Below are 114570 nucleotides of genomic sequence, written 5' to 3' on the forward strand. Positions count from 1 at the left end.
TGATGCTCACAATCTGTAAGTAACAAATGATCACCTGGTTGCCAATTTATACCCCACATCGCAATATTACAACCCACAGTCACATTTTCGGTAAGGGTGATTGTTTCAGATGTAACATGTAAATGCGATGCAATGCTATTGCGTGCCGTCGCTATTTGTTGATTCATCCATGAATACACCGCATTACTAAATGGGCCTAGCTGCTGCGTTTGAACTTGTGCTGTAACAACTGCGTCAATAGCAGCTTGTGGCATTGGCCCCTGTCCACCATAGTTAAAGTAAGTCTTATTTGCCAATGCTGGAAACAAAGCGCGATGTTGATGTAGTTTATCTGTCATATTACGTATGTTCTACTCCTATTCGTACCAAATTATTGTTAGCCTAGAAGAATGTTAATTAACGCTGAACTTCTGCTGCAATTCCAACGCTGTAGGCGCCGACCGTTTTTAGACATCTACGGCGACTATACATTGCGTTCTGAACCGACCGATTTACTGGTTAAACTTCAACAAGATAAAATTAACCACCAAAAAAGTATTTTACGACGCACTGAGTACATTCGTCCCAACTATCGACCGCGTGATTGGCGTGCGGGTGCGGTGGAAACTTTGGAATTGATGCAGCAAGGTGTTGATTGTATCTACCAAGGGGTTTTATTGGCAGATTATGCTGATATTGAATGGCGTACCCAAGTCTCAAATAGTTTACAACAAAATATTTTGAGTACTGAGTTAGCTGCTGTCGGCGCCGTTGCTGAAGACAACGAAAGTGATGATAATGTTTCTACACTTTCTTTCTCGCTTGAAAATTCTTTTATTAATTACACGGCGCCGCCATTATTTTCACCTTATATTCCAAGTCGTGAGTATACACTAGTAAGCTGTCCTGATTTATTAATTAAACAACCAGGAAAATCACGGTTTGGCGATTTTCAGTACATCCCAACCACTATTGAACTTGGTAAACGTCCTAAACAAGAGTATCAAGTTATTGCTGCTTACCATGCCGAAATACTTAGAATAACGCAACTCGTCGAACCTACAACTGCTGGGTTGATACTGCGCTCCAAAGAAACGAGTTATCACGTTGATTTAAAAAGATGGTCTGTGCAAATGCAGCGAATTTTGTCGCAATGCATAGAGTCACTTGAAGCAGAAATCGCACCCGATATATTTATCTCAAGGCAAAAATGCACTCTTTGTCATTGGCATACTGATTGTTATAATGTTGCGCGTACTTCACGTCATCTTTCGCTAATGCCTGGAGTTACGCCAGTTCGTTATGCTCAACTTAGAGCTATTAATATTAATACTCCCGAAGCTCTGGCTAATACAAATCCCCTGATGCTCGAAAATTTACCTGGATTTGATAGTTATATTGCCCCAAAGCTGGTAGTACAAGCTAAATCAATAACCGAAAATCGCGCTTTGCTACTTCAACCGTCAACACGCAAAGTGGAAGAAAATATCGGTTTAACCGAAGCATATACATATACAAGTATTTCTTCGTTACGTCAAAGTCAAATAGCCGTTAAAGATATTCGTCTAGAGTATCCTGTAGAACTTTACTTTGATATAGAAGCACAACCAGATTTGAATCTTAATTACTTACTGGGAGTGTTGGTTGTTGATAAGATAGCACAGACTGAACGGTTTTATTCGTTTTTGGCAGAGAAACCTGAAGACGAAGAGTTAGTATGGCAGCAGTTTGTGGACTTAGTTAACCAGTACCCAGAGGCGCCTATTTACCATTTTTGCGTGTATGAGTTTGATACCGTCAAACGACTCGCAAAACAATATCACACTCCTAACGATGTTGTGTTGCCAATACTCAGTCGTTTTGTTGATGTGTATGAAGAACTTATTAAAAATGTGGCTCTACCCATAGAAAGCTACGCACTCAAAGTTATTGCTAAGTGGTTAAAATTTGAATGGCGTGATAGTGATGCTAGTGGTGCTAAGTGTATTTACTGGTATGACCAATGGTTAAAAACAGGAAATCATGCGATGCTTTCAATCATTCAGCGTTATAACGAAGATGATTGCCATGCTACACGGTGTGTCAAAGACTGGTTATTTAAATTCTTTGCCGAAGTTTAAATTTATCGAAAATTTGGGTATAAAACAAGGGTGAGGTTCGTCAACAACTCGAATTAATTATGATATTGTGTTGGTGATTTTGACGAGATGGCTATAGTTATGCAGCTAATCAGAAAAAACAAAGCCTTACAATTCACTGTTTTCTTTTGTATACCTATTCTAATTATTAGTTTATTTTTTTTAAATCAACCTTCATCTGCGGTTGAGATTACTGGTATCGAGTTTATTGGGCAAGCTGTTATCCCAACAGGTACGATTTTCCAAAATACACCTGTTGGAGGACTGTCTGGCATTACTTACGATGATACCAACCAACTTTATTATGCAATTTCAGATGACCGCAGCGAAAAAGCCCCTGCACGGTTTTATACTTTTAGAATCGATTTGAGTCAGGGAGTACTCAAAGATGCAAAAGTGGCGCCTGTTGGAGTTACTCTATTAGTAGACAAAAATAATCAGAATTTTGCTAAAAGCACTATCGACTCTGAGGGAATTGCTTTAACGAATCGAGGTACTGTATTTATATCTTCCGAAGGTGATGCGGCAAAGTTCATTAACCCGTTTATCAAAGAGTTTTCGCTTGCTTCGGGTAAAGAAGTTAGTAGTTTACCTATCCCAGATAAGTTTTTACCTTCACGTGATGGTAAAAAAGGTATTCGTAATAACTTAGCATTTGAAAGCCTAACAATTACACCCGATAATAAGTATTTATTCTCTGCTACAGAAAATGCACTCATTCAAGATGGTTCCGAAGCTAAACCAGGTGTTAGCACATCTAGCCGCATTTTGCAATATAATCTTTCTACTAACCAGTTAGAAAAGGAGTATTTATACAGAACCGAAGCGGTAAAGCCATTGATTAACATCACTGGTAAATACGCTCAAGGTTTACCAGACTTACACGCGATTGATAATCAAGGACATTTTATCAGTATTGAGCGCGCTTTCACTGGTTTAGGGTTTGCAATTTCGCTATTTCAAGTTTCCCTTGAAGGCGCCACTGATATTCAAAACGTTGACAGTCTTTCACAGGTAGATACAAAAGCTATCATACCTGTTCAGAAAAAACTACTGTTAGATTTACGTAAACTTGACGTTTCCCTCGACAATATAGAAGGTTTAACGCTCGGTCGTGTTCTACCTAATGGACAACCTACCTTAATTGTTGTGAGTGATAACAATTTTCAGAAAATCCAGCGTACACAATTTCTTGCTTTCAAGCTCAAAACCGAATCTTCATCACGATTACAACGACTACTACGTCGCTTATTCCCTTCAAGACAGTAAAAACTACATAAGTATATGTACTGAACTAATCATAACCGCTTATTGAGCGGTTTTTATGTTTCAGTGAATTTTCTCATATGGATAGCTTGAAGTATGTGTTAAACCTTAATGTAGATAGTTTTACACAGGCTATTTATTGGCTTTATATATATTTTATTTTTACTTGAACTAATTTTTATGGACTCTATTCAATTATTTCATAATAGTGATTTTTATCATCGCTATACTTAATAAGTAAGTAACTGTAAGGGCAAATAATATTATGGGATGAAAGCTTAATATTTATGAAAACTTCTATGTTGTCGGATATTCAAGATGAAGTAATGCATAAAGCAGAGTTAGACGGATACATAGGAAAATTTTTAAATAATCGTTATTTAATTAGAGATTTAATTGGCAAAGGTGGAATGGGCAGGGTTTACCTGGCTGAAGATGCTGCTAAAGGTGGAATGCCTGTAGCTGTCAAAATTCTATCTTTAAGTATTGATAACCAGCAAATCTCACAACGCTTTGGTAGAGAAATTTTTATCGGCGCCCAATTAGGACGTAAGAGTAAACAAATTGCTCGCGTTTTGAGCTACGGCATCACCGATGAAAAAATTCCGTTTTATGTGATGGAATACCTACAAGGTAGAAATCTCAAAGCTATTATTAAATCCAATTCATTAAATCTAACTAAATCATTAGAAATTTTATATCAAATTTGTTTGGGTTTACAATGCGCGCATCAAGGAATTAGCCTCAAAGGAGAAATATATCCTGTTTTACACCGCGACATTAAACCTGAAAATATCTTTATTGCCGAAGACCCAAAACAAGGGGATGTAGTAAAAATACTCGATTTTGGCATTGCTAAGTTTTTAACCGAGCGTGCTGGAATGACGCTTACAGAATCTTTTATTGGTAGTTTGCCTTACTGCTCTCCAGAACATATGGAAGGACGCAAATTGATAGATGTGCGTTCTGATATTTATAGTTTGGGAGTACTAATGTACGAAATGCTTACAGGACAACACCCTTTTGCGCTCAAGACCAATTCGTTTGGAGATTGGTATCAAGCACATAAGTTTCAAGTACCACCAACATTTAAAGAAATTAATCCTGACTTGAAAATTCCCAGAGAGCTACAAGAGCTAGTAATGACTTGTTTAGCAAAAGAAGTCAAAAATCGTCCTCAAGATATGGGAAAAATTTTAAGTAGTTTGGAGCGTATCCAACAGTTGGAGAATGGCGAAGTTCTTAACTCAACAAACCAATCTTACAATCCCGCGAATGTACAATTAGTACCCGTTACCTCAATATCCGAAAAAATTTGTTTGCAGAAAACATGGCCTGTGAACAAACCAAAGGCACTTATTTGCTTTCCACATCTACTACAATCAACCCAAGGTAGTATCCCTACCCTATGGGCAATGTTACCTAAAAAAGAAATAGATGTACTAGTTAAGCAAATCAATAATACTGAATTTATCTTTCAGAAAAATTTGTACCCCTTATTGCTTTGGGTAACAACCTTATGTGATAAAAAGTTTGATTTAACACGCTGGTTGTCGTATTTTCTCGACATGAAAGATAGCAAGAGCCAAAAAATTGCACAAGCTCTTGTGAATACAGGTTATTACCATTTACTGTTTTTCTCGCTTGAGAATCCGGGTAAGTGTGAAAAGGTAATAACTCTCACCTTGTGTGCACGTCAACGTCAACAAATTATTGATTGTTTAGAGTCGATTGAAAATACAAAGTCAATTATCGAATTGAATGAGAGCAAAAATATGTTGCGGTTACATCTGGAGAAAAAGAAGCCAGAAATTATCAGTCAATTAGCCGAAAACCAGCGAAATCAAAAATTCAGCGTTCGAGAATGGCTTAACTATGCTGTCTCCAAAGTCTCGCGCGTCGTCTCACGCCCAGTATTTCGAGGTAAAAGTGTATAAATAAATACAAAATAATCGAAATTGGCGCCAGTTGAGAAAATTTAGTTGATAAAATTTAGAGAGGCACTTGACAAAATTATTTTATCTGAGCATAATGAATAAGTTGCCGAAAAGAGCAGACGCTCTTTAAAAGAAACTACTACTTGGGGTCGTAGTTCAATCGGTTAGAGCACCGCCCTGTCACGGCGGAAGTTGCGAGTTCGAGCCTCGTCGACCCCGTCTCAAAACATTAATAATCTACTGAAGGCTGACGTTAACTGAGTAATGTGACTCATTAATAGTAGCGACTTCGAGTATAAAATCTCCGCGTGTGGATACTAAACCTTGCCATTGAGTTGTTTGGTTCATAGCTGTAGTTATGGCGGTGGCAATAGTAATACCATCTGGGTCGATAACTTTTATATTTATGTCACCTTCTAATAAATCTAGTGTTAGCTGTTGTCCTTGTTCGCAAGTGATTGTATAGCGAGCAATTTGATTTGCTCTTGATTCTCCTTCGAGTACGGTATTCCCAGAACCTTGTAAAATGCTAATTGGTGGAACCGTTATTAGCTGTGAGTCTCCAACTTGTTTCTGTATCCTAGATATAGAAGTGCGAGGAGTACGGATTTTCAATTGATGTTTATTCAAATAAACCCGCAAACCTGCCACCATCCATCCTGTTATTATTAAAGCCAGAGCTGGAGCAATAAGAGGTACCCAGCCGGACTGCGTAAAAATATAGAATGTAGTTACTAACAGTACGAGCAATATAGCAACTTTGCTAGGGAATAAAACCCAAAAGCGACGTAGTGGCCACGAGAGAATACCTCCAGCGAGTGCCCAAAAACTAATCCATGCTATTTGCTCATATTCTGACCAAATTTTTAATAAAGGACGATTATCAGTTACAGCGTTCAAAATTTGACTAACTGCTTGTGCTTGAAGCTCTACACCGCTAATTCGGCGCCGTTGACTATAGGGAGTGTAAAAACCTGGGTTAGATTTTGATATACTCGTCCCAACTATAATAATACGGTCTTTCACCGATTCAGGGTTGATTCGATTTGCCAGCACCTCATCTACAGTAACTTCTTGTGCGACTTTACTGACTGAATGATAATCAAGCATAATTTCATAACCTCGCGCATCAGGTGTTCTACGATACCCACCAGAATTAGAATTGAGGGGTTGTATTGAGACTTGTCCTATTTTCCACTCCCCTTTTGGAGTAAAGTTAGCTTGTAAACCCTTCTGTTGGAGAAATTGAGTTGCAAGTAAAGCTGCAAAGGAATAGTTGGTTGTACATTTTTTGCTTATGTCAGGATTGGCAAATAGTAAACTGCGTCGCACAATATTATCGTCGTCTATCAACACATCGTTAAAACCGATGTTTTCGATTGGAAGTGAAGGTGGTAAAATTGCAGGTTGTGATGAGCTACCAAGACTACAAACACCAATAATATTATTATTTTGATTATTCTTTTCCCTATTAAAAGCAACTAATTTTTGTTGAGGTTTATACAAATTTAAGCCAATTACACTTGGTTTGTAAGATTGAAGCTTAATTAATAACTTATTTATAGTATCATTAGATATGTTTTCATCACCAACATTAACTACTAATAAGTTTCGGTCGGTATTTTGGTTCGCTTGTTCTTCGTAACTTAAACTTTGGTAAAACTCAGTTGTAAACCGCAACCGCATCATTCGGTCGTAAGCTGCAAGTTCCAATGGTTGAAATAATTTTAATTCACGAACTCCCAAAACCAATGCTATAGTTATTAACCAACTGGCGCCAATAATACTTAAACCACTACGATAAAATTGTTTCCAAGTGTATCGTTTATTTGCTAAATCCGGATTTGTTATTTCTTGTAAAGCTTGTAATACTTCAGTTGCAGATTGATAGCGAGTACGATAATCGTAGCGCACCATCTTATCGATAATATCCGCTAACTTGTTACTAACTCTTGCTTGATGGCGCCAAACTATTTCACCAGTATTAGGGTCTTCGGGTAACTTTGAGGGACGTAAGCCAGTTATCGCTTGAATTGCTACTATACCTAATGCGTAAATATCACTATTTAGTCTCGGTTTACCACCAGATTGCTCATTTGGCATATATCCTTGAGTGCCAATTGCAACACTCATTTCCGATTGCCCCGAATTATTTGGTAGTTGACGAATTTGTTTAACCGCACCAAAATCAATCAAAACCAACTTGCCATCGCTTGCACGCCGAATTAAATTACTTGGTTTAATATCCCGATGAATACAGTTATGCGCGTGGACAAATACTAAAATACTAAGAATATCTTGCAAAAGCACAATTACCTGGGCTTCATCAAACTTAGCATTATTAACTAACTCATCAGAGAGTGAAATCCCATCAATAAATTCCTGAACTAGGTAAAATTCCTCGTTTTCTTCAAAATATGCGAGTAATTGGGGTATTTGCTCGTGGCGACCAAGCTGCTCAAGAATTTCTGCCTCTGTATTAAATAGACGCCGCGCAAGTTCCAAAAAATTTAATTCCCTACTAGCAGGCTGGAGATGCTTGACAACACATCTAGGATTACCAGGGCGCCGAGTATCTTCAGCAACATAAATGCGCCCAAATCCCCCACCTCCAATAGCTGCGATAATTCGATAACGTCCGTCTTGTAGGCTGTTTAGCATCGTAATAGGATATAGAAACCCGGTTTCTTTTTTATATCTTCTAATAAAAATAAAGATATTGCATAGAAACCGGGTTTCTTAAACCTTAGTATAAGATTTACATTACTTGTAGGTTGGGTTCCGTTCCTCCAACGCCACTTCACTCAACCTTGAAAACCAAGGCACGTGAGTGGCTCTCCAACCTACGATTAAACATTTGTAACATAATCTACATAAAACTTCATAATTAATACTTAATAAAATATATTTACAAATAGTTTTTAGATAAATGATAAGAGTTAACTCGACATTTCAAGTTATCTGTGTTAGCTAGATTATAAATAACGAAAAAAGAATAAAACCTTTAGAAAACAATAAATAGGCGATAATAGCAACTAAAAATAGTTGACTTTCATGACTGATTCCATTAATTATCTTAAAGACACTGGACATTAGCTAGTGAGGGAAAGATGCATATAGTCGTTATAGTTTTACTTGAAATTCTAGTAGTAATAGGGTTATCAAGGCTTGTAGGGGTAGCATTTAGATGGATTAATCAACCATTAGTAATTGGTGAAATTGTTGCTGGTATTATGCTGGGTCCTTCGCTGCTTGGTCTGGTTGCTCCCGGGTTCGCAGCTACTTTATTTCCTTCTGAAGCAGTTCCTTTTTTAAATGTGCTGTCACAGGTAGGGTTAATATTTTTCATGTTCTTGATTGGGTTGGAATTAAACCCAAAATACCTGACAGGCAATTTGGAAACAGCAATATTGACATCACATATCAGTATATTAGTGCCTTTTTGTCTAGGTACTTTCTTAGCGGTAATACTGTATCCTTTAGTTTCTATTAACAGTGTACCGTTTACTGCATTTGCTTTGTTTCTAGGCGCCGCAATGTCTATTACAGCGTTTCCAGTATTAGCGCGCATTATAACCGAAAATAACTTGCAGCGTACTAGATTGGGAACATTAGCATTGACTTGTGCAGCAGTTGATGATGTAACAGCTTGGTGTGTACTAGCCGTTGCAATTGCTGTTGCGCGTAATGGTAGTATCGACCAAAAAGCAGTATTAACGATTATTGAGAGTTTACTCTACATCGGTTTCATGTTTACTGTAGGACGTTGGTTTCTCAAACGTCTTTCTCGTTATTATGAACGTGCTGGACGCTTAAGTCAGTTAACAATGGCTCTGATTTATAGCGGTGTAGTTGCATCAGCATTAATTACAGAATACATCGGAATACACCTAATTTTTGGCGCCTTTTTGCTTGGGGCTGTTATGCCGAAAAATGAGGGTTTAGTACGCGAACTTGCCGTTAAAACTGAAGATTTTGTCTTGATATTTTTGTTACCCGTTTTTTTTGCGTATAGTGGATTGAAAACACAAATCGGTTTACTTAATAGTCCACAATTATGGGGATTATGTTTACTTGTATTATTAGTTGCAATTGCAGGTAAATATATCGGGACTTACATTGCCGCGCGGGTTTGTGGAATCAATAAGCGTGAAGCATCTGCTCTTGGTTGGTTAATGAATACTCGTGGTTTAACAGAGTTGATAGTTCTTAACATTGGTTTGGAACTGAAAGTCATTTCGCCGCTTTTATTTACAATGCTGGTGATTATGGCATTGGTGACAACGTTTATGACTTCCCCATTGCTGGAGCTAACATATCCTAAACGTTTGATACGTAAAGATATTATTGAGCCAGAAATGGATACTGAAGAAATTAATGGCGCCGCAACGGTTAGTGTCTCTTCAAGTGAATGTCCTTACCGAATTTTGGTACCAGTTGCTAACCCAAGCACCCAAAGAGGATTACTACATTTAGCAACTGCAATTAGTTTTAATCGTCAGCAAAACACCATAGTAAATCCCTTGAGCTTAATTGAGCTTCCTGAAGACTATGCTTTTGAAAGTACTCCAGCCGAAGCTGAGAAAATGATTCGCCAACGTCAGCAAGAGTTAGAAGAACTCATTTATCGTTTCGACCCAGCAAATTCTTATCAAATTCAGCCAATTGTTAGAATTACCAATAACGTCGCACGCGAAACCATCGAAATTGCCCGGATTGAGCAAGCTAATTTAATATTACTTGGTTGGCACCGTCCAGCTTTTAGTAAAAACCGTTTAGGTGGCAGAGTCGGTCAAATTCTTTCTACTGCCGATGTTGATGTCGCGGTATATATAGATAGAGGTCAACAAAAAATAGAAAGTATCTTAGTACCCTTTTCTGCCAATATTCATGATGATTTAGCTATCATTTTGGCACTAAGACTACTACTAAATAAAGATACTTGTACAGTCAAAATACTTCAAGTCGTTACAGATAAACACATCAAAAAAGAATTGAGTTACGAAGTGCAAACACTCATGGATCAGCTACCATCTAGTGTACGCGAACGTATCCATGTAGAAACCGTTGAAGCAGTCGAACCAATTCAAGCAGTAGTTGCAGCATCTGAAGGAATTGATTTAACCATTGCCGGAACTAGTCGTGCTTGGGGTATTGAACGGCAAACCCTCGGTAGATATACTGACCAACTGGCAATTTACTGTCGTTCCTCGCTTCTAATTACTCGTCGCTACAGTCCAGTTACCGCACACCTAACATCTGTACTTGCAGATATGCACTCACAAGTTGCCAGTTAAAGATTGAATAAAGAAAGGGGATTCTTATGCATCAATTTAACGTCAAATCTCTAACCTTCTATACTATTGCCATAACTTCAGTTATGCTGGTGTTTAAAGTTGTCACAGCATACGGAGAAAGCCAACTCAAAGCTCCAAAATCTGTCTTCGGCAAATACTATATTACACTTGCCGAAAATTTATCTAACTGCAAAAAAAATACTTTGGTGTTAGATATTCAACAATCAGGAATTTTTCTGAATGCGTCTTTATCATCGACTCCAAGTAACCAAGAAATATCTACTCACAGAGAAAAAAATTATTCGCTAAATGGCAAATTTAATAATAATTCTTTCAGCTTATCTGGGAGAGTTGATAACGCTAGATTGTGTAATGCCATACCTGAGATATTACAAGCTAACTTAGTACCAGAGGGAGGACTTTCTGGACAAATCACTTTCAAAGATGTCCCAAAATCGATTAAATTTAATGCTATTCTCCAGAAACCTCAAGAGCAATCAACACAGTCATTCAAATAAATCTTGAGTGTTTTATATAGCAAAGGATGATAATATGCTGAAACAAAGTAGAAGTACGAGTAAACGATTTTTTGGTTTACTGTTGTGGCGCCGTCTTAACGCTAATAGTTGGTGTAAGCGATTATTATCAACTAGCATAGTGAGTTTGTGTGGAGTGTTAACAGTTTCTAGCATAACTATCGCCGTCGCACCAAATGCTCAACTTCAAGATTGGCGGTTTTCTCCGGAATTTGGACAACTTGAATTTACTCTATCTGCTGTTTCTCAACCAAAAGTTTTCTTTCTTTCTCAACCAGAGCGCTTAGTTATAGACTTACCAGGAACCAAATTAGGCTTTGTACCAACTCAACAAAATTATTCTGGCGCCATTCAACGTATTCGTTTATCTCAACTCAACGAGAGCGTTACACGTATTGTCTTAGATTTGGCGCCAGGAACACCAATAAATCCAAGCCAAGTACTCGTACAACCAACCTCTCCTACCAGTTGGGTATTACGACCATTCGCTAACTTTGCAAACAACATCCCGCAAGGAATTTACGCACCTCAACCACCGAACAATAATATCCCGCAAGGAATCTACGCACCACAACCACCGAACAATAATATCCCGCAAGGAATCTACGCACCACAACCACCGAACAATAATATCCCACAACCCCTAAACGCACCTTTACCACCAAACAATACGGCGCCCATTTATACACCACAACAACCAGGAATAATTACACCACCTGGCGCCAGTCTACCCTCAACAAACACCAATATTCAGCAGCAGCAACAACCATTTGTGAGCGTGCCTCCACTCACTACTAATAACACTTCACCAATACCAGGCTCAATACTTCCACCAGCAACCTTTCCAAACCCATCTGGAGGAATTATTAACACTCCACCATTAATTACGCCTAACAATAACTTTCCTACTACTATAGTTCCCACAACTATAGTCCCAACATCCCCAAATATTCCAATAACCAATACTAATCCTAATGACATCGTTCCTTGGGGGCAAAACTTACCAACTCAAAGATAATAGGTTAACGCATGTAGAGACGTTACATGTAACGTCTCTACAGGGGTTTCTAAAATCTATCTGTTTCTTGGGGTGTGCCAACTGCCCCAGGTTGACTAAGGAACAAGTTTTGGGCTGCTTCGTTTTGATAAATACAGCGAATATCAGGTTTTTCACTACCTAAATCACCCGTAAAACCAAAAGTGTTCAAACGGTTTTTACACTCATTAACCTGTTGAGCAGTTACAAGCTTTCTTGATTCTAAAAGTGCCCAGTTGTTTTGCCGAATAACACATCCAGGACGCATACTCGGTTGAGCAACGTAAACGTTAAACGGGTTAAGCGTCACGAACAAGCGCGCGTCCATAACCATTGCGCTAGCTCCATACTGAACACAAATTTCGGGGTTTGGCGCCTTGGTATCAATAAATTCACGTGACGCCACATTCGAGGGAGTTAATGTAGTAGTCGAACTAAAAGCTATACCAATCCCAATACCCAATACAAACACCCCTCCCAAAATCGCTATAGTCGTGAAGTTGAAAAGTGGGGATTGTAAAGCAGATGGTTTAGAAGTAGTAGCTTGTCTACCGGGAGGTCTGCGTCTCATTTTTAAATTATGAGTTAGTTTAATTGAAGTATCAGGAGCAAGTAGTCTAAATCTAAACTGCTTTCCCCTCTATATAAGTATGACTAATATTTTGAATAATTGTGTCACTTGTGGCACAGGCATCCTGCCTGTGTCATAGTCAAGCATTCTGCCTGTGCCGCATAATTATGTTATTAGCTAGCAACAGCCAAAGTTTTCTCTAAAGGTGTCCAACGGAAACTGCGGTCACCTCCCCGTTCGATAATTACCTTAACTTTAGGTTCCATACTAGGTAACGCGGCTAAATATTCTATCTCTTGATCAGAAAGAATATGTCCCTCAATAATCCACAATACAAGTCCCTTTGACTTTGGTGGTAACTGTTCGATTTGATACGATAAAATTGGTGGTACATAATATACAGCACCAACAGCCGCACCACTACCAGTACTTTTTTTACCAAGGTGTGGAGGTCTTACACCGTGAATGCGAGTTAAATAAGCAGCCACGTCACCCAAACCGCGCGCAGTAATATTGAGAGTTGCGTATCCGTTTGCACGTATACGGCGCCGATACCGACCCTCAAAACCGCCTTCGAGTGGTACGTAAACGCCAAGGGCGCCGTATTTCTCCAAATCGCGGATTAATCCTTTACCAGTGGTTATTAGTGCCATAGATTTTTAGTCATATTCCACTTCAATATATCTATTATCAACTCCGAACTGTTAAATCAAGTTAGGCAATAAACTTATAGTCAGCATAGAACCCTAGAAACCCGGTTTCTTACGATAACCTACATGCTTAACTATAATCTTTGATCAGAAACCGGGTTTCTTTAAATTACCTCTAGACAAATCTTTATAAACGGTTTATATTTTTAGATTGTGACCAAAGTAAAATTTGGTTGCCTCGTCGCATTGTCTGAAAGTCACAGCTTTTCGGTGCCGCAATTTGAATTTAGATATATTATAATGTCTAGGTTATGAATCGCGCGACGAACCGCTAGTTGAAACTGGCGCCAGTGGCTGATAGACTTAGAGAGCTTGGGAAAAGTTTGTAGATTCGTTTGTAAATGCATTCTCAGACCCAATTGACTAGTATATTAGTTTTATTGACTAGTCCCGACAAGTAAGTTGAACCTTGAATATTATATTTAAGGTTGATGTTAAGGCGAAGAACAAAAGGATACTGGAAGCGAATAGCTCTCTAAGTCCATTTAAAGGCGCCACAGTGTCAGAGCAGAAGCAAAGTAAATTAATGCATTGCTTTCGGCATTGATAAAGGTTTTGCTTTGATAAAAAGTAAACCCCTCAATTTATATTGGGCGCGAATAAACAAATAAAGTACTAAAGTACTTATTACACAAAAAGGAGAACCAGTAACTGTGTCTGTAGGTATTCTCGGCACCAAACTGGGCATGACTCAAATTTTTGACGAAGCAGGAGCAGCAATTCCTGTTACGGTCATTCAAGCGGGGCCATGCACTGTTACACAAGTAAAGACAAAACAGACCGACGGTTACTCTGCCATTCAGGTTGGCTATCGTGAAGTGAGACCCAAATCTTTGAATAAGCCAAAGTTGGGACATTTAGCAAAGTCGGAAGCGACTTCTTTGCGTCACTTACGGGAATATCGCATTGAAAATTCTAGCGAGTATTCTTTAGGTCAACAGATTCAGGCAGATATTTTTAGCGCAGGTCAAATAGTTGACGTATGCGGTACTAGTATTGGTCGAGGTTTTGCGGGTAACCAAAAACGCAATAACTTCGGTCGAGGTCCCATGTCACACGGTTCTAAAAACCACCGTGAACCAGGTTCGATTGGTGCGGGTACAACCCCAGGTCGTGTTTTTCCTGGTATGCGGATGGCTGGTCGTCTCGGTGGTAAACAGATAACTGTCAAAAAGTTAACTGTCATTAGAGTTGATACTGAACGTAATTTGTTGCTAATCAAGGGAGCTATTCCTGGCAAACCTGGAGCTTTAGTAAACGTCGTCCCTGCCAATTTAGTCGGTAGACAAAAGTAGCTTTCTTACGAAGGAAACAGAAATGTTTGAGTATACAGTCAGAAACTGGCAAGGTGAGCAAGTCGGCGTTCATACGTTCGAGATGAAGGTTGCCAAGGAATCAACAGCTACGAGCATCGTGCATCGGGCTTTAATTCGCCAATTGCACAATTCGCGCAGCGGAACGGCAAATACTAAAACCCGTTCTGAAGTACGAGGTGGTGGTCGCAAACCTTGGCGCCAAAAAGGAACTGGTCGCGCACGTGCTGGTTCGATACGTTCACCGTTGTGGCGTGGTGGTGGTGTCACTTTCGGACCCAAACCGCGTGATTTTAACTTAGATATGAACCGCAAAGAGCGGAAGTTAGCACTGCGTACAGCATTTGCTAGTCGAATTGACGATTTAATCGTTGTAGAAGAATTCGGCGCCCAAATGTCTCGTCCCAAAACCAAAGAATTGGTGCAGGCAGTAACTCGCTGGGGTTCAGAACCTGAGAACAAAACTTTATTAATAACTTCAGAACGTGACGATAACGTTTATTACTCAGCTCGCAACGTTGAAAATTTAAAGTTGTTACCAGCAAATCAACTCAACGTTTACGACTTGTTAAACGCTGACAAAATTATTGTTACCGCCAATGCTTTAGAAAAAATTCAGGAGGTCTACAGTGCCTAGAATTGAGACCCGTGACTTACCTGATTTAGTACGTCGCCCGATTGTGACTGAAAAAGCGACTATTAATATGGAGCAAAATAAATATACTTTTGAAGTTGCTCCAAAAGCCGACAAGTTGCAAATTAGAGAAGCAATTGAAAGCTTATTTGACGTTAAAGTTGTAAAAGTCAACACTGCAAACCCACCGCGTAAAAAACGTCGTGTTGGTAAGTTTGTTGGCTACAAGCCCCATTACAAGCGTGCGATAGTCACCGTCGCTCCTGGGGATGAAGAGAAAATCAGAAAAGTCCTATTCCCAGAAGTGTAAGAAAGCAAAATGGGTACCCGTTCTTTCCGTCCCTATACTCCCAGTACGCGACAAGTCACAATTTCGGACTTCGCAGAAATTACTAAAAAAGACCCCGAAAAGTCTCTGACCGTTTACAAACACCGCGCAAAAGGTCGTAACAACCAAGGACGCATTACATGTCGTCATCGCGGTGGTGGACACAAAAGACTTTATCGGATTATCGATTTTAAACGCGACAAACGGAATATTCCGGCAAACGTCATCGCTATTGAGTACGACCCAAATCGTAATGCTCGCATTGCGCTTGTGCAATACGAAGACGGCGAAAAGCGTTATATCATTCAACCTGCTGGTTTAGCAGTTGGAACAATTATAATCGCGGGTCCAACTTCTCCAATTGAAATTGGTAACGCATTACCTTTAGCTAATATTCCTTTGGGTACTACAGTTCACAACGTAGAACTCAAAGCTGGTAAAGGTGGTCAAATCGTGCGTTCGGCAGGCGCCGCTGCTCAAGTAGTAGCTAAAGAAGGCGATTATGTAACTTTGAAATTACCTTCAACTGAAGTCCGGATGGTGCGTCGCGAATGCTACGCCACAATTGGACAAGTAGGTAACGTAGAAGCGCGTAACCTCAGTGCAGGTAAGGCAGGACGTAATCGTTGGAAAGGGCGCCGTCCTACCGTTCGTGGTAGCGTAATGAACCCAGTAGATCACCCACATGGTGGTGGTGAAGGTCGGGCGCCTATCGGTCGCTCCGGGCCTGTTACACCTTGGGGTAAACCAGCGTTGGGTATGAAAACCCGTAAGCGTAAGAACCCAAGTTCTAAATATATAGTACGTCGTCGTCGTAAGACATCGAAACGTGGACGCGGCGGACGCGAATCATAAATTTGTATGTAGAGACGCGATTAATCGCGTCTCTACATACCCCAACCCTATCCAACTAAAAATTTTTGTTATGGGTCGTTCTCTAAAAAAAGGTCCCTTTGTTGCAGACCATTTGCTGAAAAAAGTAGATAGGCTTAACGCTTCTAATAGAAAAGAAGTTATTAAAACTTGGTCGCGCGCTTCGACAATTCTGCCACAAATGGTTGGACATACAATTGCTGTACACAACGGTAGACAGCATGTGCCTGTGTTTGTAAGTGACCAAATGGTTGGTCATAAATTAGGCGAATTTGCTCCTACACGTACCTATCGTGGTCATGCTAAGAGCGATAAGAAAGGTGGGAGATAGAAGAAACTATGCCAAAAACTGAAGTTACTAGCCCAGAAGTCAAAGCTATCGCGCGCTTTGTACGCATGTCTCCTTTAAAAGTGCGACGTGTTCTCGACCAAATACGCGGACGCTCTTACCGCGAAGCTTTGGTAATTCTAGAGTTTATGCCTTATCGCTCGTGCGACCCTGTTTTAAAGTTATTGCGAAGTGCAGCAGCTAACGCTGAACATAACAATGGACTTAACCGTGCGGAACTAGTAATTACACAAGCTTTTGCTGACCAAGGTCCAGTTTTAAAGCGTTTTCAACCTAGAGCGCAAGGTCGAGCATATCAAATTCGCAAACCAACGTGTCATATAACTCTTGCTGTAGCTGCTGGTGCAGTTGCGGAATAAGAAATGAAATTCTACAGTAAGAAATTTTAGAGGAAGTATTTGTGGGACAGAAGATTCATCCAGTAGGTTTTCGCCTAGGGATTACACAAGAACATCAATCTCGTTGGTTTGCTGACCCCAGTCGTTACCCAGAGCTTCTGCAAGAAGATTATAAGCTTCGTAAATATATAGAAGAAAAACTGGGTAGATACGCACAAAACAACGCCGGAATTTCAGAAGTACGAATTGAGCGTAAAGCCGATCAAATTGACCTTGAAGTTCGTACAGCTAGACCTGGTGTTGTTGTTGGTCGTGGTGGTCAAGGTATTGATTCACTCAGAACCGGGTTACAACAACTTTTAGGCAGCAATCGTCAAATTCGTATCAACGTTGTTGAAGTACAGCGAGTTGACGCTAATGCTTTCTTAATTGCTGAGTATGTAGCACAACAACTCGAACGTCGGGTTTCGTTCCGTCGTGTAGTTCGCCAAGCGATTCAGCGCGCGCAACGTGCGGGTGTACAAGGTATCAAAATTCAAGTAAGCGGACGTCTCAACGGTGCTGAAATTGCACGTACAGAGGCTTCCCGTGAAGGTAGTGTGCCTTTACATACTTTACGTGCTGATATCGATTATTCTTATTGCACTGCGAAAACTATTTACGGAATCCTTGGTATCAAAGTTTGGGTATTTAAGGGAGAAATTATTCCTGGTCAAGAAGACCGCGAATTGCCCCCAGTAGCACGTGACCGTGGAGACCGCGACCAGCGTGGAGACCGCGACCAGCGTCGTCGTGGTGGTCAACGGCGCCGTCAACAGTTTGAAGACCGTTCAAATGAAGGATAAATAGATTTTGGATTGGGGATTTTGGATTTTGGATTGGGGATTTGTCTTGGACAATGAATAGATTTTGAATTAATTTAATCAAAATCTTTAACCCATAATATGAAGCCCAAAAACGATAACAAAGTCTTAGTTTTACTTATCTAATCTAAAATTCAAAATCTAAAATCTAAAATCTAAAATGTTTGGTACCCAATTATGTTAAGTCCAAGAAGAACTAAATTCCGCAAACAGCAACGCGGACGAATGAAAGGGTTGGCGTCACGTGGTAGCTCTTTGTCGTTTGGAGATTTTGCACTTCAAGCACAAGAGCCATGCTGGATTACTTCCCGACAAATCGAAGCTTCACGTCGTGCGATGACTCGTTATATTCGCCGGGGTGGTAAAATCTGGATTCGTATTTTCCCTGACAAACCTGTAACAATGCGTCCTGCTGAAACCCGGATGGGTTCTGGTAAGGGAAACCCAGAATTTTGGGTAGCTGTTGTGAAACCCGGTCGAATTTTGTTTGAAATTGCTGGTGTTAGTGAAGAAATTGCACGCGAAGCAATGCGTTTGGCATCATATAAACTGCCAATCAAAACAAAGTTTATTTCGCGTACTGAAATCGAACCATCTGTTGATATAGATGATAGCGAAGCAGTTACCTCAGAAGCAGTTGCAAATGAAGCAGTTGCCAGCGAGCCAGTTTTGAGTGAACAGGAGTAGGTAATGGCACTTTCCAAAGTTTCAGAAGCAAGAGAATTGAGCGACGAACAACTGTCAGAACAAATAACCGCAGTTAAAAAGCAGTTATTTCAGTTGCGTTTACAAAAAGCCACACGTCAGTTGGAAAAGCCTCACCAGTTTCGTCATGCTCGTCACCGTCTCTCGCAGTTGTTAACTGTAGAAAACGAGCGTAAACGTGAAGCAGCGAAACAAAGTTAGGAGACATTATGGCACTTAAAGAACGAGTTGGTTTAGTGGTTAGCGACAAAATGCAAAAGACGGTAGTTGTTGCCGTTGAAAACCGCGCTCCACATCCTAAGTACAAAAAGATTGTTGTGAAGACCAAGCGTTACAAAGCTCACGACGAAGAGAATCAGTGTAAAATTGGCGACCGTGTTCGCATTTCTGAAACTCGTCCTTTGAGCAAAACCAAACGCTGGAAAGTCACAGAAATCCTGAAATAAGACTATAAATGTAAATCGTGGTTTCACGGTTTCACAAGCTAAGGAGAACAAATCGTGATTCAGCAGCAAAGCTATTTAAATGTCGCAGATAACAGCGGCGCCCGTAAATTAATGTGTATCCGTGTATTGGGTGCAGGTAACAGTCGTTACGGTTTCATTGGCGACCGCATTATCGCCGTCGTTAAAGATGCTTCACCCAACATGGCAGTTAAAAAGTCTGATGTTGTTGAAGCAGTCATCGTTCGTACTCGTCATACTATCCGTAGAGATAGCGGCATGAGTATTCGTTTTGACGACAACGCCGCAGTCATCATTAACAAAGATGGAAATCCTAGAGGTACTCGCGTTTTTGGACCAGTAGCTCGCGAACTGCGTGATAAAAGCTTTACCAAAATTGTATCGCTGGCGCCGGAGGTTCTGTAATGGGTAAAACAAAAGAAAAACCCAAATTTCACAAGATGCACGTCAAAACAGGTGATACCGTTCAGGTAATCACAGGCAAAGACAAAGGTAAAGTTGGGGAAATAATGAAAGCATTTCCTCAAGACAGCGAAGTCATTGTTAAAGGCGTAAACATCAAAACAAAACACGTCAAACCCCAAGCAGAAGGGGAATCTGGACGTATTGTTACTCAAGAGTACCCCATTCACAGTTCCAACGTCATGCTTTACTCCACGAAGCAAAACGTCGCTAGTCGCGTTTGCTACACAGTAACAGCCGAAGGGAAAAAAGTGCGGATGCTCAAGAAAACCGGGGAAATTGTTGACAAATAGTTAGGAGGCGCGGAGTTAATTTATATATATTACTCAGCACGAGCGCACTCATTACTTTTTTCCTGACCAAGACCAGGGACTAATACGACCCTTCTAAGATTTATGGCAAATACACTCAAAACTACATATCAGGAAACAATTGTTCCTAAACTGATTAAACAGTTTGAATATACGAACGTTCACCAAGTTCCCAAGGTGATTAAAGTTACTGTTAACCGAGGAATGGGAGAGGCAGCGCAAAACGCAAAATCTCTCGAAGCTTCATTGGCTGAAATTGCTTTGATTACAGGACAAAAGCCAGTTGTCACGCGCGCTAAAAAAGCGATTGCGGGCTTCAAAATTCGTCAGGGAATGCCCGTTGGTATCATGGTTACATTACGTGGTGACCGGATGTACTCGTTCTTAGAACGATTCATCAATTTGACATTGCCACGTATCCGTGACTTTCGTGGTGTTAGTCCAAAAAGTTTTGACGGACGCGGTAATTATACACTCGGTGTTCGCGAACAATTGATATTCCCTGAAGTCGAATACGACAAAGTTGACCAAATTCGCGGGATGGATATTTCCATCATTACAACTGCGAAGAGCGACGAAGAAGGTCGCGCGTTGTTAAAAGAAATGGGTATGCCCTTTCGCGACCAGTAATTTAACCATTAGAGGGTAAAGATGGCGGCAAACGATACAGTTGCAGATATGCTCACGCGCATCCGCAATGCTAACATGGCGCGGCATCAAACTACAGAAGTGCCCGCAACCAGAATGACTCGCAGTATTGCAAAAGTTCTTCGTGAAGAAGGCTTTATTGGTGAGTATGAAGAGAAAGGTGAAGGTATCAAAACGAACTTAATAATTGCCTTGAAATACAAAGGCAAAAGTCGTCAACCTTTAATCACCGCTTTAAAAAGAGTTAGCAGACCCGGACTTCGCGTTTATTCAAACCGAAAAGACCTGCCACGAGTTTTAGGTGGTATCGGTATCGCAATTATTTCCACATCCAGTGGCATTATGACCGACCGTGAAGCACGTCGTCAAAATGTTGGTGGTGAAGTACTTTGCTACGTTTGGTAAAGAAAGGTAAACATTATGTCTCGAATTGGTAAACGTCCAATTACGGTTCCTGCCAAAGTTCAAATAACTTTGGATGGCGCCAAAATAGCTGTTAAAGGTCCTAAAGGCGAACTGTCTCGCGAATTGCCAGTTAACATTCAGGTTGTCCAAGATGGAGAAACACTTAATGTTAACCGTATAGATGATTCGCGCGTATCTCGCCAACTACACGGTTTGTGCCGAACACTTGTCGCCAACATGGTTGAAGGTGTCTCAACTGGTTTTCAACGGAAGTTGGAAATTCAAGGGGTTGGTTATCGTGCTGCTCTTTCCGGACGTAACTTGGTATTAAGCATGGGCTACAGTCACCAAGTACAAATACCACCACCAGAGGGTATCCAATTTGCAGTAGAAAATCCCACAAACGTTATAGTTAGCGGTTACGACAAAGAGATTGTTGGTAACACTGCTGCACGTATTCGCGCGGTTCGACCACCAGAACCTTACAAAGGTAAAGGTATTCGTTACGCCGGTGAGGTGGTTCTTCGTAAGGCTGGTAAGACTGGTAAGGGTAAGAAGTAAAATATGAAACTGACTCGCAAAGAATCGAAACAACGGCGCCATCGTCGTGTTCGTGGCAAAGTAAATGGTTCACCCGAACGTCCAAGATTATCAGTCTTCCGCTCGAACGACCATATATATGCCCAAGTTATTGATGATGCTGCTCAACATACTTTAGTCGCAGCTTCAACAGTGGAACCTGAAATTAAATCAAAAATCACTTCAGGTGGAAATTGCTCTGCTTCAACCGAAGTCGGTAGGCTAATTGCCCTGCGTGCTAAAGAAAAAGGTATTACCCAAGTTGTGTTTGACAGAGGTGGAAACCTTTATCACGGTCGCATTAAAGCTCTCGCCGACGCTGCGCGCGAAGCTGGTTTAAGTTTTTAAGGCAGTCGCAAACAACAAAACGAGAGAGTAATAAATATGGCTACAGGTGGTCGTCGTAAAACTAACAAAACGAAAAAAGAAGAAACCAATTGGCAAGAGCGGGTTATTCAAATTCGTCGCGTTAGCAAAGTTGTAAAAGGTGGTAAAAAACTCAGCTTCCGTGCCATTGTTGTTGTCGGCAACGAACGCGGTCAAGTTGGTGTTGGTGTTGGTAAAGCATCTGATGTAATTGGCGCCGTCAAAAAAGGTGTTGCTGATGGCAAAAAGCACCTAGTTGAAGTTCCAATGAACAAGGCTAACTCTATACCTCACCCAATTAATGGAGTTGGTGGTAGTGCAAAAGTTCTCATGCGTCCAGCATCACCTGGTACAGGTGTAATTGCAGGTGGCGCCGTGCGTACTGTTTTGGAACTAGCCGGAATCCGCAATATATTGGCAAAACAACTTGGCTCGAACAATCCTTTAAATAATGCACGCGCCGCAGTTAATGCACTCTCGACTCTACGTACTTTCTCGGAAGTAGCAGAAGATAGAGGTGTTCCAATCGAAAATCTCTATGCTCAGTAGTAGATAGGTTTTAGTGTAATTAAGGACTAAGTATAAAGTCATGAGACTTAATGATTTAAAGCCGCAAGTCGGCTCGAAACAGCGTCCGCGCCGTCTAGGTCGCGGTATTTCTGCCGGACAAGGCGCCAGTTCAGGTAAGGGGATGCGCGGTCAAAATGCGCGTTCTGGTGGTGGTACCCGTCCAGGTTTTGAAGGTGGTCAACAACCTTTATACCGTCGTTTACCGAAATTGAAGGGTTTTCCCCTCGCTCCGCGCAAAGAATACACTACGATTAATGTAGAAAAGCTAGCATCGCTCCCCGCAAATACAGAGGTAACTTTGGAATCGCTAAAAGAAGTTGGGATTCTCACAAGTGGTAAAGCACCTTTGAAAATTTTGGGTAACGGAGAGTTAGGTGTTGCGCTTCAAGTTAAAGCCGCAGCCTTTACAGGTTCGGCACGCAGCAAAATTGAGGCTGCTGGTGGGAGCTGCGAAGTTATAGGGTGAGAAGAAGCGCCCACTTGATGCTCTCGCAAACTCTCAAATGTAGGCGCCTCCGTTCGTTCTCTAGGTAACACCCGCTATGATTAGTCGAGATAAACCCCCAACCGCTCAAGAAACTTTTATGCAAATGGCGCAAGCAGCCGGACTAAGAGGTCGGCTGCTTGTCACGGTCGGTATTCTCATGTTGATTCGCCTTGGTATTCATTTACCAATTCCAGGAATTAATCGTGCAGAATTTGCCCGTGCCGTTGCCAGTAATAATGAGATATTAAGCTTTTTGGATATCTTTTCGGGTGGCGGACTTTCGGCGTTGGGAATCTTTGCTTTAGGGATTCTGCCCTATATTAATGCTTCGATTATTATCCAACTTTTGACTGCCGCCATTCCATCTTTAGAAAATTTACAGAAAAACGAAGGTGAAGCAGGTAGACGCAAACTGTCTCAATATACACGTTACGTGTCATTGGGATGGGGGATTGTACAAAGTGTTTTCCTCGCGTCATTCTGGTTGAGACCGTATGCTTACAACTTTGGCCCTTTATTTGTCGCCCAAACTGCAATTGCATTAGTGGCTGGTTCAATGTTCGTAATGTGGGCTTCTGAGGTAATTACAGAACGTGGAGTTGGAAATGGCGCCTCTTTGTTGATTTTTGTCAACATTGTGTCAACGCTGCCAAAATCATTAGGCGACACAATTCAATTTGTTGAATCTGGTGGTCGTGAAATTGTCGGTCGCGTCATTGTATTATTACTGCTGTTCTTAGTAACAATCGTCGGTATCGTCTTCGTACAAGAAGGTGTTCGACGTATTCCCATTATTTCAGCACGGCGCCAAGTTGGTCGTAGGGTTTTAGCAGAACAACGCAGCTACTTACCTTTACGCCTTAACCAAGGTGGTGTTATGCCCATCATTTTCGCTGCGGCAATTCTCAGTTTGCCTTTATTAATAGCTAACTTTACTAAAAATGCTGAGTTATCAAATATCGTCAATACATATTTGAGTCCTGGTGGCAGTGGTTCTTGGGTTTATGCGCTCGTTTACCTTGTATCGATTGTTTTCTTTAGTTATTTCTATTCCTCATTAATTGTTAACCCAGTTGATGTGTCACAGAACTTAAAGAAAATGGGTTCAAGTATTCCTGGTATTCGTCCAGGTAAAGCTACAAGCGAGTACATTGAGCGTGTATTAAATCGACTAACCTTTTTGGGTGCTATCTTTTTAGGCTTGATTGCGATTATTCCGACTGCAATTGAGCGCGCGCTAGGAGTTCCAACCTTTAAGGGATTGGGTGCTACTTCGTTATTAATTCTGGTTGGCGTAGCAATTGATACTGCTAAACAAGTACAAACCTACGTCATCTCTCAGCGCTATGAAGGAATGGTGAAACAATAGTGACGCGACTTATCTTCTTGGGACCGCCCGGAGCTGGTAAAGGGACGCAAGCGAAAGCGTTAGCTGACCACTGGCAAATTCCCCACATTTCGACGGGTGACATTTTACGTCAAGCATTAAAAGACCAAACTCCTTTAGGAATCAAAGCTAAAGGTTATATGGACAGGGGTGAGTTAGTGCCCGACCAGTTAGTACAAGACATGGTGGAGGAACGCTTAACTCAAGCTGATACCAAACATGGCTGGATTCTTGATGGTTTTCCTCGAACTGTTCAACAAGCTGGTTTTTTAGAAGCTTTGCTTGATAGGTTAGACCATCATGGAGAAAAGGTTGTTAATCTTGACGTTCCTGACGAAATTGTTATTGGGCGCCTGCTTGAGCGAGGACGTAAAGATGATACCGAATCTGTAATACGGCGCCGTCTTGAAGTTTATCGAGAAGAAACAGCTCCTTTAATTGACTACTACACAGGCAAACAGCAACTAGTAATAGTCAATGGCAACCAGTCCCTAGAAGAAGTCACTGTTGAAATTGGTCAAGCTATTAGCTGTTAGCTGTTAGCTGTTAGCTGTTAGCCAACGGCTAACCGCTAACCGCTAACCCCAACCGAAGCTGCCAGTTCTTGATTAAATAAGATATATTAATAAACTGTTAGTGTATTTGACAAAATCTATGTGCTTGTAGTATAGACGATACAGCAAGCCATTTTAAAAAATCCAACTTACGCTCGAAAAAGCGCAAAAATTAATTGATTGGAAAGAGGAAAGCAACTTGTCTAAACAAGACCTAATAGAAATGGAAGGGACGGTAACAGAGTCATTGCCCAACGCGATGTTTCGTGTTGACCTGGACAATGGTTTTAACGTCCTTGCTCACATTTCCGGCAAAATTCGCCGTAATTACATCAAAATTCTACCTGGTGACCGAGTCAAAGTGGAGCTTACTCCCTATGACTTAACGAAGGGTCGAATCACCTATCGATTGAGGAAAAAGTAGATTATGTAGAGGATTTTACCACAACAAAAAATTTTTGGGGTAATATCTACTCTAAAAACAGAATTTTTTTCTTAAAAATGGTATAATTTAACATTTGGAGTTAAAGAGCGAAACATGAAAGTTAGAGCTTCAGTCAAGCGGATTTGCGAAAAGTGCAACGTCATAAAGCGTCGCGGTCGCGTCATGGTAATTTGTGTAAACCCCAAGCACAAGCAACGTCAAGGTTAAGACCTCAAGTGCAACCGCGCATTTTCTTTTCACTAAGTACATAGTATCAGCTGTCTAAAAGTACAGCGCAAAAAACAACGCAATCAATGGGAGATATTCATAGTGGCACGTATTGCCGGAGTAGACCTTCCGCGTGACAAGCGGATTGAAATTGGTCTGACTTATATTTTTGGAATTGGTCTATCGCGGGCACAAGCGATATTGTCCGCAACTGGTGTTAATCCTGACACACGAGTTAAAGACTTAAGTGATGCTGATGTCACAGCATTACGGGGTGAAGTTGAAAGCAATTACCAAGTAGAAGGTGATTTGCGGCGCCTCGAAGCAATGAACATCAAGCGCTTAGTCGATATTGGCACCTACAGAGGGCGCCGTCACCGGATGGGACTACCAGTAAGGGGACAAAGAACTCGGACGAACGCTCGGACTCGACGCGGTAGACGTCAGACAGTAGCTGGTAAGAAGAAAGCACCAGGTAAATAAATTTCATCGCTTGCTCCATAGCAAGTTATACGCTTACTCAAACGAATTAATATGGCGCGTCAAACACCTAAAAAAGCCGGGAGCAAGAAAGCAAAACGTAACGTTCCCAACGGAGTTGCTTACATTCAATCGACTTTCAACAATAGTATTGTGACTATTGCCGACCAAAACGGCGATGTCATATCGTGGGCAAGTGCAGGATCTAGCGGGTTTAAAGGAGCGAAAAAAGGTACTCCCTTTGCAGCTCAAACCGCAGCAGAAAGTGCAGCACGCCGAGCAATTGACTCTGGTATGCGTCAAGTAGAAGTAATGGTTTCGGGTCCTGGAGCTGGTCGTGAAACAGCGATTCGAGCATTACAAGGAGCAGGACTAGAAATAACATTGATTCGCGATATCACTCCTATACCCCACAATGGTTGTCGTCCTCCTAAGCGGCGCCGTGTATAGAGATAGTAGTAAATTGGGTTAAAACCCTAAGAAGAGCGTTTTTGAAGTTCTCCTCACTCGCTGTCTTTGGCCGCAAATTAATTCGTATCGTCCACGCTCACCCGTAATACGAACTTCAGGTTCGTAATTCAGCGAATTGAGCCAGAACTGGGCAACGTTTGTCAAAGAAAGAACTAGCAATTTTTACGCAGTTGCGAATTCAGGACTGTTATACAAGGGAGGCTGCTCCGTGGCGCAATTTCAAATTGAATGTGTAGAGTCCAATACAGAAGAAACTCGGAGCCATTACAGTAAGTTTGTCTTAGAACCTTTAGAAAGAGGTCAAGGAACAACTGTTGGTAACGCCCTTAGACGAGTATTACTCTCTAACTTAGAGGGTACGGCGGTTACTGCGGTACGAATTGCGGGCGTTACACATGAGTTTGCCACCGTTCCAGGTGTGCGGGAAGACGTTCTTGAAATCCTAATGCGGATGAAAGAAGTTATCCTCAAAAGCTATTCCTCTCAACCTCAAATCGGTCGCTTGCTTGTTACTGGCCCAGCAAACGTCACTTCAGCGCATTTTGATTTACCTAGTGAAGTTGAAGTGATTGACCAAACTCAGTATGTCGCTACTCTTGCAGAAGGCGCCAAACTGGAAATGGAGTTTCGGATTGAAAAGGGCAAGGGTTATCGTACAGTCGAACGTGGTCGTGAAGAAGCGACATCGTTAGATTTTTTACAGATAGACTCTGTATTTATGCCAGTACGGAAAGTTAACTATAGTGTTGAAGAAACACGCGGTGAAAGCAACATACCCAAAGACAGACTTTTATTAGAAGTTTGGACAAACGGTAGTCTTAGCCCACAAGAAGCTTTATCTTCAGCAGCAAGTATATTAGTGGATTTATTTAATCCATTAAAAGACTTCACTTACACTGAGCAAGATACAGGTATCGCTGAAGACTTAGACCCAACCGCACAAATTCCTATCGAAGAGTTACAACTTTCTGTACGCGCTTACAACTGTTTGAAGCGTGCCCAAGTCAACTCTGTAGCTGACTTATTGGATTATACTCAAGAAGACCTCTTAGAAATAAAGAATTTCGGTCAAAAGTCTGCTGAAGAAGTCGTAGAAGCTTTGCAGCGACGTTTGGGTATTACTCTACCTCAAGAGCGGGGTTCAAAGCATAGCTAGTAACTAAGGTAAATCTGAAGAATTAATAGTTAATAGTTATTTGCATATGATTGGTAGTTATTAGGTGCAAAGGGTAATAGTAGAAGCGTAAAAAATAGCGATTTACTATTACCCCTTACCTGGTACCCACTCAAATCAGCCGCTGATTCTTGTATCAATTCCATTCTATTTTTCATGCGTCAATTATTATGCGTCACCGTTGTCGAGTTAAACAACTAAGCAAACCAGCAGACCAGCGTCGTGCCCTTTTGCGCGCGCTCACAACCGAAGTAATTCGTCACGGTCGAATTACTACTACTTTAGTTCGTGCCAAAGTTGTACGAGCCGAAGTTGACAAAATGATTACCTTAGCAAAAGACGGTTCATTATCTAGTAGGCGCCAAGCACTTGGTTATATATATGATAAAGACCTCGTGCAAGCTTTATTCGAGCAGGCGCCAAAACGGTATGAAAATCGTAACGGTGGTTACACCCGTGTTTTGCGTACCGTACCACGTCGTGGCGACAATTCCCAAATGGCAATTATTGAATTAGTATAATAGTTCTGATTCAATGTTAACATCCCAACCCATAGATTTGCAGAGAATTGCCATAGTAATTCAATACCTTGGCACTAATTTTCATGGGTGGCAAAGGCAAGCACAACACCGTACCGTACAAGAAGAAATTGAGAAAGCGATTGCGAGTATTGTGGGTTCACATATTAACTTGCATGGTGCCGGACGTACTGACAGTGGTGTTCATGCAGCAGCACAAGTAGCACATTTTGATGTTGCAAGTCCGCTGCCACCACATAAATGGGCGCCTGTTCTCAACACTTACTTACCGAAAGATATATTGATAAGAGCCTCAATCGAAGTTGATAGCACATGGCATTCACGTTTTAGCGCATCGTACCGACGTTATCGTTATACGCTTTATACTGAAGCACGCCCAAATTTGTTTATCCAACCCTTTTGCTGGCATTATTATCAGGCGCCACTTGATGAATCATTAATCGAGACAGCACTAGAACCTTTGGTAGGAAAACATGACTTAAGTGCTTTTCGACGTGCCAATTCAAAGCGAGCTAACTCAATAGTGGAAGTGCAAGCCGCACAATGTAATCGCGACGGTGCGTTTCTAAATATAGAAATACAAGCAGACGGCTTTTTGTACGGAATGGTGCGGTTAATTGTAGGGATGTTGGTACAGGTAGGAACAAAAGAAAGAACAGTTTCAAACTTCACAAATCTTTGGAAGAACCAACTCCGAGAACAAGTGAAACATTCGGCGCCTGCACAAGGCTTATGCTTATTGCGAGTAGGCTATCCAGACTTTGCAGTTCCAAAAGAAATTTGGTACGACACGCAGCCGAAATTTGTATTTGGGGAATAGGAGATAATAAACCAATTCTCAACAAACAAAGGAAATAAAAAGATGACAGCCCAAAAAACATATCTTCCGCCAGTTAATACCCTTGAGGGTGACTGGTATGTAGTAGATGCTAAAGACCAACGTCTTGGTCGTTTAGCTAGCGAAATTGCAATGATTCTTAGAGGCAAAAATAAGCCTACTTTTACTCCTCATTTAGATACAGGTGACTTTGTAATTGTAGTTAACGCCGAAAAAGTTGCAGTAACAGGTAAAAAGCGCTCACAAAAGCTTTACCGTCGCCACTCTGGGCGCCCAGGTGGGATGAAAACAGAAACCTTTGCTAAACTTGTTGAACGTATACCCGAACGGATTATCGAACAAGCGGTTAAGGGTATGCTCCCCAAAAATAGCCTTGGAAAAAGTCTATTTACAAAGCTTAAAGTTTACGCAGGTCCAACCCACCCTCATACCGCTCAAAAACCTAAAGAATTAATAATCAATACAATTCCAGGAGCAGAAGGTTAATGCAAGCCACCGAAACCAGCGGTCGCGCGATGTACTTTGGTACAGGGCGCCGTAAATCAGCAGTAGCGAGAGTACGTCTCGTTCCAGGAACAGGAAAACTAGTTGTTAACGGCAAAGAGGGAGATTTATACTTCCAATTCAACGCCAACTACCTAGGTATCATTAAAGCCCCCCTAGAAACACTAGGTATGGAAAATGACTACGACATCTTAGTGAAAGCCGAAGGTGGTGGTCTTACAGGTCAATCAGACGCAGTACGTTTAGGCGTAGCGCGCGCATTGTGCCAACTAGACCCAGGCAACCGTCCTCCACTTAAAACCGAAGGTTACTTAACCCGTGACCCACGTGCCAAAGAGCGTAAAAAATACGGTTTACACAAAGCTCGCAAAGCTCCTCAATACTCGAAACGATAAAATTTTGGATTTTGGATTTTGGATTTTAGATTACTAATCCAAAATCGCAAATCTAAAATCTAAAATTAAAACTGTTATAATTTATATAGATTAACCACAACAGGAAAATGGCAAAAGACGGAATTCACCCTGAGTGGTATCCAGAAGCGAAAGTGTATTGCAACGGAAAAGTTGTAATGACAGTAGGCTCCACCAAACCCGAATTACATGTAGACGTTTGGTCTGGAAACCACCCCTTTTACACAGGAACTCAGAAGATTATTGACACCGAAGGTCGCGTAGAGCGCTTCCTCCGTAAGTACGGTATGTTCGACCAATCAGCCGCAGCTAAAGAAGAAGACCAGAAGTAGCTGGTTAGCTTTGCTTTGAACGACCCCGCACAGAGAAGTGCCGGGTCGATTTTGTGTTCTTTGCAATTGAGCTAACCAACTTATTTTTGAAGGAGCGTGAGGCACGCAATTATGGCTGAACAATATTTGCTGGAGAAATTAAAATCTGTCGAACAAACTTTTAACGAGTTGACTCGGCGCCTAGGAGACCCAGATACTGCAAGAGACCAAGACGAGTATCAACAGATAGCCAAGGCACGGTCAGGTTTAGAAGAAGTAGTAAACACCTACGAAACTTGGAAACAAGCTACCGACGACTTAGTTGGAGCGCGTCAAATATATAAAGAGTCAGCGAGTGACCCAGAAATGCAAGAAATGGCAGGACTGGAAGTAAAAGAACTCGAAGAAAAAATTGAGTATCTAGAGAACCGCTTAAAATTACTACTACTACCACGCGACCCTAACGATGATAAAAACATCATGTTAGAAATTCGTGCAGGTACTGGAGGTGACGAAGCCAGTATTTGGGCTGGAGACTTAATGCGGATGTATACTCGTTATGCTCAAACCCAAGGTTGGAAAGTTTCGTTAATGAGTGAATCATTAGGAGACATGGGTGGATGGAAAGAAGTAATTCTAGAAATCAAAGGCGACGACGTATATAGCCAATTAAAATTTGAGGCAGGAGTACATCGAGTCCAGCGTGTCCCCCTCACCGAAGCAGGTGGAAGAGTACATACATCAACAGCGACAGTAGCAATAATGCCAGAAGTCGATGATGTAGAAGTACATATCGACCCCAAAGACATCGAAATGAAAACCGCGCGTTCGGGTGGTGCAGGTGGACAAAACGTCAACAAAGTAGAAACTGCTGCTGACTTATTACACAAACCAACAGGTATAAGAATCTTCTGTACAGAAGAACGAAGCCAGTTACAAAACAAAGAACGAGCAATGCAAATCTTGCGCGCAAAATTGTATGAAATGAAACTGCAAGAACAACAAGCAGCCATCACTTCAGCAAGGCGCCTGCAAGTAGGAACAGGCGCCCGTTCCGAAAAAATCCGCACATACAACTACAAAGACAACCGCGTCACCGACCATCGTCTCAACCAAAACTTCTCCTTAACCCCAGTTCTCGAAGGCGACCTAGAAACAGTAGTACAGTCTTGTATCTCCCAAGACCAACAAGACCAACTAGCCGAACTAGCCGCCAACGCCGGCAACAACTAATAATTGTGGAACAGGCATCCCTTGCCTGTTCTATTATTATTTTGTAGGTTGGCTCCGCTTACGCGCAACCCAACATTCCCAATATTTCATACAACACATAACCCGCATCAGGTTGCAAACCCAATGCTAATAGCCAAAGTCCTCTAAAAGAGGACTGAATAAAAAAGTAAATCTTGAATTCTGTCATGCTGAGGTACGTTAACGCAGTTTTCCCGAAGGGTAGCATCTCTAGAATTTTCGTTTAGTTAATTTTAGCTTGGTTTTTAACTGCGAAATTTTAGAAAACTTACACACTAACTAGCCTTAACCTCTTCACCCAAAGTAATCGCCGCATCTGCAAATCTTTCAGCAGTAGCTTTGGCAATAACAGCCACCTCCGATAAAGGCATCACCTTTATTTGTTTAATAATTTGGTTGACATCTGAAGTCTCGGATTGCGGTTTAACACCAAGATAATTCAAAAGTTCTTCAATCGTATAACCTGCTCTATCAGCAATATTGGCTAAATTCTCAATATCTGGTACAGATTCTCCTTTTTCCCACGCCTGCACCGTGGTGTAAGAAACACCCAAAAGGGTAGCAAAAGACCTTTGACTCATCGAAGCGCGAGCCTTCTTTGCTATTTCACCTAGTTTCTTTCTAGCTTCTGAATTCACTGCTTTAGTTTTATTGCAAGCTCACTAATTTAGTTCTAGCGTCTGTTTTACAAATTGTAAATTTTTTCTTGACAAACGTAGTTACACTTATGATAGTGTATACCTGTCAATGACTGCTTATAAGCTGCCAATTTTGCGAAAGTTAAGTAGACAGCTTTATTCTAGCCTGGAAAGCATCTTTTCTTGAAGCCTTGCGGTCAAATTAAATTGGATGGTGCATTATGGCTCGCAATCTACGTCACCGAAACAGCCGTTCACGTCGAAGCTTAATTTCAGCAAACAAAATTACGCCACATGTCTGGCGCCTAAATTTATTCTTAAATATACATTTAAAATCGGTTATAGTTTGACTTTTAAGATAGTGTCATTTTATTGAGTAGCTGGGCATAAACATCATCTTCAGTATTATCCCACACTGCATCAAGTGAGGCTTGGCTTGTTTGAAGCCAAAAATCAGTTTCATCATCAGGTAAAAGTATAACTAGCACTTTTGCCCCTTCAAGAAGCTCTGTTGATTCTAACAATTCGATTTTTCCTTGTCGAACAGTAGCCCAGACTGTTTTTAGCATTTTCACTTTGTATTAACAGCAATACTTTATATTTTATCTTTGCTGATTTACTATTTCTCTATTTATCCAATACAAGCAACTTCGCGGCGAACAGTTTGTTTGTAACTTTCTAGCGCGGTTAGCTCACATGTACAGTTTTCTACTGTGTTGTTGATTGCTTCTTGTATTTCCCAAGGGTAAGGGTAATGAGTATATTCGTACTCAATTAGTTCGCTCAAGCGTTGTAACTCTCTAGTGTTTCCACAGTTGTAAACTAATCTTTCAACGGCTTGTTGCCAGCGTGCAAATATTCGATAGCTGAAAAAGCCACTGCACACCCCACCATTTTTATCCCAGTATGAAATACTTATTTGGTGCTTGAGGTAAGAGATTTTCTTGATTTTTTTTGCGTTGTAGCCTTGAGCGTTAAGCGCTTCGATTATATTGGCTTCGCTCAGGCGCCAAACATGTGGTGTAATTTTATTAGCTGCGATTAAGCTTTGAACCTTTTTGTTTTGAGCTTTATAGTAACTTTGCCTTACTCGCTTACGCATGATGCACCCCATCTATATAGTTATAGTCTCAGCAGCGAATTACATCAATAATTTTTTAATGACAAGCTTAATTGTAATTTACACGTTGCAAGCAAGATTGTCAATATACAACGAAACTTTTTGTGATTGCTTACTAAACTAAATCTGTAAATGCTCTCTTAGTAACCACAGCAGTGAATATCGAAAGCAGGGAAAAATTGATTGAAATTATCAGGCAAGCTCGTGGTTCTATGAGTCAAAGAGCCTTTGGTAAGCTTTTGGGTGTTTCTGCGACTGCTGTACAGTTGTGGGAAAAGGGCGTGAACGTGCCTGATACAGAGTATTTAGCGAAAATTGCACCCAGAGCTGGCTATACTCTCGAAGAGTTGCTTAACTGTTTGGAAGGCAAACCTGTACAAGAAGCTTCTGATTTAAGTTTGATTTTGAGGCAAATTAATCATATGCCTTTATCTCAAGTTGCTCAGATTGTTCAGGCGGGCGCCAGTCGCTTGGCTGCTGCTGTAGAATCTTTAGAGGAACCAAAAGCTAGTTAGCAGTATAAATAATTGCAAGAATATTACAGCAGTGGATTTAGAAGCGCGGAAGAAATTGGGTGAAGTGGTAAAAACGGCTCGTGATTCCATGAGCCAACGAGCATTTGCAAAATTACTGGGCGTATCTTATACAACTGTACAGTTGTGGGAAAAAGGTGAGTCAATTCCAGATGTTCTCAATCTGGCGAACATTGCCGACAGGGCAGGTTATACGATTGAGGAGCTTTTAAATTATTTAGGTATTAAGCCGCAATCTAATTCTTCTGATTTAAACCAGATTGTTAAGCAAATCAAGGTAATGCCATTATCTGATGTGGCGGTTATTGGTCGTGTAGTTATGGATAGACTTGCTTCTTCGATTGAGGTAGCGGGTTCGGAGGTTAAAGCCAGTGGTTGATGTCAAAAGTTTTGGTGGGTAGAAATATTAGCAACGGATGATGAACGGATGTAGCGGATAAATAATTTTAGATAATCAGACTTTGCTTGTATTGAATAAATCATCCGTTACATCCGTTGTATCCGTTGCCAGTGTTGGCGCCTGATAGATAATGTTTTATTGTTGTGTGTTGGGTTACGCAGAGCCTACCCTGCGGGAAAACTCCGTTTACACCCAACCTACAGTGTCCTAAGTAACATGAGTATTGTTTTTAACTGAAAAGCGGCTATATTACTTGAATTTGCACTGGTCTATTGTAAAAGCAAGTAATATATTACACTGTGTTTTTATCGAACTTTAGCTTTAAAGTACAGTAGAACAAGTATTCTTTTTTCGTGTTTTTAAAGTACGATAGTACTAAACTAGATTCATCATAAATTAATGGCTTATATAGTACGTACCAACTATGATGTGAAAGTAGGAACTCATTTGGCTTTGCAAAAAGGTGTGGCGAAGCGAGGTGTATTTGAGGCGCCTTCTAATTACAATGTTTATACAGCAAACCAGGCTCCAGCAAAACCGTTTTTGAAATGGGCAGGAGGGAAGGGTCAGCTTCTGGAACAAATAAGCACCTATTTGCCACAAGACTTGTTAAATGGTTCAATCAAAAGGTATGTTGAGCCGTTTGTGGGAGGAGGGGCAATGTTTTTCTATCTTGCTTCTTCGGGTTATCAGTCGAGCATCGATGAGTTTTTTATTTATGATGTTAATCCTGAATTGATAATTGCCTATAAAACTATTAAGTTTGATGTGTATGCGTTGATTGATGCGTTATCAAAGATTCAATCTAAGTATTGGTCTATGTCTGATATTGAAAAAAACCAGTATTTTTATCATGTGCGGCAATTATTTAATTCAAAGCGGAGAAGTATTGATTTTAATGTATTTAGTAGTAATTGGGTAGAGCGTGCGGCTCAGATTATTTTTTTGAACCGTACTTGTTTTAATGGCTTGTTTAGAGTTAATTCTAGAGGTGAGTTTAATGTTCCTTGCGGTAAGTATAAAAAGCCTTTGATTTGCAATGTGGATAATTTGAAGGCTATTTCTTTAGTGCTGCAAAAAACTCGTATTGAGTTAGGAGATTTTACGAAGTGTAAAGATTTTGTTGATGATAAGACTTTTGTATATTTTGACCCACCTTACCGACCCATAAGTAGTACCGCTAATTTTACTGGTTATTCTCAAAATATATGGCATGATAGTGAGCAGTTAAGGTTGAGGAACTTTTTTGCTGAGTTGGATGGTAAAGGCGCCGAGCTGTTATTAAGTAATTCAGACCCTAAAAATGAGGATGTTAATGATAATTTTTTTGAAGATGCTTATAATGCCTATAGAATTGAGCGAGTAAGAGCTGCGCGGAGGATTAATTGTAATGCTTCTAAGCGTGGTCAGATTAATGAGTTACTAATTATGAATTATTAAGCTTGTAGTAAGCACTGAAGTGCTTATTACGAGGTCGTTCGCAGGTAGGTATGAAAAATAGTCAGGTATTTCATGATTTTTTGGGAAGTGCTGCTACCAAAGATGTGTTTAAGCATTTGAAAAATACTTTGACTGACTCTATCACAATATGGGACTATTTTGTCAATTGGCAAAAAGTCCTATCAAATTTTAAAAGCGTTGAAATTCATTTGAATACTCTTAATTATTTAATCGGGAAAAATAATATAGAGCAAGAATTTAGAGAACTATTACAAACTTATCCAGGCATTTACAGCGCAATTCCAATTTTAATAGCTTGTCGAACGAAAAATTTTAGAATTCTAACTAGCTTTGCAGAAGGAGATTTTCAATATAAAGGGTTTAATTTTAGTAATCAGAGTCTTTTATTTCCAGAAAATATTAATGCCGCAGTAGAATTTGTCAGAGAAACTGGTGTGCTGGAACTATTTGAAAACCGTACTATTAAAAGTATTCCAGATTATGTATTAGGAATTGAGGTAGGACTCGATAGTAACGGTAGGAAAAATCGTGCTGGGGATACGATGGAAATTATCGTTGAAGAGTTAGTAAAGTCTATTTGTAACGCGAGTAATTTTACATACATTAAACAAGCTACTGCTGAGAAGATTTTGGCTGAATGGGATATTGTAGTGGAAGTAGATAAATCAAGCAGGAGATTTGATTTTGTAATTAATAATAGTAAACAAATTTATTTAATTGAAGTCAATTTCTATGGTGGTGGTGGTTCTAAGTTGAAAGCCACCGCAGGTGAATATAAGGGTTTGTATGATTTTTTAACGGCACAAAATCACAAATTTATTTGGATTACTGATGGTTTGGGTTGGAAGAGTACTTTAAAACCTTTGGAAGAAACTTTTAATTATATTGATTATACATTAAATTTGAATATGGCTTCTAGTGGGTTACTTGCTGAAATTATTAGACAACAACTTTAGTTCTTCAACTGCCTTTATCTGTGTAGGTTGATGTTTTATCTGAAGCGCGGTTTTCATTGCCTCGTTAAAGACTAAAAAAGCTTCCTCTTTATACACAGTCCCCGCAGTGGCTAATGCTTTTGCTAATTCTCGTAGTTCCTTCGTCTTGAAAACTGGAGAATCTTTAACTTGCTTCAAAACTTCTTTGGCTTCATGATAGTGTCCTGCACGTGCGAAAAATGACGCTAAATATTTCAATGCTTCGATGCGCGCTTCCGAATCTTCGTCAATTAAATATGCAACTTTCTTTGCCTCATCTAAAATAGCTGTATTTTGCCATAAGTTATGTTGAAGTGATTTGTGTATATTCAGTAAAGCTACAAATTTGGTAATTTCTAAACTGGTCGCAAAGGAAGTAGAAGCAAGTGGAGTATTTAGCCTAACGTTATTAATCATGCCTTAACCAGCAATAAAGTGTGTAAAATCAGGGAAAAATTTAAAAAACTTTTTGCTTCCCTAATTAACATATAGGTGCTGGCGAAGAGAAATTATGCAAGCTCATTCAATCGTAAGGTGCGTGAAAGCAGTTTAATCTTGTGTTACGTTGCTTCATCCTAATGGCTTTCACGCACCCTACCTCTATCCGTTACATCCGTTATAATCCGTTGCGAATTACTCTGCTGCAATACCAGTGGTAGATAGCACTGGATAGTTTTCTTGGGGATCAAACAGAGGCGCCTTTTGAACATCCCGATAAGCAAAGTCATCATCACCACGTCCAATAGCAAACTGTAATGAGTTGATAAGAGTTTTGCTTGATAACGTTAGGAAAATTATAACTCCTGAGAAAGTTAAGGCGCCTGCAATACCAAACATATTATGATAACCAACTTGTTCGGCAATCGAACCTCCAAGGGGTCCAGCAATTGCAATACCCAAGTCAAACCCCACTACACATAGAGCAAAAATTCGTCCGCGCTCTTGGGGTAATGAACGGTCGGCTATAACTACATCCATTGTCGAAAGGAATGTACCACCCCCGGCGCCTTCAAGTATTGCCGACATCACAAAAGAAAAATCGTTGTTTGCTTGCCATAGTAGTAACATTGAGAGCGTATAAGCAATTAAACCAAGCGTTACAAATATACCTCTACCAATTCGGTCACTACCACTGCTAGTAAAAAACCGCGATACTAAACTCGACACTGCTGCAATTGTATAAAACAAACCGCAATCGAAGTTAACATGTATAGATTTAATAAATAATGGAATAAAAGTATTCAACGTACCCACTGCTAACCCAATTAGTAACATAGTTAGCGCTGGAACCCGCACCCTTGGACTTTTGTAAATTTGCCAAATACTTTCGGCGCCATTATCTTCACTCAAATCTTGCGATACAGGAAAGTTTTCGATTGGCAGTACAAATAAAAGCGAGAGTAAACCTAAAATAGCAGTAGTATTAAATAATAATGTGTAACTAGCATTTTCTTGGATATAAGTACCAATTGCTGGGCCAAGTGCTAAACCAGTTGCCCCAGTCAAAGTCATATAACCCAAAACTTCACCGCGATTTTCTGCCGGAGCTATATCAGAAACTAGTGCTGCGTATGCTGTAGTAAAAGCTGCAATACTAATCCCATGAAACGCGCGTAGTGCAATTAGCCCAGGTATTGATGTAAATATTTGATAACCCAATGGTGCAATAGCTGCAACACTTGCACCAATAATCAAAACAATTTTACGGCTACGTCGGTCTGCTAGTTCTCCCAACTGAGGACGAAATATTAACAACCCAACAGCAAAGCTAGCCATAACAATACCAACTTGCTGTTTAGAACCGCCCAAATCCTCTATATAAAGAGGAAGCGTTGATAGCAACGCCCCAATACTAGACCAAAATAATAAACCTGCTGCGAATAAAATCAGCATGTAATTACGTATCTTGGTATCCAAGCGTAGAAGTACTTCCAATTGTTTTATCCTATTGATTTATATTACGTGTAACTGTGGAGATATATCCAAGCTTCCACACTTTTAATACCATTACCTTCGCATACTGATACAAACTCACGTTTCAGAAGCCCTACGGAATCTAGGCGCCTGTACAAGGTTTATATATTACATGTACTATAGATAATAGTATAGTACGGTACTAGCCAAGTAAAAATACTTATGGCTTTACCTAGCAGCGATTTACGAACTTCAAACGATGCAATTAGTTATATAGTACGATTTCTCGCCTCTAAAAAGACTAATACTTTTTGTAGATTCTTCAAACTACTTGAATCGACGCATTTTATATAAAGTATAGCCACAAGGGCAGAAGACAAAATACTGAACAATAGAGTAGACTATATAGTTATGTTTTCATGCGAGAGTTAATTTAATTCTTAGAGTCAAGAAGTTTTTTTAGTATAAATAGTTACTTATAAGCCAAAGGGGGCATTTTTTGCAAGAGAGGCTATAACAGGTAAAGTCTTATACGTATTTTACAGGTGCAGCCATGTCCTTACGCAATGAACCTACCGATTGGCAATTAGGTGTACATGAAAGTTACATCCCTGTTTATTTTAAAGGCGCCGTAGCTGGATTTTTCAAAAAAGAATATTCAGACACGATAATCAAACAGTTAAATGAAGACGAATTATTGAAAAAAGCATTGACTACAGCTTGTACCGATTTAATTAGGCAGTCAGGTGGTGATGCTAGTCAAGTTAAAGAACTAATGAAAAAATATCTAAAAACCAGTGAGCTTCCAAAGTCAGGTACATTTGCAATTGCAAGATTTCTACGTGAAAGACAGCAAGAATTAGATTTAGGCGACAAAGAATTTGCTAAATTTTGCGACACTTTTAAAGTTTCACCTGTCGAATTAAACAATATCTACGCAGGTGACAAAATAGAAGACGCATTGATGGCGCCGCTCGCCCGCATTTTAGGAAAATCAAAAGACGAATTACTAAAAGTCAGAGACGGTCATTTGTAGCACAGGCCAAAGGCGCCTGTGCAGTGATAACTTATATTTCAACAAGCCGAAAGAAACCGGGCTTCTGTACGAAAAATCAACGTTTTACACAACATGTTTGGCAAGAAGCCCGGTTTCTAGACCTCGTGCAAGATGTTACAAACCAAAAGGTCAACTCAACCTGCTCCCGTTCGATTCTTCCGCTTCACCGAGCAGTACTGATATATGACCGTATAAAAAAGTAATTGTAGATTTCCGGAAAACCATTAATCATAGCTGGTATAAATAAGGTAGGCTAAAAACTACTTCTATATTTCATTACTAAGCTTTCATCTTGAGTCGCGACTATGGCTAATGTATCAAACGTAAAACTTATAATTGGTTTCAACGACCCTGACTTGGATGACGAAGAGAAAAACGAACAAGCCCAGAAACTGCTGCAAGAAATTAGAGAGCTAGATGAAATTGAAGCAGCAGAACTTCTACCTGACCCCAACCCACCCGCAGGAAACAAAGCATTTGGTGGAATTTTAGCGGGTTTTCTGATGGCAGAAGTTAGCCCTGCAAACCTAAAAAAATTATTTGGGTTCTTATCAGACCGTTTCGGGAATAAACCGATGAAGTTGAAAGTCAAAGCCACTGATGGTAGAGAATTAGAAATCGAAGCCAGTAGCAAAGAAGAGTTTGAGTATATTAAACAGCAAGCACAAGAGTTCCTTAATAAACAATAAATATATCAATATATACACAGATAATATAATTTTGCATTTATGACCAATGGCAAAATACGCTTTATTGATTGGAGTTAGCGAGTATGAACCAGGATTAAATCTTTTACCTGGCGCCACAAAGGATGTAGAAGCAATGCAGCGTGTCTTGCAGCACCCAGAAATAGGGGGTTTTGCAGCAGAGGATATTATTGTGTTGAAAAATCAGCAGCGACAAGAAGCCGAAGAAGCGATTTTCACTTTTTTCGCTAATAAAAGAAAAGAAGATTTGCTGCTGCTATATTTCTCTGGTCACGGAATTACTGATGATAACAGCCAGTTTTACTTTTCAACTCGTTCAACTCGCAAACAAGAAGGCAAATTAATCTCTCCAACTGCTGTTGCTGCGAGCTTTGTGCATCAGCAAATGCAAAATAGTCGGTCAAGGCGCCAAGTAATTATTCTCGACTGCTGTTTTAGTGCGGCTTTTACAAAAGGTTTGAATGCAAAAGACGCTGGGAATATAAATATCGTCAATCAATTAGGAGGCGAAGGTCGAGCTATTCTTACCGCTTCCAATTCAACCCAATATGCATTTGAACATGAAGGCTTTGAATTATCGCTCTATACCCATTTTCTCATCGAAGGGATCGAGAAAGGCATCGCTGACCAAGACAACGATGGTTGGATATCAGTCGAAGAACTACATGATTTTGTTCATCGCAAGGTGACAGAAACTTCCCCAGCAATGACACCAGAATTTTATCCTGTCAAAGAAGGATATAAAATTCTGCTGGCAAAGTCACCTAAAGAAGACCCGAAACTAAAATATCGCAAGGAAGTTGAACAACGCGCGCATCAAGGAAAATTTACAATTCCTGCCCGTAGAATGCTTAAGTCTTTAGCGCTACAACTCGGATTAAACCTACAAGAAGCAGAAGCAATTGAAACAGAAGTTTTACAACCCTATCGCGAGTACCAGCGCAAGTTGGAAGAGTACAAACAAACGCTTGAGGAAGCTTTAGAACAAGAAAATCCACTTTCGTCACGGTCACTAAATGATTTAAAAGATTATCAGCAATTTCTAGGTTTGCGCGATGAGGATGTTAAAAAAATAGATGAACAATTACTTCCTCAAATAGCTTTCGTAATCAACAATCAACAACCAGTAACAAATAATCAACAACTCGAAGAAGATGACCTAAGTTCTGAAAAAGGAATAAACTACACTAAACTACGTGACTTAATTAAAACAGGAAAATGGAAAGAAGCGGACTATGAAACCTATTTGATAATGCTTCAGGCTGTAGGTCGAGAAGAAAATGACTGGATTAGACATGAAGAATTTTTAAACTTTCCCTACAAAGACCTTCGCACAATTAATACCCTTTGGGTAAAATATAGCAATGGGCAATTTGGCTTCAGTGTCCAAAAAGAAATTTACTTGAGTGTCGGTGGCAAAGCAGACGGCAAATATTACAAAGAAGCCTGGGAAAAATTAGCAGATAAAGTAGGATGGAGGGTGAACAACAATTGGATTGACACGAGGAGTTTTACTTACGACACTTCAGCATTTTACGACACTTCAGCATCTAAGGGGCACCTCCCGATTTACGTATTTGTGCATGATGTAGAAAAGGTAGGAGCTATTTTTACGGACTTGGAAGTGGTATTCTCTCGCATCGAGACTTGTAAAATGTAACATTTAAGACTTTCATAATTTCCTAAAGATTTATCAGATAAACCAAACTCACGTAATAATAAGCATTTCATAAATCCTATATCTGGCACTGAGTCAATTTATTTACAGCATGGATTGAAAGTCGATGAAAAGACGGAAATTTTGATTTTAAAGATTTATGTAGATAATTTGTATTATAAAGTTCATCAGTAATATTATTTTTTCGTAGGATTTATTTACTTGTCCTTGAAAGCCCAGTTAATAAAGTTTTACAAACCAATAATTTAGCGTGCAAACAGATAGCATTTTTTATCGCTTGTTCAAAGAATTTCCAAATGTTTTCTTTGAACTTATCGGCGATGCATCTACAACTGCCAGTGAATACAACTTTAAATCGATTGAAGTCAAGCAAACTGCTTTTCGTATCGACGGTGTTTTTATCCCGAAAAGGGGTAAAGACAAACCAATTTATTTTGTAGAAGTGCAGTTCCAGCAGGATAAGCAAATCTACTCGCGGCTTATTTCTGAAGTTAATTTATACTTACGTCAGAACAAGACTAAAAACAATTGGTATGGTGTAGTTATATACCCTAGGAAGAGTTTAGATGTCGCAGATACGAAGCACTACAGTGAATTCTTTGACAGTGGACGAATTACTCGTATCTACCTTGAAGATTTGGGTGATGCTGCTTCGTTACCGATTGGAATTGCTACTATTAAGTTAATCATCGAAAATCAAAAAATAGCCAAACAACAAGCCAAGGAGTTAATTGCGAGAACTAAACAACAGGGTCTTCCAAAACCCCAACAGCAGCAACTACTGGATTTAATTGGAACAATTTTAGTTTACAAATTACCTAAGATTAAGAAGGAGGAGTTAAAGGCGATGTTTAAAAAAAGCGACTTGAGGAAAACCACATTTTATCAGGAAGTCAAAGAAGAAATCCAAGAAGAAGTTGAACAAAAAGCCAAAGAAAAAACCAAATTAGAATCGATACCTCGCTTACTAGCTTTAGGTTTAACTCCGGAACAAGTAGCTCAAGGACTTGATATAAGTGTGGAAGTGGTAAGACAAGTAGTGCAGAAAAACAACTCAGGTTCTTAACGGGTGCCAGTTTCAAACTTCTCTTACCACATCTTCTGCGTACTCTGTGTCTGGAGTGATAATTATATCTACCTATATACATAATGACATAGAGTACTAAATTCATTTGGGACAGTTTTATTGTATTAATTATCTAAGATAAAGAGGCTGGGTTAAAAGCAATGTTTGGACAAAGCGATTTGAGGAAAACAATATTTTACCAGGAAGTCAAAGAAGAGATACAAGAAGAACTTGAAAAAAAGATTCGGCGAAGAGTCGAAAAAAGGTTTAAGCAAAAAGCCCAAATAGAAGTGATACCTCGCTTACTAGCTTTTGGCTTAACTCCGGAACAAATAGCTTATGCGCTTGATTTGAATGTGAAAGTCGTAGAAACAGTAGTGCTAAATAACTATATGGTAATTTCTTAATTTTTACCCTTTGTACATCAATACTGCAAGGGGTAGCTCAAAATCGAATAATTGGTAGGTTGAGTTGAGGAACGCTCTTCGTAAAAGTAGGCGCAGTTTTCCCAAGGGTAGTGGTTTGTGTCATAAAATTTGGTGGGTTATTTGCAACGGATGTAACGGATGTAACAGATAAGTTGTTGGTTACAAACAAAATCTAGTTGTCTAATATCAACCATCCGTTACATTCGTTCATAATCCGTTGCCAATCTTTCTACACACCAAAATTAATGACACAGACCAGCAGTGGTTCATGTCATTAATTCTGGGGCGTTGTATGTGAGGCATAACCACGCTTACGCTTGGCGCCTACACACCAAAACTATTGACACAGACCAGTAGTTTTCCTTTATGGTAGCAAAACCCAACATTTTTAGGACTCCGTTGGGTTCCGCAAAGCCTCCACCCAACCTACAAATATTCTTTGTGTCTCTATGGTAGAAATAAATATCAAAATTTTGTTCTGACGTTACATGTAACGTCTCTACATTTGCATTAATTTTTGTTAAGATTGGACACGAAGCGTAAACGCGCGCACTTTCCTACTCATTCCCTACCTTGGAGACACTGGATGCTACGACTCGAACATATCAGTAAAATTTACCCGACTGGTGAAGTCCTCAAGGATGTTAATTGGGAGGTCAAAGCTGGCGACAGAATTGGTTTAGTTGGTGTAAACGGCGCCGGCAAGTCCACCCAGCTTAAGATTATCACAGGTGAAGTCGAGCCGACTTCGGGTGAAATTGTTCGTCCTTCGAGTTTACATATAGCTTACCTTAACCAAGAGTTTGAGGTAGACCCATCACACACTGTTAACGAAGAATTTTGGACTGTATTTAAGGAAGCAAACGAAGTACAGTTGGCGTTGGCACAAGTGACGCGCGAGATGGAAAGTGCCACACCCGAAGAACTCGATAAATTAATTAATAAATTAGATAAGTTACAGCGTCAGTTTGAAGCACTCGATGGTTACGGGTTGGATGCGCGCATCGGTAAGATTTTACCAGAAATGGGTTTTCAAATCGAAGATGGTGAGCGTTTGGTAAGTGCTTTCAGTGGTGGGTGGCAAATGCGAATGGGTTTAGGTAAGATTTTGCTGCAAGAACCTGATTTGTTACTGCTGGACGAACCTACAAACCACTTAGATTTGGAAACTATCGAGTGGTTAGAAGGTTATCTTAAGAAACTTACTACCCCGATGGTGATAGTATCGCATGACCGGGAGTTTCTTGACCGTTTGTGTACTCAAATAGTCGAAACTGAACGTGGTGTTTCTTCTACTTATTTAGGTAATTACTCTTCGTACCTGCAACAAAAAGCTGAAAATCAGTCAGCGCAGCTTAGTGCTTTTGAACGTCAGCAAAAAGAACTCGAAAAGCAACAAGCGTTTGTAGAAAAATTCCGTGCTAGTGCGACTCGTAGTACTCAAGCGAAAAGCCGAGAAAAATTGCTTGATAAAATTGAACGTATCGAGGCGCCTACAAGTTCAGTACGTACTTTACACTTCCAGTTTCCCCCTGCACCTCGTAGCGGACGCGAAGTTGTAATTATTGATGAGTTAACACATACATATGACGACAAAATTCTGTTCTTAGGCGCCAGTTTAATAGTCGAGCGCGGTGATAGAATTGCCTTCGTAGCTCCCAATGGTGCAGGTAAGTCTACATTGCTACGTTTGATTATGGGAATGGAGGCGCCTTCTGAAGGTATTGTAAAACTTGGCGACCATAATGTTCTTCCTGGTTACTTTGAACAGAACCAAGCAGAAGCACTTGATTTAAGTAAAAGCGTTATGGAAACCATCCATGATGAAGTGCCTACCTGGACAAACGAAGAAGTTCGGACAATTTTAGGACGATTTTTGTTTAGTGGTGACACTGTATTTAAAAATGTCTCAGCATTAAGCGGTGGTGAAAAGGCACGCTTGGCATTAGCTAAGATGCTCCTACGTCCAGCTAATTTATTAATTCTAGATGAGCCGACAAACCACTTAGACATTCCCGCCAAGGAAATGCTCGAAGATGCGCTGCAAAATTATGATGGTAGCGTGATTGTTGTATCACACGACCGTTATTTTGTTTCGCAGATAGCAAATAAAATCGTCGAAATTCGCGATGGTGAGTTTCGTGTTTATTTGGGTGATTACCATTACTATCTCAGCAAGCTGGAAGAAGAAAAAGAAGCCGCACGTCTGGCTGATATAGAGAAAGAAAAAGCTGCGAAGAAAGCTGCTAAAAGCGCTAAATCTACAGCAAAGAAAAAGTAAGAATGATATTGCCTCTTGTGGGGTGGGCATCCTTGCCTGCCCTTAATTGACAATTTTAGACAGAACGTAAGGGGACTTACATTCCACAAGACATTACAAACTATAATTATTTTCCAAACTTAATGCTAATTAATCTCAATAAGTTGTTAGGTAAAAACTAATTTGAAATAACTAATTGGTTGCAGCAAATTGTATTAGAAAATGTGATTTAAAAATGTTGAGATTATTACATAACAGTTGGCGCCGATACAGTCAAGCAATATATGAATAAATTGCATCTATCTAGTGACAGTATTAAAAGATAGTAAATATGTCTGTAGGTCTTGAATAATTAAGAAATGTCTAAAAAAACGGATATTTATAATAAAAGAAGCTAATAAGCAGAAATTCACTTGCGATGGCAGGTAGCAGTGGTATTATTCGGATATTACAAAAAGTAAAGGGCAGTTTTATTATGACCAAGGCACCTGTTGCTCCCGTGGTGCTAGTCATTTTAGACGGATGGGGCTACTGCGAGGAGACGAAAGGAAATGCAATTGCACAGGCTAAGACTCCAGTCATGAATAGCCTATGGTCGGCATATCCGCACACCCTCATTCGCACGTCAGGAAAAGCCGTCGGTTTGCCAGAAGGTCAAATGGGTAACTCAGAAGTTGGTCATTTGAATATTGGCGCTGGTCGAGTGGTACCGCAAGAGTTAGTACGCATTTCAGATGCGGTAGAAGACGGTTCCATTAATAAAAATCCAGCGTTAATAAAGATTTGTCAGGAAGTCCTGAGTCGAAACGGCAAACTGCATATGGTCGGGCTTTGTTCTGAGGGAGGTGTACACTCCCACATTAGCCACCTGTTTGGACTACTTGACTTAGCTAAAGCACAAGGTATTTCTCAAGTTTGTATTCACGCTATCACTGATGGTCGTGATACTGCACCTAAAGAGAGTGTAGAAGCAGTAGGACTGATTCAAAATTACATAGACCGTATCGGCGTTGGTAAAATAGCGACAATTAGCGGTCGCTACTACGCAATGGATAGGGATCGTCGTTGGGATAGAGTTAAACTTGCCTACGATGTGATGACTATTGATGGTAAGGGTAATGGACTCTCGGCAATGGAAACTGTCAAGGCTTCTTATGCTGCCGACATAACCGACGAGTTTATTGTTCCCGTGCGGTTAGCACCAGGAGCAATTGAAGCTGGCGATGGTGTTATATTTTTTAACTTCCGCCCTGACCGCGCGCGGCAGCTAACTCAAGCTTTGGTGAGTCCTAATTTTGATAGTTTTGAGAGACAGTTAGTTGCGCCATTGTCCTTTGTTACTTTTACTCAATACGACCCTGAACTACCAGTCAGTGTTGCATTTGAGCCACAAAATCTTAGTAACATTTTGGGGGAAGTAATATCAAACCGGGGTTTAAAACAGTTCCGCACTTCCGAAACTGAAAAATACGCCCATGTAACTTATTTCTTCAACGGTGGTTTGGAAGACCCCTACCCAGGTGAAGACCGCGAACTCGTATCGAGTCCAATGGTGGCAACTTATGACCAGGCGCCTAAAATGTCCGCCGAAGCCCTCACCGATGTAGCGACTTCTGCTATAGGCAAGCAAATCTACTCACTAGTGGTAATAAATTATGCCAACCCAGATATGGTAGGGCATACAGGTCAAATTCCAGCCACAGTGCAAGCTGTTGAAACAGTAGACCGTTGTGTGGGGCGCCTGCTAGAGGGTGTAATAAAAGCAGGTGGCACGGCAATTATTACAGCCGACCACGGCAACGCAGAATATATGTTAGACAATTCGGGTAATCCTTGGACTGCCCACACCACAAACCCAGTACCCCTCATACTAGTCGAAGGCGAAGGAGCTAAAATTCCTGGACACGGTACAGATGTTAACTTACGCTCAGATGGTAAGCTAGCGGACATTGCCCCAACAATTTTAGAAATTTTGCAAATTCCCCAACCAGTAGAAATGACTGGGAAATCCTTAGTAGTATCTGCTGACTACGAAGTGCGAAACAACCGCACACCTGCACAAGTAGGAATGTAGAATAGTAGAGACGCGATTCATCGCGTCTATTGCGATTCATCGCGTCTATACTATTCATCAACCTCTTTTAAGTAATTTTGGTTATGACCGTCACTAATATTGTTCAAGGAATCTGGACATTCTCTGCTGTTGGCTTAATTATTTTGGTACTACTTCACAGTCCTAAAGGTGATGGTATTGGCGCCATTGGTGGGCAAGCTCAATTATTTAGCAGTGCCAAAAGCGCTGAAAGTACTCTTAACCGAGTTACTTGGGCATTAACTGCTATATTTATGGGTTTAACAGTTGTGTTAAGCGCTGGTTGGTTGCCTAAATAATTAGTAAAACATTATAGGGAGGATAGGGGAATGGGAACGGAACAAAAATACTATAACCGTAACCCTAGACCCAATATCCCGACCCGCATATTTATATTTTTAGGAATATTATTAACCACTTGGCTGCTAGTTCTAATTAACTCGCAGTTTGTAGTAGTTGGGCAAACACCTTCAACACTTACGCATCCTCTACCGTCAACACTCATGCGTTGGCAAGACGTTAGAAACAGTGGTGATTATTTTGATGCAGTGAAGCCAACAGAAGTAGGATACTTAGTCTGGTCAAATTTTCCTGTTAAAGTTTATATCGAAACGCCAAAAAATCTTAATAAGAATCAAGCAGATGCATGGCTAAAAACTGTATCATCTACAGCTCAAGAATGGAATGCTTATTTACCGTTACAGATAGTTGAGCAATCAGAGTCAGCCGATATTACAATTTTAAGAAAGGCGCCGCCACTTCAAGGAAACCCACCGCGCGCACGTTCTGCACAAACAACATATAATTTGTATACAAAAAATAATACTTTATACCATAGGTTTAGTATTTTATTGAGTCCGAGCCAAACGGGTGAATACCTTATTGCTGCCGCACGGCACGAACTTGGACACGCATTAGGTATTTGGGGACATAGCCCATTACAAAGCGACGCTTTATACTTTTCTCAAGTTCGTAACCCACCATTAATTTCAGCTAGAGATGTGAACACCCTAAAAAAGGTATATGAACAACCAACTAAATTAGGCTGGCAAAAATAATTTATTCTTGTGGAGCGGGCATCCCGAACCGCCTCTTTGTATCGGTATGTAAGGACGGGCAAGGATGCCCATCCCACAAGATAGTTAATTTAATTTTTAAAATGGCAAAATTTCGTCTTGATAAATATTCAATTTCTATTTTAAATGATTGGACGTTGATTTGATTATCGATATGGTCGGGGCGGGTTTAGTTGTATTTACGTGAATAGTGAGAATTTTGGGTTAACCCGCCCCTACGGTATTACCATCCCCAACTGCCGGGAATTCCTTTAAATGGCCCGACGATATCTTTGGTTATCCAACCACCATAAAAATTTCCGGGTTGCGGCGCCACTTTTTCGCCATCTATATAACATGCATCCATTGGGTGTGCATAAAACGCGACATAATCTTTGAGAGATTCAAATTTAGGTGTAGGGTTAGGATAAAACCAAGCGACGTTTTGCAGTTCTTTATCACCTACGCGCAGTGTATAATATCCCGCTGCTCCTTTCCATTCGCAAAAACTAGATTGGGGCATTTTTATGAGATATTCCATCTTAATATCCGCAGGCGGAATATAGTAAACTGGCGGATGGCTAGTTTCTAATACTCGTTTTGCATTGTGAGTATCAGCGATTGTTTCACCATTAAAAATAATCTGAATATGTTTGCTGACATCTTCCAAACGTGGTGGACGGGGATAGTCCCATACTGACTCTTGCCCAGGTTGAGGCTCAATGCGTTGCGGTCTCATAAAGCTATCTCATAAGTATAATTACTCTCATCCTATATTAACAACTAAGCTTTACGACCAATAGCTAAAAAAGTAGTGATATCCCACCAAACACCTTTTTCAAGAGACGTTACATGTAACATCTCTAAATTTGATTATATTTGTGCGCTGTTAAAAAATCATTGGCTAAGTAATTTACGCAAGCATATTCTTGACCTCTCTATAAATTTACAGAGATTTTCTCGCGCTGTCAAAAAACATAGTTCGAGAATACCTGATCTGAATAGTATTACTACTGTTTATCAGTTTATAACTAATACAAATTATTTTTTATACACCGAATTAATACTTAGAAATACTATCAAAATTCTCTATAAAACAGCTTGTAAGCATAAATTGTTTAATCCATCTTTATACAAGTCATTTGAAATATTTTCTTTCTGCAAAGTTTGATAAAAATACAACACGATAACTATTCTCATGTGCCAACTTATGAGTAGCAAATAAATTTAAGAACACAGGATAACATCATGTCTAAACTATTTAAAAGCTTGGTTGCTGGTACAGTACTTTCAGTTGGTTTAGCTATTGGCAGTGCGGGTGAAGCGAAGGCTGTATCACTTACAGGAAGCGCAACAATAACCGCAGATAATCATTATGGGTTTTTCTACGGTGATAAAGATGGAAACTCTTTGAACTTTGTTGGACGTAACGAACTAGGAGCAAAGGGTAGTGAAGGAACGTATAATTGGTCTCGCCCAGAAAGTTGGAAATTTAACGTTGATTCACAAGATTATTTATATATGGTTGTGTGGGATGACCAAAGCGTTGATGAGACTTGGCTTGGTGAATTTAATTTTTCCACAGGTCAGTCTGGTGTCAGTAAAAATCTTTTGAGTAAAGCGACTGACTGGGAGTACATGATTAGCAAAAGTGCTAACCCCTTTAGTCTACGTAACACAGTTAAGATCGAAGACCGTGATAAGGGTTTCCTAGCTGCTGGTGATAGATTTGAAGGAAATGTTCCAAAGAACGGAGAACTAGCTCAAGAAATCCAAACAGGAAACTGGATTGGCGCCATAAACCGAGGAGCTAATATTCGTAGCACTGGTCCTTGGGGACAGATTGCTGGGATTAACCAAAATGCTCAATTTCTTAATGTTACTACTGCCGATAGACAACAAAGAGGAACTTCTAAAAACACCAATTATACTATCTTCCGCACTCGCTCTACAGTTGGAGAGTTAAGTGGATTACCTCCTAAATCTGTTCCTGAACCTACAACAGCATTTGGTTTAGCTGCCTTGGGTCTTATTGGCGTCACTTCACTTAAGAAGCGCAAAGTAAAATTAGGTTAGTACTTAGTATTTTTTCAGATTTTGCTGTCACGAAATTATTAAATTGATTTACATTGTAGAGACGTGATGAATCACGTCTCTACATTTGATTATTATATTTTTACTGCTGTTACGAAAAATATTGATGCATCACACCAGGCGCCTTGTTCAGTCACAGGTAACGCTTGGACTTCTTTTATATATTCTGCAAAACATTCTTGCAGTTTTTCGGGCGCCAGTTGTTGTACTTGGTAGCCAAAGACGTTTTTAGCGTTGACTTCCCATATTTGTTGTACGCTGTTTACATCAGGGGTAAAATACCAGCCAAATTGCTCCTGTTGAATTATAATATTTTTGTTCTGAAAACCTGCTGCTAACAATAATTGCTGGCATTTTTGCGGTGTACCTAACGGTGCATTTGGGTTCGTTACAGTAACACCGTATCTAGCTGCGACTTCTCGAAATAAAACACTTGTTGTAAATGCATTTTCTGCCCAAGCGTTAAATACAAGTTTTCCACCTGGTTTGAGACAACGATGCCATTTATGTAAAGCTGTAGGGATATCAGTTAGATAACAAATTGCTAGAGAACATAATATTACATCAAAACTGTTTTGCTCAAAGTCTATTAATTCAGCGTCAGCTTCGATAAATTCTACATTTTGTAAACCAGAGACAGCTAGTTTTTGTTTCGCGTTACTCAACATCCCCGTAGAAATATCTATACCAATTATTTTGGATTGGGCGCCTGCTTTTTCTGCTGCTGCTAATGCTACTATTCCTGTACCTGTGGCTACATCTAGTATTTTTTGCACAGAGTCTAGGTTCGCCACTTCAATTAAACGTTTGGCTATTGGTAAGTAAAATCTGCCACTGTCGTAATTGTTGCGAGAATTAAAGTCAGCGAGTAATTGCTGTTTATATTCTTCTGTATGTTTTGCTTCTAACATTGCTAAATTTTCTTTTTTTATCTATGTTTTGGTGGGAAATAACCATCAACAGTGGAACTTGTGCAAACCTGTGGTGAGGTATTTTCTCTTGTGACCCAGTTTTTTTAGCTAGTTTAAGAAATCGCCGCCATCCCTCAATATTCATATTAGCTTCCCGACTTTATAAGACAAATACCGAGCGCGTAATGTACTATTAAATCGCGCGATTTGATAGTACATTGGCTACTCAAGCTACAATCATAGATATGAAATTAATACTCGTGGCGCCTGATTACTCGCTGTATACTGCGTTTCAAGAATACTTTGCTTACTTCCCTAATGTTGAAATCGTCAATAGTTACTTTGAGCAGCTAACAGAATTTGATTGCTTAGTAAGTCCTGCTAACTCGTTTGGCATGATGGACGGTGGTATAGATGCAGCAATTATCAAGTTCTTTGGTCTTTCTCTAGAAAAAAAAGTGCAACAGCAAATTCTCGAAGATTACCTAGGGGAACAACCAGTTGGTACATCATTTATTATTGAAACTGGACATCCTAAATATCCTTTTTTGGCACATACTCCTACAATGCGAGTGCCAATGAGTATTAAAGGTACTGATGTACCCTATACCGCAATGTGGGCAATGCTATTGGCTATTCGGCAATATAATAAGAATTCTAGGCGCCTAATTAATAGCGTAGCTTGTCCTGGCTTAGGAACAGGCATTGGTCAAGTGCCTTATCGCGAAGCAGCTAGACAAATGTCTTTAGCTTACGACAATTTTGTTTATCCACCCAAGGTTATTAACACCTTTGTTGCAGCTTCAAAGCAACTGCAAATTTGGGAAGGTTTTTAAATATAAATCCAAAGTTTAATCCCCCCAACCGTAAAATATTGGCGCCTTTCATTTGGAGGTAACACCAAAAGCTTGTGGCTGAAACCGTTGTATATCACGATTTCCTCAGTTTGCTTCATATAACTTTACAACGTGTTTCGTTTGGCTGGTATCTCGGCTATACCCAGTTTTCTGTTCCGATGATACTGATGCTCCTACCCAAAATTTTTAGCTCTCAACCCACCAACATACATCTTTTCTTAAAGGACAATTCTTATCTTTAATTTGATTATTATAGAGTAAGACTTCTGTTAAATTAGTTAAGCTAGAGAGTGATTTAATATCACTTATTTGATTATTCTTGAGCCAGAGATATGTTAAATTAGTTAAGCTAGATAATGATTTGATATCACTTATTTGATTATCATTGAGCGAGAGATATGTTAAATTAGTTAAACTAGATAGTGGTTTGATATCACTTATTTGATTATCATTGAGCGAGAGATCTGTTAAATTAGTTAAACTAGATAGTGGTTTGATATCACTTATTTGATTATCATTGAGCCTAATTTTTATTAAATTAGTTAAACTAGATAGTGGTTGAATATTACTTATTTTATTATTAAATAAGTGGAGTTCTTCTAAATTAGTTAAACTAGATAGTGGTTGAATATCACTTATTTGATTATCATGGAGCCAGAGTAGTCTTAAATTAGTTAAACTAGATAGTGGTTTGATATCAACTATTTTATTATTATAGAGCGAAACTGCTCTTAAATTAGTTAAGCTAGATAGTGGTTTGATATCACTTATTTGATTATTAAATAGCGAGAGTCCTGTTAAATTAGTTAAACTAGATAGTGGTTTGATATCACTTATTTTATTATCATTGAGCCAGAGGCTTGTTAAATTAGTTAAACTAGATAGTGGTTTGATATCACTTATTTTATTATCACCAAGCACAAGCATTGTTGATTTACTGAGATATTGATTAGCCTTTACACAATCGCTTGTATCAGCTCTTTTCAACAATAATTCAACTGTATGTCTTGTTGCTTGTGGTAATTTAGACTTTTGATTGCACCAATCAGTAAAACTTTTGGAATTGCTAGGAGTTTTTGCTTCTACTTGTTCCGCTTCATGCTCTGCTACACTACAAGAAGTAAAACCAAATAGAGCTAGTATAATTATAATTACCTGTTGATATTTTCTGTTTTTTGATGTTAAACAAATTTTCATAAGTTTTATTTATACTATTTACTTTTAACCTAAATAATTAAATATTTCCCGATTATAAATTGTTATATAAATAACTAACATGAGCAATTCTACGTAAATTGCTATCGTCGAGATACCAGCTACATTAAATTTTCGGTTACAAACTCCTATAAGAGTTCCAGAACCAGGAGTGACTGCAACACTCTTGTTTATTGTGCCTACCCAAAATGTTGAACAAAACAAAACAAAGATACTATAAATAGGAGCGATATTCAGGTGCCGAGTATTTTGAATGTGGCTTTTGAGTGAGGAAGTTAAACCAGTATATTGCTACTAGATGCTACGACGAAATATTTTTTGATACTCGAGCTGAGGTTTATTAAGAGAGGCTAAAATACTCTCTTTTCCCCCTTATTAAGGGGGGTCAGGGGGGATTTTTCCAATATCAATAGGAATTGTGATTGTAAATGTTGTACCTGTACCAAGGTTACTAGTTACGTTTATTTCACCTTGATGTAATTCTACTGCTTGTTTAACAATCGCTAATCCTAATCCGGTACCGGGAATATTGCCAACATTTTTGGCTCTGTAGAATGACTCAAATAACTTTTGCTGGTCTTCTGTAGAAATGCCAATGCCTTTGTCTTCGATTTTAAATGTTATTGCTTTATCATAGTAAGCGAGTTCAAATAATATATCTCCTCCTTGCGGTGAGTATTTTATGGCGTTTGATAGCAAGTTAGTTATAATTTGTTGTAAGGCTTTTTCATCTAAGTTAACTTGAATTTCTTGTTCTGGCGCCAGTAATAAAATTTGGTGTTTGGGGTTAGCGACCAATTGCATTTCGGCAACTAAGTTTTGACAAAATTGCTTCACATTTATGATAGTTGGGTTGAATGCTTGGCTGGTAATTTCTCCCTTACTAATTACTAAGACATCATCTAATAAACCAACTACATTATTAACGGATTTTCTTATCTTTTGTAATACTTCTGCTTGCTTTTCTTGTGACCATCCGGCGCCTTGTTTTTCGAGTAAAGCAGTGTAACCTTGTATAATATTAAGGGGATTACGAAACTCATGGCTAACCATTGAGACAAAGCGTGATTTTAGTTGGTTAAGTTCTCTTTCTTGTTCTAAAGCTTTTTGGGTTTCGAGTTCGGCAATTTTACGTTCTGTAATATCAAGAATAAAAGCTATAGTGTTTGGCTGTTCAGGTTCAATTTGTATTGCTCCAACCAAAACCGGAATGCGACTACCATCTTTACGAATATATTGTTTTTCATACACGGTATAATCACCCGTTGCTTTGATTTGCTCAATTGCTTGTTCATCGAGTGGTAAATACTCGCTTGGTGTCATCTCAATCCAGCTAATATTACCAGCTTCTAGGTCTTGTCGTGTATAACCAATTATTTGCAAAAAAGTGTCGTTTGCTTCATAAATATTACCATTAAAATCTGCAATAACAATACCAACAATACTTGATTGCACGATACGTCTAAAACGCAGTTCACTTTGACGCAGTAATGATAGTGCTTGTTCGCGCTCGGCTATTTCCTGTTGTAATTTAATATTGGTAGCATAAAGCTCTAACGAAAGTTGACGTGAGCGTAAAAGTATTTCTATACGCGCGTGTAATTCCCGCTTTTCAAGGGGTTTTGTAATTAATTCGTCAATGCTTTGCCATAAATCACGGGTAAACAATTTTACATCTGAACAAATTGTACTGAGGAGAAATGGTAGAAATACTGGGTATTCTGCTTCTTTTCTTGCCCGTATCCATTCCCATAGATGGTTTAATGCAACACCATCTACTATACAAAGGTCAAATTTATCATCAAGTAAGGGAACTGCTTGTCGTGTCAGTACCGCAGCATCTCCAATTATTACCTCGTAGTAACGCTCTAACCATTCAGACAGCAGGCGCCGATTCTCTGTATGCTCTAATAAAAGTAGAATGCGACTCATGTGCTGATTTGCCACCACTAGCTACACAAACAACGGTTAGTTATTTTGAATCGGAAGAATCTAAAATATCGGGTACACCTTTGAGAATACCACGTAAATTTGTAAGTGGCTTGCCAACTTTTATCCCATAGCGGCTAATTTCAAACTCGCGCAAGGTTTTTTCAAAGTTAGTTAAGCGTTTTTTCAGTACCCCTATGGCACGTCGTATTTCTCCTCTAACTTCTATGTAGCGTAAAAATATAATGTTATCAGCTACGTAGCTAATATTATTTTCTGTTACTCTAAATTCACCTGTAATGCTTTCGACTTCGTTGATTAATAATACTGCAACACCCATATTTTGTAAATACTTACATAACGCATGGATATGGCTAACTAAATCATCACCCTGCACTGACAAACGATAGCCAGAAATGCTATCAATCATGATAATTTTTGCAGACTTAACTTCGACTTCATGGCGAATCAAATCTGCTAACTCATCAGGGGTATAATGTAATGGTTCCACCTGAACAATCGAAAGTATATCGCGTTCTATCATAATGCGAACAGGGATATTAATTGCTTCACACCGATGTAATAGCGTCTCTTTCCACTCTTCAAATGTGTAAACAACCGAACGCTCCCCTCTGCCTGCTGCTTCTTTCATAAACTGAAGTCCTAGTGTCGTTTTACCCACACCACTCGGACCTGTTAAAATTGTAATAGTTCCACGCTCTAACCCACCGTGCAATAATTCATCGATTTCCACCACTCCTGAAGGAATTGTTTCCTTGATAAACTCCTGTCGGTGACTTTCTGGAATTAAGCGCCTATACACTTTCATTCCTGTTTTTGTCAAGCGCATTGAGTGCGAACCGCTCTGAAAGTTAGACCCGCGAAATTTGCTAACACATACTGTTCGTTCTTGGTTAGAAAAGCTGAGATTAATCACTCCATCGCTAATAAATTGTAAATCTTCGTCAGGCGCCTCTTCACTGCTTTCGGAAGTGAATAACACTGTGGCGCCTTGTTCTATCAAAAAACGCAGAAACGATAGTGCTTGCTTGCGAAACAAAAACGCATCGCTGACAAGGTAGCGTAATTGCGTCATTGAATCAAGAAAAACACGTTGAGGTTTAAGAGTCTCTACCTGCTGAACAATTCTTTGCGTCGTCGGTTCTCGCTCTACTTCTGCTGGAGAGAATATATCATAGGTCTGCACTTCGGCAAAAAAGTTTGAAGTTGGGCTAAGGTCAAGAAAAGTTATATCATTAGTATCAAAACCTAACCGTTGAGCATTTTGAAATATCTGTTCTGCTGGTTCTGCTAGTGTAATTAATAAAGTTCGTTCTCCTTGAGCGGTGCCTGCCGTGAGAAAATGTAACCCTAACGTCGTCTTACCTGTACCGGGTCCACCACGCAATAGATAAGCGCGATTGGCAATAAAACCACCCTCTAAAACTTCATCCAAACCTACAATACTTGTAGATAGCCGATTTTCAGACATTTTAAATTGTTCTGAGCATTTATACTTATTGCTAGTCGGAACTACACGGATGTTAGTTTTGACCCATACGATTCTCTCATATTTTTGGTTATATCGATACAAATAAAATCCCCCCTTATTAAGAGGGGATTAATTCTATTAAATTTTATTTGTTTAAGCTACCCTTTTACACATACAACTTGCTTCAAAGTGGCAACTACTTCTACAAGGTCTGTTTGTTGATTCATTACTTGCTCTATCGGTTTATAAGCGCCGGGAATTTCATCTAAAACTTCTTCATCTTTACGACATTCTACACCCTCAGTTTGTTTAATTAAATCATCGAGTGTATAAACGTTTTTAGCTTTGTTTCGAGATAGTAAACGCCCTGCTCCGTGGCTACAGCTGCAAAAACTTTCAGTACAACCTTTACCTTTAACAATGTAAGATTTTGCTCCCATTGAACCAGGAATAATACCGTAATCATCTTGTTGCGCGCGCACGGCGCCTTTACGAGTTACAATAACTTCTTCGCCAAAATGCACTTCTTTTACGGCGTAGTTGTGGTGGCAGTTTACTTCGAGTAAAGGTTTTGTGACTTTACCACCCGAAGCGTGCTTCTCGATAATTCGCTTAAAGCGCGCCATCATCACATCGCGGTTCATCTTGGCATATTCTTGTGCCCATTGTAAATCTCGCCAGTAAGCTTCAAATTCAGGTGTACCAGCAATAAAGTAAGCTAAATCTGGGTCAGGCAAATTATTACCCGCCAATTTTGCTAAATCTTTAGCTGTATTAATATGACAGCTAGCTAGCTTATTACCAATATTACGTGAACCAGAATGCAGCATTAGCCAAACTTGGTTATCTGTATCGATACAAACCTCAATAAAGTGATTACCACCACCAAGCGAACCTAACTGACGCATTGCTTTAGTTTCCAAGTCTTTTACACCTGGATGTAAATCATTAAACTGGCGCCAGTGTTGCCAATTAACAACAGCTTTTTCAACGTCTTTGTTTTCGTTGAAACCTGTAGGAATAGCAGCTTCAATATCAAGACGAATCTTTTTAAGTTTACCTTCAAGCTTATCACCCTTAAATGGCATCTTAATAGCGGACATCCCACAGTTATGAACGAAAACACCAGCTTTTAAAGCAAAGTTATGGTACTCAGGTACTGTTAAGCAATAAACATCCTCAGTATAATCTAAAGCAATTACATTTACTACTTTGTGATTACATAGTTGTTTAGATAAATAAGGTTGAGTAATCAAAGTGGAACCATCTTTATCTCTTTCGGAGTAGAAAGGCATTAAGGATGCACCGAGCTTCAAATTTTGAGCTTCTTGATAAGTACCATCCCTTAACATAAATTTATGGTCTGGAGTACAGATTATTTCCTCTTCGTTGTCCAAAACTACTTTTACTAGAGGCGCCTGTTTTCTTGTTAGTTTGGCGGTTGCTTTTGCCGCTATAACTTTTCCGGTTGGAGTACAAGCATAAACTATAAATTCATTATTAATCTTCGCAAGTTCTTGAATTGAATAATATTTTCCATCAACTAAAGGAATAAGCGTATCTCCGACAAAGCAACCAATATCAACACCAATCGCAGCAGGAATTACAGCTTCCTTTGTAGCAACTACAGAGCCAACCAAGGCGCCTTTACCCAAATGGACATCAGGCATCAACGCCACATGTTTAAAAACAAACGGTAGCGAAGCCACATTTTGCGCCATCTTTGATTCATCTTTCCCTAAAGGATGACCAGCCCAAGACAAAACAGGTGTAGGTGTAGAAAGTTCTAATTTTTCGTAAGCCATAAATTTTAGATATTTTTTTAAGTCTAATGTAGTATATGTAATACAAAACGTCAAGAAGCAACACAAAGCAGAATTTAGGAACATCCGTTACAATTTGTAAAAGAAGTAATTGTCTACACAGCAGTACGGGAAACCTAAAACCCTATGAGTAGTCAACAAAGCGGAGTAATCCGACGTAAATCAGAGTAAATCTGTGATTTATGGAAGGTAGAGATTAATCTACCCGGCGACACCAGACTCCGTCCTTAAGCAAGGCGGTAAGCGCTCCTACTAGGTCAATACCTCAATGAGATTTACCCAGCTTTAGGGTTTGCTAGTCTCAAGCGGTTAGAGGCGGAACATCGCGTAGTTTGTGAACGTGGAAAACTTACCTCAGTGTCAAGCCTAGGAGCAATGTCAAAGCACACTTTACCTTTAAAGAGCGGCGTAACTGCCAAAAAATACAATGCTTACAAACCACGTTTTCGTATTAAATGCGGATAAAAGTTTTTTGAATATGGTGCATCCAGCACGAGCAAGAAAGCTTTTAACTCAAGAAAAAGCAGCAGTGTTCAGAACTTATCCATTTGTAATAATTGTAAAAAAACAAGTTCTTAATCCCACTATAAAAGAATATTTTCTTAAAATCGATCCCGGATCAAAATGGACAGGTTTTGCGATACAGTGCGGTTCGGATATTGTGTTTCGTATGGAGCTACAACACCGTGGATTGCAAATTCGTTCTAACTTATTAACTAGAGCAGGCTTTAGATGCGGTAGACGTTCCAGAGATTTAAGGTACCGTAAAAAACGTTTTAACAAGCGCAAACGTTTAGGGTGGTTAGCACCGTCTTTAATGCATCGTGTAAGTACAGTAGAAACTTGGATTCAAAGATTTTGTAAGTTCTGCCCAATTGTTGTAATTGAAATAGAACAAGTCAAATTCGACATGCAAAAATTAGCTAACCCAGAGATAAGTGGTATCGAATATCAACAAGGCACCTTGTGGGGCTATGAAGTCAGAGAATACCTCTTAGAGAAATGGGGTAGAGAATGTGTGTATTGTGGTGTAAAAGATGTGCAGTTAGAGATAGAACATATAGCGCCAAAATCTAAAGGTGGTAGCGATAGAGTTAGTAATTTAACGTTGGCTTGTCATGATTGTAATCAACGTAAAGGAGATATGGATATTTCTGATTTTCTTTCGGACAGGCAGAAATTGTCAAAAATTTTGAGTCAAGCTAAGTCCCCTTTAAGAGATGCAACAGCTGTAAATTCAACTAGAATTGCAATATCAAATATGGCTGGTAAATACAACAACGTCAAAAATTGGACAGGTGGCAGAACAAAGATGAATCGGGTCAAACAGAATTTGTCCAAGACTCATAGCATTGATGCGGCTTGTGTTGGTGAGTCTGGCAGCAACATCAAGATATTGACACAGCAACCTTTATTCGTAACATCGAAAGGACATGGCAACAGACAAAGTAGAAAGACTAACGATAAGGGATTCCCTGCATTAATTACAGAAACATGTCAAAAAACAGGAAATAAAATTGTAAAGAAAAATCCCGATGGAACTGTAAAAACAATAGCGCCAAAAACGGAATATAACCACGTACATACAGGCGATATAGTCAGATTCAAACTAGAAAAACCTAGTATGACTTTAGGCAATAAGAAAAAAGGCATTGAGAAGAAAGTTAAAGTTCCATGTGGTTCTTATACTGCAAGAGTAAAAACACCAACTCCCAAAGGTTTCGAGGTTTTAATTAATAAGGAAAGGGTAAGTGTTCCTGTAATGAATGGTGTCAGCTTTGCATATCGCGCTGATGGCTATGACTATAAATTCGTTCATGTTTGACACAGATTTACGATGTTTTATCAGAAATTACTACGTTATATTGCCATTAGATATTATGACAACACGTCAAGATACAATCTGGGAAAAGTTTTTATCACCTGTATTCAGGCTTTTAATAGACGAGAAAGCGTTACGTGAATACAACGATAGTGTTGACTGGGAAAAGGAATGCAACTACATCCGGCGCCCAGATGTAATTACCCCTACATACTACAGTAGCCAAAACTTTCACGGAATAAAGGGTGGATACCTCACTTCAGGCGCCGCAGTTACCTACGACCCAATAACACAGTACGTCGTACCACCGAATGAAACATGGGTTCGTCAGGGTTTAATAGACGCAGTACGTGTACAACCACGACGGATTCTTGATATAGGTTGTGGAACGGGTACGGGTACCATAATGTTAAAGCGTGCGTACCCAGAAGCAGAAGTAATTGGTTTAGACTTATCGCCGTATATGTTGGTGAGGTCACAACATAAAGCAAATGAAGCAGGACTAAATATCAACTGGCGCCACTCTGATGCTGAAAAAACAGGTTTTCCAGATGCATCGTTTGATTTAATTACAGCGTCACTACTATTTCACGAAACACCACCTGCGGTAACAGTAGGAATTTTACGTGAATGCTTACGCTTGCTGACTACAGGAGGACAAGTACTAGTTTTAGACGGTAATCAAACAACAATGCGTCAACTAGAATTTTTACATAACGTCTTTGAAGAACCATATATTCGAGACTTCAGCGCAGGAAGTGTTGATGCTTGGATGGGCGCCGCTGGTTTTGAGGCAGTACAAACGCAAGATATTTTGCTGATACATCAAGTTACAAGTGCTGTAAAACCCATAATCAACGGAGAAACTGCCGCAAATAAAAACGTGCGAACTTATACACCATATAACACTGGATTACAAGGCTTTCCCTCACCCGCGTAAAGCCCAGAAACCTGGTTTCCCCATCACTGAACACAACAATCTTCAACAGAAACCCAAGGAAACCAGGTTTCTTGTAATAAATAACAAATGACAAAAGGCGCCTCATTGCTGTACTATTTCACTCAGCACTCAGCACTCAGCACTAAAAAACAGTGAGTTTAAAAGCGGTTCTATTTGATTTTAATGGCGTAATAATAAACGACGAGTCAATTCACAAGCGACTCGTCGAAGAAATACTCATTGGTGAAAACGTCACAAATCTAAGAAAGGGTGAATTTGAACAAGTTTGTTTAGGACGCAGTGATCGTGTTTGCTTACGAGAATTACTAAATAATCGCGGTCGAATCGTCACTGAAGATTCTTTGAATCAAATAATACAAAAGAAAGCTGTTCTATATTTAAAGGAACTTGATAAGCTGGAAAAATTGCCATTATATCCTGGGATAGATGACATAATTTTCCAAATACGAGCTAAAGGTTTAAAATTAGCACTAGTAACAGGCGCCGTTCGTAAGGAAGTTGAAATAGTACTCGAACGGGGTAAATTACAAGAATACTTTCCCGTCATTGTTGCGGGTGATGATATTACCACAAGTAAACCCAACCCAGCTGGATATTTGTTAGCAGTCGAACGTCTTAACCAAGAATATCCCGATTTAAACCTACAAGCAAACGAATGTTTGGTTATCGAAGATACTCCTGCTGGTATCCAAGCTGCGAAAAGTGCAGCAATGCAAGTAGTGGGAATTGCTAATACTTACCCATTCCACATGCTGCAACGAGTTAGCAATTGGACTGTTGATTATTTTTCAGACTTAGAACTCGATAGAGTTGCTGAAGTATTTATACAAAAATCAGCTGCCTAGGAAATTCCAAAAAATCAACAATCTTGTGCAATGGGCAGAGAAAGCCCGTTCCAAAGTCAGGATTTATACTGTTTGGGGAGTTGATTTCAATGTCACCAGTAGTTCCTAATCCTGTGGAGCTGATTTACGCCGGATTGGTCTGCTTTACTGACTACTCTAATGCGTTCACTCTAATTTTACTCGCGCGTCCGTTGCTTGAGGTATTTTGGATTTCAAGCGGCAATTGACTCTTCTTTATTAGTATCATCCTCTTCAAGATTCTTCTTTTTTTTATCCTTAGAAGGTTGCTTGCGCGCGTCGCCCGATGGATAATTATAACCAAGCATATCAAAATCACGCAATTCATCCGGACAAAATTCAATTAAATCCCACAAATCTATTTTTCTTTTGGGTGTGCCATTGATATCACACAGTTCGTTAATTGCCGCTACTATTTGCACGTAGCGTTTCTCATTGATTTCCGGCATGTACTCGTAGGAACGCCACTTACTCACAACAGTCCTACTCACTTTCAAAAACTCAGCAAGCTGTACGGTGCCTATCTGGCACCTATCCATCACCACTTTCAACTTCCAGCGCAGCGCTCCTTTTACTTTCATTGTTTCTCCAACAAATACTGCATCTATTTAAATTCCGACGCTCACAGTCAATACATATGACACAAGCAATCAAATTGTTAATTTTTGTAACAGAGGTGAAATTAAAAATTTCACTCATAGTTTAATAAATGTAGTTGGCTACACGAATAGGCAGCCAACTGACTTAAAAAACATTAACTCTAATCTACCATGCTTACCAATACATACACACCGGTATCTTCGGATAAATTTAATACATTAAACGGTACAACCTCCGCAATCCTCGAATTTGCCCGTGCCCTAGTGATTGATAAAGAATTCTTATCTAGAGCTGATTTTAGCAAATTAACACAATCATTCGGGTGGGGAAAGGAAGTGGTAAAAAGTTACATCAATATAGGTACAGCATTTGGAGGTATAGAAATTAGCAAACTGGTCAATATTGAACCACGTACATTATTTAAAATCACATCCAACAACAGGTGGAAAGGTGTGGTCGAGGGGATTAAAAAAGCAGTCGGAAACATCACACAGCAATTTGTTGAAAAGTTGATTCAATCGAATAAAAAGGTGCCTGTACCATCGCAAGACAAACCAACAATATGGAGAGGTGAAGGTGCGACACGAAAATGTGTAATACCACCAATAAAAGAAGATGACCAGTACACGGGTACTTCAATCCAAAGAGCGATGGATTCTGAGGGAATTACAGCACAAAAAATTGTCAGAGAAGCAGCAGCACTTAGAGAAGCGTTTAAATTAGGCGCTATTGAAGTAGTGGGTGAATTATTGCCAGAACACTTAAAGGCAATATTGGGTATTGAATATGAGGCGCCCTTCTCAAATAATGATGGTTCTTCAGAGACTAATATTGCAAAAATAGTAACAATAGCAGCCAATTATTCAACTGATAATGAAGAAACTGAACTTGCCGCACAAGTGGTAGTAGACGATTTGGAGAATAAAAGCGAGAAAGGTTGTCCTTCAAATGGTGGACTACATTCTAAGTCCGTGGGAAACATACCACTTAGGGCAAATGATGTTGTTTCTTGTACACCAACATCACTTCAAGAAGTAGAAAAAATCGCGGCATTACTCGGTGACTGCAAAACTTGGGAAGAAATAACAACAATTACAGGCGCCCTTGATAAACCAACACGTATAGCATCATGGGAGTTACTCAACAAAGAAGAACAAGCGCGCATTCTAGGATTGAAAAAAACCTATACACAACAAGAAAATATTCCTAATAATACTATTGAAGAAACAGCAGTAATAAAAGTAGGTGACAAAGTAATATGGTTAAATTGCTGGCCGCACTTAAGTAGTTGGAATCCTTTCATAGTCGAAAATATTGAAGACGACTTTGCAAAACTAAATAATCTCCTAACACCAGTACCTGTTGAGGAATTATCGTTGGTGTCGTAATTAATTTGATTTATTGGAATAGCAGAAATGCTTTGATTAATTGTTATTTAATACAGGCGCCGTTTCATCTATTTTCTGCTGTAGCAGGTGCCTTAATCGCTGGTTTCAATTTCGCAAGCGGAAATCATTAGTCTGAAAGTCAAAATACTGAGCTATGGAACAAGCTTTTTAGTTTAATGCTTGTTGTCGTTGTCCGTTGTCTTGGGGTTGTGCAATTAGTTTACAGTTTAGTTGAGATAGTTTTTGGATTTGGCGGCCACTAAGTTTATTATTTGAGATGTTGAGGGTGTGAAGTTGGTTTATGATTGGGCATTTTAGGAGAGTTTCGGCGCCAAAATCTGTTAAAGTTCCTTGGGAAAGGTCGAGTACTGCAAGATGTTCGAGTATGGGTGAGTTAACTATTGCAGTGGCAATATTATCTGAGTATTCACTACTTTTGAGTCCCAAGTATTTTAAATTGGGAAATTTGCCTGATAATATAGGCGCCAATTGCTCGGTACTTATATCTTGTCCGTAGTGGAAGCTTTCTGCAAGCCATATTTCTAGATATTCGAGTGCTGGTAAGTCGAGGTTGATAATGTCTTTTAGGGTTTGTGGTTGTACTAATGTATAACCTGTTTGAATCATTAAGGTTTTTAGGTTTTCGTGTCGCACTTTGTCAAATTTCAAACCCCAACCGCCCCGAAATTGTAATACTTCTAAGTTAGGATATGCTTTTAATATTGGTGTGCTATCACCTAGTAAAAGCCGAGATTTCATATAATTAGTTTCTTGTGCGTCTCCGTCTCCTATAAATAAGGCTTTTAAATTTGATAATTTATCGTAGGCGCCGCACAAAACATTACTAAAATCTTTATACTGTGTATCATGCTGCCAGTAGTCATCCCACATTTTACATGCTAGAGCTTCTATTTGTGTGGTTTGATTACTTTGAAGGAAGGTTTGCAACTGATTTAAGTCAAATTTGTCTGGTTTACTGGCTTGAATACGATTAAGATTGATGCTATACGCAGTATGTGTAATGCTAAGTTGAGGGTTGTAGGTTTGAATATTCCAATGCTGTAAAGTTGTAAAAAATAGCTTTGGGTCATAGTCTAGTAGAGCTTGTTTACCTTTGGCGCCTCCTTTATGTAGTAGTATTTGTATAGCGTAACGTTGGACTTGTTCTACATCTTGTAAGCTTTTTATAATTAAGTCTATACCTGCGTTACCGTAATTTAACGCACTGCTTAATGCTGCTACGCGTACTTCAATTACTGAACTATTAAGGCGACTTTTTACACCTGCTATTCCTCCTAAAACGGCGCCTTCTTTCGGTGTTGAGGAGTTGCTAAGTACTGCGTCAAATTCTCTAGGTTGTTTTTGTGACATCTTTCAAATTTTATTTACTCAGCTACTGAACAATAACGATAATCTTCTTCTTCATAATCATCTTTCTTTTGCTCATTCGTCATTACACAAACGTTAAAATTACCTCTTGATTGCTGTAAAGATAATAAAGCAACTTTGTCGTCAGAAAGATAATTTTCACTAATATTTAAAATATCAAGCTGTCTTACTCCTGGACTTGTGAGTAAAATATCGGCGCCTTTATCAGTAAGTGTTCCCATTGATAAGTCTAAAATTTTAATTGCGTCTATCAAGGGTGAATTAATTACAGTTTCTGCAATATCATTAGAGTATATGCTGTTTCGCAAACCTAAATATATTAAGTTGGGAAATACTAATTCAGTTAGTATTGGAAGTAAATCATAAGTTGATGAATTTCCACCATACTCTGGCGAACCTAACCATAATTCTAAATGTGTTAAGTTTGGGAAATTACAAGTGCATATTTGAGCGATTGTATCAGCATTTAATCCACCTGTTTCAACTATTAATGCTTCTAAGTTATCGTGCTGTACTGAACTAAATTCTAAACCAGTACCGCCGCGAACTTGTAATATCTCTAAGTTGGGGTATGCTTGTAAAATTGGGCTAACATCGCTTTGTAAAATCCAAGAAATTTCTGATTCTTGATAGTGGATATCGCCTATAAATAACGCTTTAAGATTTATAAGTTTATACGAAGCAGCAACTAACGCTTCGATAATAGCACTCGAACTATAATCGGTGACTTCTCCACTCCAGGCGCCTATAATTAAAGCTTCAAGTGTACCAGAAGAGGGATGTTGTAACAGTTCTTCTAACTTATCTACTGCACTTTCTTCTTCGTCGTATTCGCACCGCAATGCGTATGCTGTATTAATTGGGTTTGTAATACCGACTTCGGGAACAAAATTTTCTACTTGTCGATTTGCAAATATCGATACGTTGTCTCCCCTATATCCTGGGTAACGTCGTAAACGCTCTTCGAGATTCCAAGGTATATAGTTTTGTAACGCTTGCTTGACTTTTTCTTCGTCTCTTTTTTTTAATAACGAATAAGCTGTGCGTTGAAGTTGCTTTGATTCAGCTTGCAATGCTTGAATTACTAGGTCTAAACCAGGTTCACCATAATTTATTGCTTCCGAAAGTGCAGTTCGACGAACTTTGATGTCTGGACTTAATAGCCGAGTTTTGGCACCAAGAATTCCTCCTAATACAATACCATCAATAGGAGGAGGCGCCGTTTTTGAACTAAGTACTGCATCAAAGTCCCTAGGTTGGTTTGATTTGCTCATTTTCAAATCAAGGGGTTAAGTATGTTGTTGTAATTAGTTTGGCACACTTATTTTAGCTATAAACACTTACCAAGTGCCTGTGTCCAAGAATTGCCCCAAAATTTGCTAATACACAAATAGTTGCCAGACTTAATAAAATGTACGTAGGCGCCATCACTACTCCAATCATAAACCAAGCAAGTACATGCAGCATCATCAGTGAGGCAAAGACACTGGCAATTGCGGCAGATTGCCAAATTTGAACTGATGGACGATGTAGCAGTGTTAAAATTATTGTCGATGAGGTAGCAAGCAAATTCGCTGGAATTAGAAAGGCACAAATGCCTATACAGTAAGTGCTTGAGAATTGAATTAAAGTGTTAAGGTCAAACATTATTTCTACAGATTGGTTTTCATCAAATTCTAGAAACCGGGTTTCTTATTTAAATATTGTAATAAAACAATAATTTTGCCTAGAAACCCGGTTTCTTCATGTAAGGCATTTCTTGGTAACAATGACTACAACGCCAGTAAACTCCTCTCAAGCTGATATGGCGAAGCAAAGTGTAAGAGCAGCTAGGACAGGTGGAATTACTCAGCATAAGTTGCTTGGTATGTATGACAGAATCTTTCTGGCTAATTCTAGTTGCAGAACTAGATAACTTTTGAAGAGATTTATTTAATAATTGCATTTTGACCTCATTTTTGTTAAAAATGGCTCAATCACTCTAAATACCAACAATCTTGCGATTCAGCCTACGGAGATTTTATTTTTGAAATTTTAAAATTTTTGATTTGAGCTTCTATAAATTTCTCTATGCGTTGAGCTACATTCTTTTGCGGAAAATAACTTTCTTTGTTTTAATCATAGCACAAAATCTACTATTATGATTTTACCCAAAGAAACCCGGTTTCAACCAAGAAACCAGGTTTCTAAGATTTAAACGATGTAAAATTAAAAGTTGTTTGCACCTGGCAATATTTATGAGTACATCAACAACTGTCAAAGACTTTGACCTTAAATTTACTGCAACGCTGTCAGATTATATAACGTCTGTGACTTGGGCGCCTGTTGGCTCTACGCTTGCTGTTGTTTCTGCTGCGGGAGAAGTTGCTTTATGGCAGAATAATGAATTAGAAATTTTGCAAGCTGCTACGGGTCAGTCTATTGACTGTGTAAAATTTTCTTATGATGGTAAGTTTTTAGCTGCTGGGGGACAAGATGGACGAGTGACTATTTGGCAAGGAAGTGAAATAGTTACGACGTTAGAAAATGCTCCTGCTTGGGTAGATAAGCTTGTTTGGAACCCAACCAGCAACCAGCTAGCTTTTTGCTTGAACCGCTATATCCAAATTTGGGATGCTTCTAAAAACGAAGTTGTCGCTACACTCAACTTTGAAGATTCTTCCCCATTAGGTATGGGGTGGTCTAGCAATGGTAAAAATTTGGCTGCTGGTGGCAATCAAGGTGTTAAGGTTTGGAACTGTGAAAACTGGAACGAAGAACCTTATGTATGGGAAATGCCTACAGTTAGTGTTGCACTCGCATGGTCAAAAGATGGAAAATTTTTGGCTTCGGGCAATATGGACCGTTCTGTGGGTGTAATGGAATGGGGTAATTCTGAGCCTTGGTTGATGCGCGGTTTTCCTGGTAAGATTCGACAAGTTGCTTGGTCTGATATTAATACACCAATAGGCGCCCCATTACTTGCAACATCCAGTGTCGAAGGTATGGTAGTGTGGGAAAAACTCGAAGACGAATCTCAAGGATGGGAAGCACGAGTTTTAACTAACCACGTTGACGTTATTCAAGATATTGAGTTTGCACCAAAGAGTTTTCTACTAGCTTCTGCTGCTAGTGATGGATGGTTATGTTTATGGAAGGGAGCAAAACAAGTTTCCCAAGTTCTTACTACCGAAGCGGGTTTTTCTTGTTTAGCTTGGCACTCAGAAGGTAAGCTCCTTGCAGCAGGAGCTGATAATGGTAAAGTTATAATTTGGGCAAAATCCTCGCGTGGTCAAGGTTTTGGCAAGTAAGGAACCAAACTGTATACAAAAAAGTCTTTACACGTAGCTTGCGATTAATGACTAATTGCTGCGAATTCGTTATGCTTTATCACAAATGCCTTGTTTAGGTCTACATCATGAAGTTGACTAAATTGATTTTATTTACTTTCCCGGTATTGCTAGCTTCGCTGCTTCTCATTAGTCCAGCAACAGCAGAAGTTACTCAACCTGCTCAATACCAACGGGTTGAACTAGTATCCAGTCACCCGAATGAAGCAACGGTTACTCCAAAATTCTCACAAAAATCCAATCCTATTAATGATGCGATGGGTTGTAGTTGTGCCGTTTGCGTCAATGCAAAGCTTCAACTCCAAGGTAAACTATCACTTTCGAGTATGCTATAAAAATAAATTATCTATATACATTTTTAATAAACCTGTCCTTATGCATTGTAATAGGACAGGTTTTTGTTATAAGTAAAACATTTTAATCCCCTTTGCAATCCAAACATAATACTTAGTGCCTATAAACCTATAGAAGAATAAAGTTCTAAATTATATTTTGCTTCAAAAGTATAATTAAAGTTCTATATTACAATGTTGACGTACATAAACCTAATCAAATCGTCATAATAACGACTTTAGTCTAGTTTCCCTATCTCTTTGTGTAAGTCATAATCAAGTTATAATTACATATTACTCAATATTATAAAAATCAAAATTAAAATCAAGCGGCTAAATACATAATACATATATATAAGTAGGTATCTATCATGATGAATCATGCATTATTGCGATTAGTGTCAAATATTGGTGCAACCATTCAAACTTATCCACTGGAAGATGCAAATGACGTATCTGTTGAAATTGGACGAGACCCTTCATCTTGTCAAATAGTTCTTGACTCTAATGTTTACCCTAGCGTTTCCCGGCGCCATGCCAATATTACATCTTCATATTCACCGCAGGGTAGGATTTTCACACTTAAAGATTTAAATAGCTCGTGCGGTACGTATCTAAATAATAACCATTTGCAGAGCAGTCAGGAATTACAAAATGGTGACAGAATTAGATTAGGCGAAGATGGACCAGAGTTCATTTTTGAACATAAAGTATTACAAGCAACGGTTGCAGCTTCTTTTAGTGGCGGAAATAATAAAACTGAAGAAAGTGGAATTTTTCCAATTGGGTCAAAGGAAGTTAGAAAGCAATTATTTGCCAAAGGGTTTTTAATACCAGGAATAATTACAGTTATATTCGTTGTAATGTTATTTTTGGCAAGAGGCCAATATTATCAAATACTGCTTGGTACTTACCTCGCTTTTGCTGCTCTTTTCTTTGTCTATCAGTTATGCGGTAAACTAAAGCCTTGGTGGGTAATGGCGGGTTCTACTGTATTTTGTATAATTATTTTACGTACAGTTTACTTTTTTTTAATCGCACCAGTATTTTATAAAGTTTTGCCTGGAAACCTATCTAGTTCACAGTCATTAATACCAGCACTAATTGGTAACTTTGTCGGCCCAGGAATGTCAGAAGAATTAACCAAAGCAATACCAATTTTTATATTTCATCTTTTGGGAAGGCGCCTAGCAGAACCGACTCGAAGTCGAATCGGGGTTGAGGAACCTTTAGATGGTATACTACTAGGCGCCGCATCCGCAACTGGTTTTACATTACTTGAAACTTTAGGTATATATGTACCACGACAAGCCATGCAAATTGCACAACAGTTAGGAGGTGCTAATGGTGAACTAGCTGGGTTGCAACTATTAGTACCCCGAATACTAGGGCAAGTTGCTGGACATATGGCTTGGAGTGGCTGGTTTGGTTATTGTATTGGTTTGAGCATTCTGAGACCAAATAAGCGCTGGCGAGTTCTAACAGTCGGTTATTTCAGTGCAGCTTTACTACATGGTTTATGGAATAGTGCTGCTGCCTTAGCTCAAATCATCGGTATTCTTGCAGTTGTCTGGTGGGTACTGATTGGTGGATTTTCATACGCTTTACTTATAGGCGCAATTCTTAAAGCACGCAGAATATCACCTACACGCAGTTCTAATTTTGCTACCCGCTTTTTTCAGTAACTAAGTTTAATATTCTCATCTAGAGCCAAGGAATATTATATAAATTGTTAAAGATAGTGCAAAGCCTCTTTCGTAATTGCCCTTACGTCGCTACAATACCTCATAAATACTTACTATTAAAGAGTAGTTTTACAAGATGAGGAAGTTGCTGATATCGGTTTTAACACTTTCTATTTTATTATCAGCTTGTAGCAATCAAAACAATGCCCAAAATTCAACAACTTTAACTATTAGAACAACGGCGCCGCAAAATACGCAAAAACCGAATCTTCCTCAAGTTGTCGTAACTACAAGTGTTTTGTGTGACCTCACAAAGCAAGTTGCAGGAAACACGGTTGATATAAATTGTCTTATTCCATCAGATACTAATCCTCGTAGCTATCAACCACAACTAAAAGACCGTCAAGCTATTGATAGAGCAAAATTAGTTCTTTACAACGGTTATAATCTTGAACCGGGTATATTTAATACAATTAAAGTCAGTAAAAACCCGGCGCCAAAAATCGCAGTTGCCCAAGTAGCAGTTCCTAAACCTCGTTTGAGTATTCAACAAGGCGACAAAAAACAAATTAATCCATATTTATGGCACAATCCAAAAAATACTACTGCAATGGTAGATGTTATCAGTAATAACCTTAAAAAAGTGGCGCCGCAAAATGCTAAGTTGTATACGGCAAATAGTAATAAACTCAAAAATCAAATAGTAGCATTAGATAAATGGATTAAATCGCGAATTGCTAGTATTCCATCTTATCAACGCACGCTAATTACCAATAATGTACAAATGGGCTATTATACAACAGCTTATGGACTTACATATCAAACAGCGTTTTTAACTATTAACCCGAACGTAAACCCAAATTCTCCACAATTAAAACCTTTAATTACTAATATTAGAAAGACCCGTGTACCATCTATTTTTATAACTAATGCCGCAAATCCTCAAGTAGTTCAAAGCGTAGCTAAACAAGCAAATGTCCGAGTATCCGAACGGTCGCTTTTTACGAATAATTTAGGCGCCAAGGGTAGTGAAAGCGATACTTATCAGAAAATGATGATTGCAAACACACGTACTATTGTAGAAGGGTTGGGGGGAACGTATTTGATATTTAGACCCATAAATCCAAAATCGTAAGGTGCGTGACGCTACCCTTTTTGTTGCCAATGTAGATAGTTGTATATGTTGACGGCACGGCTTACTATTTCTTTGTTTGGGTGTGTGAAAAGTTCTTTAAGATGAGGCATTGCAGCAGGTATACTCGATAATGGTGTAGCACAATCGCGACAATGTAATATATTTTCTGGAGTTAGCTGTAATGTTTCTAATATAAAATTTTGGTAATAGGAGTTTGAGCATTCTGTAGCTAATCCTCCTAAGCGGATATCTGCTGCATTGTGAGCAGGTTCCCAGGTTACAAGCATAAATGGGTGGTTGACAACGCTAGCTTTGATTTGCTTTTTTGATGATTGTTTGAGCCATAGTTTACCTCGGCGCCGCATAAAGTCAGGAATATTTTGAGAAAATGGGCGTGAGGGGAGCATTAAACGCTTTTCACCTTCTGATATGTCATGAACGTTTGGCTCAAACCCAATAACAGTGGAAACTAAATTTTGCCCCGTCTGTGAAGGTAGACAAATATGGTCGCGCAGCTTAATAACTCCAGAACGAAGAATACCTATTAGTAAAGTCCAGTGACGGTAACTGTCTCCTCCAAAGTCGCGATGTACTTCACGGGTAGCAATAATTTCAAAAGCAAAGGGCATATTGTATACAGCAAGCCAAGCTTTAAGTTAGTTTAATCTTTAACCTCCAAATATAGCATTCCTATATGAGTTGTAAAAAATGATAACCGTAGAGACCGAATTAATTCGGTCTCTACTCCTAACTCTTTATAATTTCGTCGTCGCAAGAAAAGTCAATTTCTTTTTTGTCTCTTCCCGAAGGAATAAAGTCATTTTCATAAGCGTCTTTCAATCCTGATACTAAATCGTATTCAGGTTGCCAACCTAGCTCGGTTCTGGCTTTGCTAACTGAGGCAAAGAAGTGTTGTACTCGCATTGGGAATGCTTTACGTTTGCCGAAATCGAATTTTTTGGGGTCGTAGTGGATTATTTGGATATCGTCTAATGATTTTCCTGCGGCAACTGCACACGCACGTGCTAGACCATCAAATGTAACAAAACGCTCTCCTGAAACGTTATAAGTTTGTCTAATTGCGCTTGAGTTATTTAAGACTGAACACATGGCATTTGCTAAATCTTTGACGTGTCCTAACTGTGTGATGTGCATACCGTTACCTGGAATAGGTATGGGACGGTTCCTGACTATTCGGTCAAAAAACCACGCTTCTAGGTCGTTGTAGTTTTGTGGCCCGTAAATATAAGTTGGACGAATTGATGTATACGGAACGTTTTGATTCATTAAGTATTCTTCTGTATCAAATTTGCCTTTGTGGCGACTTTTTGGGTCAACGGCATCGCCTTCTCTGTGGGGCATTTGGTCAGATTTTAAATACACACCAGCGGAACTCATATATATAAAATGTTGCACAGTATCTTGAAAAATTTCCGCTAATGGTTGAGTATCAGTAAGTTCTCTACCGTTATTGTCGAAGATGGCATCAAATTTTTCGGCTTCTAGTTTTTGCTTTAATTGCTCTGGGTTAGTACGGTCACCTGTTATTACTTCTACCCCGGACACAGGTGCAGGACGATTACCGCGATTAAACAAAACAACTTCATGTCCTTGTTCTACTAACTGTTGTGTGAGGTAAATACCAATGAAGCGGGTGCCACCCATAATTAAGATTCGCATAAATACCCTTTGTATGTTTATGTATTTGGCTTGAGGTCGGAGCGTGTTCCCAACAACTAATCCCAACAACGAGGTTATCAGGTTGTGGTATACCTCTGGAACTAGTAAAAGCAGAATCACGTCTTTGGTATGGGTAAAGCGTTGACTCAAGTCACGCAACGCACATTATTTTTTACACCATCGTTAATTTTTCCGCTAAGAATGTGTCATCAAAATATGCTTTAGTACATGAATGGCTTACACCGAAAGCCACTGGAGGGTCAGAACTCGTTGTTCGCGAAATTCTGAATTCCTTTGATGCGGATTTATATGCCTTAATTGATTTTGAATCTCGTAACCCCGATAGTTATTTATATCAACGTCACGTCGGCGCCACTTTTCTCCAACATTTTCCTGGTTCCGAGAAAGGCGTACAAAAATACTTGCCTTTAATGCCATTAGCGATTGAGCAATTGGATTTGCGCTCTTATGACGTAATACTCTCTTCATCACACGCGGTTGCGAAAGGTATATTAACGACTCCTAAGCAGTTACATATTTGCTATTGCCATAGTCCAATGCGTTACGCTTGGGACTTAACTTTCGATTACTTAAATGCAAGTAATGTTGGAAAGGGCGCCGCTGGGTGGATATCTCGTTACATACTGCACCGTCTACGTCAGTGGGATGTGTTAAGTGCAAATCGAGTGGATTACTTTATTGCTAACTCTCATCATACACGCGCACGCATTTGGCGCTGCTATCGCCGTGAAGCCGAAGTTATCTATCCACCCGTTAATGTTGATGATTTTCCGTTTTTAGCCCAAAAAGAAGACTTTTACGTTATTGTGTCCCGTTTAGTAAGCTATAAACAAGTATCTTTAATTGTCAAAGCTTTCAATGAACTTCAAAAACCTTTGGTTATTATCGGCACAGGACCAGAAATGAACAAAATACGACAGATATCAAAACCAAATATAAATATACTGGGATGGCAACCAGATGATGTGGTAAAAAAATATATGTCCACTGCTAAAGCTTTTGTCTATGCAGCATGTGAAGATTTTGGCATTGCTCTGGTTGAAGCTCAGGCTTGCGGCACCCCAGTTATCGCTTTTGGTGCTGGAGGCGCCTTAGAGACTGTACGTGATATCCGCTCCTCACCTCGCACTGGTACTGGCGTACTTTTTAAAACTCAAACCATTGCGGCAATAATTGAAGCAGTAAGGGAATTTGAAACATGTATCGGTAAATTCGATTCAGAGTATACAAAGGAACATGCTGCTCAATTTGGCGCACAAGTATTTGCGCGTCGCTATGTTGAGTTCGTAAATGGGTGCGAAGAAAAAAGTAACGAAACCTGGTCTATGAAGTCTTGATTGGTATGCTTTTGGTAATAAGTCCCTAACTAGATGCCAACCAAAAAGCTTTAAGATTGGGACTATGTGTGGTGTGGATAATAAAGGAGTATGATGACAGCCCAGAGCTCACTCCTCTCCGGTTCGCGAAACAAAAGGCAAACAACTGGCGCGTCACCTACGCGCAGTATAATAAAGCGGGGTCAACCAAAAAAGACAACACCGCCTTTGCCATTTGAGAGCATCAACGGAGAGTTAGCCAAGCGATTGTTTGATATAGCGTTTTCGCTATTCATGCTAGTAGCTTTTTCCCCTGTATACCTACTGTTAGCTTTGCTAATTGCAATTAGCTCAACTGGCCCGATTTTTTATATCCAAGAACGAGTCGGAAAAAACTATAAACGTTTTAATTGTATAAAATTTCGTACAATGGTGAGCAATGCTGACGAAGTTCTAGTGCAAATGATGCAAACCTCACCGCAATTACAGCAGGAGTTTGAGTCAAATTTTAAACTTAAACACGACCCTAGAATTACGCTTATTGGTCGATGGCTACGAATAACTAGCTTAGATGAATTTCCTCAGTTCTGGAATGTGCTGATGGGAGACATGAGCGTTGTTGGCCCACGACCATTAGTAGAGGAAGAACTACCAAAGTATGGCTGCCACATCGAACAAATTTTAACTATTCGTCCTGGTATTACAGGGTTGTGGCAAGTTTCTGGACGTAATGATATTCCTTACCACAGGCGAGTTCAGATTGACCTACATTATGTAAAATTTAGAACATTCTGGCTTGATTTGTGGATTGTCTTAAAGACTGTTGGGGTGGTCGTTATACCTAAAGATAACGGCGCATACTGACTCATTTAAATGTATATTTTTAATTATATCTGTAGAGCAAATATTTGCTTTACAGATATTTATTAGAAACCAGAAACCTGGTTTCTTTGCCAATATCTTGCAATCAAATCACAATTTTACTTAGAAACCAGGTTTCTTAGATTTAATAAACTCTTCACAAATACCCAAGTAATATAAAATTTTAATGAATATAAACATAACGTCACTGAGATACTTAACATTTCGTAGTTAAGCTTATAGGGTTATGTACGTAAGTTACTACTAGTGAATTTACTGAGATATTTTTTGATATACGACTAATAACTAGTAGCTTTCCCATTGGGGAATATAGCTAGCGCTTGCTAGCTTATATCAGGTTGTATATATCTATGACTTTCATCAGTAAATATAAAGCAGATAACAAGGGATATAGAGCATGACGCAAAGAAAGCGAGCGCTGATAACAGGTATTACAGGTCAAGATGGTTCTTATCTGAGCGAATTTTTACTTGAACAAGGTTACGAAGTTCATGGAATTATCCGTCGTACTTCAACATTCAACACTGACCGTATCGACCACATGTACGAAGACCCTCACAAAGAGGGAGTACGGTTGTTTTTACACTATGGTGACTTGACGGATGGTACGACGCTACGCCGCATTTTAGAGGAAGTTCAACCTGTAGAAATTTATAACCTCGGCGCCCAGTCTCATGTACGTGTCAGCTTCGACTCACCTGAATATACTGTTGATTCAGTAGGTGTAGGAACTCTACGTCTGTTAGAAGCAATTCGTGACTATCAGCAACGTACAGGTATTCAAGTTCGCTTTTACCAAGCGGGTTCATCAGAAATGTATGGTTTAGTACAAGCTGTACCTCAAAGCGAATCAACTCCTTTCTACCCTCGTAGCCCTTACGCTTGTGCGAAAGTGTACGCCCACTGGCAAACAATAAATTACCGTGAATCTTACAACATGTTTGCTTGTAACGGTATTTTATTTAACCACGAGTCACCACGTCGTGGAGAAACTTTTGTAACCCGTAAAATTACTATGGCAGTAGCTCGAATTGCTGCGGGTAAGCAGAAAAAGCTGTACATGGGTAATTTAGATTCTAAGCGCGACTGGGGTTACGCAAAAGATTATGTCCGCGCAATGTGGTTGATGCTACAAAAAGACGCTCCTGATGATTATGTAATCGCAACAGGTGAAACCCATACAGTACGCGAGTTTTTAGAGCGCGCGTTCGGTTATGTTAATTTAAATTGGGAAGATTACGTTGAATTCGACCAACGTTACTTACGTCCTGCAGAAGTAGATTTGTTAATTGGTGATTCAACAAAGGCACGCCAACAGTTAGGATGGGAACCATCTGTAACTTTTGAAGGACTTGTGCAGTTGATGGTTCAAGCTGACTTACAAGCTTTGGGCATTACTTCACCTAATGCTACTGGCACCTTAAAGCCAAGCGACTTTGCAACTGTTCGTCAAGAACTTGGCGCGTTACACTTCTAAATTTTAGGGCGGGTTTACAAAATTTTGAGTACTGTTTATAGGATATTTGTATAACCCGCCCATAGCAAAATCCAAAATCCTGTATTTGCAAAATTTTATGACTGGCTTAGAGCTAAATAATAAACGGATTCTTGTAACAGGCGGCGCCGGGTTTCTTGGTAAACAAGTAATTAGCCAGTTGTGTAAAGCTGGAGCTAGCCTTGATAAAATCACAGTGGTGCGTTCGCGCGACTATGATTTGCGACAAATGGAAGCTTGTAAACGTGCAGCAGACCAACAGGATATTATCATCCATCTAGCGGCACATGTTGGTGGTATTGGTTTAAATCGCGAAAAACCCGCAGAGTTGTTCTACGACAACTTAATGATGGGAACACAGTTAATTCACGCTGCTTACGAAGCTGGCGTTGAAAAATTTGTTTGTGTAGGTACAATTTGCGCGTATCCAAAGTTTACGCCAGTACCTTTCAAAGAAGATGATATTTGGAACGGCTACCCCGAAGAAACGAATGCACCTTATGGTGTGGCAAAGAAAGCTTTATTAGTTCAACTGCAAGCTTATCGTCAGCAGTACGGGTTTAATGGTATTTATTTACTTCCTGTAAATCTATATGGGCCAGAAGATAACTTTGACCCTAGAAGCTCACACGTTATCCCAGCTTTAATACGTAAAGTTCAAGAAGCACAAGCAAGAGGTGACAAACAACTTCCTGTTTGGGGTGATGGAACTCCTACACGTGAGTTTCTATATTCAGAAGATGCTGCACGCGGTATCGTGATGGGAACTCAATTTTATAACGATTCCGAACCAGTGAACTTAGGTACAGGCTACGAAATCTCTATCAAAGATTTAATTACTTTGATTTGTAAGTTGATGGAATTTGAAGGTGAAATTGTTTGGGAAACCCACCAACCCAACGGTCAACCTCGTCGTTGCCTAGATACCGAACGAGCAAAACAAGCTTTTAACTTCACTGCCCAAGTTGGATTTGAGCAAGGTTTAAAGAATACAATCGACTGGTGGCGCCAAAACGCTCAGTAAATGTCCACAGCACTTTACATCTAAAAATGTCCACAAATTGTGGACATTTTTTATATTTATAGTTCAGTTTTGTATACCATTCTTACAAACTGTCCAACCCTTTAATAAATCTTAACCTTGCTAATATATTTCTAAAGTTAGTTGATAAAATAACAAACTTGAAGGATGAGATACCGTGCGTCTAACAAATCGAATTATTAGTACAGTGTTTTTAAGCTTATTGGCTTTGAGTGGTTGCGCTCCTAGAAACACTTCGGGACAAGGCAACGTGATATTCATTCACCCCGACGGTACAAGTCCCTCACATTGGGGCGCCGCGCGGATGTTACATTATGGCCCCGATGGTAGGTTGAATTGGGATAAAGCATCTAATTTAGGTGTCTACTTGGGGCATATGAAAAACCAACTTACTGGTACTTCCAACGCAGGTGCAGTGACTCATGCGACGGGGGTAAAGGTAAACGCTGACTCATTTGGTCTAGATGAAAATTTTAGACCAATCGTTGCAGCATCAGGAAAAAATCAAACAATCGTTCAGGAAGCAATTGCAGCAGGGAAAAGCACAGCCCTCATCAACTCAGGTATGATTCATGAACCGGGTACAGGTGCTTTTGTTGCCAAGGTTCCAACTAGACGTAACTTTGCCGAAATAACAAAGCAAATTGTCGAGTCGAATGTGGATATTATTATGGGTGGTGGTGAAATGTGGTATTTACCAAAGGGAACCGCTGGAAGACATACTCCCGCAGAACAAAGTCAGCGTGCGGATGGTGTAAATTTAATTGAAGTTGCCAAGCAGAAAGGATATACAGTAGTATATACTCGCGATGAATTATTAAAGTTACCAACTGATACCAAGAAAATACTAGGTGTATTTGCAGCAGATGATACTTATAATGATGCACCTGAAGAGCAATTAAAGTTAGAAAATAAAGGTTTCTACGTACCAACGGCGCCTACTGTTGGCGAGATGCTTGATGTAACTTTGAAAAACTTTGCTGCAAAGAATAAGAATTTTATAGTCGTATTAGAAGAAGAAGGTACCGATAACTTTTCTAACTTTAATAATGCCGCAGGTGCCTTGGAAGCAATAAAGCGTGCAGATGATGCTGTTGGAGTTGCAATGAAGTTTATAGAAAATAATTCAAATACTCTTATGGTTACTGCCGCAGATAGTGATGCAGGAGGTTTAGAAGTTGTAGGAGTTACAGAAAGAGATTTTCCCCTTGATAAACCACTACCAGAAAAAAGTGGAAACGGGGCGCCTTGGGATGGTAAAGACGGTAAAGCGACTCTACCATTTGTTTCGGCGCCGGATAAACAGGGAAAACGATTTCCATTTGCTATCGGTTGGTCAACGGGAGGAGATAACGCAGGTTCAATAGTTTCTAAAGCACACGGTCTAAATGCTGATAAGTTACCCAACACTTTAGATAACACCGATATATATCGTTTGATGTATTTAACATTGTTCGGTAAGGAAATTGCACCATACACGAAATAGAAACAGTGCTTGTAGCACAGGTCAAAAAGCCTGTGCAGTAACATCTTGGCAACGGATGATAAACGGATGTAACGGATAGATGATTTGAAATAATTAAGCTTTGTTTGTCACCAAGAATGTACAATTGTCCTAGTAATATATTAGGAAATTTTCTCTGTGGTAAAACACAAGATTTTATTGCACAGGTGAAGATGCCTATGCTACAAGATGTAATTAAGATGATTGTTTGTTATCGTTGTGTTTGGTTGGAAGAACGGCCCCCACATTTTTGAAACGTTCTTTAGCTTCTTGAAACGCTGTTTGCATAACAGATTGAATTTGTTTCGGGTCGGGTTTTTTGCCTCCCACAACATCACCGAAATAAACACAAGCAGCTTCACCTAATGCCCAGGTATATGAAGCAGCCCAATATGCGGCAATAACGCTACCGAAACCAGGTATAAATTTAACTAACTCTCGTCCTATAACTTGCGCCAGAAAACCACCAGCAATTGCACTAACGATACCTCCAGCTTGTGATTGCGTGAGGTTTTGCCCGTATAATTTTCCTAATAACCCAACCATTGATACTTGTAATGCCGTTAGTACTGGCATAGTCGCGAAGGGTAACGGAACTGCGGCAAGTGTCGCTGCCATTACACAAAAAGCATACATATAGCGGCGCCCAACATTTCGGTATAAGTTACCAATTTGATTACTTGCTTGTTTATCTAAATCTAATAATTGGTAAATTGCGCGCGCTTCAGCTTCGGGCAATAAATCAGCCAAAGTATCGCGTAATGTTTCTAGACCATAAAATACTGGCTCGTAACCGTCTTCTTCTAAAGTAAAGTCAATCAAAATTGACGCATCGTATAAACCTTTAAAGTCTTCTTTAATTGCTGTATACGCACGGTTGACTTCTTCATAGTCAGGGGGATAGGCAGGATGATTATCTGCACTCTGTGGATAAACTTCGTGTAAACAAGTAACAGCAAGTAAAAAAGGAATATCTTTGTACTTGTCTCGTAGTTGTTTGGCGATTTGGCGTAATGTATCGGTAGCAAAATCGTTTATTTTTATAGTTAATATCAAAACTCTGGCGCCGCGAGCTTGTTGCTGTAAATCGCCAATAAGCTCTTGAATAATACTTTGAGTATCCTGATTAACATCACCTAAGCCGACTGTATCAGTAAAAATCAACAAAGGTAAATCGTTAGAAGGGTAAGCATAACGTTCTGTATGCTGCGTATGCGGTCGAAATCCTTGTCCAATAATTTCAGGGGAGACACCTGTCAAACCTCTAACTATCGAGCTTTTACCAGCTTGCGGTTTACCAATTAGCAAAGCTTCTGTTGTCGGTAATTGCGCCTTGACAGTTTTCAATATTTCTGCTATCTGCGTATCGCTAACGTTAAATAAATTAACAACAGTTTTGGCTACTTGCTCAGTTGGCAGCAGTTCTACAAAGCGCGATGCAGTTTTGTTCCAAACATCCACAATTGGATTGGTATTTTTCGGCTGACTCATTGCCCTTGAATCCCCCGCGTTTCGGTCATATAGATTCACCTGAATTCATTTTAAAGCATTCTGGATTATCGGTTCATGGGCGCCGTAACCAAAAATTTGCAGTGAAAACCGAATGTCGGGCGCCTGCGCTCTAAAATAGTGCTATGGCCAAATGTTTTCCAGTTAGTCGTTCATATGAAAGCATACGAGTTTCCAGCACAAGTAAATGCAGAAGGTAAAATTGAATTACCAGATACACTTTTGCACCAGTTACAGCAAAATCAGCAACTGAAAGTAATCATCGTGGTGAATGAGCCAAGTCAAGATGAAGTGTCTAATGAAGCTTGGCTGAGTCTTGCGGCTGAATCAATAAAAGGTGATCAAGATGATGCTGCATATACTTCGCAAATTACACCTACGGTTCTCAAAGTAATTTATATTTTGCTCAAAACCCCCGAAATTTTAACATTTCCATTATTAGAACTTGCTAATACGACTGGGGTAGCATTAGAAACTCTTAAGAAAATTTTAGAAAACTTATATAAATTAGGCTACCTTTACCGACAACCAAGAGGAGGTTATCGGATAGCTAACTATATTAAGCTTTTTGAACGTTGGGAAATTGGATATGTTGAAAGTTTACGTCCCAAATTGTTGCTTGAGACTTTTACTTATACCGAAGAAACTAAATTTTCTGAAGCTGCTATGAAGATAATCGAACTAGCAAATAAAAAGAATTTTTTGATAGGTGGAGAACTGGGAGCATCGCTTGCAATACCTTACTTGGTTCCTCAGCGTGCAACATTACACGTCGTCGATAATTATGATTCTATTATAGATAAACTCAAACTCAAGCCTAGTCCTAGAGGTGAAATTTCTTTTTTAAAGCAATTTGATAATTTTAATCATGGCAGTTATAATCAAGACTTGTATATTGCTGACCCATTATTAATTCATGCCGAGTTAATGATTGACAGTAATGATCGACTTGAAGAAACTGCCAAAAGAATATTTACTAAATATATTATAAGCAGGCAGCAAGATGAGTGAAGACCAGGGTAAAAAACAAGTTTTACTAGATATAAAAACTGTTGCTGATAAATTACAACTTCCTTTATTAGTAGTAGGAGCCGGAGCAAGAATTTTAGTTTTTGACAACCGCTATAATGTTGAAGGACGAACAACAATAGATTTAGATGTCGCCGTACAAGTTAATAACTGGTCAGATTTCCAAGTTTTAAGTGAGGAAATGACTCAGGGAAGCAATCCTATTTTTCAAGCAACACGTGTTCAGCACAAATTTATACATATTGCAACTGGTATTGAGATTGATGTTGTACCTTTTGGCGCCATTGGAAAGCCAAACCAAAAAATACAATGGGTTGATGGCAATCAAATGAATGTGCTTGGATTAGATGAAGCATTTTCGACGGCTGAATTACAACAAATTGAGGAACTAGAAATTAAGGTTATTAGTGTTACGGCTTTTATTGTTCTGAAGCTAATTGCCTGGAGTGACCGAAAAGCTAGAAAAGATTTAGAAGATATTTATTTTATACTTGATAAATACGATATTATAGATATACTTACCGAAGAGAATCAAGATTTACAAGGAATCGTTGAACATCAAGAAGCAGCAGCTTTCTTTGTTGGATGTCAAATTAAAAGAACTTTTAGCCAGACTGTAATCAACGAACTTGAGCAAATACTAACAAAAATATTGCAAAAACAAAATGTTTTATTTCCACAGCTAATTTCTCTTATATTTGACCAAGATGAATGGGATGCTAAATTTTATACGATTGTAGCTAAGTTTGAAGCTTTGCAGAAAGGAATTGAGTTTACTAGCTCATAAGCAATTAGTTAGTACTTTAATACTTTAGGACGGCGCCTACTATTTTTGCATATGTTTGGAGTTACTAGAAGTATTAGTTAGTGTTGCATAATAATATGACCTAACAAACGTGAGTTATGTTGGGTTCCGTTCCTCCAACCAACCTACTGACCCTATGTCTTATATAAAACGGCGCCAATTTTTACAATTTGCTGGTTCTGCACTAGCTGCTGCTGGTTTTAGTCAGTTGGATATTATGCGGCAATCGCAGGAGTATGGTAAGGTTCTGGCACAAAGTACTCCGCGTAAATTAGCGCTGCTTGTAGGAATTAATGAATATATCAATAATATTCCTCCTTTAGGTGGTTGCGAGCAAGATGTTTTGTTGCAGCGTGAGTTATTGATACATCGCTTTGGTTTTAAAGATGCGGATATTTTACCTTTGATTGGTAAACAAGCTACACGTCAAGGTATTTTACAAGCTTTTAATGAACATTTAATTAAACAAGCTAAACCCGGTGATGTGGTTGTTTTCCACTTTTCTGGTCATGGTTCGCTAGTACAAGACAAAGACCGTGATACACCTGATGGATTGAATAGTACTTTAGTTCCTGTGGATAGTTCTTTACCTGAAAATGGGGGTGTGGTGCTAGATATTATGGGACATACATTATTTATGTTAATGTATGCGCTGCAAACCGATAATGTCACGATGGTGTTAGATAGTTGTCACTCAGGGGGTGCGAAACGAGGTAGGTTTAGAGTTCGCTCACGTTCTGGTGGCAGTGATTTTCTACCGAGTCCCGCAGAGTTTGAGGAACAGCGTAAATGGTTGGCAAAAACGGGACTATCTCAACAGGATTTTATTAATAAACGGCGCCAAAATGTTGCAAAGGGTACTGTAATTACTGCTGTCAAGCGTGACCAATTCGCAATGGATGGTCAATTTAGTGGCTTTGATGCAGGTGTTTTTACTTATGCGTTAACTCAATACCTTTGGCAGAAAACAGCGAATGAGTCTTTAACTACAACCTTTTCTAACGTTAATCAAAGCGCTAAAAAAATAGCATGGGAGCAAAGGGGAGGTTTAGATAAAGAGCCTGAAATTGAATCAAATTTGAAGCCAAATCAAAATAAATTAATATATTTCTCTCCTGTTAAAACCATTCCTGCGGAAGCTGTAGTTACTGGTGTTAGTGGCGCCCCTCCAAACAGTAACATTGAGTTATGGTTGGGTGGTATAGAAGCGCAAAGCTTAGAAGGATTCAACGAAAAAGCAATTTTAAATATTATAGATGCCAAGGGTGAAGCAGCAGGACAGGTGCAAATCGAATCACGTCAAGGATTAAATGCCAAAGCGAGGTTACTGAGTGCGACAAAAGTCCAACCTACTCCTGGAACGCTTTTACAAGAAAGTATTCGCACCATCCCGAAAAATTTAACTTTGAAAATTGGACTTGATGAGACTTTACTCGATAGTGCTGCCATTAGACAAGCACAACAAGCACTGCAAACTATTCCACGTGTTGAAGCAGTTACAGGGCAACAAGAAACCCATTATGTGCTTGGTCGCATGAGTAAAACCCAGCATCAACAATTACAGCGAAGAGTAGCGAATTTACCTGCTGTTGGCAGTATTGGTTTGTTTACCCCTACTTTAGATGGAATAGTTGCTACTTCGTTTGGAAAAAGTGATGAAACTGTAAGTGCAGCTGTTACAAGGTTACAACCGCAATTAAAATCACTGCTTGCTGGTCGAGTTGTTAGGTATATATTGGGCAATGCTGGCACATCAAAGGTAAATATCAGCGTTAGAATGATTGTTGCCGATAGTAAAAAAGTTCTTGGTCAAGCTTTTACAGCACGTGGTATTGGCAAAAATACAGGCGCCAGTCAACCAAATAAACCTGTTACACTATCAGACTTAGGAATACCAAAATTACCAGTAGGGATGAAAGTTGCCTTCCAAATCGAAAATAACGAAACTGTACCGCTTTACGTCAGCATTTTATCGGTAGATAGCAGTGGCAAAATGGACGTAATTTTTCCTTTCGACTGGTCATCTGCTGAAGGTGACGCTTTGATACAACCTGGTAAACAAGTTTTAATTCCTGAGTCTGGAGCAAATAATTCTACCTTACAAGTTTCTGAACCTCAAGGATTTTCAGAAGCTCTTATTATTGCTAGCACCTCACCTTTGCGCGACTCGCTTCGCGTTTTACAAACACTCGCAGCAAAAGCAGGAATTGCAGGTAAACGCAGCTTTATTCCCGCAGTCACGGGTGACGAATTTTTGAACTTGACCGATAGTTTAATTGATGATTTAGATAGAACTACTCGCGGTCGTAATACTGGTAGCACACCACTTGCTTCTGATGTGCGTGGAATTGACGTTACAAAAGTAGCCACAATGTCAATTCCATTTGAAGTCACAAAACCAGTGTAAATACTGATATTGTTTTCTAAACTTCTATGCCAATATCTAAATAATATAAATAATAATCTTACTTATTTTATCAGGTTATCTCATTTATCATCTACCCAATTCTGGCAAGTCTACCAAGCTACAAAGTTATACTTTATTCAGAAGATAATAACAAAGATGTTTACTTTAACGGCGCCACCATTTTCTTCAAGCAGGTGTAACATAGAAGCTTGTGTCCACTACCAAGCAAATTGCATAACTGATGGTAGACGAGATATAAGTTTAATTAGAAGCTGACTCTTAATAATTTAGTTTATATTTATCTGGTATAGAAACTTATGGGTAGCAAGATAAACGTTATATTTGTTGTTCTACTTATTGCCGTTGCAACTCCTGTAACTCTCATTCCTGACTCTTCTGGAGCAGCGCAGGTGGCGTATCAAACGCCATACGGTCGTAAGGCAAAAGCTAGTAGACTGTTTAAGCAAGGTATTAATCAGTACCAAAGTAATCAATATCGAGCAGCTTTACAATCTTGGGCACAAGCAATTACTATTTATCGGCAGACGAAAAAACGGTAGGGTAACTGCACAGGCAGGGATGCCTGTGCTACAAGAGGGGGTTTAAATTTATACTTTGCCGTTGGGGTTTGTTGAAGTGAATTGTTGTGTGTGGTCGATGTAGTCGTATACGATATGTGAAACTTGACGGATGAAAGCTGTTGCTCTCTTGTCGTGATTTGGTCTTTTAACTAATATTCCTGCTAAGTAGCGTTTACCACTTGCGGTTTGAATAATACCAGCATCACCAAGCACAAATCGAAGTGTTCCAGTTTTATGAGCAATTACTGCACCTGCTCCTAAACCTGATGGCAACATACTTTGGTTATGGCAACGACGCATAATGTCTAAAATTTGCGCGCGACTACCATCACTAAGTATTTGATTGTTGGCGATTAAACTTGACAAATGCACTAAATCTTTAGCACTGGTGGTGTTAGTACCATATTCATCTGCTAACAAATGACGAAGTGCGGTCTTTTGTAGTCCAAGACTCCGAAAACGCTCGTTTAATCGAGAAAATCCCCCTAAACGGTCAATAATCATGTTTGTAGCAGTGTTGTCACTGATAGTCATCATTTTGGTGGCTGTTTCCAAAACGGTGAACTTTTTCCCAGTACGCATGTTTTGCATGTCACCGGAACCACCAGCAACCAAGTCACGTCTCATTACAAGAGTGTCGTCTAAACGAACTCTACCTGCTTCTATCTCTTGAAATAATGTTATTAATATTGGTAATTTAATTGTACTAGCTGCTGAAAATACTTTATTACCGTTAATATCTATATAATCGCCTGTTTGTAAATCAACAAAGAACATTCCTGGTGAAAGATAACTGTAGCGACTCATTAATGCTCTAATTTGAGAATTAAGCGGTAGTATTTGTTTTCCTAACCGCATTTCCCCATTACTTGCAGGCGCCGGGATAATATTTATGGGATTATTTTGTATTGTTGGAGCAACGAAGCGAATATTTGGTAAAGGTGGTAACGGCGCCAATTTAGTATTATTTGACTGCTGTTGTAAAGATTGTAACTGCGAAGCCGTTGCAATAGAAGGGAACAGTAGAAGTGTGAGACCAGCAAAGCGCACTAGGTGACGCAATGATGTCATTTTTGAATTTACGCTCATGTTGTGTGTGATTAGCTGTACATCAGTCAAAGTTTGCTTATCTGCACCCTGAAGTTAAGATTAAAGTTGAGATAACTGATAGTGTTGCCATTAAATAAAAACGAACCTATTAATTTAAACCCATAATTTAAATATTGGCAACAAGTTCATGAATCTTTCATTGTCGTTAAAAGCACTTGGGGAATATTTTTCCATAGCGTGCTATAGAATAACGCGATTCTATGTTTTTAATTTAAAATTTAATAGTGAAGAATCTGTGAAGCTGCCGTTAGAACAGTAAAAAAAGTGGGAATACTAAGAGGATGTTTGAAAAGTCGGCTCAGGTATAAATTGTCCATATAAAGTATAAACTATTAATTCTTTCTAAAAGCATATGATATCATCCTTATCAGTCTGCTAATATCACATGGTAATCTTATTACTAGGATTGTAAAAAATGAGAATTAGCGCACGCAATACTTTAAAAGCAAAAGTTAAAAAAATTATACCAGGCTCTGTGAACTCAGAGGTAATTTTAGAAATATCAGAAGGTATAGAAGTAACAGCAATTATTACTAAGGATGCCGTACAATCACTTAATTTGACTGAAGGCGCCGATGCTTATGCCGTTGTAAAATCTACCGATGTCATGGTAGCCGTTGATTAGTTAAAAGAAACCGGGTTTCTTAAAAAACCCGGTTTCTAACCTTACTCGCTAGCAATCACTATATCTGTAGATTTAATCACAGCGTAAGCTTCTTTACCTATATCAAGTTCCAATTCATCTGCTGAGACTCTAGTAATTACAGAGGTGAGTTTGACTTTATGCACAACTTCTAGCGTCACCTCACTATTAACTGGCCCATTTTTAACTTCAGTCACGACACCTTTAAGGAGGTTGCGTGAGCTAACTTTGAGCGGTTTCTTTTTAATGCTAGCTTCTATGAAAGATACATTTGTATCTATTGGCTTTTCTTGAGTTGGTATACGTATCTCTGATTCGTACTCGGTTGGTATAGGCGATTGTGAAGATTTATCGGTTAAATTACGTAGTAACTCACGCAGCACCTCTGTTTTAGTACGCTGAGACGAGTGACAGAACTCCTCTAAGATTTTCCGCTCGTCTTCAGATGTTTGGAATGTTATCCATCCTTGTTCTTTTCTTGGCATAGTTCTACCAAATTAATTGGTAAATGGGTTAAAAGTTGGTAATACATTACCACACTATCTTACTTACGTCAGTGGCGCCCACTGTAAAGGTGCCATGACGGAAATTAAGGCAGTATTTAAAGATTGTATGAAGGTTTGGTTAAAATTTTCTATAAAAACAGTGAAGAAACGTAGATTAATGATTTATTTATTTTTATGAATATGAAATTTATATAAACACAATGTATAAAAATCATGTTTGTATTGGATTGCCCTATAGTCAGTATTAGAATGTGGAGTAGCTAATGATACTTGTCTTTATGTTACTTTAATAACTAATAATCTGGTATTTCTTATGAATAAGGCTGTAGCGATAACAAATATGAATAACTCCATATCCACATCTACTCATATTCAGCACCGCACTCTTGAACGGCGCCAATTAATACCTGAGCAGGAGCGAGTGCTATGGAAAATTCAAAGGGGAAGTGTGCGTGCGTTGACCTGGGATGAAAACGGAGTTTATACGACTTTGGGTTACTGGGGAGTTGGTGATATTGTTGGTTATTCGCTATCGCGTGTTCAACCTTATCATCTTGAATGCATTAGTGGTGTAGAGCTAGCTAGCATTCCATCTGAAAAATTACACGAAAACTTAGACCAACTTTTATCGCGTATTCAACGAACTGAAGAATTAGTAAGTATCGTTAACAGTAAACGTGTCTCTACCCGCATATGGCAATTTTTAATCTGGTTAAGCGATAAATTTAGCCGTGATTTAGAAGATGGTAAATTAATTGATTTGCACATTACTCATCAAGAAATAGCCGATGTGTTAAATACGACTCGTGTTACGGTTACACGTGTATTGCGAGATTTAGAGGACGAAGGTAAATTAAGGCGCCATAAGCGCTGGTTAATCATAAGTGCGTAAATAAAATATAACCATCAGAGTGCATTTATTTCATTCGCGATATCAAATAAATACTGCATGGCGCCTCGATAACCAAGTTTGGTTGAGAAAATATTGCCCAAACGGTCAAAAATTGGAATTCCTTGATGATATATAGGAATACTTAAACGTTTTGCAATTGCCGAAGCATTGGAGTTAGCGATTAATAAATCTGAACCTGCGGCTAGTTGCTCAAAATCTTCTAAGTCACCAATAGTAACGCTTTGAATTGGTATTTTTTCGAGCAGTGGAGAGCGTCCAGTTGTCACTGCTGCATGAATAGATACTCCCATTGATTGCAGAAAATCAATAGTCAACCAAAGTAAATCAGGTTCTAACGCTACAGAAACTTTTTTACAACTCAGCTTAAGGTGCGTAAACAACATTGCTTGCTGTAACTGGCGCCTATAAACTCGGTATTTTTCGGGTACAGCATTACCGCTAATTTTGAAGAGCGCGTACAAGAGTTTATCTGTAGCATCAAGTCCAACAAATTCTGTGAATACATCGTAAGGAACTTTGAATCTTTGTTGTAATATCCTCGCACTAGAGCGCATACTTTCACCCAGTGCCAAAGTGAAGCTAGAATTGCCAACTAATTGTAATCGTTCTAAAGTTGTGCCGCTACGAGTGACTGCACGATTTAACGTACTATTATTAGTACTATCAAAATTATTAAAATCTATATCAAGTAAACCCGATAAGTCTGGTAGAACAATTGGGTCTAATTCAAAATCAAAACACATTTCCTTGATTTGTTGAATATCACCAGGTGTGAAAGCAGAACTAGCTAAAATTGTTATTTGTTTTGACTGCGTATTTGGTTTGCTGACTGTGGGAATTTCCTTAACAATGCTCTCCACTCCTGCCGCATAGCCATCTTGTAAGCTACCTTTAAAATCTGGCGTAGATACCAAAACCATCGGTAAATTATTTAATTCTGGAATTTGGCGAATTTCTTTTAAAAAACGCGCCATATCATCCCCTCTGGTTTCGGTGAGTCCAGTTGTACAAAGACCCAGAATTTCCGGCTGATGCTGCTGTACTAACGAGATAATCGCTTGTTTAATGTTTTCCTCACAACCCAAAACGGTAACAACTTCAGTCATCCCTGTTGTCGAAAGAGGAATTATTTCACCCAAATGTTGGGTTAAAGGTATTTGTGCGAACGTGCTACAACCAGGTGAACCATGTAGTACAGGCATTACTCCAGCAAACCCCATAAATGCTAAAGTGGCGCCTACTGCTTGACTATGTTTAAAGGGGTTTACTGCTACCGACGTATTTGTGATGCTTACAATTGCCATGATGATTAATTTAGAAAATAAAAATTACTTATTACCAAGGCGCCGATGTATTTAATTGCTTCCAAACAGTGCTTTTAAAAGCTGTATATAATTCTTGTGCAGCTTTGATTATTCCTGTATATCCTGCATAAGTAGATTGATGATGATTATTGAGGAAAGAGATTTGTGCTTGAATCGCGATAGATTGATAATTGTATGGCGCCACTAACATATCTACTTCCTTCTCTTGAATTATTTGTAAGACTTGATTTTTCTCATTTCCTTTATTTAAAATAATTACCTCTTGATTGAGTAATTGTGTAATTTTTGCTTTATTTTCTTCATTGAGATGCTCGGCAATAGGAATAATATCTAAATTGAGAATTTTAGCTGTAGAGATAATTGACAAGTTTCCACTTGTAACATCAATGATAATTCTCTTATTTTTTATATAGGAACGATATAAATCCAATTGGTAATTTAGATTATTAATTTGTGCTGTGATTAAATTTTCGGTTCGTTCTTTTAAGTCAGCGTCTAGTTTGAGTGCAATATTTATTAAACAGTTGTTAATTTCTTCTAAACTGTGTAAAGATTCTTCAATATAATCAATTCCATAGCGCTTTTGCATTTGCTTTGCTAATTTCAGCAGTGCTTTAGAGGATATAACCACATTCAGTTTTGCACGGTGTGCTTGAGCTATTTGTTTATATTGACTATTGCCTGCAATTTTTGCTAATACTCGAATTCCTATTTTTTCCAATAACGATTCAATTTCAACGGCGCCATCATCAAAGCTATCGCCAATCAAGTTAATATCATAATTGGTAGTAAATTCTGGTTCGACAGTACCGATAACGTGTTCGAGTAAAATATCACCAGCAAGACGAATACCTGAATTTTTGTTACCAACAAAACCTGGTGAATCTATAGGGATAACAGGAATACTTAATTTTTCTGCTGCGTCGTGTGCGGCGCCGTTAATATCATCACCAATCATAGCAGAAACGCAGGTAGAATATACAAATATTGCTTTAGGATTATAGCGACGATGAACTTCTAAAATTGCTTTGTATAACTTTTTGGCGCCACCAAAAATAATATCACTTTCTTCCATATCGGTAGTAAAGCGAATTTTATTAAGAATTGCAGCATCATTACTACCAGACAAAAAAGAACCAACGCAACCGCTCGAACCATGAACTAAATGAGCAGCGTCTGCAATAGGCACTAAAGCCATCATTGCCCCATCAAAAGCACAATCTTGTTGATTTCGCTGTGCTAGTGATTTTTGCCCATCAGAAAAGCTTTCGATTTTATCGTGACTTGCTTCCATTTTAGCCGTGATAGGGTAGATTTATCGCAATTCATAATAAAATAAAAACTATAAATATTGTGTTATTTATGTTCTTTATAAAATTTTCACTTTGTATCTAAATTAATCTTCTCTTGTGGAGCGGGCATCCCTGCCCGCCTCCCAATCCCTAAACTACATAAGTAATCATACTGAGGTAAGTATTTTCAATACTTTGCTAGATTTTACTAACATACCAAGCCTTAAAAATTACTTACAACTTGATTCATTTGTAATTTTTAATACAAAATAAGTATAAAAACTTAGGAAAAATTATATACAACTAGTAAGGTGGGAGCAAAATATTTTTATGTTAGTAACAAAGCAACCAGTATTAAAACGTTTTTGGTATCCTGTTATTCCCAAGAGTCATTTATCAGATGGTCATCCTAAACCATTTACGCTATTGGGTCAAAAAATAGTCCTTTGGCTAGATGCCAAAGGGCGCCCAGGAGCAGCGCAAGACCGTTGTTGTCACCGTTCCGCGCAGCTATCGAAAGGAAAGGTTACAAACGGTAATATAGAATGTCCATATCATGGTTGGAGGTTTGATAGTGCAGGAACTTGTACACATGTACCCCAACTGCAAGATGGAATGATATCACCTAGTTATAAAATAGGCGCCTATAACTGTGTAGAACGGTATGGTTATATTTGGGTATGTTTAGAGGAACCATTGTGCGATATTCCAGATATACCAGAAGCTAAAGACTCTAAATATCGTTTAATTCAAGAATTTTATGAACCTTGGAAGTGTGCAGGTTTGCGAGTGATGGAAAATGAGTTTGATACCGCACACCCAACGTTTGTACACACAACAACTTTTGGTAGCGAAGAACATCCGATTCCCGATAAAATGCAATTGCAAGAACACGAGTGGGGAATTGATTTTTGGACGGTGCTAGGAGTAACAAACCCCAAGCTACAGCAAGAAAATTTGAAAATAGAGCAAAACCAGGTAGTGCGAACAATGCATATGACTTGGTACATGCCATTTACTGCCCAACTGCGTATAGGTTATCCTAACGGCTTAGTTCATATAGTCGTCAATACAGCCACACCAATCGACGATTCGACTTCTCAAATAGTACAATTTTGTTTACGTAACGACACCGAAGCCGAAACAAAAGCAGAAAATATCGTAGCTTTTGACCGTGCAGTTACGCTTGAAGATAAAGTCATTTTGGAAACAACCGACTACAACGTACCGCTTGATATCACCAAAGAACAGCATATGATGACCGATAAACCCGGCATTTTGATGCGTCGCAAGTTTTCGACGCTGCTAAAAACTTATGGAGAAGTTGAGTGTTGTGGCTATAATAGTTAATACGAAATGAGCGTGCAAATAATTATGCTAAATATTGGTAGTGATATTAATTCTCTCTCAAGCTTTAAACAGAACACCGTAGAATTTATTGAACAGTTACGGGAGACAGGAGAGCCAATGGTATTGACCGTTGACGGAAAAGCTGAAGTTGTAGTACAAGATGTAAAGTCTTATCAGAAGCTTCTGGAGCTTGTGGAAAGATTTGAGACAATAGAAGCTGTTGAGGTCGCACTTCAACAAATGAGAGCAGGTGAAGGAGAACCAGTAGATAAAGCATTTAAGGAAATAATTGAATCGTTGGATGAAGAATGAAATATCAAGTTATTATCCTTCCAGCAGCGAAAGTTGATATCAAACAAGCTGCAAAATGGATTCGTCAAAATAACTCGCCTGAAAAGGCAAAATTATGGGTCAGGGAAGTAAACGACGCGATTCTCACGCTTGATACATTTCCAGCCAGGTGTGCATTAGCTTCAATTGATAATGCTTTTGAAGAAGAAATAAGGCAACTGCTTTTTGGAAAGGGCAAGAATACATATCGTGTTTTCTTTACGATTCAAGACACACTTGTTATCATTCTTCGTGTTCTCTATACCGCACGAGATATAGAAGCAGAATTTGAAGCTTTTATAGATACTCAGATTAAGCTTGAAAACACAGTCATCTGTAACTACACTACCTAGGTTTAATAATTTTGACCTCTGTTTGCAGTTTTTTAGATAATAATGTTAATTCTTGCAGTAATGTTGATATTTTATAAATAAACCTTTTGGTATGTTTTGACCCTATAGTGACTTCCTCTAAGGATTGAATTGCCCCTTAATTTGTACAGAGTAAGGTTTCTAGGTAATTATTAACGCAATGTGGGCTTTTATTACCCATCCTCAAACAGACGTTCGCCTTTGTGCAAGCGGTAAGCCATTTGGTAAGTTTGAGCTTGGGAGCGCATTGTTGGAGCATGTGCCGCTAAATACCTTGTTGCTGCAATCAAAAGATTGTAGGCGCCTTCTTTATGAGATTTACCCAATAAATAATACTGTTTGAAGGCAGCTTCTATTTCTTGAATGACATGGAAATCGCGATTCTCTCGCAACATTAATTTACCTAACGTTGCCATTAATAACTCTGGTTTACCCCCACTATATAGATACTGAGCAACTAATTTGCAAGCTTCATTTACTTGTTGCTAACGGTTTAATAAATCTGGTAGCTGGTTAAGTAAATTTTCTGGATTATCTATAGTATCTTTTGGTTCAGGAATTCGTGCTGGTGGCACATTCAAAAAGCGGTTAAGGTATACACTCATGGCGCCATCGAACACACCGCGTAACAATTCAATTGAAGGTACGCGCCGTAGACCTTGATGGACTGCATTAGCATAAGTAAAAGGATGGTGTGCTGCATCCCAATCGCCAAAGTCGTTATAAAGAATATGTTGAAAACCCTGTCCTTTTAAGGCAGGGATGAAAACTTTTTTGTTGCCTTTTAAGGCTTTGTGGTATTGTAATTACAAGGACGTGGTTAGTCCATAAAGTAACCCTACCTGCGGACTGCGGGAAAGTCACGCTTAACAGATATGTTCGGTTCGTTGAGGGACGAACAACTAGTAGTGATGCTAGCCAATAACCCCTCCAATATGTATATAAAAATCACATATTGAACTACCGATGAGATGCAGGTGAAAGTCCTGCCCCTCAGGGTTAGAGGTGACTCCTTATCTGCCCCAGGCGAGCGTAGCTCGTACCTACACAGACCTTATGCGGGGGACAGGGCGCAATCAGAAATCTTACTCAGGATTACACTGGCGCTAACGGGGAGCTTGCACGGTGAAACAGAGCCTGGAAAAATGTCATATTAGGGAGCGGGGTGAGAAAGAATAATGTCCCCGACTTAACTGGAGATAATCCCGCCTCATACATGTCTGATAGTGGCATAACCCAAGGGCATCCAGTTGGCAAAGTGGCTACACCTAAACAAGCATAATAATCAAAACGGTGGAACGAATAAAAACGAATAGCAGGTCTAAGGAACGGTCGAACCAAGGTAGGCAGACGAGAGCGGAACCCCTGCATTCGGGTAGGATGCGCCGCAACTGGCGCAAGGCACTCAGAAAACAATGTTAGGAGTAAATCATAGTTAGACACAATATCAATATCGATGTTAGTGAACTCTGGAGAAAGCTACCTTGGAAGAAATTCCGCCGCCAGCTTTTCCGATTACAAGTAAGATTGTTCAAAGCCGTTGCTGCTAACGATTCGAGGAAAGCTCGGTCTCTACAACGTCTTGTTCTGAAGTCCCTTGGAGCTAGATTTTTGGCGATACGTCAAGTAACACAGCTTAATCAGGGAAAGAAAACAGCAGGTATCGACGGCATGAAATCCCTAAATTTCCTTCAACGCTTCCAGCTTGAAATGAGATTAGAGAAACATACCGGAAACTGGAAACATCAGGGACTGCGAGAAATTCCGATTCCGAAAAAGGATGGTACAACCAGAATGCTGAAGGTGCCGACGGTGTGTTCATATTGCACCTCGAATCAAGACAGTTTAGGGATATTTTGTTTAACCCTGTTATTTCCTTATGGTAGAGCTTTTTACTCAAAGCTAAAAGAGCAATTATAAAAATGACGAAGAGATTATCTTGAAGCAGCGCGCGTGTGCTACTAGTGAGCGACTAGTAGCATTAAAATCGCTGCATCAAGTTTTGGACTACTAATAAGTAATAAGTGACTTACTGGTAATCTACTGGTAATTCAAAGTGGTTTAAAATAAAAAAGGAGTATATTGGGATGCATTTATGGCAACGGATAATCCGCGCGTAGCAGCCTATCCACCACAACGAATTTATGAGCGTTTAGTAGAATTTAAGCGTGAACGAGGTTTAAAATCAGATTCCGCTGCAATTATCGCAATTCTTGAAAGTTACTTTTTTGGTAGCACACCTGACGCAGATAGTGACACACCAGAGACAAATTTTCGCCTATCGGAGTTAGAGGTAAAGTTGTTAGCCTGCTTGAAGATGTAGCATTTCTCAAGCAGGCTCATGTCAGTGTGCAATCAAATTTAAGTGAGTCACCAGATGCCAAAGAAGAGCAAGCTGAATCCGACAGTGGTGTACCACTAAGTGAGTCACTCTTAGAGTCAAACCAGTCCTATAATTCGGATACAGAAAACACTGGTGAGTTAAATGATTCATCTAGTGAGCCACCATTAGAGGCAATAAAAATTGATAGTATTGAAAAATCTGTATGTCCAGAAATTGTTACGGGTAGCTTACTAGAGGTTGAATTGTCATTAAGTGAGCTAAGTAGCGACTCACTAAGTGAGCTATCAGTGTCTGAAGAGAATAATCACCCAATTGTCACTGTTATAAATAGTGAGCCATCAAGTGATTTACAAGATAGCTCACTTAAACCAGAAGAAAATCAAAATTCGTTGGCGCCTATTGAGCTAACTGGTGCGGCTTTAGCAAGAAGACTAAATGTTTCTCCCAGTACTCTTCGTCACAAGAAAAATGCTCGCAATTTTGGACAATGGACTTCTGGGCATGACCCAGATGGAATCGCTTGGTACTTTGATGGTCAAAAATTTACTTCAAAGACTTTTGCAGATACACAATAAACCCTTTGAGTAATTTTTGACTCAAAGGGTTGAACTCGTTCAAAATAGTTATTTTGCGTCCCGAAGCAGAAACTATTCAGATTTGACTGGTACGCGGCGGATTTTTTCACGTAAAGTTTCTAAAACTTCGGGTGTAACTATATACCACCAAGGACTTTTATCCTTTTCTTGAAAACCCTGGATAATTCCTTTTTCTCGCCAGTAGTGAATGGTATAAATACTAACGCCCAATTTTGATGCTAGGGCACTGGTGGAATAGTAACCTTCTGGGCTAATCCCAGATTTCGCAACCATTGGGGCGCTTAAAGGTTTATCAAGACCATATTTCCATCTCAGCCAAGCTACACCTTTTCTGGTAAAAGGTTGCCCAGTAGTATTGAGTAAACCCCGACGATTTAGTTCCAAAGCAATTTCGGCATCAGTTCGACCAGGAACTAATTCTTCAATCAATTGAATCACTTGGTTGGGTGTTCGGTATTTTTCTGTAGTTGTTGGACGTGTAGCAATTAGCTCGCTTATCGCTCCAGTATGCCAAAGTATTTGGATACGAGTAGAGCGTTTTGGAGCATCTATTGGTGTAATCGCAACTTGTTTGACTAACAACCCTAGCATCTCTTTACGCTCTTGGTGAGTAGTACTACTTGCGTGCCAAATTGTTGGAATATCATTGGCTAATTGTAATATTTGTTGCCTTTGGGTTAGAGTCAATTCCAACCTTTCTACTTGGTGCGCTCTATTATACGCTTCTTCTAATTCTGTTAACTGTTGTAATTTTTCATTCCAACGTTTTTCTAGTGTACGGGCGACTAAACGATTCTCTGGCTCAGTAGCATCATATTGTCGGAAGGCTCTATCTGCTTCGTAATGTGCCCTTTCTAACCTAAGTTGCCATGTTTTATCCGCCTCATGTGCTTGATGCTCAAGCTCTCTAAGCACAGCTAGAGAAATATTGAGTTGTTCAAGAGTTAAAGCTTCAAGTACGTGTGCCTCAACCGCTGTATCAATTGCTGCCCCCGCAACGCTCCAACAAACACCCACGCTACCATCTTGTTTTCGAGCTTGTGTACATTCGTAAGCCACTCTCTTGCCACCATCACCGTGGTAGCGAGGACTCATACGCCGTCCGCATTTACCACAAATAACTAAACCTTGAAGAAGAGCAAAACCCTCTCTAGGTGTTCTTTGGCATCCATCAGATATATAACCTGTGTTATTGCGTCTGAGTTGCTCACAATTAGATAAATATTCAGACCAACTAATATAAGGCTCGTGAGCGTCATGGATTACAACTTTCCACTCGTCTTGTGGTAGTAGCTGGGTTTTTACCTTGGTTATTTGTCCATTCTCAATTACGTTTAGACTGCGCCGTCTACCATATACGTAAGTCCCCGTATAAGTTGGGTTACGTAAAATTGCTGTTATACGGCTAAGGTTAGCTGGTCCCCAATAAAGTGTGCCTATGTGACCAGGTCGCCAGCGCCTTCTTGGAAAAGGAATTTGGTTGATACAAAAATAGCGCATCACCTTAAACGCTGTTCCAAGAGCATGGAATTTTTGGAAAACTAGCTTTATCGCTGCAACTACACCTTCGTCTGGGTCTAGCACTAATTTTCCTTCTGGGTCGTATACATAGCCAGTAGGCGGAGAACAGCGCAATTCCCCTTTTTTGGCCTTATTTAGTTTGGCGCCTTGTAAGCGTAAACGCATACCATGTAGTTCCGTGTGGCTCCAAGTTCCCTTAAACCCTAATATTACTCGGTCATTAAAATCATTCGGGTCGTAAATTCCATCGTGGTCAATTACTAACGTATCTGTTAGGGCACAAATATCTAATAGTTTATGCCAATCTGCTTGCGAACGAGAAAATCTTGAAGCTTCCAAAGCTAAAACAGCCCCGACTTCTCCTAAACCAACAGCAGCCATTAGTTTATGAAAATCTTCCCGTCCTGTTGTTGTTTGACCACTTTTACCTAGGTCACTATCTAAAACGGATATTTGGCTTTTGTCCCAGCCCAAGTTTAACGCGCGGTCAGCCAAAGCATACTGTCTTTCTGTACTTTCACGGTGTAATTCTATTTGGTTAGGTGTTGATTGTCTTAAGTACACTACCGCGCGCCGTTCCAGATGCGTTGTTCTTATTTTACTATTCATCTGGTTTACTCCTTGCAACTACCTCGTCGGAACTTTGGTTTCTGAGCATCTTGTCCACTAACCGTGCTGTTAGAAGAGTTAGACGACCCAGCCTTTCTGAGTTTTCGGGTTTTTGGGTTGGTAGATATTTCACCATGATTTTTTTCTATGTGTTCGACTCCTTCATTTTCGGCAACACAAGAAAATTCTTCCGTAAAATATTTTTTACGCTCTCCTACCCATTCACTCAAACGCAGCAGTTTTTGTGGTGAAAATTTCTCAGTTCGTTGGGTAATGCTTGCTTGTTGCATCCATAAGTCAGTTTCTGAAGCTGGAAGAGACAAAAATCCTCCCAATGGACTTTTTATAGTGACTTTTGTCTCTTGCCCAACTTTGCGGATTTGCAGTATCTCAACAAACTGACCATACAACGGGTGGATGGGGTTGGTGATTGTCACACAACTTCCCTTCATAGACTTGGAGTTATGTGCAGTGTTATTATAGCGTGCCAACTATTAATGATAGGGCATGGCAGTGCCTAGTAAAGTATGCACTAGAACCCGCTCATGAAGCAACTTTTGACGCTAACAGCTACGGATTCAGAACTGGAAGGTCAGCACACGATGCACAAAAACAAATCTTCAATTTGTTGAATGCAAATCGCAACGGCGGACGGAAAGTGGTAATCGAGCTAGATATTGAAAAATGTTTTGACCGAATATCACACACCACGATTATGGACAACCTCATAGCACCTAAAGCTATCAAAATCGGTATCTTTAGATGTTTGAAAGCAGGAACAAATCCAGGTTATCCGGAACAAGGAACCCCTCAGGGTGGAGTGGTTTCACCGCTTTTAGCCAACGTCGCACTTAACGGCATCGAACGCATCTACAGACACCATACAGTACATTTTCCGTCCAATAGCTACCCTAAAGGAAGGAGAATTACACCAAAAACACCAGAGAAGGACATAACCTACCCATCGATAAGATATGCCGATGATATGGTGATAATTATACCTGAAGACGAAAACCCATTAAGAGTGTTGCAAAATATCGACGAATTTCTGGCTACAAGAGGAATGAAGGTTAGCGCCAAAAAGACCAAAGTAACCAAACCGACAGATGGATTTGACTTCCTTGGATGGCACTTTAAATATGTCAAAACCAAGAAAATCGAAAAACTAACGTGCGTACCCTCAGAGGAAAACTACGAAAGTTTCAGAAAGAAAGTCAAAGCTATAGTCAATAGCAGTAATTATGGGGCTGAAGTTAAAGCCGAGAAATTGGCTCCGATAATTAGAGGATGGAGAAATTATCATAAGCATTGTCGCATGTCCGGTTCGAGATTCTCGCTATGGTTCATGAATCACGATGCTTACAGAAAATTCCTCAAGCAACCGAGTATAGATAGATACAAAGCAGAGTCACTAGTCAAAAAAGCATTTCCGGCTGTTGACCACTCACTCTTCGGGCACGTGAAAGTAATGGGTACAAAATCGCCGTATGACGGGGATATAACGTACTGGACTGAACGCGAATCTAAATTATACGACGGAGCAACGTCCCAGGCAATTAAACGTCAGAAACATAAATGTGTCGTATGTGACATGGAATTCATGCCGGGGGAACGAGTACATCTACACCACGTTGACGGCAACCACGAGAATTGGAAGACCAACAACCTGGTAGCAATACATGAGTCCTGTCACGACTACGTACACATGGGCAATATCGATTTAGCAGAAATTCTGAAAAGAAAATCCAATCCCCGTAAGGACAAGCGTCAGGGAAAAGTAAGCTAATATCGTGTCGAATGTCGGGAGCGTGGTGAAGGGAAACTTTCACGCCACGATCTAAATGGGAGGTGCCCCGGATAATACCGGGCATCGACCCAACCCAATACGAATGTGGGTTGAGGTTAGGAACCATGTCTGAGAAGCAAGTGAGAATGAGAGTACCACTAGCTTGACAGACGGATAACTAGGGAATACGACAGAACTTCCTAGTGAATCACCGTACCTTTAGGTCGGTGAGTGTCAATGGTGTGGAAACGAGCAACGCGCAAAGCGGCGCCATAAGTTACAATAAGGGCTAATTGTTCTTCGTTGGCGCCAGAGCGTAAAGCATTGAGTAGTGCATCAGCTATAGCTTGAGCATCATCTCCTAAAAGAGTAGTAATTAATTCATCCTGAGCAGACCAACTATCGTGGCGCCTACTTCCTGCTTCTAATGCAGCAGGTAACTGTTCAAACGCATTATTAACAATTGCTACTAAATCTATAGGATAACGCCATGAACTAGATTCTTCCATGCGAGAAGCACTTGTTAAAGGAACAACCAAACTTGCTAAGACCTGTTCGGCGCCTTGCCAGTCCACATAATCAAGTGCTTCTAACGCCTTATTAATAAAATCAACAGTATGACCAACATCAAGGTAACGGTGGTCTGTGGCAGCAGCAAACAGCATATCTACAATTTGCGCTCTCGATAAACCTGCACGAACAGCAGTTACCAAACAACGTTCTGCTGCTTCGCTATCTCGTCGTTCGATAAATTCGCGAAACCAATTTTTGAGAGTGTTTGCATCAATATTTGAATTGGGCAATGGATGAACACCAAAATGTGGTGGTGCTTCCGAACTATCACGCGCTACAGCAGAAAGTCCTTGATAAAGGGCAAAAGGTTTATCGAGAGCATCTAAATAAGGCAACAAATTCATCATGCAAGTTAGGATAGTTAAACCACTACTCCAACCTTGCTTATTATAACGGGCGCCGAATTCTAATCCCGTCCGGAAAATCTCAGCAGCATCAACATGCTTATCCAGAGCAATCACAGACTTAGCAATAACAAGAGAAATACCCTGCTCTAGACCATCTTGAAGTCGCTGACGTTGATGTGTAACCAAATCAACTTGAGGTGTTAAATTTACCCAAATCTCGCCATCTCTAATTTCTACAGGAAACGCGCGCACATCATCAGCCCAGGAATCAAAAGTACCACCGCTATCAAGATCAAAGCGAGCGTAATGCCAAGCGCAAGTAACAATTCCATCTTTACAAATACTGCCATGTAACGGAAAACCCATATGTGGACAACGGTTATCAATGGCATAAATTTTGCCATCACTGTAGAAAAGAGCAATAACATGTTGTTCCAAATTAACTACTTTACCGCCTACTGCTTGCACTTCGGCTAATTTAGCGGCAAAGACATAGCGCTCTGTTGTATGGGTTGAATTTTCAAAGGTTTGAGTCATAATGCTTTTGTCAAAAAGTGAAATAAAAGGGAGCAATTAGCAACAAATATTAATAAAAATTAATTTTTTTTTTACTTATAAGCCTCTATTTTCTACTGTGACAAAAGAAACAGCTTTTTAGTCAGAATAAATTATAACTTTTGTAAACTTTGTTGAGTGATACAGTACATTTATAACGAATTAGAAGATAAGTCAATACTGCTCGGTTAACGTATGTAAAGATGTGACATGTCACGTCTCTACGGGGGTTTCACGTTTCGCAATCGCCTTAACCGAGCAGTATTGGAAGCCAAGTGAGAACCATCCAGATTTGCCTCCGTAAAATCCGCTTCAATCAATTGTGTTTCTGTCAGTAGGGCATAGTCAAGACGTGTACCAATAGCTAGTAATTTTTGTGCGGTAAGTCCTGTCAAATCAACTTGACGTAAATCTAATCCTGACAAATTTATACCTTCAACAATTTGCTGTTTGCTGATAGCCGAATGTAACAAATCCAATACAGAAGATACACTCATAGCTTATACTTTTAAGGGCGATGTTTGATGTAAGATAGGCTTCCAGTTTGCTCCTGGCTTGTATTCAAGAAATTTTGTATAATCGCCGAATATGCCTGAAGGCTCTAAATGTTTCATTACAGAAAGCTGGTTGCTGCTTAAAGTTTCTACATTTGATTCCCAAGGATGAGGCGCCAAATCAAGTTGTACTCCTCCCCAAGGTGTATATAAGATATTATGTAAGTACATTATGTACATACAAGTAAACATGAGCAACTCTTACAGCATTCGTAGTACAAAAATCGGTAATAGTGCGGGGTTTCGTCTACCTGCGGAGTTTTATCGAGAGCATCCTCAGTTTGCTAACGCAGACGGTTGGATAGAGGTATTATCTCCCGATACGGCAATTGTGCGGATAGTTCCGCGTGACGATGATGAAGAAGATTCGGTGATGATGCGGCTTTTTTTAGATTTTGCGATGACAGAAGCTCTCAAAAATAATACGTTGCAACCTTATACAATTGAGATGTCTGAAGCTGCTCATGAATTAATTGACGGTGTGGAATTGGAAGATGAGTCAGAAGAAGATAGCTAACTTTGTCAGTAACGGTTGGGAGGTTTATTTTCACCCGCAATTATTTGGCACTCAGTATCAAGAATTGTTTGACCGTGTTTCTAGTTTACGTGAAAAATTACCAGAAGCTGAATATAAAACCCACGCAGCAGTCAAGTTATTCGCAGCAATTACAGTTGCAATTGAAACTAAAATTTCGGCTGACCCAAGAGCGAGTTATTTTACATTAACAGGGGCTTTAAAACGATACTGCCGCCTAAAAAAGATGGGTTTACCTTCAAGATACCGCCTGTTTTTTCGAGTGTTTGACACCCCAGAACTGAAAGCAATTGTCATTTTGTGGCTAGGGTTTCCTCGTAAGGAGGGCGCCAAAGATGATTGTTACGAGGTGTTTACTAGGATGGTAGAGCAAGGAACATTTCCAGATAGTTTGGATGAATTAGTACCAGAAACTGATATAAATCAAAACAAATAAGGTATAATCTTAATTTAATTGATGTTTCTGAAGTTTTAGCTGTTATATTCTTCTTTGCTTGCTGTTTTCCAGCAATTATTTTAAGTTCTTCTATTTCCTCAAAATCAACTTCTACAAATGCATTTTTAAATTCTACGCCTAATGCGGTACTCACATCTAGAATTTATATAAAACTAGCACATTGATAATCTTTACTTTCACACTCTTTGATTCGTTCTTCTTCGATATCTAAAATATCAGCTAGTTCCTTCTGGCTCATTTTTGCCGCTATGCGAGCTTTTATCAATACATCTGGAAGGTGATAGAAGGAACTAATTTTGAAGGTGCTAATCTTGATGAGGTTTTCTACGAGCAGGATATATAATGTATTAATCGCTAAAAGGAAACAGTTAGCTCTTTGCTTTCTGTTTCCTTTGAATAATATAAACAAACTTTACGCTACTCCATAACCTGTATACGGACGCTTGTATGGTGCATGTAATCCTAGGATAATGTCTTCTTTCTCTACACCCATCTTGACCAATTCATCTGCTAAATCATCTTCCGTCATATTTTGCTGAATCCAAATTTTTCCATCTTTAATATCTATATGGATAAAGCAGTTATAAATACGATTAAACCCTTCCCAACCAATATCTAAGAGTTGATAATGGTCATTTTGTGTATCACATATAAACTGGCATTCTACATCTGAATTTGGTTCACTGTAACCTACGGCAGCAATTTTAGTTAATAACTGACGAATTACTTGTCTATATTTTTCTAATTTCTCCATTCGACAATTACCTCCTTAACTGGGTCATAAACTAAAAGTTTAACTTGATGAACTTTTATAGCTTCCTGAATAAACAATTGCTGAAAGAAAGTATTATATGTATCAATAGGGACAGCTAAATATAATAGTCTTTCGGATTCAGTCATTTGTAAACCCAAACGATAGTTTAAAAATTGCCCCAAGGCTGCATGGAAATCTGTTATCGCGGAAGTATTTAAGAAACTTTTAATTTCAACTGCTATTTTTTGTCCTGCTCTTTCAGCAGCAACAACTTTGTCAGCAGCTAAATCAATCTCTAGTCTAACTTTTTCAATTTTGATTATTAGCGGGTCTCCTGTTATGACCCACTGTTCTTTTAAAAGCGCTTGCTTGACTGCATCGTAAAATAAATCTTTAGCCGCCATTATTCTTTGAATACTAACTTACTATCATAAATCATATTCTTGTGTTAAAGGCTGATTTATAATCTTGACTCTTTGTCGGCGCCAATCTTGATGGAACTTTGTACAAGTAGGATATATGATGTATTTGCTGGTGCGTGACGCTACATGTCTTATCGCTTCGTTCATTTCTTTCATGGCATCACGCACCCTACAGTTTTTATGTACCAAACGAAAATTAAATATTTCTTCAAAAATAACAAAATTTTAGACACCTGTACTATATATAGATAACATGTAGAGACGTTACATGTAACGTCTCTACGGTTTGGTCGAATATTGCATCTTTGCTGTCAGGTTTATGCCAAAACGCCTTCTAGTTGTAGAATCTCCTGGTAAAGTCAAAAAGCTTAGTCAAATACTCGGCGCCGACTGGATAGTTCGCGCGAGTTGTGGTCATATTCGGCAACTTAGCGATGAAGGTGAGGATTCGCTGGGTTTTACTATGGATGACAATCATGTTAAGTGTCGTTATATTGCGCGCGACCATCAAGCGAAGGAAACGATACAAAAATTAAAAGCTGCTTGTTCCCAGGTGCAGGAAGTTGTTTTAGCTACTGACCCAGATAGAGAGGGTGAAACTATTGCTTGGCACCTTAAAGAAGCTTTGGGACTTAGAGAACCGAAACGTGTCGTATATACAGAAATTACCGAAGCTGCTGTGCGTGCGGCTATTGCAAATCCGAGAAAGCTTGATTTAAATTTAATTGGCGCCGGTTTGTGTCGCGATTGTTTAGATAAGTTAGTTGGTTATAAAGGAAGTCCTTTAGTTTGGGCATTGAATAATGGCGCCAAAAGTGTCGGTAGAGTCCAAAGTGCCACTTTACATTTAATATGTCAACGCGAAAGGGAAATCCAAACGTTTGTACCCCAAGATTATTGGAGTGTATGGGTTGACTATGCTGAGGGGTTTAGAGCTTTTTATAAAGCTTTATTAAATACTCAAACCGAGGCGCCTGCTAACCAAGAAGATGTAAACGATGACGCTGCTACTAAAAATGATACACAGGTGCCTGAATCAACGCGCGTTCTTTCGGAACAAGAAGCAGACCGTTTAGTTGAAGAAGCAAAACGTCATCCTCATCATGTCGTTCAATACGAAGGAAAACTTAATTATCGTCAACCCCCTCCAGCGTTTATTACTTCGTCGCTACAACAAGCTGCTGGTTCAAGGTTGAAATTTTCTCCTGACAAAACTATGCAGGTCGCACAAAAGTTGTATGAAGCAGGTTTAATTACTTACATGCGGACTGACTCTGTGATGTTAAGTCCTGAGTTTTGCGATAGCGCACGTAAATGGTTACAGCAGAACGACCCGCAAAACGTTCCTAAGAACACAGCTAAACACCGTAGTAGTAAAACTGCTCAAGAAGGTCACGAAGCTATTCGTCCTACAGATGTATTTAAACCTTCAGCACAGATACGGCTAGAAGTAACTAATGATGAATTTAGCTTGTATGTAATGATATGGAAACGCGCGATAGCTTCGCAGTGTTCTGCTGCTCAACTACGAAAAACCCTGATTATTACACAGTCGGGTGATATTTTATGGCAAGCGAGAGGTCAAGTCGTTGAATTTCTCGGTTACGCACGTTACTGGTCGAACTTAAGTAAAGATACACTTTTACCCAATTTACAGCAAGGGCAACAATTAACTTTAGAAGACGCAGGTCACGAAAAGAAAAAAACTCAACCACCACCACGTTATACCGAACCCAAGTTAGTGCAATTAATGGAGCGTAAAGGTATCGGGCGCCCAAGTACATATTCTCCTACGATTGCCACTCTCAAAAAACGCACTTATATAGAGTTAGCCAAAGATATATTACACCCCACAACACTAGGGTTAGAAGTCGATGATTTTTTACAAAAAGCATTACCAGATTTATTAGAAACCGAGTTTACCGCCAAAATGGAAGATGTGCTAGACACAATAGCTTCGGGTAAACAAGCTTGGCAGCGTTACCTCATCGACTGGAATCAAAATTATTTTGCCCCAGCTATTGCAAAAGCTAAAACAGTACCTATTACTGTATCTAATGTAAAGAATGCTGGTAGTACAACTCAACGTAATTATGAAACTTCTCGCAGCAAGTGTCCTGAGTGCAAAAACAACTTAGCCAAAATACCCAGCAGTAAAGTTAAGAAAAAATATTTTCTCAAGTGTGTAAGCGGATGCGACAATGTAGTTTTATTTTGGAGCGATTATAGCAAATCATGGGAGGCGCCTCGCTCATCTAATGCTGAAACTGCAAAAACAGATAGTGGCACCAAAACTGCGGCAAAATCTCAAAAATCACCAGCTAAAGCTGCTAACTTAACAAAATTTCCTTGTCCTGTTTGCAAAAAACCTTTGGAAGAGTACAGTTATACGAAGGACGGGCAAGATAAAACAATGCTGCGCTGTTCTAATCCAGATTCGCAGAATGATAGTAAACACAAAGATGTAGCTTATTTTAATACAGCGAGCGGATGGTGGAGTCCTAAGTTTGGTGAGTTGAAGTCGGAATCGAACTCATCAGATGGCGCCTCAAAAGCCAAAACTACTAAAACACCCACTACAGGTAAAGTTACTAAATATCCCTGTCCAGTTTGCAAAAAACCACTCGAAGAGTACAGCTATACAAAAGACGGACAAAATAAAACGATGCTGCGGTGTTCTAACCCAGAGTCGCGGAATGATAGTAAGCACAAAGATGCAGCTTATTTTAATACGGCTAAGGGATGGTGGAGTCCTAAGTTTGGTGAGTTGAAATCTACTAAAGCTGATAATAAATAGTTTGAGGAGGGATTTTTATCAAAATGTAAAGAAATAATTATTGTAGCGCACGGTACATGACTGTAAATAATACTTATGGCAATAATACAGACATTGCAATCACCTCACATACTTAGTGACCTTCGTTGCGGCTCGGCTAACCACCGGGCTATTTATTTGCGCGTTTTTTGCGTTCACGGGGTGTCTCCGGAGGAGAATATTACTTAGAGTTGGGAGGAAGAAGTAACTAAAGTTACTATTACGACGAGGTTTTTTGGGTTTTTGGAGGGATGTGTTGGTGAATGGTGTAGAAATGTATAGTATTTTGAAGAGATAAAAACTTAAAATATTTAAGATGCAAACTTTCTTAACACCTTCCCCAATGCAATTGTCGTTTCGACCAGCTAAACCTCAAACTCAACCGAAAAAGATTGTCGCGCTAGGGGATAGTTTAATATATGGTTTTGGCGACCCTGAAGGCGGTGGTTGGGTGGAAAGATTACGCCGCACTTGGATGTTACCAGATAGTCCGGGTCATGTATTGTATAACCTGGGAGTGCGGGGTGATAGAACGATGCAAGTTGCCCAACGTTTAGAAGTTGAGTTTCGCCATCGTGGAGAGTTGCGAAATCGTGTTCCTGATTTGATTATTCTTTCTGTAGGGGTTAATGACTCCGCACGTGTTGGTCGTATTGATGGTAAAAACTATACGGACTTTGACCGCTTTGAGCTTGAAATCACTACATTACTTGAACAAGCACAACGGTTATGTCCTGTGTTTTTTGTCGGAATGGCGCCTGTTAATGAAAGTAAAATGCCTTTTTTAGATTGTTTATACTATAACCATGCCGACCAGTATCGTTATAAAGAAGCAACCCGTAGAGCTTGTGTAGATAAAGAAATACCTTATCTTGATATTTTCGACACTTGGATGGTACACGGTCAAGAGTGGATTAAAGAGCGTATTGGTGAAGATGGGTTACATCCCAACACTCTAGGCTATAAAACTTTGTTAGAACAGGTTATAAATTGGGAACCACTCAAGAAGTGAAAAGTCCTGATAATACCTATATACTAAATTCAGCTATTTACAATGCTAGAACCAAACTCCTGTACGGGCGGGTTAACCAACATCCCAATTATTAACGAAAAATCTATTTAAACCCGCCCCTGCAACGGCACCTTTGCCGAATCGGAAATCTTTTCTGAACCTAATCCCTATATGGGCGGGTTTAGTTATATTTTGGTAAATATGAGAATGGTTGGTTAACCCGCCCCTACGATTATTATGACTCCTACTTTATTTGGTCGCTGGCAAACTCGCTTATTATTACTCGCAACGGTTGGTGTTATTGTCTCGTTACCTTTTGTAGCAGGTATAATCGGCGCCAGTCCAGGGTCGATATATTTCTGGATACTAGGTTATGTCGCTGTTTTTGGGATTATTTGGGATGTTGTCTATGACCAAATACAAAAGTATCGGTGGGATAGAGACTGGCCCGCAGCATACCAGTTAATAGCGGGAATATGGGAAATGGTGTTTGTTTTCTGTGGAGCAAAACTATTTGGGTTTCTGCCAATTCCTATACCTAAAGAGCAATTAGACCCAGGAATGTTTTTGCTGCATTATAGCGCTGTATGGTTAGCAGTGTTTATCGCTTCGCAAAGCTTAATGCGGATTATTTTTGTACGTTGGCGGTTTCGTGGCGGACAGTGGCTCTAACTATATAATAAGTTTTGCCTCCCCACAATTAATTTAAGAGAGAATTTATTATGACAGTAAGAGTTCGTCTTGCACCCAGTCCGACTGGAAATTTACATATTGGTACAGCAAGGACTGGTATATTTAACTGGTTATTCGCACGTCATCTCGATGGTAAATTTATTCTGCGAATCGAAGATACTGACGAAGAACGCTCAAAAGACGAATTTACAGAAAATATTTTCGAGGGTTTGCGCTGGTTAGGGTTGAATTGGGATGAAGGTCCTTTCTTTCAATCGAAGCGTTTAGATTTATATAAAGAGGCAGTACAAAAGTTATTAGACAAGGGTTTAGCTTATCGCTGCTATACAACTTCCGATGAACTTGATACATTGCGCGAACTTCAAAAAGCCAAAAATGAGGCGCCTCGTTATGATAACCGTCACCGTAATTTAACACCTGATCAAGAAGATGCATTTAAAGCCGAAGGACGCAGCTTTGTAATTCGCTTTAAAATCGATGACGACCGAGAAATTACATGGAATGATTTAGTGCGCGATCAAGTTGTATGGAAAGGAAGCGACTTGGGAGGTGATATGGTAATTGCACGCGCAGCAGATGATGGAGTGGGACAACCACTTTATAATTTTGCTGTGGTTGTTGATGACATGGATATGCAAATTACCCATGTTATTCGTGGTGAAGACCACATTGCTAATACTGCCAAGCAAATTTTGTTATACGAAGCTTTCTCTTGCCCCGTTCCAGAATTTTCTCATACACCCCTCATTTTGAACCAAGAAGGGCGTAAATTATCGAAGCGCGACGGTGTAACGTCAATTTTTGACTTTAAGAAGATGGGTTTTGTCGCTGAAGCGTTAGTTAACTATATGACGTTACTTGGTTGGTCTCCTGTTGATTCAACGCAAGAAATATTTACTTTAGAAGAAGCTGCTAAACAATTTAGCTTTGAACGAGTTAATAAAGCTGGCGCCAAATTTGACTGGGCAAAGTTAGATTGGATTAATAGTCAGTATATTCACGCAATGCCTACTCTTAAGTTAATTCCTATGCTAATTCCATATTGGGAAGAGGCTGGTTATGATGTTAAAGGGCGCCCTCAAGAATGGCTAGAGAAACTCACCGCGTTAATAGGCGCCAGTTTAACGCGCTTGACTGATGCAGTAGAAATTAGCAAACCCTTCTTTAATGACATTGAATATAACGAAGAAGCAAAAGCTCAATTACAACAAGAAGGTTCTAAAAATGCTTTGGAATTTGTACTAACAGCACTAGATAATACACAAGAACTTGCCGAAAATTCAGTGCAAGACATTATTAAACAGGTAATGAGAGCTACTAACCTTAAAAAACCTGCGGTCATGAAAGCCGTCCGTGCATCTCTGACAGGAGAAACCCACGGGCCAGACTTGGTACAATCATGGTTATTACTTCACCAAAATGGCGCCGATGTGTCACGTATAAAAACTGCACTGCAACTAATCAGCTAGTAGTAGGGTGGGCAGTGCCCACCCTACATTTGGTAGCAAATTACTCTTCATCTGGAACTTTGCACGTAGCATAGATGTCATCTATCACACTTAGAGTACTATGCAATTAAACTTCTAATGCCGTGTTAAATAAAACTTTTAAACTATCATTTTTGTTAGTAACCGTCGCTGTCACCTCGGTAATTAATACTCATGTACGCGCACAAGAGGCGCCTATATTTGGTGATGTGACTATAGGGCAAAAATTTGGGCCAGACCCAGTAACAGTAAGGGGAATGAGTGGTGGAGATGTTGCCGGAAGACGCATCACAAACTCACCAGACACACCAACTGGTCCGTGTGCTGGCTTTTTTGATGAGAAACCAGACCATACTATTGAACTAAAAAATCGATTTGAATATTTAAAGCTACGAGTCGAAAGTCCTGCTGATACAACTTTAATAGTCAAAGGTCCCGGTGGCGCCTGGTGTAACGATGATTTAGATGGCAAAAACCCCGGTATTGTAGGTGCATGGCTACCCGGAACCTATAACGTCTGGATTGGTTCTTACCGAAAAAATAGTTACATTCCTTATACGTTACAAATTACAGAAACTAAGTAAGTGAGTTGTAGATGGTGTGATTCCCGACTTTTAGTTGTCGTAGTCGGGAATCTAGTCACCATCTTTGAGTAATGTCTAGTAAAATAAATAAGAATTAAGTTAAATTTAATTAAGATTCGTGTTGACGTTACGGTAATGTCGTAACACGAGCGTCGTGTTATCACAGCCTCGTCACGCATCCAAATTAAACATAATGGATTAAGAAACATCCGTTTAAGCGCGATTCGTAACCGAGTGTATAGCGCGGTTGCTTGAGCCATCGAAGTTGTATTGCAAAGAGGAACGACAAGTTAAAATGAAATTTTCCTGGAGAGTACTGCTACTCTGGACACTACCCGCTTTAGTTATTGGCTTTTTCTTTTGGCAAGGAGCATTTGCAAGCGCTCCGGCTGAAATGACCAAAAATACAGCCGGTACACGCATGACCTACGGTCGCTTTCTAGAATATTTGGATGCGAATCGGGTATCGAGTGTTGATTTTTATGAAGGTGGTAGAACTGCGATTGTTGAGGCTTTTGACCCAGCACTTGATAATCGTGTTCAACGGGTACGAGTTGATTTACCTGCAAGCGCACCAGAGCTAATAAGCAAGCTCAAAGAAAAAAATATTAACTTTGATGCTCATCCAGTACGGAATGATGGAGCTATTTGGGGATTGTTGGGCAATTTGATTTTCCCAGTACTATTGATTACGGGATTATTCTTTTTGTTCCGACGTTCGAGCAATCTTCCTGGTGGCCCCGGTCAAGCTATGAATTTTGGTAAGTCGAAAGCAAGATTTTCGATGGAAGCTAAAACAGGCGTTAAGTTTGATGATGTAGCTGGTATTGAAGAAGCTAAAGAAGAACTTCAAGAAGTTGTTACTTTCTTGAAACAACCTGAGAAATTTACTGCTGTTGGTGCCCGTATTCCTAAAGGAGTACTTTTAGTTGGTCCTCCAGGAACAGGTAAAACATTGCTCGCGAAAGCAATTGCTGGTGAAGCGGGTGTACCGTTCTTTAGTATTTCAGGTTCAGAATTTGTAGAAATGTTTGTTGGTGTGGGTGCTTCGCGCGTTCGCGATTTATTCAAAAAAGCCAAAGACAATGCACCTTGTATTATCTTCATCGATGAAATTGACGCAGTAGGTCGTCAACGTGGTGCAGGTATTGGTGGTGGTAATGATGAACGTGAACAAACTCTTAACCAGTTGCTCACCGAGATGGATGGTTTTGAAGGTAACACAGGCATCATTATTATTGCTGCTACCAACCGTCCTGATGTCCTTGATGCTGCGTTATTACGTCCTGGACGCTTCGACCGTCAGGTAACAGTTGATGCACCAGATATTAAAGGCCGTTTAGAAGTATTAAAAGTACACGCACGTAACAAGAAGTTGGATGCAAGTGTTTCATTAGAAACTATTGCACGTCGCACACCTGGTTTTACAGGCGCCGACTTGGCGAACTTGCTCAACGAAGCTGCAATTTTGACTGCTCGTCGTCGTAAAGATGCCATCACACTTTTAGAAATTGATGATGCAGTTGACCGTGTTGTTGCGGGTATGGAAGGTACACCGTTAGTAGATGGCAAGAGCAAGAGATTAATTGCTTACCATGAAATTGGACATGCGCTCATTGGTACCCTGCTCAAAGACCATGACCCTGTACAAAAAGTTACCTTAATTCCACGTGGACAAGCTCAAGGTTTAACCTGGTTTACTCCTAACGAAGAAATGGGCTTAATAACTCGTGCCCAACTACGTGCAAGAATTACTGGAGCATTAGGTGGTCGTGCCGCTGAAGAAGTTATATTTGGCAGCGCAGAAGTAACTACTGGCGCCGGAAATGACTTGCAGCAGGTAACTGGAATGGCACGTCAAATGGTAA

Annotated in this window: 123 protein-coding genes, 1 tRNA gene and 3 pseudogenes (2 of these 127 running past the window's edge); 89 read left to right on the forward strand and 38 right to left on the reverse strand. The window is 39.5% G+C overall.

What is annotated here, in order from left to right; genetic code table 11:
* On the reverse strand, nucleotides 1-338 hold the beginning of the coding sequence (locus DSM106972_RS31255) for an aminotransferase class V-fold PLP-dependent enzyme (RefSeq protein WP_127084356.1). 817 nt of this gene lie to the left of the window's left edge; 338 of the gene's 1155 nt are visible here — the first part of the coding sequence; the start codon lies at nucleotides 336-338; the stop codon falls past the left edge of the window.
* Between the two features lie 51 nt (nucleotides 339-389).
* On the opposite strand from DSM106972_RS31255, the gene DSM106972_RS31260 reads away from it, so the two are divergent.
* The 4 genes from DSM106972_RS31260 to DSM106972_RS31275 all read left to right on the forward strand — a co-directional run bounded on the left by DSM106972_RS31260 (nucleotide 390) and on the right by DSM106972_RS31275 (nucleotide 5539).
* Nucleotides 390-2099: a TM0106 family RecB-like putative nuclease gene (locus DSM106972_RS31260; protein ID WP_127084357.1), complete on the forward strand. Its 1710-nt coding sequence runs from the start codon at nucleotides 390-392 to the stop codon at nucleotides 2097-2099.
* 99 nt (nucleotides 2100-2198) lie between these two features.
* Complete coding sequence (locus tag DSM106972_RS31265) at nucleotides 2199-3386, forward strand: esterase-like activity of phytase family protein (protein ID WP_127084358.1); 1188 nt, start codon at nucleotides 2199-2201, stop codon at nucleotides 3384-3386.
* 284 nt (nucleotides 3387-3670) lie between these two features.
* Nucleotides 3671-5320, forward strand: a complete 1650-nt coding sequence (locus tag DSM106972_RS31270; RefSeq protein ID WP_127084359.1) for a serine/threonine protein kinase — start codon at nucleotides 3671-3673, stop codon at nucleotides 5318-5320.
* A gap of 145 nt (nucleotides 5321-5465) precedes the next feature.
* Nucleotides 5466-5539: transfer RNA gene (locus DSM106972_RS31275), tRNA-Asp, on the forward strand.
* An 18-nt stretch (nucleotides 5540-5557) separates the two neighbouring features.
* On the opposite strand, the gene DSM106972_RS31280 is transcribed toward DSM106972_RS31275, so the two are convergent.
* Entirely contained in the window at nucleotides 5558-7981 is a 2424-nt protein-coding gene (locus DSM106972_RS31280; RefSeq protein ID WP_127084360.1) for a CHASE2 domain-containing protein, read from the reverse strand.
* Between the two features lie 449 nt (nucleotides 7982-8430).
* On the opposite strand from DSM106972_RS31280, the gene DSM106972_RS31285 reads away from it, so the two are divergent.
* From DSM106972_RS31285 to DSM106972_RS31295, 3 genes are read left to right on the forward strand one after another with little or no spacing between them, the layout of a single operon-like run.
* Nucleotides 8431-10617, forward strand: coding sequence for a cation:proton antiporter (locus tag DSM106972_RS31285; RefSeq protein ID WP_127084361.1), 2187 nt, complete (start codon nucleotides 8431-8433; stop codon nucleotides 10615-10617).
* A 26-nt stretch (nucleotides 10618-10643) separates the two neighbouring features.
* The gene (locus tag DSM106972_RS31290) at nucleotides 10644-11135 is read left to right on the forward strand and encodes a hypothetical protein (RefSeq protein ID WP_127084362.1); all 492 of its coding nucleotides are present in this window, start codon (nucleotides 10644-10646) and stop codon (nucleotides 11133-11135) included.
* 34 nt (nucleotides 11136-11169) lie between these two features.
* Nucleotides 11170-12171, forward strand: coding sequence for an AMIN domain-containing protein (locus DSM106972_RS31295; protein ID WP_127084363.1), 1002 nt, complete (start codon nucleotides 11170-11172; stop codon nucleotides 12169-12171).
* A gap of 49 nt (nucleotides 12172-12220) precedes the next feature.
* Here DSM106972_RS31295 and DSM106972_RS31300 read toward each other — a convergent pair whose 3' ends face one another.
* From DSM106972_RS31300 to DSM106972_RS54005, 3 genes are all read right to left on the reverse strand, one after another.
* Nucleotides 12221-12760, reverse strand: coding sequence for a DUF3172 domain-containing protein (locus DSM106972_RS31300; RefSeq protein ID WP_127084364.1), 540 nt, complete (start codon nucleotides 12758-12760; stop codon nucleotides 12221-12223).
* A 173-nt stretch (nucleotides 12761-12933) separates the two neighbouring features.
* Nucleotides 12934-13413: an NAD(P)H-quinone oxidoreductase subunit N gene (locus DSM106972_RS31305; RefSeq protein WP_127084365.1), complete on the reverse strand. Its 480-nt coding sequence runs from the start codon at nucleotides 13411-13413 to the stop codon at nucleotides 12934-12936.
* 254 nt (nucleotides 13414-13667) lie between these two features.
* The gene (locus DSM106972_RS54005) at nucleotides 13668-13817 is read right to left on the reverse strand and encodes a hypothetical protein (protein ID WP_186538392.1); all 150 of its coding nucleotides are present in this window, start codon (nucleotides 13815-13817) and stop codon (nucleotides 13668-13670) included.
* A gap of 306 nt (nucleotides 13818-14123) precedes the next feature.
* Here DSM106972_RS54005 and rplC point away from each other — a divergent pair, with 306 nt between their 5' ends.
* From rplC to prfA, 31 genes and pseudogenes are all read left to right on the forward strand, one after another.
* Nucleotides 14124-14765, forward strand: coding sequence for a 50S ribosomal protein L3 (gene rplC, locus DSM106972_RS31310; protein ID WP_127084366.1), 642 nt, complete (start codon nucleotides 14124-14126; stop codon nucleotides 14763-14765).
* Between the two features lie 22 nt (nucleotides 14766-14787).
* Entirely contained in the window at nucleotides 14788-15420 is a 633-nt protein-coding gene (gene rplD, locus DSM106972_RS31315) for a 50S ribosomal protein L4 (protein WP_127084367.1), read from the forward strand.
* Complete coding sequence (locus DSM106972_RS31320; RefSeq protein ID WP_073620803.1) at nucleotides 15413-15727, forward strand: 50S ribosomal protein L23; 315 nt, start codon at nucleotides 15413-15415, stop codon at nucleotides 15725-15727. Before rplD ends, DSM106972_RS31320 begins: the two co-directional genes overlap by 8 nt.
* A 9-nt stretch (nucleotides 15728-15736) precedes the next feature.
* On the forward strand, nucleotides 15737-16600 hold the full coding sequence (rplB, locus tag DSM106972_RS31325; RefSeq protein ID WP_073620802.1) for a 50S ribosomal protein L2: 864 nt from the start codon (nucleotides 15737-15739) through the stop codon (nucleotides 16598-16600).
* A gap of 70 nt (nucleotides 16601-16670) precedes the next feature.
* A complete protein-coding gene (rpsS, locus tag DSM106972_RS31330; RefSeq protein ID WP_019492002.1) occupies nucleotides 16671-16949 on the forward strand; it encodes a 30S ribosomal protein S19 in 279 nt (92 codons plus the stop codon).
* 8 nt (nucleotides 16950-16957) lie between these two features.
* Nucleotides 16958-17326, forward strand: a complete 369-nt coding sequence (gene rplV, locus DSM106972_RS31335) for a 50S ribosomal protein L22 (RefSeq protein ID WP_019492001.1) — start codon at nucleotides 16958-16960, stop codon at nucleotides 17324-17326.
* A gap of 41 nt (nucleotides 17327-17367) precedes the next feature.
* Nucleotides 17368-18150 (forward strand): 30S ribosomal protein S3, encoded by a 783-nt coding sequence (gene rpsC / locus DSM106972_RS31340; protein ID WP_019492000.1) that lies wholly within the window; start codon nucleotides 17368-17370, stop codon nucleotides 18148-18150.
* Between the two features lie 195 nt (nucleotides 18151-18345).
* Nucleotides 18346-18753: pseudogene (gene rplP / locus DSM106972_RS31345) on the forward strand (50S ribosomal protein L16); the annotation flags it as partial.
* Between the two features lie 105 nt (nucleotides 18754-18858).
* On the forward strand, nucleotides 18859-19074 hold the full coding sequence (rpmC, locus tag DSM106972_RS31350; RefSeq protein ID WP_019491998.1) for a 50S ribosomal protein L29: 216 nt from the start codon (nucleotides 18859-18861) through the stop codon (nucleotides 19072-19074).
* A gap of 8 nt (nucleotides 19075-19082) precedes the next feature.
* Nucleotides 19083-19319 (forward strand): 30S ribosomal protein S17, encoded by a 237-nt coding sequence (gene rpsQ / locus DSM106972_RS31355; protein ID WP_019491997.1) that lies wholly within the window; start codon nucleotides 19083-19085, stop codon nucleotides 19317-19319.
* Nucleotides 19320-19373: 54 nt separating this feature from the next.
* A complete protein-coding gene (gene rplN, locus DSM106972_RS31360; protein ID WP_019491996.1) occupies nucleotides 19374-19742 on the forward strand; it encodes a 50S ribosomal protein L14 in 369 nt (122 codons plus the stop codon).
* The gene (gene rplX / locus DSM106972_RS31365; protein WP_127084369.1) at nucleotides 19742-20092 is read left to right on the forward strand and encodes a 50S ribosomal protein L24; all 351 of its coding nucleotides are present in this window, start codon (nucleotides 19742-19744) and stop codon (nucleotides 20090-20092) included. The genes rplN and rplX overlap by 1 nt, the downstream gene beginning before the upstream one ends.
* Nucleotides 20093-20194: 102 nt before the next feature.
* Nucleotides 20195-20740 (forward strand): 50S ribosomal protein L5, encoded by a 546-nt coding sequence (gene rplE / locus DSM106972_RS31370; protein WP_127084370.1) that lies wholly within the window; start codon nucleotides 20195-20197, stop codon nucleotides 20738-20740.
* A gap of 21 nt (nucleotides 20741-20761) precedes the next feature.
* Nucleotides 20762-21163: a 30S ribosomal protein S8 gene (gene rpsH / locus DSM106972_RS31375; protein ID WP_127084371.1), complete on the forward strand. Its 402-nt coding sequence runs from the start codon at nucleotides 20762-20764 to the stop codon at nucleotides 21161-21163.
* 15 nt (nucleotides 21164-21178) lie between these two features.
* A complete protein-coding gene (rplF, locus tag DSM106972_RS31380) occupies nucleotides 21179-21724 on the forward strand; it encodes a 50S ribosomal protein L6 (RefSeq protein ID WP_127084372.1) in 546 nt (181 codons plus the stop codon).
* A 3-nt stretch (nucleotides 21725-21727) separates the two neighbouring features.
* The gene (gene rplR / locus DSM106972_RS31385; RefSeq protein ID WP_127084373.1) at nucleotides 21728-22090 is read left to right on the forward strand and encodes a 50S ribosomal protein L18; all 363 of its coding nucleotides are present in this window, start codon (nucleotides 21728-21730) and stop codon (nucleotides 22088-22090) included.
* Between the two features lie 36 nt (nucleotides 22091-22126).
* Complete coding sequence (gene rpsE / locus DSM106972_RS31390; RefSeq protein WP_073620794.1) at nucleotides 22127-22657, forward strand: 30S ribosomal protein S5; 531 nt, start codon at nucleotides 22127-22129, stop codon at nucleotides 22655-22657.
* Between the two features lie 40 nt (nucleotides 22658-22697).
* Nucleotides 22698-23144, forward strand: a complete 447-nt coding sequence (gene rplO / locus DSM106972_RS31395; RefSeq protein ID WP_127084374.1) for a 50S ribosomal protein L15 — start codon at nucleotides 22698-22700, stop codon at nucleotides 23142-23144.
* 76 nt (nucleotides 23145-23220) lie between these two features.
* The gene (secY, locus tag DSM106972_RS31400) at nucleotides 23221-24534 is read left to right on the forward strand and encodes a preprotein translocase subunit SecY (protein WP_127084375.1); all 1314 of its coding nucleotides are present in this window, start codon (nucleotides 23221-23223) and stop codon (nucleotides 24532-24534) included.
* Nucleotides 24534-25088: an adenylate kinase gene (locus DSM106972_RS31405; protein ID WP_127084376.1), complete on the forward strand. Its 555-nt coding sequence runs from the start codon at nucleotides 24534-24536 to the stop codon at nucleotides 25086-25088. Before secY ends, DSM106972_RS31405 begins: the two co-directional genes overlap by 1 nt.
* A 217-nt stretch (nucleotides 25089-25305) precedes the next feature.
* Complete coding sequence (gene infA / locus DSM106972_RS31410; RefSeq protein WP_006276978.1) at nucleotides 25306-25530, forward strand: translation initiation factor IF-1; 225 nt, start codon at nucleotides 25306-25308, stop codon at nucleotides 25528-25530.
* Nucleotides 25531-25644: 114 nt separating this feature from the next.
* Nucleotides 25645-25758 (forward strand): 50S ribosomal protein L36, encoded by a 114-nt coding sequence (gene rpmJ, locus DSM106972_RS31415; protein ID WP_015200862.1) that lies wholly within the window; start codon nucleotides 25645-25647, stop codon nucleotides 25756-25758.
* A gap of 102 nt (nucleotides 25759-25860) precedes the next feature.
* Nucleotides 25861-26241: a 30S ribosomal protein S13 gene (gene rpsM / locus DSM106972_RS31420; protein ID WP_019491986.1), complete on the forward strand. Its 381-nt coding sequence runs from the start codon at nucleotides 25861-25863 to the stop codon at nucleotides 26239-26241.
* Nucleotides 26242-26292: 51 nt separating this feature from the next.
* Nucleotides 26293-26688, forward strand: a complete 396-nt coding sequence (rpsK, locus tag DSM106972_RS31425; RefSeq protein ID WP_019491985.1) for a 30S ribosomal protein S11 — start codon at nucleotides 26293-26295, stop codon at nucleotides 26686-26688.
* Nucleotides 26689-26917: 229 nt separating this feature from the next.
* A complete protein-coding gene (locus DSM106972_RS31430) occupies nucleotides 26918-27865 on the forward strand; it encodes a DNA-directed RNA polymerase subunit alpha (RefSeq protein WP_019491984.1) in 948 nt (315 codons plus the stop codon).
* 188 nt (nucleotides 27866-28053) lie between these two features.
* Nucleotides 28054-28404 carry a 50S ribosomal protein L17 gene (gene rplQ / locus DSM106972_RS31435; protein WP_127084377.1) on the forward strand — a complete coding sequence of 117 codons (351 nt, stop codon included), beginning with the start codon at nucleotides 28054-28056 and terminating at the stop codon, nucleotides 28402-28404.
* 13 nt (nucleotides 28405-28417) lie between these two features.
* The gene (gene truA / locus DSM106972_RS31440; RefSeq protein ID WP_127084378.1) at nucleotides 28418-29242 is read left to right on the forward strand and encodes a tRNA pseudouridine(38-40) synthase TruA; all 825 of its coding nucleotides are present in this window, start codon (nucleotides 28418-28420) and stop codon (nucleotides 29240-29242) included.
* 42 nt (nucleotides 29243-29284) lie between these two features.
* Nucleotides 29285-29746: a 50S ribosomal protein L13 gene (gene rplM / locus DSM106972_RS31445; RefSeq protein WP_127084379.1), complete on the forward strand. Its 462-nt coding sequence runs from the start codon at nucleotides 29285-29287 to the stop codon at nucleotides 29744-29746.
* Entirely contained in the window at nucleotides 29746-30159 is a 414-nt protein-coding gene (gene rpsI / locus DSM106972_RS31450) for a 30S ribosomal protein S9 (protein WP_073620788.1), read from the forward strand. Before rplM ends, rpsI begins: the two co-directional genes overlap by 1 nt.
* 107 nt (nucleotides 30160-30266) lie before the next feature.
* Complete coding sequence (gene rpmE, locus DSM106972_RS31455) at nucleotides 30267-30509, forward strand: 50S ribosomal protein L31 (protein WP_019491979.1); 243 nt, start codon at nucleotides 30267-30269, stop codon at nucleotides 30507-30509.
* Between the two features lie 111 nt (nucleotides 30510-30620).
* Complete coding sequence (gene prfA / locus DSM106972_RS31460; RefSeq protein WP_127084380.1) at nucleotides 30621-31721, forward strand: peptide chain release factor 1; 1101 nt, start codon at nucleotides 30621-30623, stop codon at nucleotides 31719-31721.
* 293 nt (nucleotides 31722-32014) lie between these two features.
* Here prfA and DSM106972_RS31465 read toward each other — a convergent pair whose 3' ends face one another.
* Nucleotides 32015-32377: a helix-turn-helix domain-containing protein gene (locus DSM106972_RS31465; RefSeq protein WP_127084381.1), complete on the reverse strand. Its 363-nt coding sequence runs from the start codon at nucleotides 32375-32377 to the stop codon at nucleotides 32015-32017.
* Nucleotides 32378-32598: 221 nt separating this feature from the next.
* Between DSM106972_RS31465 and DSM106972_RS55045 the strand changes: the two genes are divergently transcribed.
* Nucleotides 32599-32727 (forward strand): hypothetical protein, encoded by a 129-nt coding sequence (locus DSM106972_RS55045; RefSeq protein ID WP_267901181.1) that lies wholly within the window; start codon nucleotides 32599-32601, stop codon nucleotides 32725-32727.
* A 3-nt stretch (nucleotides 32728-32730) separates the two neighbouring features.
* Here DSM106972_RS55045 and DSM106972_RS31470 read toward each other — a convergent pair whose 3' ends face one another.
* Both DSM106972_RS31470 and DSM106972_RS31475 read right to left on the reverse strand, forming a co-directional pair.
* On the reverse strand, nucleotides 32731-32946 hold the full coding sequence (locus DSM106972_RS31470; protein ID WP_127084382.1) for a hypothetical protein: 216 nt from the start codon (nucleotides 32944-32946) through the stop codon (nucleotides 32731-32733).
* A 62-nt stretch (nucleotides 32947-33008) separates the two neighbouring features.
* On the reverse strand, nucleotides 33009-33479 hold the full coding sequence (locus DSM106972_RS31475; RefSeq protein ID WP_127084383.1) for a hypothetical protein: 471 nt from the start codon (nucleotides 33477-33479) through the stop codon (nucleotides 33009-33011).
* A 173-nt stretch (nucleotides 33480-33652) separates the two neighbouring features.
* On the opposite strand from DSM106972_RS31475, the gene DSM106972_RS31480 reads away from it, so the two are divergent.
* The 4 genes from DSM106972_RS31480 to DSM106972_RS31495 all read left to right on the forward strand — a co-directional run bounded on the left by DSM106972_RS31480 (nucleotide 33653) and on the right by DSM106972_RS31495 (nucleotide 36847).
* Nucleotides 33653-34012 carry a helix-turn-helix transcriptional regulator gene (locus DSM106972_RS31480; protein WP_127084384.1) on the forward strand — a complete coding sequence of 120 codons (360 nt, stop codon included), beginning with the start codon at nucleotides 33653-33655 and terminating at the stop codon, nucleotides 34010-34012.
* Nucleotides 34013-34043: 31 nt separating this feature from the next.
* Nucleotides 34044-34409: a helix-turn-helix domain-containing protein gene (locus tag DSM106972_RS31485; protein ID WP_127084385.1), complete on the forward strand. Its 366-nt coding sequence runs from the start codon at nucleotides 34044-34046 to the stop codon at nucleotides 34407-34409.
* A 420-nt stretch (nucleotides 34410-34829) separates the two neighbouring features.
* Nucleotides 34830-35870 (forward strand): DNA adenine methylase, encoded by a 1041-nt coding sequence (locus DSM106972_RS31490; protein WP_201800808.1) that lies wholly within the window; start codon nucleotides 34830-34832, stop codon nucleotides 35868-35870.
* 50 nt (nucleotides 35871-35920) lie between these two features.
* Nucleotides 35921-36847, forward strand: coding sequence for a type II restriction endonuclease (locus DSM106972_RS31495; RefSeq protein ID WP_127084386.1), 927 nt, complete (start codon nucleotides 35921-35923; stop codon nucleotides 36845-36847).
* Here DSM106972_RS31495 and DSM106972_RS31500 read toward each other — a convergent pair.
* Together DSM106972_RS31500 and DSM106972_RS31505 are read right to left on the reverse strand one after the other, a co-directional pair.
* A complete protein-coding gene (locus DSM106972_RS31500; RefSeq protein WP_127084387.1) occupies nucleotides 36815-37282 on the reverse strand; it encodes a hypothetical protein in 468 nt (155 codons plus the stop codon). The two genes, DSM106972_RS31495 and DSM106972_RS31500, sit on opposite strands and share 33 nt — an antisense overlap.
* A gap of 216 nt (nucleotides 37283-37498) precedes the next feature.
* Complete coding sequence (locus tag DSM106972_RS31505; protein WP_127084388.1) at nucleotides 37499-38800, reverse strand: MFS transporter; 1302 nt, start codon at nucleotides 38798-38800, stop codon at nucleotides 37499-37501.
* A 532-nt stretch (nucleotides 38801-39332) separates the two neighbouring features.
* Here DSM106972_RS31505 and DSM106972_RS31510 point away from each other — a divergent pair.
* The 9 genes from DSM106972_RS31510 to DSM106972_RS31550 all read left to right on the forward strand — a co-directional run bounded on the left by DSM106972_RS31510 (nucleotide 39333) and on the right by DSM106972_RS31550 (nucleotide 49125).
* Complete coding sequence (locus DSM106972_RS31510; protein ID WP_127084389.1) at nucleotides 39333-39815, forward strand: hypothetical protein; 483 nt, start codon at nucleotides 39333-39335, stop codon at nucleotides 39813-39815.
* Between the two features lie 326 nt (nucleotides 39816-40141).
* Nucleotides 40142-40525 (forward strand): hypothetical protein, encoded by a 384-nt coding sequence (locus DSM106972_RS31515; RefSeq protein WP_127084390.1) that lies wholly within the window; start codon nucleotides 40142-40144, stop codon nucleotides 40523-40525.
* Between the two features lie 46 nt (nucleotides 40526-40571).
* Nucleotides 40572-42203: a caspase, EACC1-associated type gene (locus tag DSM106972_RS31520; RefSeq protein ID WP_233787039.1), complete on the forward strand. Its 1632-nt coding sequence runs from the start codon at nucleotides 40572-40574 to the stop codon at nucleotides 42201-42203.
* A gap of 268 nt (nucleotides 42204-42471) precedes the next feature.
* A complete protein-coding gene (locus DSM106972_RS31525) occupies nucleotides 42472-43287 on the forward strand; it encodes an Rpn family recombination-promoting nuclease/putative transposase (RefSeq protein WP_127084391.1) in 816 nt (271 codons plus the stop codon).
* Between the two features lie 161 nt (nucleotides 43288-43448).
* Nucleotides 43449-43694 (forward strand): RpnC/YadD family protein, encoded by a 246-nt coding sequence (locus tag DSM106972_RS31530; RefSeq protein WP_127084392.1) that lies wholly within the window; start codon nucleotides 43449-43451, stop codon nucleotides 43692-43694.
* A 607-nt stretch (nucleotides 43695-44301) separates the two neighbouring features.
* Nucleotides 44302-45996 (forward strand): ABC-F family ATP-binding cassette domain-containing protein, encoded by a 1695-nt coding sequence (locus DSM106972_RS31535; RefSeq protein ID WP_073620774.1) that lies wholly within the window; start codon nucleotides 44302-44304, stop codon nucleotides 45994-45996.
* A gap of 454 nt (nucleotides 45997-46450) precedes the next feature.
* Nucleotides 46451-48049, forward strand: coding sequence for a 2,3-bisphosphoglycerate-independent phosphoglycerate mutase (gene gpmI / locus DSM106972_RS31540; protein ID WP_127084393.1), 1599 nt, complete (start codon nucleotides 46451-46453; stop codon nucleotides 48047-48049).
* A gap of 83 nt (nucleotides 48050-48132) precedes the next feature.
* Nucleotides 48133-48366, forward strand: a complete 234-nt coding sequence (gene secG / locus DSM106972_RS31545; protein WP_019491959.1) for a preprotein translocase subunit SecG — start codon at nucleotides 48133-48135, stop codon at nucleotides 48364-48366.
* A 30-nt stretch (nucleotides 48367-48396) separates the two neighbouring features.
* On the forward strand, nucleotides 48397-49125 hold the full coding sequence (locus tag DSM106972_RS31550) for a peptidase (protein WP_127084394.1): 729 nt from the start codon (nucleotides 48397-48399) through the stop codon (nucleotides 49123-49125).
* A gap of 241 nt (nucleotides 49126-49366) precedes the next feature.
* On the opposite strand, the gene DSM106972_RS31555 is transcribed toward DSM106972_RS31550, so the two are convergent.
* Nucleotides 49367-49861, reverse strand: a complete 495-nt coding sequence (locus DSM106972_RS31555) for a DUF427 domain-containing protein (protein ID WP_127084395.1) — start codon at nucleotides 49859-49861, stop codon at nucleotides 49367-49369.
* 509 nt (nucleotides 49862-50370) lie between these two features.
* On the opposite strand from DSM106972_RS31555, the gene DSM106972_RS31560 reads away from it, so the two are divergent.
* Nucleotides 50371-51198: a PEP-CTERM sorting domain-containing protein gene (locus DSM106972_RS31560; RefSeq protein ID WP_127084396.1), complete on the forward strand. Its 828-nt coding sequence runs from the start codon at nucleotides 50371-50373 to the stop codon at nucleotides 51196-51198.
* Between the two features lie 92 nt (nucleotides 51199-51290).
* Here the strand turns inward: DSM106972_RS31560 and DSM106972_RS31565 are convergent, their stop codons facing one another.
* Nucleotides 51291-52127 (reverse strand): class I SAM-dependent methyltransferase, encoded by an 837-nt coding sequence (locus tag DSM106972_RS31565; protein ID WP_127084397.1) that lies wholly within the window; start codon nucleotides 52125-52127, stop codon nucleotides 51291-51293.
* 245 nt (nucleotides 52128-52372) lie between these two features.
* Here DSM106972_RS31565 and DSM106972_RS31570 point away from each other — a divergent pair, with 245 nt between their 5' ends.
* Nucleotides 52373-52963, forward strand: coding sequence for a macro domain-containing protein (locus DSM106972_RS31570; RefSeq protein ID WP_127084398.1), 591 nt, complete (start codon nucleotides 52373-52375; stop codon nucleotides 52961-52963).
* 207 nt (nucleotides 52964-53170) lie between these two features.
* Here DSM106972_RS31570 and DSM106972_RS31575 read toward each other — a convergent pair whose 3' ends face one another.
* The 5 genes and pseudogenes from DSM106972_RS31575 to DSM106972_RS56210 form a co-directional block, all read right to left on the reverse strand.
* Nucleotides 53171-54181: a leucine-rich repeat domain-containing protein gene (locus tag DSM106972_RS31575; RefSeq protein ID WP_127084399.1), complete on the reverse strand. Its 1011-nt coding sequence runs from the start codon at nucleotides 54179-54181 to the stop codon at nucleotides 53171-53173.
* Between the two features lie 393 nt (nucleotides 54182-54574).
* The gene (locus DSM106972_RS31580; RefSeq protein ID WP_127084400.1) at nucleotides 54575-56131 is read right to left on the reverse strand and encodes a sensor histidine kinase; all 1557 of its coding nucleotides are present in this window, start codon (nucleotides 56129-56131) and stop codon (nucleotides 54575-54577) included.
* Between the two features lie 40 nt (nucleotides 56132-56171).
* The gene (locus tag DSM106972_RS31585; RefSeq protein ID WP_127084401.1) at nucleotides 56172-57620 is read right to left on the reverse strand and encodes an ATPase domain-containing protein; all 1449 of its coding nucleotides are present in this window, start codon (nucleotides 57618-57620) and stop codon (nucleotides 56172-56174) included.
* Between the two features lie 158 nt (nucleotides 57621-57778).
* The gene (locus DSM106972_RS55480) at nucleotides 57779-59224 is read right to left on the reverse strand and encodes an RtcB family protein (RefSeq protein ID WP_475395208.1); all 1446 of its coding nucleotides are present in this window, start codon (nucleotides 59222-59224) and stop codon (nucleotides 57779-57781) included.
* Nucleotides 59219-59509 (reverse strand): annotated as a pseudogene (locus DSM106972_RS56210) (RtcB family protein); the annotation flags it as partial. The gene DSM106972_RS55480 and the pseudogene DSM106972_RS56210, both read right to left, overlap by 6 nt.
* 361 nt (nucleotides 59510-59870) lie before the next feature.
* Between DSM106972_RS56210 and iscB the strand changes: the two are divergent.
* The 3 genes from iscB (at nucleotide 59871) to DSM106972_RS31605 (ending at nucleotide 63071) form a co-directional block, all read left to right on the forward strand.
* Nucleotides 59871-61268, forward strand: a complete 1398-nt coding sequence (gene iscB, locus DSM106972_RS31595; protein ID WP_127084403.1) for an RNA-guided endonuclease IscB — start codon at nucleotides 59871-59873, stop codon at nucleotides 61266-61268.
* 55 nt (nucleotides 61269-61323) lie between these two features.
* On the forward strand, nucleotides 61324-62205 hold the full coding sequence (locus tag DSM106972_RS31600; RefSeq protein WP_127084404.1) for a class I SAM-dependent methyltransferase: 882 nt from the start codon (nucleotides 61324-61326) through the stop codon (nucleotides 62203-62205).
* 152 nt (nucleotides 62206-62357) lie between these two features.
* Nucleotides 62358-63071 carry an HAD family hydrolase gene (locus DSM106972_RS31605; RefSeq protein WP_127084405.1) on the forward strand — a complete coding sequence of 238 codons (714 nt, stop codon included), beginning with the start codon at nucleotides 62358-62360 and terminating at the stop codon, nucleotides 63069-63071.
* 212 nt (nucleotides 63072-63283) lie between these two features.
* Here the strand turns inward: DSM106972_RS31605 and DSM106972_RS31610 are convergent, their stop codons facing one another.
* Nucleotides 63284-63670 (reverse strand): hypothetical protein, encoded by a 387-nt coding sequence (locus DSM106972_RS31610; RefSeq protein ID WP_127084406.1) that lies wholly within the window; start codon nucleotides 63668-63670, stop codon nucleotides 63284-63286.
* A gap of 189 nt (nucleotides 63671-63859) precedes the next feature.
* Here DSM106972_RS31610 and DSM106972_RS31615 point away from each other — a divergent pair, with 189 nt between their 5' ends.
* Complete coding sequence (locus DSM106972_RS31615; RefSeq protein ID WP_127084407.1) at nucleotides 63860-65077, forward strand: Alr2735 family protein; 1218 nt, start codon at nucleotides 63860-63862, stop codon at nucleotides 65075-65077.
* A 168-nt stretch (nucleotides 65078-65245) separates the two neighbouring features.
* Here DSM106972_RS31615 and DSM106972_RS31620 read toward each other — a convergent pair whose 3' ends face one another.
* The 3 genes from DSM106972_RS31620 to DSM106972_RS31630 are packed head-to-tail and all read right to left on the reverse strand — an operon-like array spanning nucleotide 65246 to nucleotide 68113.
* Nucleotides 65246-66448, reverse strand: a complete 1203-nt coding sequence (locus DSM106972_RS31620; protein ID WP_127084408.1) for a HEAT repeat domain-containing protein — start codon at nucleotides 66446-66448, stop codon at nucleotides 65246-65248.
* Nucleotides 66449-66462: 14 nt separating this feature from the next.
* Entirely contained in the window at nucleotides 66463-67740 is a 1278-nt protein-coding gene (locus DSM106972_RS31625) for an STM4015 family protein (protein ID WP_127084409.1), read from the reverse strand.
* Between the two features lie 52 nt (nucleotides 67741-67792).
* A complete protein-coding gene (locus DSM106972_RS31630) occupies nucleotides 67793-68113 on the reverse strand; it encodes a hypothetical protein (RefSeq protein WP_127084410.1) in 321 nt (106 codons plus the stop codon).
* Between the two features lie 590 nt (nucleotides 68114-68703).
* On the opposite strand from DSM106972_RS31630, the gene DSM106972_RS31640 reads away from it, so the two are divergent.
* The 4 genes from DSM106972_RS31640 (at nucleotide 68704) to DSM106972_RS31655 (ending at nucleotide 72947) form a co-directional block, all read left to right on the forward strand.
* Nucleotides 68704-69756, forward strand: a complete 1053-nt coding sequence (locus tag DSM106972_RS31640; RefSeq protein WP_127084412.1) for a WD40 repeat domain-containing protein — start codon at nucleotides 68704-68706, stop codon at nucleotides 69754-69756.
* 107 nt (nucleotides 69757-69863) lie between these two features.
* Nucleotides 69864-70130 carry a hypothetical protein gene (locus DSM106972_RS31645; RefSeq protein WP_127084413.1) on the forward strand — a complete coding sequence of 89 codons (267 nt, stop codon included), beginning with the start codon at nucleotides 69864-69866 and terminating at the stop codon, nucleotides 70128-70130.
* Between the two features lie 368 nt (nucleotides 70131-70498).
* Nucleotides 70499-71812, forward strand: a complete 1314-nt coding sequence (locus tag DSM106972_RS31650; protein ID WP_325052231.1) for a PrsW family glutamic-type intramembrane protease — start codon at nucleotides 70499-70501, stop codon at nucleotides 71810-71812.
* A gap of 136 nt (nucleotides 71813-71948) precedes the next feature.
* A complete protein-coding gene (locus DSM106972_RS31655) occupies nucleotides 71949-72947 on the forward strand; it encodes a metal ABC transporter solute-binding protein, Zn/Mn family (RefSeq protein ID WP_127084414.1) in 999 nt (332 codons plus the stop codon).
* A gap of 11 nt (nucleotides 72948-72958) precedes the next feature.
* On the opposite strand, the gene DSM106972_RS31660 is transcribed toward DSM106972_RS31655, so the two are convergent.
* Nucleotides 72959-73576 carry a hypothetical protein gene (locus tag DSM106972_RS31660; protein ID WP_127084415.1) on the reverse strand — a complete coding sequence of 206 codons (618 nt, stop codon included), beginning with the start codon at nucleotides 73574-73576 and terminating at the stop codon, nucleotides 72959-72961.
* A 118-nt stretch (nucleotides 73577-73694) separates the two neighbouring features.
* Entirely contained in the window at nucleotides 73695-74627 is a 933-nt protein-coding gene (locus DSM106972_RS31665; protein WP_127084416.1) for an NAD-dependent epimerase/dehydratase family protein, read from the reverse strand.
* Nucleotides 74628-74830: 203 nt separating this feature from the next.
* On the opposite strand from DSM106972_RS31665, the gene DSM106972_RS31670 reads away from it, so the two are divergent.
* From DSM106972_RS31670 to DSM106972_RS31690, 5 genes are all read left to right on the forward strand, one after another.
* Nucleotides 74831-75985 (forward strand): glycosyltransferase, encoded by a 1155-nt coding sequence (locus tag DSM106972_RS31670; protein WP_127084417.1) that lies wholly within the window; start codon nucleotides 74831-74833, stop codon nucleotides 75983-75985.
* A 93-nt stretch (nucleotides 75986-76078) separates the two neighbouring features.
* Complete coding sequence (locus DSM106972_RS31675; RefSeq protein WP_127084536.1) at nucleotides 76079-76828, forward strand: undecaprenyl-phosphate galactose phosphotransferase family protein; 750 nt, start codon at nucleotides 76079-76081, stop codon at nucleotides 76826-76828.
* 415 nt (nucleotides 76829-77243) lie between these two features.
* Nucleotides 77244-78323, forward strand: a complete 1080-nt coding sequence (gmd, locus tag DSM106972_RS31680; protein ID WP_019491934.1) for a GDP-mannose 4,6-dehydratase — start codon at nucleotides 77244-77246, stop codon at nucleotides 78321-78323.
* Between the two features lie 97 nt (nucleotides 78324-78420).
* Complete coding sequence (locus tag DSM106972_RS31685; RefSeq protein WP_127084418.1) at nucleotides 78421-79365, forward strand: GDP-L-fucose synthase family protein; 945 nt, start codon at nucleotides 78421-78423, stop codon at nucleotides 79363-79365.
* Between the two features lie 175 nt (nucleotides 79366-79540).
* Nucleotides 79541-80869: an alkaline phosphatase gene (locus DSM106972_RS31690; protein ID WP_127084419.1), complete on the forward strand. Its 1329-nt coding sequence runs from the start codon at nucleotides 79541-79543 to the stop codon at nucleotides 80867-80869.
* A gap of 213 nt (nucleotides 80870-81082) precedes the next feature.
* Here the strand turns inward: DSM106972_RS31690 and DSM106972_RS31695 are convergent, their stop codons facing one another.
* Nucleotides 81083-82378, reverse strand: coding sequence for a YcjF family protein (locus DSM106972_RS31695; protein WP_127084420.1), 1296 nt, complete (start codon nucleotides 82376-82378; stop codon nucleotides 81083-81085).
* Between DSM106972_RS31695 and DSM106972_RS55050 the strand changes: the two genes are divergently transcribed.
* From DSM106972_RS55050 to DSM106972_RS31715, 5 genes are all read left to right on the forward strand, one after another.
* Nucleotides 82378-82512, forward strand: a complete 135-nt coding sequence (locus DSM106972_RS55050) for a hypothetical protein (RefSeq protein WP_267901182.1) — start codon at nucleotides 82378-82380, stop codon at nucleotides 82510-82512. The two genes, DSM106972_RS31695 and DSM106972_RS55050, sit on opposite strands and share 1 nt — an antisense overlap.
* A 40-nt stretch (nucleotides 82513-82552) precedes the next feature.
* Nucleotides 82553-83407: a type IV toxin-antitoxin system AbiEi family antitoxin gene (locus tag DSM106972_RS51635; protein WP_158632907.1), complete on the forward strand. Its 855-nt coding sequence runs from the start codon at nucleotides 82553-82555 to the stop codon at nucleotides 83405-83407.
* Nucleotides 83400-84212 (forward strand): nucleotidyl transferase AbiEii/AbiGii toxin family protein, encoded by an 813-nt coding sequence (locus tag DSM106972_RS31705; protein ID WP_127084421.1) that lies wholly within the window; start codon nucleotides 83400-83402, stop codon nucleotides 84210-84212. The genes DSM106972_RS51635 and DSM106972_RS31705 overlap by 8 nt, the downstream gene beginning before the upstream one ends.
* A gap of 154 nt (nucleotides 84213-84366) precedes the next feature.
* The gene (locus tag DSM106972_RS31710) at nucleotides 84367-86637 is read left to right on the forward strand and encodes a caspase family protein (protein ID WP_127084422.1); all 2271 of its coding nucleotides are present in this window, start codon (nucleotides 84367-84369) and stop codon (nucleotides 86635-86637) included.
* Nucleotides 86638-86954: 317 nt separating this feature from the next.
* Nucleotides 86955-87197 (forward strand): hypothetical protein, encoded by a 243-nt coding sequence (locus tag DSM106972_RS31715; protein WP_127084423.1) that lies wholly within the window; start codon nucleotides 86955-86957, stop codon nucleotides 87195-87197.
* A 48-nt stretch (nucleotides 87198-87245) separates the two neighbouring features.
* Here DSM106972_RS31715 and DSM106972_RS31720 read toward each other — a convergent pair whose 3' ends face one another.
* Nucleotides 87246-88307, reverse strand: coding sequence for a serine hydrolase (locus tag DSM106972_RS31720; protein ID WP_127084424.1), 1062 nt, complete (start codon nucleotides 88305-88307; stop codon nucleotides 87246-87248).
* Nucleotides 88308-88743: 436 nt separating this feature from the next.
* On the opposite strand from DSM106972_RS31720, the gene DSM106972_RS31725 reads away from it, so the two are divergent.
* A complete protein-coding gene (locus tag DSM106972_RS31725; RefSeq protein WP_127084425.1) occupies nucleotides 88744-88953 on the forward strand; it encodes a TOBE domain-containing protein in 210 nt (69 codons plus the stop codon).
* Nucleotides 88954-88994: 41 nt separating this feature from the next.
* On the opposite strand, the gene DSM106972_RS31730 is transcribed toward DSM106972_RS31725, so the two are convergent.
* Nucleotides 88995-89456 carry a TOBE domain-containing protein gene (locus DSM106972_RS31730; protein ID WP_127084426.1) on the reverse strand — a complete coding sequence of 154 codons (462 nt, stop codon included), beginning with the start codon at nucleotides 89454-89456 and terminating at the stop codon, nucleotides 88995-88997.
* Between the two features lie 334 nt (nucleotides 89457-89790).
* Here DSM106972_RS31730 and DSM106972_RS31735 point away from each other — a divergent pair, with 334 nt between their 5' ends.
* Nucleotides 89791-90369 (forward strand): Crp/Fnr family transcriptional regulator, encoded by a 579-nt coding sequence (locus DSM106972_RS31735; RefSeq protein WP_127084427.1) that lies wholly within the window; start codon nucleotides 89791-89793, stop codon nucleotides 90367-90369.
* Nucleotides 90370-90383: 14 nt separating this feature from the next.
* On the opposite strand, the gene nifN is transcribed toward DSM106972_RS31735, so the two are convergent.
* Both nifN and DSM106972_RS31745 read right to left on the reverse strand, forming a co-directional pair.
* On the reverse strand, nucleotides 90384-91694 hold the full coding sequence (nifN, locus tag DSM106972_RS31740; protein ID WP_127084428.1) for a nitrogenase iron-molybdenum cofactor biosynthesis protein NifN: 1311 nt from the start codon (nucleotides 91692-91694) through the stop codon (nucleotides 90384-90386).
* Between the two features lie 31 nt (nucleotides 91695-91725).
* On the reverse strand, nucleotides 91726-93009 hold the full coding sequence (locus tag DSM106972_RS31745) for a nitrogenase component 1 (protein WP_127084429.1): 1284 nt from the start codon (nucleotides 93007-93009) through the stop codon (nucleotides 91726-91728).
* A gap of 328 nt (nucleotides 93010-93337) precedes the next feature.
* Between DSM106972_RS31745 and DSM106972_RS31750 the strand changes: the two genes are divergently transcribed.
* From DSM106972_RS31750 to DSM106972_RS31760, 3 genes are read left to right on the forward strand one after another with little or no spacing between them, the layout of a single operon-like run.
* Nucleotides 93338-94357: an aromatic ring-hydroxylating dioxygenase subunit alpha gene (locus tag DSM106972_RS31750; protein ID WP_127084430.1), complete on the forward strand. Its 1020-nt coding sequence runs from the start codon at nucleotides 93338-93340 to the stop codon at nucleotides 94355-94357.
* A gap of 6 nt (nucleotides 94358-94363) precedes the next feature.
* Nucleotides 94364-94669, forward strand: a complete 306-nt coding sequence (locus DSM106972_RS31755; RefSeq protein ID WP_233787040.1) for a type II toxin-antitoxin system Phd/YefM family antitoxin — start codon at nucleotides 94364-94366, stop codon at nucleotides 94667-94669.
* A complete protein-coding gene (locus DSM106972_RS31760) occupies nucleotides 94666-95040 on the forward strand; it encodes a type II toxin-antitoxin system RelE/ParE family toxin (protein WP_127084431.1) in 375 nt (124 codons plus the stop codon). The genes DSM106972_RS31755 and DSM106972_RS31760 overlap by 4 nt, the downstream gene beginning before the upstream one ends.
* 191 nt (nucleotides 95041-95231) lie before the next feature.
* Here DSM106972_RS31760 and DSM106972_RS54010 read toward each other — a convergent pair whose 3' ends face one another.
* Together DSM106972_RS54010 and DSM106972_RS54015 are read right to left on the reverse strand one after the other, a co-directional pair.
* A complete protein-coding gene (locus tag DSM106972_RS54010; protein ID WP_233787041.1) occupies nucleotides 95232-95474 on the reverse strand; it encodes a hypothetical protein in 243 nt (80 codons plus the stop codon).
* Between the two features lie 69 nt (nucleotides 95475-95543).
* A complete protein-coding gene (locus DSM106972_RS54015) occupies nucleotides 95544-95690 on the reverse strand; it encodes a hypothetical protein (RefSeq protein WP_233787042.1) in 147 nt (48 codons plus the stop codon).
* A gap of 799 nt (nucleotides 95691-96489) precedes the next feature.
* Here DSM106972_RS54015 and DSM106972_RS31770 point away from each other — a divergent pair.
* The 3 genes and pseudogenes from DSM106972_RS31770 to DSM106972_RS31775 all read left to right on the forward strand — a co-directional run.
* A pseudogene (locus tag DSM106972_RS31770) lies at nucleotides 96490-96873 on the forward strand (reverse transcriptase N-terminal domain-containing protein); the annotation flags it as partial.
* 280 nt (nucleotides 96874-97153) lie between these two features.
* Nucleotides 97154-97381 carry a hypothetical protein gene (locus tag DSM106972_RS52730; protein WP_201800809.1) on the forward strand — a complete coding sequence of 76 codons (228 nt, stop codon included), beginning with the start codon at nucleotides 97154-97156 and terminating at the stop codon, nucleotides 97379-97381.
* 26 nt (nucleotides 97382-97407) lie between these two features.
* Complete coding sequence (locus tag DSM106972_RS31775) at nucleotides 97408-97977, forward strand: hypothetical protein (RefSeq protein ID WP_201800810.1); 570 nt, start codon at nucleotides 97408-97410, stop codon at nucleotides 97975-97977.
* A 72-nt stretch (nucleotides 97978-98049) separates the two neighbouring features.
* Here the strand turns inward: DSM106972_RS31775 and DSM106972_RS31780 are convergent, their stop codons facing one another.
* Nucleotides 98050-100128: a recombinase family protein gene (locus tag DSM106972_RS31780; protein ID WP_127084433.1), complete on the reverse strand. Its 2079-nt coding sequence runs from the start codon at nucleotides 100126-100128 to the stop codon at nucleotides 98050-98052.
* A gap of 5 nt (nucleotides 100129-100133) precedes the next feature.
* Complete coding sequence (locus tag DSM106972_RS31785) at nucleotides 100134-100565, reverse strand: DUF5372 family protein (RefSeq protein WP_127084434.1); 432 nt, start codon at nucleotides 100563-100565, stop codon at nucleotides 100134-100136.
* A gap of 47 nt (nucleotides 100566-100612) precedes the next feature.
* Between DSM106972_RS31785 and DSM106972_RS31790 the strand changes: the two genes are divergently transcribed.
* Nucleotides 100613-101914: a group II intron reverse transcriptase gene (locus DSM106972_RS31790; RefSeq protein ID WP_233787043.1), complete on the forward strand. Its 1302-nt coding sequence runs from the start codon at nucleotides 100613-100615 to the stop codon at nucleotides 101912-101914.
* A 200-nt stretch (nucleotides 101915-102114) separates the two neighbouring features.
* Here DSM106972_RS31790 and DSM106972_RS31795 read toward each other — a convergent pair whose 3' ends face one another.
* The 3 genes from DSM106972_RS31795 to DSM106972_RS31805 all read right to left on the reverse strand — a co-directional run bounded on the left by DSM106972_RS31795 (nucleotide 102115) and on the right by DSM106972_RS31805 (nucleotide 104114).
* The gene (locus DSM106972_RS31795) at nucleotides 102115-103371 is read right to left on the reverse strand and encodes a Rieske (2Fe-2S) protein (protein WP_127084436.1); all 1257 of its coding nucleotides are present in this window, start codon (nucleotides 103369-103371) and stop codon (nucleotides 102115-102117) included.
* A 239-nt stretch (nucleotides 103372-103610) separates the two neighbouring features.
* Nucleotides 103611-103886, reverse strand: coding sequence for a pentapeptide repeat-containing protein (locus DSM106972_RS31800; protein ID WP_127084437.1), 276 nt, complete (start codon nucleotides 103884-103886; stop codon nucleotides 103611-103613).
* A gap of 3 nt (nucleotides 103887-103889) precedes the next feature.
* Nucleotides 103890-104114, reverse strand: a complete 225-nt coding sequence (locus DSM106972_RS31805; RefSeq protein WP_127084438.1) for a hypothetical protein — start codon at nucleotides 104112-104114, stop codon at nucleotides 103890-103892.
* 19 nt (nucleotides 104115-104133) lie between these two features.
* On the opposite strand from DSM106972_RS31805, the gene DSM106972_RS31810 reads away from it, so the two are divergent.
* Both DSM106972_RS31810 and DSM106972_RS31815 read left to right on the forward strand, forming a co-directional pair.
* Nucleotides 104134-104460: a hypothetical protein gene (locus DSM106972_RS31810; protein WP_127084439.1), complete on the forward strand. Its 327-nt coding sequence runs from the start codon at nucleotides 104134-104136 to the stop codon at nucleotides 104458-104460.
* Entirely contained in the window at nucleotides 104438-104914 is a 477-nt protein-coding gene (locus DSM106972_RS31815; protein WP_127084440.1) for a type II toxin-antitoxin system YhaV family toxin, read from the forward strand. The genes DSM106972_RS31810 and DSM106972_RS31815 overlap by 23 nt, the downstream gene beginning before the upstream one ends.
* Before the next feature lie 433 nt (nucleotides 104915-105347).
* On the opposite strand, the gene DSM106972_RS31825 is transcribed toward DSM106972_RS31815, so the two are convergent.
* The 3 genes from DSM106972_RS31825 to DSM106972_RS51640 are packed head-to-tail and all read right to left on the reverse strand — an operon-like array spanning nucleotide 105348 to nucleotide 106267.
* Complete coding sequence (locus DSM106972_RS31825; RefSeq protein WP_073618585.1) at nucleotides 105348-105689, reverse strand: XisI protein; 342 nt, start codon at nucleotides 105687-105689, stop codon at nucleotides 105348-105350.
* Nucleotides 105677-106093, reverse strand: a complete 417-nt coding sequence (locus DSM106972_RS31830) for a XisH family protein (protein WP_127084441.1) — start codon at nucleotides 106091-106093, stop codon at nucleotides 105677-105679. The genes DSM106972_RS31825 and DSM106972_RS31830 overlap by 13 nt, the downstream gene beginning before the upstream one ends.
* Nucleotides 106094-106117: 24 nt before the next feature.
* Entirely contained in the window at nucleotides 106118-106267 is a 150-nt protein-coding gene (locus DSM106972_RS51640; protein WP_158632908.1) for a hypothetical protein, read from the reverse strand.
* Nucleotides 106268-106430: 163 nt separating this feature from the next.
* On the opposite strand from DSM106972_RS51640, the gene topA reads away from it, so the two are divergent.
* From topA to ftsH2, 6 genes are all read left to right on the forward strand, one after another.
* Nucleotides 106431-108908 (forward strand): type I DNA topoisomerase, encoded by a 2478-nt coding sequence (gene topA / locus DSM106972_RS31835; protein WP_233787044.1) that lies wholly within the window; start codon nucleotides 106431-106433, stop codon nucleotides 108906-108908.
* 334 nt (nucleotides 108909-109242) lie between these two features.
* Nucleotides 109243-109938 carry a GDSL-type esterase/lipase family protein gene (locus DSM106972_RS31840; RefSeq protein ID WP_127084442.1) on the forward strand — a complete coding sequence of 232 codons (696 nt, stop codon included), beginning with the start codon at nucleotides 109243-109245 and terminating at the stop codon, nucleotides 109936-109938.
* Nucleotides 109939-110175: 237 nt separating this feature from the next.
* Entirely contained in the window at nucleotides 110176-110610 is a 435-nt protein-coding gene (locus DSM106972_RS31845) for a hypothetical protein (protein WP_127084443.1), read from the forward strand.
* Nucleotides 110611-110660: 50 nt separating this feature from the next.
* Nucleotides 110661-112100: a glutamate--tRNA ligase gene (gltX, locus tag DSM106972_RS31850; protein WP_127084444.1), complete on the forward strand. Its 1440-nt coding sequence runs from the start codon at nucleotides 110661-110663 to the stop codon at nucleotides 112098-112100.
* A gap of 122 nt (nucleotides 112101-112222) precedes the next feature.
* On the forward strand, nucleotides 112223-112702 hold the full coding sequence (locus DSM106972_RS31855; protein ID WP_127084445.1) for a hypothetical protein: 480 nt from the start codon (nucleotides 112223-112225) through the stop codon (nucleotides 112700-112702).
* Between the two features lie 295 nt (nucleotides 112703-112997).
* Nucleotides 112998-114570, forward strand: partial view of an ATP-dependent zinc metalloprotease FtsH2 gene (ftsH2, locus tag DSM106972_RS31860; RefSeq protein WP_127084446.1) — the 5' portion only. The gene runs 314 nt beyond the window's last position; 1573 of the gene's 1887 nt are visible here — the first part of the coding sequence; it begins with the start codon at nucleotides 112998-113000; the stop codon falls past the right edge of the window.

This window comes from Dulcicalothrix desertica PCC 7102 (assembly GCF_003991905.1).
GTDB lineage: Bacteria > Cyanobacteriota > Cyanobacteriia > Cyanobacteriales > Nostocaceae > Dulcicalothrix > Dulcicalothrix desertica.

Excerpts from the sequence above, each read along its gene's own strand:
- DSM106972_RS31260 (WP_127084357.1), top strand. The coding sequence starts at position 390 with ATGTTAATTAACGCTGAACTTCTGCTGCAATTCCAACGCTGTAGGCGC.
- DSM106972_RS31265 (WP_127084358.1), top strand. The coding sequence starts at position 2,199 with ATGCAGCTAATCAGAAAAAACAAAGCCTTACAATTCACTGTTTTCTTT.
- DSM106972_RS31270 (WP_127084359.1), top strand. The coding sequence starts at position 3,671 with ATGAAAACTTCTATGTTGTCGGATATTCAAGATGAAGTAATGCATAAA.
- DSM106972_RS31280 (WP_127084360.1), bottom strand. The coding sequence starts at position 7,981 with ATGCTAAACAGCCTACAAGACGGACGTTATCGAATTATCGCAGCTATT.
- DSM106972_RS31285 (WP_127084361.1), top strand. The coding sequence starts at position 8,431 with ATGCATATAGTCGTTATAGTTTTACTTGAAATTCTAGTAGTAATAGGG.
- DSM106972_RS31290 (WP_127084362.1), top strand. The coding sequence starts at position 10,644 with ATGCATCAATTTAACGTCAAATCTCTAACCTTCTATACTATTGCCATA.
- DSM106972_RS31295 (WP_127084363.1), top strand. The coding sequence starts at position 11,170 with ATGCTGAAACAAAGTAGAAGTACGAGTAAACGATTTTTTGGTTTACTG.
- DSM106972_RS31300 (WP_127084364.1), bottom strand. The coding sequence starts at position 12,760 with ATGAGACGCAGACCTCCCGGTAGACAAGCTACTACTTCTAAACCATCT.
- DSM106972_RS31305 (WP_127084365.1), bottom strand. The coding sequence starts at position 13,413 with ATGGCACTAATAACCACTGGTAAAGGATTAATCCGCGATTTGGAGAAA.
- DSM106972_RS54005 (WP_186538392.1), bottom strand. The coding sequence starts at position 13,817 with ATGCATTTACAAACGAATCTACAAACTTTTCCCAAGCTCTCTAAGTCT.
- rplD (WP_127084367.1), top strand. The coding sequence starts at position 14,788 with ATGTTTGAGTATACAGTCAGAAACTGGCAAGGTGAGCAAGTCGGCGTT.
- rplB (WP_073620802.1), top strand. The coding sequence starts at position 15,737 with ATGGGTACCCGTTCTTTCCGTCCCTATACTCCCAGTACGCGACAAGTC.
- rpsS (WP_019492002.1), top strand. The coding sequence starts at position 16,671 with ATGGGTCGTTCTCTAAAAAAAGGTCCCTTTGTTGCAGACCATTTGCTG.
- rplV (WP_019492001.1), top strand. The coding sequence starts at position 16,958 with ATGCCAAAAACTGAAGTTACTAGCCCAGAAGTCAAAGCTATCGCGCGC.
- rpmC (WP_019491998.1), top strand. The coding sequence starts at position 18,859 with ATGGCACTTTCCAAAGTTTCAGAAGCAAGAGAATTGAGCGACGAACAA.
- rpsQ (WP_019491997.1), top strand. The coding sequence starts at position 19,083 with ATGGCACTTAAAGAACGAGTTGGTTTAGTGGTTAGCGACAAAATGCAA.
- rplX (WP_127084369.1), top strand. The coding sequence starts at position 19,742 with ATGGGTAAAACAAAAGAAAAACCCAAATTTCACAAGATGCACGTCAAA.
- rplE (WP_127084370.1), top strand. The coding sequence starts at position 20,195 with ATGGCAAATACACTCAAAACTACATATCAGGAAACAATTGTTCCTAAA.
- rpsH (WP_127084371.1), top strand. The coding sequence starts at position 20,762 with ATGGCGGCAAACGATACAGTTGCAGATATGCTCACGCGCATCCGCAAT.
- rplF (WP_127084372.1), top strand. The coding sequence starts at position 21,179 with ATGTCTCGAATTGGTAAACGTCCAATTACGGTTCCTGCCAAAGTTCAA.
- rplR (WP_127084373.1), top strand. The coding sequence starts at position 21,728 with ATGAAACTGACTCGCAAAGAATCGAAACAACGGCGCCATCGTCGTGTT.
- rpsE (WP_073620794.1), top strand. The coding sequence starts at position 22,127 with ATGGCTACAGGTGGTCGTCGTAAAACTAACAAAACGAAAAAAGAAGAA.
- rplO (WP_127084374.1), top strand. The coding sequence starts at position 22,698 with ATGAGACTTAATGATTTAAAGCCGCAAGTCGGCTCGAAACAGCGTCCG.
- secY (WP_127084375.1), top strand. The coding sequence starts at position 23,221 with ATGATTAGTCGAGATAAACCCCCAACCGCTCAAGAAACTTTTATGCAA.
- rpmJ (WP_015200862.1), top strand. The coding sequence starts at position 25,645 with ATGAAAGTTAGAGCTTCAGTCAAGCGGATTTGCGAAAAGTGCAACGTC.
- rpsK (WP_019491985.1), top strand. The coding sequence starts at position 26,293 with ATGGCGCGTCAAACACCTAAAAAAGCCGGGAGCAAGAAAGCAAAACGT.
- rplQ (WP_127084377.1), top strand. The coding sequence starts at position 28,054 with ATGCGTCACCGTTGTCGAGTTAAACAACTAAGCAAACCAGCAGACCAG.
- truA (WP_127084378.1), top strand. The coding sequence starts at position 28,418 with ATGTTAACATCCCAACCCATAGATTTGCAGAGAATTGCCATAGTAATT.
- rplM (WP_127084379.1), top strand. The coding sequence starts at position 29,285 with ATGACAGCCCAAAAAACATATCTTCCGCCAGTTAATACCCTTGAGGGT.
- rpsI (WP_073620788.1), top strand. The coding sequence starts at position 29,746 with ATGCAAGCCACCGAAACCAGCGGTCGCGCGATGTACTTTGGTACAGGG.
- rpmE (WP_019491979.1), top strand. The coding sequence starts at position 30,267 with ATGGCAAAAGACGGAATTCACCCTGAGTGGTATCCAGAAGCGAAAGTG.
- prfA (WP_127084380.1), top strand. The coding sequence starts at position 30,621 with ATGGCTGAACAATATTTGCTGGAGAAATTAAAATCTGTCGAACAAACT.
- DSM106972_RS55045 (WP_267901181.1), top strand. The coding sequence starts at position 32,599 with ATGGCTCGCAATCTACGTCACCGAAACAGCCGTTCACGTCGAAGCTTA.
- DSM106972_RS31470 (WP_127084382.1), bottom strand. The coding sequence starts at position 32,946 with ATGCTAAAAACAGTCTGGGCTACTGTTCGACAAGGAAAAATCGAATTG.
- DSM106972_RS31475 (WP_127084383.1), bottom strand. The coding sequence starts at position 33,479 with ATGCGTAAGCGAGTAAGGCAAAGTTACTATAAAGCTCAAAACAAAAAG.
- DSM106972_RS31490 (WP_201800808.1), top strand. The coding sequence starts at position 34,830 with ATGGCTTATATAGTACGTACCAACTATGATGTGAAAGTAGGAACTCAT.
- DSM106972_RS31495 (WP_127084386.1), top strand. The coding sequence starts at position 35,921 with ATGAAAAATAGTCAGGTATTTCATGATTTTTTGGGAAGTGCTGCTACC.
- DSM106972_RS31500 (WP_127084387.1), bottom strand. The coding sequence starts at position 37,282 with ATGATTAATAACGTTAGGCTAAATACTCCACTTGCTTCTACTTCCTTT.
- DSM106972_RS31510 (WP_127084389.1), top strand. The coding sequence starts at position 39,333 with ATGTCCTTACGCAATGAACCTACCGATTGGCAATTAGGTGTACATGAA.
- DSM106972_RS31515 (WP_127084390.1), top strand. The coding sequence starts at position 40,142 with ATGGCTAATGTATCAAACGTAAAACTTATAATTGGTTTCAACGACCCT.
- DSM106972_RS31520 (WP_233787039.1), top strand. The coding sequence starts at position 40,572 with ATGGCAAAATACGCTTTATTGATTGGAGTTAGCGAGTATGAACCAGGA.
- DSM106972_RS31530 (WP_127084392.1), top strand. The coding sequence starts at position 43,449 with ATGTTTGGACAAAGCGATTTGAGGAAAACAATATTTTACCAGGAAGTC.
- DSM106972_RS31535 (WP_073620774.1), top strand. The coding sequence starts at position 44,302 with ATGCTACGACTCGAACATATCAGTAAAATTTACCCGACTGGTGAAGTC.
- gpmI (WP_127084393.1), top strand. The coding sequence starts at position 46,451 with ATGACCAAGGCACCTGTTGCTCCCGTGGTGCTAGTCATTTTAGACGGA.
- secG (WP_019491959.1), top strand. The coding sequence starts at position 48,133 with ATGACCGTCACTAATATTGTTCAAGGAATCTGGACATTCTCTGCTGTT.
- DSM106972_RS31550 (WP_127084394.1), top strand. The coding sequence starts at position 48,397 with ATGGGAACGGAACAAAAATACTATAACCGTAACCCTAGACCCAATATC.
- DSM106972_RS31555 (WP_127084395.1), bottom strand. The coding sequence starts at position 49,861 with ATGAGACCGCAACGCATTGAGCCTCAACCTGGGCAAGAGTCAGTATGG.
- DSM106972_RS31560 (WP_127084396.1), top strand. The coding sequence starts at position 50,371 with ATGTCTAAACTATTTAAAAGCTTGGTTGCTGGTACAGTACTTTCAGTT.
- DSM106972_RS31565 (WP_127084397.1), bottom strand. The coding sequence starts at position 52,127 with ATGTTAGAAGCAAAACATACAGAAGAATATAAACAGCAATTACTCGCT.
- DSM106972_RS31570 (WP_127084398.1), top strand. The coding sequence starts at position 52,373 with ATGAAATTAATACTCGTGGCGCCTGATTACTCGCTGTATACTGCGTTT.
- DSM106972_RS31575 (WP_127084399.1), bottom strand. The coding sequence starts at position 54,181 with ATGAAAATTTGTTTAACATCAAAAAACAGAAAATATCAACAGGTAATT.
- DSM106972_RS31580 (WP_127084400.1), bottom strand. The coding sequence starts at position 56,131 with ATGAGTCGCATTCTACTTTTATTAGAGCATACAGAGAATCGGCGCCTG.
- DSM106972_RS31585 (WP_127084401.1), bottom strand. The coding sequence starts at position 57,620 with ATGTCTGAAAATCGGCTATCTACAAGTATTGTAGGTTTGGATGAAGTT.
- iscB (WP_127084403.1), top strand. The coding sequence starts at position 59,871 with ATGCTTACAAACCACGTTTTCGTATTAAATGCGGATAAAAGTTTTTTG.
- DSM106972_RS31600 (WP_127084404.1), top strand. The coding sequence starts at position 61,324 with ATGACAACACGTCAAGATACAATCTGGGAAAAGTTTTTATCACCTGTA.
- DSM106972_RS31610 (WP_127084406.1), bottom strand. The coding sequence starts at position 63,670 with ATGAAAGTAAAAGGAGCGCTGCGCTGGAAGTTGAAAGTGGTGATGGAT.
- DSM106972_RS31615 (WP_127084407.1), top strand. The coding sequence starts at position 63,860 with ATGCTTACCAATACATACACACCGGTATCTTCGGATAAATTTAATACA.
- DSM106972_RS31620 (WP_127084408.1), bottom strand. The coding sequence starts at position 66,448 with ATGTCACAAAAACAACCTAGAGAATTTGACGCAGTACTTAGCAACTCC.
- DSM106972_RS31625 (WP_127084409.1), bottom strand. The coding sequence starts at position 67,740 with ATGAGCAAATCAAACCAACCTAGGGACTTTGATGCAGTACTTAGTTCA.
- DSM106972_RS31630 (WP_127084410.1), bottom strand. The coding sequence starts at position 68,113 with ATGTTTGACCTTAACACTTTAATTCAATTCTCAAGCACTTACTGTATA.
- DSM106972_RS31640 (WP_127084412.1), top strand. The coding sequence starts at position 68,704 with ATGAGTACATCAACAACTGTCAAAGACTTTGACCTTAAATTTACTGCA.
- DSM106972_RS31645 (WP_127084413.1), top strand. The coding sequence starts at position 69,864 with ATGAAGTTGACTAAATTGATTTTATTTACTTTCCCGGTATTGCTAGCT.
- DSM106972_RS31650 (WP_325052231.1), top strand. The coding sequence starts at position 70,499 with ATGATGAATCATGCATTATTGCGATTAGTGTCAAATATTGGTGCAACC.
- DSM106972_RS31655 (WP_127084414.1), top strand. The coding sequence starts at position 71,949 with ATGAGGAAGTTGCTGATATCGGTTTTAACACTTTCTATTTTATTATCA.
- DSM106972_RS31660 (WP_127084415.1), bottom strand. The coding sequence starts at position 73,576 with ATGCCCTTTGCTTTTGAAATTATTGCTACCCGTGAAGTACATCGCGAC.
- DSM106972_RS31665 (WP_127084416.1), bottom strand. The coding sequence starts at position 74,627 with ATGCGAATCTTAATTATGGGTGGCACCCGCTTCATTGGTATTTACCTC.
- DSM106972_RS31675 (WP_127084536.1), top strand. The coding sequence starts at position 76,079 with ATGACAGCCCAGAGCTCACTCCTCTCCGGTTCGCGAAACAAAAGGCAA.
- gmd (WP_019491934.1), top strand. The coding sequence starts at position 77,244 with ATGACGCAAAGAAAGCGAGCGCTGATAACAGGTATTACAGGTCAAGAT.
- DSM106972_RS31685 (WP_127084418.1), top strand. The coding sequence starts at position 78,421 with ATGACTGGCTTAGAGCTAAATAATAAACGGATTCTTGTAACAGGCGGC.
- DSM106972_RS31695 (WP_127084420.1), bottom strand. The coding sequence starts at position 82,378 with ATGAGTCAGCCGAAAAATACCAATCCAATTGTGGATGTTTGGAACAAA.
- DSM106972_RS51635 (WP_158632907.1), top strand. The coding sequence starts at position 82,553 with ATGAAAGCATACGAGTTTCCAGCACAAGTAAATGCAGAAGGTAAAATT.
- DSM106972_RS31705 (WP_127084421.1), top strand. The coding sequence starts at position 83,400 with ATGAGTGAAGACCAGGGTAAAAAACAAGTTTTACTAGATATAAAAACT.
- DSM106972_RS31710 (WP_127084422.1), top strand. The coding sequence starts at position 84,367 with ATGTCTTATATAAAACGGCGCCAATTTTTACAATTTGCTGGTTCTGCA.
- DSM106972_RS31715 (WP_127084423.1), top strand. The coding sequence starts at position 86,955 with ATGGGTAGCAAGATAAACGTTATATTTGTTGTTCTACTTATTGCCGTT.
- DSM106972_RS31720 (WP_127084424.1), bottom strand. The coding sequence starts at position 88,307 with ATGAGCGTAAATTCAAAAATGACATCATTGCGTCACCTAGTGCGCTTT.
- DSM106972_RS31725 (WP_127084425.1), top strand. The coding sequence starts at position 88,744 with ATGAGAATTAGCGCACGCAATACTTTAAAAGCAAAAGTTAAAAAAATT.
- DSM106972_RS31730 (WP_127084426.1), bottom strand. The coding sequence starts at position 89,456 with ATGCCAAGAAAAGAACAAGGATGGATAACATTCCAAACATCTGAAGAC.
- DSM106972_RS31735 (WP_127084427.1), top strand. The coding sequence starts at position 89,791 with ATGAATAAGGCTGTAGCGATAACAAATATGAATAACTCCATATCCACA.
- nifN (WP_127084428.1), bottom strand. The coding sequence starts at position 91,694 with ATGGCAATTGTAAGCATCACAAATACGTCGGTAGCAGTAAACCCCTTT.
- DSM106972_RS31745 (WP_127084429.1), bottom strand. The coding sequence starts at position 93,009 with ATGGAAGCAAGTCACGATAAAATCGAAAGCTTTTCTGATGGGCAAAAA.
- DSM106972_RS31750 (WP_127084430.1), top strand. The coding sequence starts at position 93,338 with ATGTTAGTAACAAAGCAACCAGTATTAAAACGTTTTTGGTATCCTGTT.
- DSM106972_RS31755 (WP_233787040.1), top strand. The coding sequence starts at position 94,364 with ATGAGCGTGCAAATAATTATGCTAAATATTGGTAGTGATATTAATTCT.
- DSM106972_RS31760 (WP_127084431.1), top strand. The coding sequence starts at position 94,666 with ATGAAATATCAAGTTATTATCCTTCCAGCAGCGAAAGTTGATATCAAA.
- DSM106972_RS54010 (WP_233787041.1), bottom strand. The coding sequence starts at position 95,474 with ATGGCAACGTTAGGTAAATTAATGTTGCGAGAGAATCGCGATTTCCAT.
- DSM106972_RS52730 (WP_201800809.1), top strand. The coding sequence starts at position 97,154 with ATGGCAACGGATAATCCGCGCGTAGCAGCCTATCCACCACAACGAATT.
- DSM106972_RS31780 (WP_127084433.1), bottom strand. The coding sequence starts at position 100,128 with ATGAATAGTAAAATAAGAACAACGCATCTGGAACGGCGCGCGGTAGTG.
- DSM106972_RS31795 (WP_127084436.1), bottom strand. The coding sequence starts at position 103,371 with ATGACTCAAACCTTTGAAAATTCAACCCATACAACAGAGCGCTATGTC.
- DSM106972_RS31800 (WP_127084437.1), bottom strand. The coding sequence starts at position 103,886 with ATGAGTGTATCTTCTGTATTGGATTTGTTACATTCGGCTATCAGCAAA.
- DSM106972_RS31805 (WP_127084438.1), bottom strand. The coding sequence starts at position 104,114 with ATGTACTTACATAATATCTTATATACACCTTGGGGAGGAGTACAACTT.
- DSM106972_RS31810 (WP_127084439.1), top strand. The coding sequence starts at position 104,134 with ATGAGCAACTCTTACAGCATTCGTAGTACAAAAATCGGTAATAGTGCG.
- DSM106972_RS31815 (WP_127084440.1), top strand. The coding sequence starts at position 104,438 with ATGAGTCAGAAGAAGATAGCTAACTTTGTCAGTAACGGTTGGGAGGTT.
- DSM106972_RS31825 (WP_073618585.1), bottom strand. The coding sequence starts at position 105,689 with ATGGAGAAATTAGAAAAATATAGACAAGTAATTCGTCAGTTATTAACT.
- DSM106972_RS31830 (WP_127084441.1), bottom strand. The coding sequence starts at position 106,093 with ATGGCGGCTAAAGATTTATTTTACGATGCAGTCAAGCAAGCGCTTTTA.
- DSM106972_RS51640 (WP_158632908.1), bottom strand. The coding sequence starts at position 106,267 with ATGAAAGAAATGAACGAAGCGATAAGACATGTAGCGTCACGCACCAGC.
- topA (WP_233787044.1), top strand. The coding sequence starts at position 106,431 with ATGCCAAAACGCCTTCTAGTTGTAGAATCTCCTGGTAAAGTCAAAAAG.
- DSM106972_RS31840 (WP_127084442.1), top strand. The coding sequence starts at position 109,243 with ATGCAAACTTTCTTAACACCTTCCCCAATGCAATTGTCGTTTCGACCA.
- DSM106972_RS31845 (WP_127084443.1), top strand. The coding sequence starts at position 110,176 with ATGACTCCTACTTTATTTGGTCGCTGGCAAACTCGCTTATTATTACTC.
- gltX (WP_127084444.1), top strand. The coding sequence starts at position 110,661 with ATGACAGTAAGAGTTCGTCTTGCACCCAGTCCGACTGGAAATTTACAT.